General features: G+C 58.6%; 106 protein-coding genes and 2 tRNA genes (2 of these 108 running past the window's edge). 65 read left to right on the top strand and 43 right to left on the bottom strand.

Annotated elements, in window-relative coordinates; translation table 11 throughout:
- On the top strand, positions 1–3718 hold the 3' portion of the coding sequence (gene gltB / locus FQB27_RS01110) for a glutamate synthase large subunit (protein ID WP_169559032.1). Its footprint begins 830 nt before the window's first position; the window shows 3718 of its 4548 coding nt (coding positions 831–4548); its start codon lies off the left edge, out of view; it ends in the stop codon at positions 3716–3718.
- A gap of 93 nt (positions 3719–3811) precedes the next feature.
- On the opposite strand, the gene FQB27_RS01115 is transcribed toward gltB, so the two are convergent.
- Complete coding sequence (locus tag FQB27_RS01115) at positions 3812–4366, bottom strand: TMEM165/GDT1 family protein (RefSeq protein WP_169559033.1); 555 nt, start codon at positions 4364–4366, stop codon at positions 3812–3814.
- Positions 4367–4665: 299 nt separating this feature from the next.
- Here FQB27_RS01115 and FQB27_RS01120 point away from each other — a divergent pair, with 299 nt between their 5' ends.
- From FQB27_RS01120 to FQB27_RS01140, 5 genes are all read left to right on the top strand, one after another.
- Positions 4666–4935 carry a hypothetical protein gene (locus FQB27_RS01120; protein WP_169559034.1) on the top strand — a complete coding sequence of 90 codons (270 nt, stop codon included), beginning with the start codon at positions 4666–4668 and terminating at the stop codon, positions 4933–4935.
- Positions 4936–5012: 77 nt separating this feature from the next.
- A complete protein-coding gene (gene fzlA, locus FQB27_RS01125) occupies positions 5013–5681 on the top strand; it encodes an FtsZ-binding protein FzlA (RefSeq protein WP_169559035.1) in 669 nt (222 codons plus the stop codon).
- On the top strand, positions 5662–6831 hold the full coding sequence (queG, locus tag FQB27_RS01130; RefSeq protein WP_169559036.1) for a tRNA epoxyqueuosine(34) reductase QueG: 1170 nt from the start codon (positions 5662–5664) through the stop codon (positions 6829–6831). The genes fzlA and queG overlap by 20 nt, the downstream gene beginning before the upstream one ends.
- Positions 6818–7306 carry a class I SAM-dependent methyltransferase gene (locus FQB27_RS01135; RefSeq protein ID WP_169559037.1) on the top strand — a complete coding sequence of 163 codons (489 nt, stop codon included), beginning with the start codon at positions 6818–6820 and terminating at the stop codon, positions 7304–7306. The genes queG and FQB27_RS01135 overlap by 14 nt, the downstream gene beginning before the upstream one ends.
- Before the next feature lie 244 nt (positions 7307–7550).
- Positions 7551–8672, top strand: a complete 1122-nt coding sequence (locus tag FQB27_RS01140) for a GGDEF domain-containing protein (protein ID WP_169559038.1) — start codon at positions 7551–7553, stop codon at positions 8670–8672.
- A 9-nt stretch (positions 8673–8681) separates the two neighbouring features.
- On the opposite strand, the gene xth is transcribed toward FQB27_RS01140, so the two are convergent.
- The 8 genes from xth to FQB27_RS01180 all read right to left on the bottom strand — a co-directional run bounded on the left by xth (position 8682) and on the right by FQB27_RS01180 (position 18069).
- Complete coding sequence (xth, locus tag FQB27_RS01145) at positions 8682–9479, bottom strand: exodeoxyribonuclease III (RefSeq protein WP_169559039.1); 798 nt, start codon at positions 9477–9479, stop codon at positions 8682–8684.
- Between the two features lie 27 nt (positions 9480–9506).
- Positions 9507–10103 (bottom strand): hypothetical protein, encoded by a 597-nt coding sequence (locus FQB27_RS01150; protein ID WP_169559040.1) that lies wholly within the window; start codon positions 10101–10103, stop codon positions 9507–9509.
- 79 nt (positions 10104–10182) lie between these two features.
- Positions 10183–10812 carry a LolA family protein gene (locus FQB27_RS01155; RefSeq protein ID WP_169559041.1) on the bottom strand — a complete coding sequence of 210 codons (630 nt, stop codon included), beginning with the start codon at positions 10810–10812 and terminating at the stop codon, positions 10183–10185.
- A 94-nt stretch (positions 10813–10906) separates the two neighbouring features.
- On the bottom strand, positions 10907–13306 hold the full coding sequence (locus tag FQB27_RS01160) for a DNA translocase FtsK (protein ID WP_169559042.1): 2400 nt from the start codon (positions 13304–13306) through the stop codon (positions 10907–10909).
- A 9-nt stretch (positions 13307–13315) separates the two neighbouring features.
- A complete protein-coding gene (locus FQB27_RS01165) occupies positions 13316–14506 on the bottom strand; it encodes an aminotransferase class I/II-fold pyridoxal phosphate-dependent enzyme (protein WP_169559043.1) in 1191 nt (396 codons plus the stop codon).
- Positions 14507–14827: 321 nt separating this feature from the next.
- Positions 14828–16147 carry an ammonium transporter gene (locus tag FQB27_RS01170; RefSeq protein WP_169559044.1) on the bottom strand — a complete coding sequence of 440 codons (1320 nt, stop codon included), beginning with the start codon at positions 16145–16147 and terminating at the stop codon, positions 14828–14830.
- A 10-nt stretch (positions 16148–16157) separates the two neighbouring features.
- A complete protein-coding gene (locus FQB27_RS01175; RefSeq protein ID WP_169559045.1) occupies positions 16158–16496 on the bottom strand; it encodes a P-II family nitrogen regulator in 339 nt (112 codons plus the stop codon).
- A gap of 214 nt (positions 16497–16710) precedes the next feature.
- Complete coding sequence (locus FQB27_RS01180; protein WP_169559046.1) at positions 16711–18069, bottom strand: amidase; 1359 nt, start codon at positions 18067–18069, stop codon at positions 16711–16713.
- A 59-nt stretch (positions 18070–18128) separates the two neighbouring features.
- On the opposite strand from FQB27_RS01180, the gene FQB27_RS01185 reads away from it, so the two are divergent.
- Positions 18129–19358, top strand: coding sequence for an FAD-dependent monooxygenase (locus tag FQB27_RS01185; RefSeq protein ID WP_169559047.1), 1230 nt, complete (start codon positions 18129–18131; stop codon positions 19356–19358).
- 55 nt (positions 19359–19413) lie between these two features.
- On the opposite strand, the gene FQB27_RS01190 is transcribed toward FQB27_RS01185, so the two are convergent.
- The 5 genes from FQB27_RS01190 to FQB27_RS01210 all read right to left on the bottom strand — a co-directional run bounded on the left by FQB27_RS01190 (position 19414) and on the right by FQB27_RS01210 (position 22190).
- Positions 19414–19797 carry a gamma-butyrobetaine hydroxylase family protein gene (locus FQB27_RS01190; RefSeq protein WP_169559048.1) on the bottom strand — a complete coding sequence of 128 codons (384 nt, stop codon included), beginning with the start codon at positions 19795–19797 and terminating at the stop codon, positions 19414–19416.
- The gene (locus tag FQB27_RS01195; RefSeq protein WP_169559049.1) at positions 19794–20000 is read right to left on the bottom strand and encodes a Trm112 family protein; all 207 of its coding nucleotides are present in this window, start codon (positions 19998–20000) and stop codon (positions 19794–19796) included. The genes FQB27_RS01190 and FQB27_RS01195 overlap by 4 nt, the downstream gene beginning before the upstream one ends.
- Before the next feature lie 21 nt (positions 20001–20021).
- Positions 20022–20681, bottom strand: a complete 660-nt coding sequence (locus FQB27_RS01200) for an LON peptidase substrate-binding domain-containing protein (protein ID WP_169559050.1) — start codon at positions 20679–20681, stop codon at positions 20022–20024.
- On the bottom strand, positions 20678–21586 hold the full coding sequence (gene trxA, locus FQB27_RS01205; RefSeq protein ID WP_169559051.1) for a thioredoxin: 909 nt from the start codon (positions 21584–21586) through the stop codon (positions 20678–20680). The genes FQB27_RS01200 and trxA overlap by 4 nt, the downstream gene beginning before the upstream one ends.
- Before the next feature lie 106 nt (positions 21587–21692).
- Complete coding sequence (locus FQB27_RS01210) at positions 21693–22190, bottom strand: prolyl-tRNA synthetase associated domain-containing protein (RefSeq protein WP_169559052.1); 498 nt, start codon at positions 22188–22190, stop codon at positions 21693–21695.
- Between the two features lie 161 nt (positions 22191–22351).
- On the opposite strand from FQB27_RS01210, the gene FQB27_RS01215 reads away from it, so the two are divergent.
- A tRNA-Gly gene (locus FQB27_RS01215) sits at positions 22352–22426 on the top strand.
- 179 nt (positions 22427–22605) lie between these two features.
- Entirely contained in the window at positions 22606–23553 is a 948-nt protein-coding gene (locus tag FQB27_RS01220) for a LysR family transcriptional regulator (RefSeq protein ID WP_169559053.1), read from the top strand.
- Positions 23554–23632: 79 nt separating this feature from the next.
- On the opposite strand, the gene FQB27_RS01225 is transcribed toward FQB27_RS01220, so the two are convergent.
- On the bottom strand, positions 23633–24805 hold the full coding sequence (locus FQB27_RS01225) for a M20 aminoacylase family protein (protein WP_169559054.1): 1173 nt from the start codon (positions 24803–24805) through the stop codon (positions 23633–23635).
- Between the two features lie 289 nt (positions 24806–25094).
- Here FQB27_RS01225 and FQB27_RS01230 point away from each other — a divergent pair, with 289 nt between their 5' ends.
- From FQB27_RS01230 to FQB27_RS01255, 6 genes are read left to right on the top strand one after another with little or no spacing between them, the layout of a single operon-like run.
- Positions 25095–25265 (top strand): nitrate reductase, encoded by a 171-nt coding sequence (locus FQB27_RS01230; RefSeq protein ID WP_169559055.1) that lies wholly within the window; start codon positions 25095–25097, stop codon positions 25263–25265.
- Positions 25266–25275: 10 nt separating this feature from the next.
- A complete protein-coding gene (gene napF, locus FQB27_RS01235) occupies positions 25276–25830 on the top strand; it encodes a ferredoxin-type protein NapF (protein WP_169559056.1) in 555 nt (184 codons plus the stop codon).
- Entirely contained in the window at positions 25827–26102 is a 276-nt protein-coding gene (locus FQB27_RS01240) for a chaperone NapD (RefSeq protein WP_169559057.1), read from the top strand. The genes napF and FQB27_RS01240 overlap by 4 nt, the downstream gene beginning before the upstream one ends.
- Entirely contained in the window at positions 26099–28603 is a 2505-nt protein-coding gene (napA, locus tag FQB27_RS01245; RefSeq protein ID WP_169559058.1) for a nitrate reductase catalytic subunit NapA, read from the top strand. The genes FQB27_RS01240 and napA overlap by 4 nt, the downstream gene beginning before the upstream one ends.
- Positions 28600–29070 carry a nitrate reductase cytochrome c-type subunit gene (locus FQB27_RS01250; RefSeq protein WP_206374156.1) on the top strand — a complete coding sequence of 157 codons (471 nt, stop codon included), beginning with the start codon at positions 28600–28602 and terminating at the stop codon, positions 29068–29070. The genes napA and FQB27_RS01250 overlap by 4 nt, the downstream gene beginning before the upstream one ends.
- Entirely contained in the window at positions 29070–29678 is a 609-nt protein-coding gene (locus tag FQB27_RS01255; protein WP_169560022.1) for a NapC/NirT family cytochrome c, read from the top strand. The genes FQB27_RS01250 and FQB27_RS01255 overlap by 1 nt, the downstream gene beginning before the upstream one ends.
- Before the next feature lies 1 nt (position 29679).
- Here FQB27_RS01255 and FQB27_RS01260 read toward each other — a convergent pair whose 3' ends face one another.
- Entirely contained in the window at positions 29680–29985 is a 306-nt protein-coding gene (locus FQB27_RS01260; protein ID WP_169559060.1) for a hypothetical protein, read from the bottom strand.
- Between the two features lie 427 nt (positions 29986–30412).
- Between FQB27_RS01260 and FQB27_RS01265 the strand changes: the two genes are divergently transcribed.
- Entirely contained in the window at positions 30413–35236 is a 4824-nt protein-coding gene (locus FQB27_RS01265; RefSeq protein ID WP_169559061.1) for an NAD-glutamate dehydrogenase, read from the top strand.
- A gap of 84 nt (positions 35237–35320) precedes the next feature.
- Here FQB27_RS01265 and FQB27_RS01270 read toward each other — a convergent pair whose 3' ends face one another.
- Complete coding sequence (locus FQB27_RS01270; RefSeq protein WP_169559062.1) at positions 35321–35755, bottom strand: EamA family transporter; 435 nt, start codon at positions 35753–35755, stop codon at positions 35321–35323.
- 181 nt (positions 35756–35936) lie between these two features.
- Here FQB27_RS01270 and FQB27_RS01275 point away from each other — a divergent pair, with 181 nt between their 5' ends.
- Positions 35937–37277: an MFS transporter gene (locus FQB27_RS01275; RefSeq protein WP_169559063.1), complete on the top strand. Its 1341-nt coding sequence runs from the start codon at positions 35937–35939 to the stop codon at positions 37275–37277.
- A gap of 74 nt (positions 37278–37351) precedes the next feature.
- Here FQB27_RS01275 and FQB27_RS01280 read toward each other — a convergent pair whose 3' ends face one another.
- Together FQB27_RS01280 and purH are read right to left on the bottom strand one after the other, a co-directional pair.
- Entirely contained in the window at positions 37352–37666 is a 315-nt protein-coding gene (locus FQB27_RS01280) for a heavy metal-binding domain-containing protein (protein ID WP_169559064.1), read from the bottom strand.
- Positions 37667–37685: 19 nt separating this feature from the next.
- On the bottom strand, positions 37686–39284 hold the full coding sequence (gene purH / locus FQB27_RS01285; RefSeq protein WP_169559065.1) for a bifunctional phosphoribosylaminoimidazolecarboxamide formyltransferase/IMP cyclohydrolase: 1599 nt from the start codon (positions 39282–39284) through the stop codon (positions 37686–37688).
- Positions 39285–39522: 238 nt separating this feature from the next.
- Here purH and FQB27_RS01290 point away from each other — a divergent pair, with 238 nt between their 5' ends.
- On the top strand, positions 39523–40833 hold the full coding sequence (locus tag FQB27_RS01290) for a nucleotide sugar dehydrogenase (protein ID WP_169559066.1): 1311 nt from the start codon (positions 39523–39525) through the stop codon (positions 40831–40833).
- A gap of 45 nt (positions 40834–40878) precedes the next feature.
- On the opposite strand, the gene FQB27_RS01295 is transcribed toward FQB27_RS01290, so the two are convergent.
- Genes FQB27_RS01295 through rsmB form a run of 3 tightly spaced genes read right to left on the bottom strand, consistent with a single transcriptional unit; the run spans position 40879 to position 44564 of the window.
- Complete coding sequence (locus FQB27_RS01295; RefSeq protein ID WP_169559067.1) at positions 40879–42552, bottom strand: heparinase II/III family protein; 1674 nt, start codon at positions 42550–42552, stop codon at positions 40879–40881.
- Positions 42549–43214 (bottom strand): ribulose-phosphate 3-epimerase, encoded by a 666-nt coding sequence (rpe, locus tag FQB27_RS01300; protein ID WP_169559068.1) that lies wholly within the window; start codon positions 43212–43214, stop codon positions 42549–42551. Before rpe ends, FQB27_RS01295 begins: the two co-directional genes overlap by 4 nt.
- 48 nt (positions 43215–43262) lie before the next feature.
- Entirely contained in the window at positions 43263–44564 is a 1302-nt protein-coding gene (rsmB, locus tag FQB27_RS01305) for a 16S rRNA (cytosine(967)-C(5))-methyltransferase RsmB (protein WP_169559069.1), read from the bottom strand.
- A 94-nt stretch (positions 44565–44658) separates the two neighbouring features.
- Here rsmB and FQB27_RS01310 point away from each other — a divergent pair, with 94 nt between their 5' ends.
- Positions 44659–44841, top strand: a complete 183-nt coding sequence (locus tag FQB27_RS01310; protein ID WP_169559070.1) for a DUF1674 domain-containing protein — start codon at positions 44659–44661, stop codon at positions 44839–44841.
- 66 nt (positions 44842–44907) lie between these two features.
- Here the strand turns inward: FQB27_RS01310 and FQB27_RS01315 are convergent, their stop codons facing one another.
- The 6 genes from FQB27_RS01315 to tsaD form a co-directional block, all read right to left on the bottom strand.
- Entirely contained in the window at positions 44908–45816 is a 909-nt protein-coding gene (locus FQB27_RS01315; RefSeq protein ID WP_169559071.1) for a DMT family transporter, read from the bottom strand.
- A 71-nt stretch (positions 45817–45887) separates the two neighbouring features.
- Entirely contained in the window at positions 45888–46301 is a 414-nt protein-coding gene (locus FQB27_RS01320) for an EVE domain-containing protein (protein ID WP_169559072.1), read from the bottom strand.
- A 3-nt stretch (positions 46302–46304) separates the two neighbouring features.
- Positions 46305–46592 (bottom strand): YciI family protein, encoded by a 288-nt coding sequence (locus FQB27_RS01325; RefSeq protein WP_169559073.1) that lies wholly within the window; start codon positions 46590–46592, stop codon positions 46305–46307.
- Positions 46593–46652: 60 nt separating this feature from the next.
- A complete protein-coding gene (locus tag FQB27_RS01330) occupies positions 46653–47657 on the bottom strand; it encodes an NAD(P)H-dependent glycerol-3-phosphate dehydrogenase (RefSeq protein ID WP_169559074.1) in 1005 nt (334 codons plus the stop codon).
- A 326-nt stretch (positions 47658–47983) separates the two neighbouring features.
- The gene (rpiA, locus tag FQB27_RS01335; protein WP_169559075.1) at positions 47984–48658 is read right to left on the bottom strand and encodes a ribose-5-phosphate isomerase RpiA; all 675 of its coding nucleotides are present in this window, start codon (positions 48656–48658) and stop codon (positions 47984–47986) included.
- 16 nt (positions 48659–48674) lie between these two features.
- Positions 48675–49730 carry a tRNA (adenosine(37)-N6)-threonylcarbamoyltransferase complex transferase subunit TsaD gene (gene tsaD / locus FQB27_RS01340; RefSeq protein WP_169559076.1) on the bottom strand — a complete coding sequence of 352 codons (1056 nt, stop codon included), beginning with the start codon at positions 49728–49730 and terminating at the stop codon, positions 48675–48677.
- A 66-nt stretch (positions 49731–49796) separates the two neighbouring features.
- On the opposite strand from tsaD, the gene hemC reads away from it, so the two are divergent.
- From hemC to FQB27_RS01365, 5 genes are all read left to right on the top strand, one after another.
- Entirely contained in the window at positions 49797–50738 is a 942-nt protein-coding gene (gene hemC / locus FQB27_RS01345; protein ID WP_169559077.1) for a hydroxymethylbilane synthase, read from the top strand.
- Between the two features lie 23 nt (positions 50739–50761).
- The gene (locus FQB27_RS01350; RefSeq protein WP_169559078.1) at positions 50762–52942 is read left to right on the top strand and encodes a uroporphyrinogen-III synthase; all 2181 of its coding nucleotides are present in this window, start codon (positions 50762–50764) and stop codon (positions 52940–52942) included.
- A gap of 11 nt (positions 52943–52953) precedes the next feature.
- Positions 52954–54303 (top strand): heme biosynthesis protein HemY, encoded by a 1350-nt coding sequence (locus FQB27_RS01355; RefSeq protein ID WP_169559079.1) that lies wholly within the window; start codon positions 52954–52956, stop codon positions 54301–54303.
- Positions 54304–54409: 106 nt separating this feature from the next.
- Positions 54410–54485 (top strand) — tRNA-Thr (locus tag FQB27_RS01360).
- Positions 54486–54707: 222 nt separating this feature from the next.
- Complete coding sequence (locus FQB27_RS01365; protein WP_169559080.1) at positions 54708–55919, top strand: acetyl-CoA C-acetyltransferase; 1212 nt, start codon at positions 54708–54710, stop codon at positions 55917–55919.
- Between the two features lie 119 nt (positions 55920–56038).
- Here the strand turns inward: FQB27_RS01365 and FQB27_RS01370 are convergent, their stop codons facing one another.
- The 3 genes from FQB27_RS01370 to FQB27_RS01380 form a co-directional block, all read right to left on the bottom strand.
- Complete coding sequence (locus FQB27_RS01370; protein WP_169559081.1) at positions 56039–57424, bottom strand: dicarboxylate/amino acid:cation symporter; 1386 nt, start codon at positions 57422–57424, stop codon at positions 56039–56041.
- Between the two features lie 139 nt (positions 57425–57563).
- On the bottom strand, positions 57564–58754 hold the full coding sequence (locus FQB27_RS01375) for a CaiB/BaiF CoA transferase family protein (protein ID WP_169559082.1): 1191 nt from the start codon (positions 58752–58754) through the stop codon (positions 57564–57566).
- A gap of 107 nt (positions 58755–58861) precedes the next feature.
- Complete coding sequence (locus FQB27_RS01380) at positions 58862–59794, bottom strand: LysR substrate-binding domain-containing protein (protein WP_206374158.1); 933 nt, start codon at positions 59792–59794, stop codon at positions 58862–58864.
- A gap of 74 nt (positions 59795–59868) precedes the next feature.
- On the opposite strand from FQB27_RS01380, the gene FQB27_RS01385 reads away from it, so the two are divergent.
- From FQB27_RS01385 to FQB27_RS01495, 23 genes are all read left to right on the top strand, one after another.
- Complete coding sequence (locus FQB27_RS01385) at positions 59869–60696, top strand: putative hydro-lyase (RefSeq protein WP_169559083.1); 828 nt, start codon at positions 59869–59871, stop codon at positions 60694–60696.
- A 36-nt stretch (positions 60697–60732) separates the two neighbouring features.
- On the top strand, positions 60733–61773 hold the full coding sequence (locus FQB27_RS01390; protein ID WP_169559084.1) for a TRAP transporter substrate-binding protein: 1041 nt from the start codon (positions 60733–60735) through the stop codon (positions 61771–61773).
- 25 nt (positions 61774–61798) lie between these two features.
- Positions 61799–62332, top strand: coding sequence for a TRAP transporter small permease subunit (locus FQB27_RS01395; protein WP_169559085.1), 534 nt, complete (start codon positions 61799–61801; stop codon positions 62330–62332).
- A complete protein-coding gene (locus FQB27_RS01400) occupies positions 62329–63609 on the top strand; it encodes a TRAP transporter large permease (protein ID WP_169559086.1) in 1281 nt (426 codons plus the stop codon). The genes FQB27_RS01395 and FQB27_RS01400 overlap by 4 nt, the downstream gene beginning before the upstream one ends.
- A gap of 15 nt (positions 63610–63624) precedes the next feature.
- The gene (locus FQB27_RS01405; RefSeq protein ID WP_169559087.1) at positions 63625–64278 is read left to right on the top strand and encodes a DUF2848 domain-containing protein; all 654 of its coding nucleotides are present in this window, start codon (positions 63625–63627) and stop codon (positions 64276–64278) included.
- 38 nt (positions 64279–64316) lie between these two features.
- A complete protein-coding gene (locus FQB27_RS01410) occupies positions 64317–65612 on the top strand; it encodes an amidase family protein (protein WP_206374160.1) in 1296 nt (431 codons plus the stop codon).
- Between the two features lie 126 nt (positions 65613–65738).
- Positions 65739–66827: an S-methyl-5-thioribose-1-phosphate isomerase gene (gene mtnA, locus FQB27_RS01415; protein WP_206374162.1), complete on the top strand. Its 1089-nt coding sequence runs from the start codon at positions 65739–65741 to the stop codon at positions 66825–66827.
- On the top strand, positions 66820–67470 hold the full coding sequence (locus tag FQB27_RS01420; RefSeq protein ID WP_169559088.1) for a class II aldolase/adducin family protein: 651 nt from the start codon (positions 66820–66822) through the stop codon (positions 67468–67470). The genes mtnA and FQB27_RS01420 overlap by 8 nt, the downstream gene beginning before the upstream one ends.
- Before the next feature lie 727 nt (positions 67471–68197).
- Positions 68198–68401, top strand: coding sequence for a Flp family type IVb pilin (locus FQB27_RS01425; protein ID WP_169559089.1), 204 nt, complete (start codon positions 68198–68200; stop codon positions 68399–68401).
- Between the two features lie 112 nt (positions 68402–68513).
- Positions 68514–68720: a Flp family type IVb pilin gene (locus tag FQB27_RS01430; RefSeq protein WP_169559090.1), complete on the top strand. Its 207-nt coding sequence runs from the start codon at positions 68514–68516 to the stop codon at positions 68718–68720.
- Between the two features lie 54 nt (positions 68721–68774).
- On the top strand, positions 68775–69803 hold the full coding sequence (gene cpaB, locus FQB27_RS01435) for a Flp pilus assembly protein CpaB (RefSeq protein WP_169559091.1): 1029 nt from the start codon (positions 68775–68777) through the stop codon (positions 69801–69803).
- Between the two features lie 89 nt (positions 69804–69892).
- On the top strand, positions 69893–71356 hold the full coding sequence (locus FQB27_RS01440) for a type II and III secretion system protein family protein (RefSeq protein ID WP_169559092.1): 1464 nt from the start codon (positions 69893–69895) through the stop codon (positions 71354–71356).
- 16 nt (positions 71357–71372) lie between these two features.
- Positions 71373–71660 (top strand): hypothetical protein, encoded by a 288-nt coding sequence (locus FQB27_RS01445; protein WP_169559093.1) that lies wholly within the window; start codon positions 71373–71375, stop codon positions 71658–71660.
- A gap of 27 nt (positions 71661–71687) precedes the next feature.
- A complete protein-coding gene (locus tag FQB27_RS01450; protein ID WP_169559094.1) occupies positions 71688–73193 on the top strand; it encodes a pilus assembly protein TadG-related protein in 1506 nt (501 codons plus the stop codon).
- A gap of 8 nt (positions 73194–73201) precedes the next feature.
- On the top strand, positions 73202–73753 hold the full coding sequence (locus tag FQB27_RS01455; protein WP_169559095.1) for a TadE/TadG family type IV pilus assembly protein: 552 nt from the start codon (positions 73202–73204) through the stop codon (positions 73751–73753).
- Positions 73750–74382, top strand: coding sequence for a TadE/TadG family type IV pilus assembly protein (locus FQB27_RS01460; protein ID WP_169559096.1), 633 nt, complete (start codon positions 73750–73752; stop codon positions 74380–74382). The genes FQB27_RS01455 and FQB27_RS01460 overlap by 4 nt, the downstream gene beginning before the upstream one ends.
- 12 nt (positions 74383–74394) lie before the next feature.
- Positions 74395–75585 carry a CpaE/TadZ family protein gene (locus tag FQB27_RS01465; protein ID WP_169559097.1) on the top strand — a complete coding sequence of 397 codons (1191 nt, stop codon included), beginning with the start codon at positions 74395–74397 and terminating at the stop codon, positions 75583–75585.
- A gap of 49 nt (positions 75586–75634) precedes the next feature.
- Complete coding sequence (locus FQB27_RS01470) at positions 75635–77059, top strand: ATPase, T2SS/T4P/T4SS family (protein ID WP_169560026.1); 1425 nt, start codon at positions 75635–75637, stop codon at positions 77057–77059.
- Positions 77060–77068: 9 nt separating this feature from the next.
- Positions 77069–78031 carry a type II secretion system F family protein gene (locus FQB27_RS01475; RefSeq protein ID WP_169559098.1) on the top strand — a complete coding sequence of 321 codons (963 nt, stop codon included), beginning with the start codon at positions 77069–77071 and terminating at the stop codon, positions 78029–78031.
- A 10-nt stretch (positions 78032–78041) separates the two neighbouring features.
- Positions 78042–78977: a type II secretion system F family protein gene (locus tag FQB27_RS01480; RefSeq protein ID WP_169559099.1), complete on the top strand. Its 936-nt coding sequence runs from the start codon at positions 78042–78044 to the stop codon at positions 78975–78977.
- A gap of 13 nt (positions 78978–78990) precedes the next feature.
- Positions 78991–79659, top strand: a complete 669-nt coding sequence (locus FQB27_RS01485; RefSeq protein ID WP_169559100.1) for a tetratricopeptide repeat protein — start codon at positions 78991–78993, stop codon at positions 79657–79659.
- A 43-nt stretch (positions 79660–79702) separates the two neighbouring features.
- Complete coding sequence (locus tag FQB27_RS01490) at positions 79703–80674, top strand: tetratricopeptide repeat protein (protein WP_169559101.1); 972 nt, start codon at positions 79703–79705, stop codon at positions 80672–80674.
- 217 nt (positions 80675–80891) lie between these two features.
- Entirely contained in the window at positions 80892–81353 is a 462-nt protein-coding gene (locus FQB27_RS01495; protein WP_169559102.1) for a MaoC family dehydratase, read from the top strand.
- A gap of 47 nt (positions 81354–81400) precedes the next feature.
- Here FQB27_RS01495 and FQB27_RS01500 read toward each other — a convergent pair whose 3' ends face one another.
- Together FQB27_RS01500 and FQB27_RS01505 are read right to left on the bottom strand one after the other, a co-directional pair.
- Positions 81401–82372 carry an AraC family transcriptional regulator gene (locus FQB27_RS01500; protein ID WP_169559103.1) on the bottom strand — a complete coding sequence of 324 codons (972 nt, stop codon included), beginning with the start codon at positions 82370–82372 and terminating at the stop codon, positions 81401–81403.
- A gap of 228 nt (positions 82373–82600) precedes the next feature.
- Positions 82601–83359, bottom strand: coding sequence for a FadR/GntR family transcriptional regulator (locus FQB27_RS01505; RefSeq protein ID WP_169559104.1), 759 nt, complete (start codon positions 83357–83359; stop codon positions 82601–82603).
- 483 nt (positions 83360–83842) lie between these two features.
- Between FQB27_RS01505 and FQB27_RS01510 the strand changes: the two genes are divergently transcribed.
- The 10 genes from FQB27_RS01510 to FQB27_RS01555 all read left to right on the top strand — a co-directional run bounded on the left by FQB27_RS01510 (position 83843) and on the right by FQB27_RS01555 (position 94939).
- Positions 83843–84709, top strand: a complete 867-nt coding sequence (locus FQB27_RS01510; protein ID WP_169559105.1) for an ABC transporter ATP-binding protein — start codon at positions 83843–83845, stop codon at positions 84707–84709.
- A 1-nt stretch (position 84710) separates the two neighbouring features.
- On the top strand, positions 84711–85592 hold the full coding sequence (locus FQB27_RS01515; protein ID WP_169559106.1) for a branched-chain amino acid ABC transporter permease: 882 nt from the start codon (positions 84711–84713) through the stop codon (positions 85590–85592).
- 3 nt (positions 85593–85595) lie between these two features.
- Positions 85596–86639, top strand: a complete 1044-nt coding sequence (locus FQB27_RS01520) for a branched-chain amino acid ABC transporter permease (RefSeq protein WP_169559107.1) — start codon at positions 85596–85598, stop codon at positions 86637–86639.
- 46 nt (positions 86640–86685) lie between these two features.
- Positions 86686–87843, top strand: a complete 1158-nt coding sequence (locus tag FQB27_RS01525) for an ABC transporter substrate-binding protein (protein WP_206374165.1) — start codon at positions 86686–86688, stop codon at positions 87841–87843.
- A 10-nt stretch (positions 87844–87853) separates the two neighbouring features.
- A complete protein-coding gene (locus tag FQB27_RS01530) occupies positions 87854–88669 on the top strand; it encodes an ABC transporter ATP-binding protein (RefSeq protein ID WP_169559109.1) in 816 nt (271 codons plus the stop codon).
- Between the two features lie 19 nt (positions 88670–88688).
- Positions 88689–90503, top strand: coding sequence for an AMP-dependent synthetase/ligase (locus tag FQB27_RS01535; protein WP_169559110.1), 1815 nt, complete (start codon positions 88689–88691; stop codon positions 90501–90503).
- A 305-nt stretch (positions 90504–90808) separates the two neighbouring features.
- Positions 90809–91693: a formyltetrahydrofolate deformylase gene (gene purU / locus FQB27_RS01540; protein WP_169559111.1), complete on the top strand. Its 885-nt coding sequence runs from the start codon at positions 90809–90811 to the stop codon at positions 91691–91693.
- A 271-nt stretch (positions 91694–91964) separates the two neighbouring features.
- Positions 91965–93035, top strand: coding sequence for a C4-dicarboxylate TRAP transporter substrate-binding protein (locus FQB27_RS01545; RefSeq protein ID WP_169559112.1), 1071 nt, complete (start codon positions 91965–91967; stop codon positions 93033–93035).
- Positions 93023–93580, top strand: a complete 558-nt coding sequence (locus FQB27_RS01550; RefSeq protein ID WP_169559113.1) for a TRAP transporter small permease — start codon at positions 93023–93025, stop codon at positions 93578–93580. The genes FQB27_RS01545 and FQB27_RS01550 overlap by 13 nt, the downstream gene beginning before the upstream one ends.
- Positions 93581–93595: 15 nt before the next feature.
- Positions 93596–94939, top strand: coding sequence for a TRAP transporter large permease (locus FQB27_RS01555; protein ID WP_169559114.1), 1344 nt, complete (start codon positions 93596–93598; stop codon positions 94937–94939).
- Positions 94940–94992: 53 nt separating this feature from the next.
- Here FQB27_RS01555 and FQB27_RS01560 read toward each other — a convergent pair whose 3' ends face one another.
- From FQB27_RS01560 to FQB27_RS01605, 10 genes are all read right to left on the bottom strand, one after another.
- Positions 94993–96195, bottom strand: coding sequence for a CaiB/BaiF CoA transferase family protein (locus FQB27_RS01560; protein ID WP_169559115.1), 1203 nt, complete (start codon positions 96193–96195; stop codon positions 94993–94995).
- Positions 96196–96259: 64 nt separating this feature from the next.
- Positions 96260–97420, bottom strand: coding sequence for an acyl-CoA dehydrogenase family protein (locus FQB27_RS01565; RefSeq protein WP_169559116.1), 1161 nt, complete (start codon positions 97418–97420; stop codon positions 96260–96262).
- A gap of 96 nt (positions 97421–97516) precedes the next feature.
- Positions 97517–98341: an IclR family transcriptional regulator gene (locus FQB27_RS01570; RefSeq protein WP_169559117.1), complete on the bottom strand. Its 825-nt coding sequence runs from the start codon at positions 98339–98341 to the stop codon at positions 97517–97519.
- A 203-nt stretch (positions 98342–98544) separates the two neighbouring features.
- Positions 98545–99318 carry an SDR family NAD(P)-dependent oxidoreductase gene (locus FQB27_RS01575; RefSeq protein ID WP_169559118.1) on the bottom strand — a complete coding sequence of 258 codons (774 nt, stop codon included), beginning with the start codon at positions 99316–99318 and terminating at the stop codon, positions 98545–98547.
- Positions 99319–99485: 167 nt separating this feature from the next.
- On the bottom strand, positions 99486–100178 hold the full coding sequence (locus tag FQB27_RS01580; RefSeq protein WP_169559119.1) for an ABC transporter ATP-binding protein: 693 nt from the start codon (positions 100176–100178) through the stop codon (positions 99486–99488).
- Entirely contained in the window at positions 100175–101437 is a 1263-nt protein-coding gene (locus FQB27_RS01585) for an ABC transporter permease (protein ID WP_169559120.1), read from the bottom strand. The genes FQB27_RS01580 and FQB27_RS01585 overlap by 4 nt, the downstream gene beginning before the upstream one ends.
- Positions 101437–102438: an efflux RND transporter periplasmic adaptor subunit gene (locus FQB27_RS01590; RefSeq protein WP_169559121.1), complete on the bottom strand. Its 1002-nt coding sequence runs from the start codon at positions 102436–102438 to the stop codon at positions 101437–101439. Before FQB27_RS01590 ends, FQB27_RS01585 begins: the two co-directional genes overlap by 1 nt.
- A gap of 119 nt (positions 102439–102557) precedes the next feature.
- A complete protein-coding gene (locus FQB27_RS01595) occupies positions 102558–103460 on the bottom strand; it encodes a ribose-phosphate diphosphokinase (RefSeq protein WP_169559122.1) in 903 nt (300 codons plus the stop codon).
- Complete coding sequence (locus FQB27_RS01600) at positions 103457–104953, bottom strand: thymidine phosphorylase family protein (RefSeq protein ID WP_169559123.1); 1497 nt, start codon at positions 104951–104953, stop codon at positions 103457–103459. Before FQB27_RS01600 ends, FQB27_RS01595 begins: the two co-directional genes overlap by 4 nt.
- Before the next feature lie 96 nt (positions 104954–105049).
- Complete coding sequence (locus tag FQB27_RS01605) at positions 105050–105931, bottom strand: LysR substrate-binding domain-containing protein (RefSeq protein ID WP_169560027.1); 882 nt, start codon at positions 105929–105931, stop codon at positions 105050–105052.
- 180 nt (positions 105932–106111) lie between these two features.
- On the opposite strand from FQB27_RS01605, the gene FQB27_RS01610 reads away from it, so the two are divergent.
- From FQB27_RS01610 to FQB27_RS01645, 8 genes are all read left to right on the top strand, one after another.
- Positions 106112–107230: an S-(hydroxymethyl)glutathione dehydrogenase/class III alcohol dehydrogenase gene (locus FQB27_RS01610; RefSeq protein WP_169559124.1), complete on the top strand. Its 1119-nt coding sequence runs from the start codon at positions 106112–106114 to the stop codon at positions 107228–107230.
- Positions 107231–107306: 76 nt separating this feature from the next.
- A complete protein-coding gene (gene fghA / locus FQB27_RS01615) occupies positions 107307–108143 on the top strand; it encodes an S-formylglutathione hydrolase (RefSeq protein ID WP_169559125.1) in 837 nt (278 codons plus the stop codon).
- Positions 108144–108297: 154 nt separating this feature from the next.
- Positions 108298–108837, top strand: coding sequence for a PAS domain-containing protein (locus tag FQB27_RS01620; RefSeq protein ID WP_206374169.1), 540 nt, complete (start codon positions 108298–108300; stop codon positions 108835–108837).
- Positions 108834–110066: a methyl-accepting chemotaxis protein gene (locus FQB27_RS01625; protein WP_169559126.1), complete on the top strand. Its 1233-nt coding sequence runs from the start codon at positions 108834–108836 to the stop codon at positions 110064–110066. The genes FQB27_RS01620 and FQB27_RS01625 overlap by 4 nt, the downstream gene beginning before the upstream one ends.
- Before the next feature lie 45 nt (positions 110067–110111).
- Entirely contained in the window at positions 110112–110303 is a 192-nt protein-coding gene (locus FQB27_RS01630) for a hypothetical protein (protein ID WP_169559127.1), read from the top strand.
- A gap of 127 nt (positions 110304–110430) precedes the next feature.
- On the top strand, positions 110431–110955 hold the full coding sequence (locus FQB27_RS01635; protein ID WP_169559128.1) for a universal stress protein: 525 nt from the start codon (positions 110431–110433) through the stop codon (positions 110953–110955).
- Positions 110956–111232: 277 nt separating this feature from the next.
- Positions 111233–112984: an autotransporter assembly complex protein TamA gene (locus tag FQB27_RS01640; RefSeq protein ID WP_169559129.1), complete on the top strand. Its 1752-nt coding sequence runs from the start codon at positions 111233–111235 to the stop codon at positions 112982–112984.
- A protein-coding gene (locus FQB27_RS01645; RefSeq protein ID WP_169559130.1) for a translocation/assembly module TamB domain-containing protein crosses the window boundary here: on the top strand, positions 112985–114611 show its 5' portion. 2738 nt of this gene lie beyond the right edge of the window; 1627 of the gene's 4365 nt are visible here — the first part of the coding sequence; it begins with the start codon at positions 112985–112987; the stop codon falls past the right edge of the window.

Consider the following 114611-nt stretch of genomic DNA (forward strand, 5'->3'; position numbering starts at 1 on the left):
TAATACCAACTGGATGAAAAGCCATGAAATCCGCATGGCGCACAAGACATTCGGGGACCTCAGCGACGATGTGAAGCCGATCATTCAGGCGGGCAGTTCCGACAGTGCGGCGCTGGATGCGGTGTTTGAGGTTCTGGTTCGTGCCGGGCGAAGCGCCCCCATGTCCAAGACCCTGCTGATTCCCGAAAGCTGGTCCAACAATGCGTCCATGCCGGAAAGCCACAAGGCGCTGTATGCCTACAGCAACTCGGTCATGGAGCCGTGGGACGGCCCGGCCGCCATTTGTGCCACCGACGGCCGCTGGGTGATCGCCGGACTGGACCGCAATGGCCTGCGTCCGCTGCGTTACACCATCACCAATACGGGCATGCTGATCGTTGGTTCTGAAACCGGCATGGTTCCGGTCAATGAATTGCAGGTGGAACGCAAGGGCCGTGTGGGGCCCGGTGAAATGATCGGTGTCGATCTGGCAGACGGAAAATTCTATTTCTCGGATGAACTGAAGGATCGTCTGGCTGCGGCCCAGCCGTTCGGAAAATGGATCGAGAATATTGTTGAACTTGAAGAAGTTCTGAAGGATGTGGACGAGAACCGCAAGTTCGATCGGACCGAGCTTCGCAAGCGCCAGATCCTGTCTGGCTGGAGCCTTGAGGATCTGGAACTGATCCTGCATCCCATGGCCGAGGACGGCAAGGAAGCGGTTGGTTCCATGGGCGATGATACACCGCTTGCGGTGCTGTCGAACCATTATCGCGGTCTGCACCACTATTTCCGCCAGCGGTTCAGTCAGGTGACAAACCCGCCGATCGACAGTTTGCGCGAACGCCGGGTCATGACCTTGAAAACCCGTCTTGGCAACCTGAACAATATTCTGGACGAGGACCCCAGTCAGGCGGAAATCCTGTCTTTGGAATCACCGGTCCTGACCAATGGTGAGTTTGAGGCCATGCAGAAATACATGGGCGATACAGCTCATGTGATTGACTGTACCTTCGATCCCACAGAAGGGCCGGAAGCCCTGTCGAACGCCCTTCGCCGTATCCGCGACGAGGCCGAGGATGCCGTTCGCGGCGGATGCGCCCACCTGGTCCTGAGTGATATGGAGGCCGGGCCGGATCGGGCGCCGATCCCTAGCATTCTGGCCGCTGGCGGGGTGCACACCCATCTGGTGAAAGAAGGCCTGCGGACCTTTACCTCGGTCAATATCCGGACGGGTGAATGTCTGGATGTGCAGTATTTTGCGGTTCTGGTCGGCGTCGGAGCCACCACCATCAACCCGTATCTGCTGCAGGAAAGCATTGCCGATCGCCACGACCGGGGCCTGTTCCCGGGGCTGGACCTGAAGGAATGCCTGCGCCGCTCCAAGGACGCGGTCGATAATGGCCTGCTGAAGGTCATGTCAAAGATGGGCATTTCCGTTCTCAGTTCCTATCGCGGTGGGTACAATTTCGAGGCGGTTGGCCTGTCCCGGGCGCTGGTGGCGGAATTCTTCCCCGGTATGCCGTCCCGGATTTCCGGTATCGGTTTGCCCGGTATTCAGCACAAGGTCGAGGAACAGCATCGCAAGGCCTACCGCGAGGATGTCATTGCCCTGCCGGTTGGCGGTCTGTATCGCTACCGGGCGCGCGGCGAGGTCCATTCCTTTGACGGTGAGTTGATCCATATCCTGCAGACGGCTGTCGAGAAGGACAGCTATTCCATGTACAAGAAGTACAGTGCTGGCCTGCGCAATATGGCCCCGGTCAATCTGCGCGACCTGCTGGACTTCAAGTCTGACCGGTCCCCCATTTCCATCGATGAAGTGGAAAGCATCACCGAAATCCGTAAACGGTTTGTGACCGGTGCCATGAGCCTGGGGGCCCTGTCCAAGGAAGCCCACGAGACATTGGCCATTGCCATGAACCGGATCGGCGGCAAGTCGGACAGCGGTGAAGGCGGCGAGGATGTCAGCCGTTTCACCCCGCGCCCGAACGGTGATAACGCCAACTCCGCCATCAAGCAGATTGCCTCTGGCCGGTTTGGTGTGACCGCCGAATATCTCAATAACTGCGAGGAAATCGAGATCAAGGTGGCCCAGGGGGCAAAACCTGGTGAAGGTGGTCAGTTGCCCGGCTTCAAGGTGTCGGAAATGATTGCCAAGCTCCGCAATTCAACGCCGGGCGTGACGCTGATCTCTCCGCCGCCGCATCATGATATCTACTCCATCGAGGATCTGGCGCAGCTCATCTATGACCTGAAGCAGATCAATCCGGAAGCCCGCGTTTGCGTGAAACTGGTGGCCGAGGCCGGTATCGGTACGGTTGCTGCCGGTGTGGCCAAGGCGAAGGCTGACGTGATCATGATCTCCGGCAATTCCGGCGGGACGGGCGCCAGCCCGCAAACCTCCGTCAAATATGCCGGTGTGCCGTGGGAAATGGGCCTGCCGGAAGTCAATCAGGTGCTGACCCTGAACAAGCTGCGGCACGGGGTGCTGCTGCGTGTGGACGGCGGGATGAAAACCGGCCGGGATATCGTCATCAGTGCCATGATGGGCGGTGAGGAATTTGGTCTTGGCACCGGGGCGCTAGTGGCGCTGGGCTGTATTCTGGTACGGCAGTGTCACTCCAACACCTGTCCGGTGGGCATCTGTACGCAGGATGAGGACCTGATCAAGAAATATGAAGGCACGGCGGACAAGGTGGTCAACCTGTTCAGCTTCCTTGCCGAGGAAGTGCGTGAAATTCTGGCCTCTCTGGGTTACCGCTCCCTTGACGAGATCATCGGTCGCAGCAACCTGCTGACACAGGTCAGCCGTGGCTCTGCCCGTCTGGATGATCTGGACCTGAACCCGCTTCTGGCGGAAGCCGATGCGGGCGACAACCCCCGGACCTGCACCAATACAGGACCGGTTCCGGTGCCGGAAACGCTGGATGCCCGGATGATCATGGATGCGGCCAGTGTGTTCAGCAAGGGCGGTGAAAAGCGCCAGCTTGCCTACAGCATCCGCAACACACACCGGGCCATCGGGACCAAGCTGTCCTCGCAGATTGTGCGGACCTTTGGCATGAAAGGGCTGGAGCCCGGCCATATCACGGTGCGCCTGCGCGGTTCCGCGGGTCAGTCCCTTGGCGCGTTTGCGGTGCAGGGCCTGAAGCTGGAAGTATTGGGCGATGCCAACGACTATTGCGGCAAGGGCCTGTCCGGCGGCACCATTGTGGTCCGTCCCATGACCTCCAGCCCGATTACGTGGAATGAAAATACCATTATCGGGAACACGGTTCTGTACGGGGCCACATCCGGGTATCTGTTCGCGGCCGGTCAGGCCGGTGAGCGGTTCGCGGTTCGGAACTCCGGCGCGGTTACCGTGATCGAGGGTTGCGGCACCAATGGCTGCGAATACATGACCGGTGGTACGGTTGTGATTCTGGGCGATGTGGGCGGAAACTTTGGCGCCGGTATGACGGGCGGTATGGCGTTCCTGTATGATCCGGACAACAAGCTGCCGCTCAATATCAACGACGAATCCGTTGTCTATCAGCGGATTGCCTCCAGCCACTGGGAAGGGGAATTGCGCTCCCTTGTGGAAGAACATTACATCAATACCAGTTCCCCGCTGGCCGAAAAACTTCTGGCCCACTGGGAAATGGAACTGGGTCAGTTCTGGCAGGTCTGTCCGAAGGAAATGATTAACAAGCTGTCCCATCCCCTGAGTGACGAACAGGAACGGGAAACCGCCTGATCCTTTTCTGGTGTCCTAAAAAAGAGAGCCCCGTTTTTCAGCGGGGCTCTTTTTGTATCAGGGCGGCAGGGTGTGTCCGGCTGGCCGGGCGGATCAGGATAGCAGGGACCAGATGCCGACGGCCACAAACGTGGCGGCGGCCAGTTTTCGGACCGCGTTCATGGGGATACGGTCCATCAGGGCCTGTCCCGCATAAATCACCGGCACATTGGCCAGCATCATGCCAAGGGTGGTGCCGGCGGTGACCAGAACAAGGGCCTGATACTCGACCCCCAGCAGGACCGTGGCAATCTGGGTCTTGTCGCCAATTTCGGCCAGAAAGAACAGCCCCGTTGTCACGCCGAAAACGCCGAACCTGTCAAACAGGGTGGAGGGTTCCTCGTCCTTGTCGGGGACCAACAGCCACAGCCCCACGGCAATGAAACTGCCCCCGACGATCCATTGTCCGGCGTCGCTCTGGAAAAACTGGCTGGCCCATCCGCCCAGCCACGCGGAAGCCGCATGGTTGGCCAGTGTTGCCACCAGAATTCCGGCAATAATGGGCAGGGGTTTGCGAAAGCGGGTGGCCAGCAACAGCGACAACAGTTGGGTCTTGTCGCCGATTTCGGCCAGCGCAACGGTAACCGTTGAGGTGAGGAAGGCTTCCATACAAATACACTCGAACAACAAGGTGGATGCAAAAACAGTTTGCTTTATTAGGAGGAGGGGGCCCCCCTGTCAAGGAAGCGGCAGGATTTTCAGTATCGCCTGTGATCTGCCCGGCAGGAATTACCACAGGCGGGGCGGCAAGGGCGCTGGGCAGCGAGCGGAAAGCCGCGAGTATATGGGTAACAGATTGTTTTGTCGGGATGTTTTCAAATACTGGGCGGGCGGTCCTGAACTGGCCCGAACTTTGCTTCTGTTGGGGGAGAATAGGAATACAGCCGTCCCGTAACAGGAGATCCAGAATGCAGACCACACCGTCAATGGTTTCACCCAGCCCGTCCCGAAAAGCCGGATATGCCGATCCGATCATTGATCAGGGGGATGTAAACTGGGCGGCCCGCAAGTTTATCCTGCTGTTCGGCGAGGATGCGGCGGATTGGGCCCTCAGGGAAGTCACCCGTCTTGAACTGGAAGGCAAGCTGCATGTGGCCGAGATGTTCCACCGGGTTGCCAGCGAATGCGCCCGTCTTCTGCAGAAAAGTGAAAAATTGCGGATTGTCAGCATGCACTGACCGGGAAGGGGGCAGTTTCTGGAAAAATTCCCAATCTGCCTATTCTCCAAACCTTGTGCGTGGGGTATTCTGACCCCATGCGTATACTTTATCATTTCTGGATTTCGCCGGCCTGCCGCAAAGTCCGCCTTGCCCTGAATGAAAAGGGTCTCAAATATGAACTGGTGGTGGAAAAGGACTGGGAACGCCGGGATGGCTTTCTGGCCCTGAACCCTGCGAGTGAGGTGCCGGTTCTGGAAGACGAGAACGGTGCCGTTCTGGCAGACAGCCAGGCCATTGTGGAGTATCTGGAGGAAACCTACGAGGATGTTCCTCTGTTGCCGAAGGATCCGTCCCTGAAGGCGGAGGCCCGGCGCCTGATCGCGTGGTTTGACCGGAAATTCCAGACCGAGGTCACGGACAATCTGGTCGAGGAAAAACTGATGAAGCGGCTGATGCGGGCCGGAACGCCGAACACGGCAGCCATTCGCGCCGGCCACCACAATATTCATTATCATCTGGATTATATCTCTTACCTGACAGAGCGGCGAAGCTGGCTGGCGGGGGATGAGTTCAGCCTTGCCGATATTGCGGCGGCGGCGCAGTTGTCGGCCGTCGATTATCTGGGTGATGTCCCGTGGGAGCAGCATCCGACGGCAAAAATCTGGTATTCCCGGATCAAGTCCCGTCCGACATTCCGCCCGCTGCTGGCGGATAATCTTCCGGGCATGCCTGCCCCGAAACATTATGCCGATCTTGATTTCTGAGCCGGACAAGCAGGCACTTCTTGATAAGGCAATCGTCGAGGGGTTCGATGTGGCCCGGATCACGAGCGCCGCGATTGGACCGGCGCCGGGGGACCGGCTTTCCGCTTTTCTGGAACAGGGTCGACAGGGGGACATGGACTGGCTGCAGACCAAGGCGGACTGGCGGCGGCATCCCCAGAACCTGTGGCCCGAAGCCCGCTCCGTTGTCATGCTGGGCCTCAATTACGGGCCGGAGGAAGACCCGCGGGCGCTGGCCGACCACCCGGACAAGGGGATTGTCTCGGTCTATGCCCGGGGCAAGGATTACCACGATGTGGTGAAAAAGCGGCTGAAGCGGATTGCCCGCTGGATGGTGCAGACCTATGGCGGCGATGTGAAGGTGTTTGTGGATACCGCGCCGGTGATGGAAAAACCACTGGCCGAGGCGGCCGGATTGGGATGGCAGGGCAAGCATACCAATCTTCTCAGCCGGGAATTTGGCTCGTGGCTGTTTCTGGGCTGTATCTTCACCACATTGGAAATCGCGCCGGACAGCCCGGCCACCGGGGGGTGCGGGCAATGCACGGCCTGTCTTGATGCCTGTCCCACAAACGCCTTTCCGGCGCCCTATCAGTTGGATGCGCGGCGCTGCATTTCCTATCTGACCATCGAGACACGGGCGCATATTCCGCGCCCCATGCGGCCCTTGATCGGCAACCGGATTTACGGCTGTGACGATTGTCTGGCGGCCTGTCCGTGGAACAAGTTTGCGCAAACCTCGAAAGAGATGGCGTTTGTCTCGAAAGATCAGTTGAAGGCACCGCTTTTGGCCGATCTGGTGGTGTTGGATGATCCCGCCTTTCGCGCGCTGTTCGCGGGCTCCCCGGTCAAGCGGCTGGGGCGGAACCGGTTTATCCGCAATGTGCTGATTGCCCTTGGCAATGCGGGTGATCCGGGTGTTCTGTCCGCAGTGCGCCCCTTGCTGGACGATCCATCGCCGATTGTGAGGCTTGCCACAGTCTGGTGTTTGGCCCGTCTGGAACGCCGGGAAAGTTTTGAACAACTGTACGCAACCCGGTACACTTTTGAAGACGATGCCGATGTCCGCGAGGAATGGGAGGTTGGCTTGACGGGTTTCGACAGGAAGGAAGGGGCCAATGAGCAGGCTTGACAGTTTTATCCGGCGGGTCACCGCACAGCGGGATTGCCTGAACCGGGCGGCGGAGTTGCTGGCCGGGACCAACGGGGTTGTTCTGGAACTGGGTCTTGGCAATGGTCGGACCTATGACCATCTTCGCAGCCTGTTTGGCGCGGGGGATATCTATGTCTTTGATCGCCACGTCAAGGCGCACCCGGACTGTATCCCCGATGATGAACACATGATTATCGGGGATTTTCTGGAAACCCTGCCACAGGCGGGGAAGGCGCTGCCCGCGCCCGCCAAGCTGGCCCATTGCGATATCGGGTCGGGGGACAAGGCGGCCAGTGTGATGCTGGCGGAAAAACTGGGGCGGATTTTGCCCCCCTTGCTGGGGTCCGGCAGCCTGATTGTCAGTGACCAACCCTTTGTTGTTTCCGGGTGGGAAGCGGTCTCTCTGCCGGACGGGGTTCAGGAAGGGCGATATCATATCTACAGACAGGTATGATTTCGTTTTATGATCTTGTTTTCAAAGGGATAGTCCGGCAGAAAAACGGACTATCCCTTTTCTGATTCAGGGGGTATAGTGCCCCCTCAAATTTCCGATATACGAGGAAAAGCGCGCGTTTTGGATGGTCCTTTGCCAAGGATCGGAACGCTGTGCGGCCCGCTACCCGGATTGCGCAGGCCGCCTTTTTTGCTCTATTTTCCTAAAATAGAAAAGTGCGATTAATAGGGGGCGGTCGCAGAGAATGACACAGTTTGTGAAAACCACGCTCATTGAGCAGATGGGATATTCGGAGCGGGAAATCGCCCGCCGGCAGCATTACCTGAATTTTGGCGATGGGGACAAGGCCTGTCTTGCGGCCTTTCTGGATACCGTGAGCCCGTCGGCAGACGCCCTTGTTGAGCAGTTCTACAGATTTCAACTGACCCTGCCAGAGGCTGAACTGGTTATCGGCGATGCGGATACCCTTGTGCGGTTGAAAATCTATATGCGGGACTATGTGCGCAGCCTGTTCGGCGGGGTGTATGACGAGCCGTATGTGAATACACGGTTGCGGATTGGCATGGTACACAAACGCATTGGTGTGCATCCCCGGATTTACATGCAGGCGCATATCGAGTTGCAGAGATTGCTGGAGGAAGAGATCAAACGCCACCTGACCGGCGAGGTGAGGGAGGCGACCCTGACGGCGCTTCGCAAGGTTCTCCTGTTCGATGCGGAACTGGTTTTCGATGCCTTTCTTGAAACCTATATGACCGAGATACAATCCATCACCCGCGAGGTGGAGACTTATGCCTCACAGGTGGGTATTCGGGTTGATTCCATGCTGAACCGGGTGCATCAGAAGGCGCGGCGGGATGCGCTGACCGGCCTCTATAACCGGCGGGCGCTGTATGATTTCATCAAGCATGAAAGTCTGGTTGCCGAACGACATGGGCTGTCCTTCCTTGTTGCCTATATGGATCTGAACGGGTTCAAGCAGGTCAATGACCAGCATGGACATCATGCCGGGGATGAGGTGCTGGTTCAGGTCGCCAACGCCCTCAATTCCTCAACCCGTGATGTGGATATCACGGCCCGGTATGGAGGTGATGAATTTGTGGTGGTCATGCCACGGACCACGTTAAGGGATGCGGAAGGCCCATTGCGCCGGATGACCGACAAGATAACCCGCGACTGCCCCTATCCGGTGACGGTGAGCATGGGCGTGGTTCAGGCTGGCCCGATCCATATTGATGAAGTGGAAGAGTTGATCCGCAAGGCGGACATGCTGATGTATGAAGCCAAGAAGCGCGCCCGTGTGGACGGGGCGCATCACTGGCAATATGAGACGGCGCTTGAAGATAGTCGCTCCGCCGCCGGGTAAGGGCAGGGATCAGGGCGCCAGATCGAAATCCACAATGACCGGAGCATGGTCGGACGGTTTTTCAAGGCCCCGGGCCTCAAGGTCAACGGACATGGCAGTATAGGTGCCTTGCAAGGCCGGGGTGACCCAGACATGGTCAAGCCGCCGTCCCTTGTTGGTTTTTCGCCAGTCCTTCGCCCGGTAACTCCACCAACTATACAGCCGCTCGGTCTCGGGCACGAAATGGCGCATCACGTCAATCCAGTCGTGGGAGGCCATGATCTCGCTCATATGCTCCACCTCGATGGGGGTGTGGCTGACGATTTTCAAAAGCTGCTTGTGGCTCCAGACATCATTTTCCAGCGGGGCCACGTTCAGGTCTCCCACCAGGATCATTTTGTTATCGTCAGACCGGCGCTCGCGGAACCAGGCGGTCATTTCCTGCATGAAGGCCAGTTTGTGGGCAAACTTGTCATTTTGTTCCGGGTCCGGAATATCGCCGCCTGCAGGAACGTAGAAATTGTGAAGTTCGGTGCCGTTTTCGAAGCGGACGGCCAGATGTCGCTTGTCATCCCGCCCGCACCACAGGGGGGATTCGGTCACCTCGATGGGCAGCCGGGAAAAGGTCGCAACCCCGTTATAGCTTTTCTGTCCGCGGATGCCGTGGAACTCATATCCCAGCTTGTTAAAGACTTTTAAGGGAAATTCGTTGTCGGTTACCTTGGTTTCCTGCAGGCAGATGACATCGGGACTGTGGGTCGCCACCAGATGCTCAACATGGGCAAGACGGGCACGAACAGAATTGATATTCCAGGTGACAAGACGCATAAACTTATTCCGCTACCAGAACGATTTTTAGAACAGGTTGAAACTGTTGCCGGTAATGGCGATGGGCCAGCGCCCCATTTCGAACAGCTTGTATTTCAGGGCAAAGGGATGGTCGTCCTCTTCCCCGGCGGCCAGCACAAGGGCGGCCTGATGGCAGGTCTGGATGGCGGCCCCGGCGGCGGCGCGGATCAGTTCCTCATCCTCAATGCCCTGCTCTTCGGCCATGTTCTCAACCGCATGGCTGACAAGGGGGGAGGCGGTCGCCGAAATATGGGTGAGGGCCATGTTAAGGTCCTCTTCGGTGATCAGTTCAAGGGCGGATGCGGTCAGGGCAACGCGAAGCTGTTCCTCGGCCTCCCACCATTCGGAATTCCAGTCGGGACTGGCGGCGGCATAGGCGGCCTCTTCCCAGTTTTCGATTTCCGCCACATAGGCATTGGGGAAGCCAAGGGCCTGCGCATACCGGTTCGCGGCCTCAATGGTGCCCTTGCCAAGCGGCAGGCCCACGGACTGAAACCACGAAACCTGCGGCAGAAGCTGGGTAAAGCGCGCCACGGAAACAAGCGTGGGATATTCCTCGATATCGGGGAAATCGTCGCTGAAGTCGCTGTCGTCCTGCATCATGACCTGTTGCTCATCCGGATGTTGAAATCACCCGCGTTGGTAACACGATTTGCCGCGCCGGGATAGGGGAGGGGCGGGCTTAATTGTTCGATTTGTCATAGTCGCTGTCAAAAAAGGTGAACAGCTTGGCTTCGAGGGGGAGGTTTCTCTCCACATCGCTCAGGGTGATGCTGGTGGTGTTGCCCTGCACATCGGTGACCAGCCACTGACGCAGCTTGAGCGGGCTTTCGCGAAAGACCAGTGTAATGCCGCCTTCGTCCGGCTCCTTGGTGTTGATCACATTCAGGCGCAGGGTGCCGGCGTCCCGTTCCACGGAAATGACCTGTACGGCCCCCTTGAAACTGACGGTTTCCTCCAGCAGGACACTCAGCGGGGTGGAGCGGAGCGGCAGGCGGGTGGTTTCGTTGAGTTCCTTGTCATGCATGACAAGCCAGGTGCCGTCTGCCACCACCAGAATCTGGGCGGGCGGTTCATATTCAAACCGCATGCGGCCCGGACGGCGCAGGTAGACGTCGCCCTGGGCGATCATGCCTTCCGCATTGATCTGCAGGAACCGGGCCTTCATGGACTGGATATCGTTCAGATAGGCCTCGACACGGGCAATCTGTTCCCTGTCGTCAAGGGACAGGTCCGCCGCCTGCACCGGCAGGATCACCCCCAGAAGGGAGACAAGCGCGGCAGGCAGCAAAAATTTGAACATATTCCGCATGGCATCGGTCCTCTGTCTCGGTCCAGAATGTTCTGGATATAATCGGTCTTGTTTTTAATGCCAGTGCATTTCGTCGAAACCATGGCAGGCCGGATTAACTGGTCCTGTCTTCAATATCGCGGGCCAGCACCTCGCGTTTGCCCACATGGTTGGCAGAACTGATCACGCCTTCCTTTTCCATCTGGTCGATAATGCGGGCGGCGCGGTTATACCCGATTTGCAGGTGACGCTGGACAAAGCTGGTGGATGCCTTGCGTTCGCGGCAGACCAGAGCCACGGCCCGGTCATAAAGTTCATCCCCGCTGGAGCCGCCCTCGCCGGGAATGCCGCCGAAATCGCCATCCTGTTCCTCGGTAACCTCGGCCAGATAGTCCGGCGCCCCCTGATTTTTCAGGAAGCTGACCACCTGTTCGACCTCTTCATCCGACACAAACGGGCCGTGTACGCGCTGGACCCGTCCGGCGCCCGGCATATACAGCATGTCACCCTGTCCAAGAAGCTGTTCCGCGCCCTGTTCGCCCAGCACGGTGCGGCTGTCGATCTTGGACGTTACCTGGAAACTGATCCGGGTCGGGAAGTTGGCCTTGATGGTACCGGTGATCACGTCCACGGAAGGCCGCTGGGTCGCCATGATCACATGCAGGCCGGCGGCACGGGCCATCTGGGCCAACCGCTGTACGGCTCCTTCAATGTCCTTGCCGGCGACCATCATCAGGTCGGCCATTTCGTCCACAATGATGACAATCATCGGCAGCGGGTCCGTATCCAGAACCCGTTCCTCGAACACCGGTTCGCCGGTGGTGGCATCGAAGCCGGTCTGGACGGTGCGTTTCAACTCCTCACCGCGTTTCTTGGCTTCACGGATGCGCTGGTTGTAGCCATCCACGTTCCGCACCCCAAGTTCGGCCATCTTGCGGTAGCGATCCTCCATCTCCTTGACGGCCCATTTCAGGGCCACCACGGCCTTGCCGGGTTCGGTCACCACCGGGGCCAGAAGATGCGGAATGCCGTCATAAACGGACAGTTCCAGCATTTTCGGGTCAATCATGATGAACCGGCATTCCTCGGGCGGCAGGCGATACAGCAGGCTGAGGATCATGGTGTTGACGGCCACCGACTTACCGGAACCGGTGGTACCGGCAATCAGCAGGTGGGGCATACGGGCCAGATCGGCCACGACCGGGTCGCCGCCGATATCCTTGCCAAGGGCCAGCGTCAGCTTGGAACTGGTGCTTTCATAGGTTGCAGTGGACAGCAATTCCCGCAGCAGCACGGTTTCCCGGCGCTGGTTCGGCAGTTCGATACCGATGGCGTTGCGGCCCGGAATAACGGCGATACGGGTTGAAATGGCGCTCATGGACCGGGCGATATCGTCGGCAAGGCCAATCACGCGGGAGCTTTTCAGCCCCGGTGCCGGTTCCAGTTCATACAAGGTGACCACAGGCCCCGGCCGGACCCGGCTGATGTCGCCCTTGATGCCATAATCGTCGAGAACGCCTTCCAGCATCCGGGCATTGTTTTGCAGGGAATCTTCGCTGAGCGGTTTGACGACCAGCTTCTTGTCCGCTTCGGCCAGCAGGGCGAGAGGGGGCAACTGGTACACGTCGGAAGGACCAAGGTCGAGGGCAGCCTGTTTTTCCGCCGCCACCCGCTTGCCCGCCTTTGTTTCGGTGCGGCGGGTGTCGATTTTGGGTTCGGTCGCCTTGGGCTCGTCCGCCTTTTTCTTGGATTTTCGAAGTTTGGCCTTCTTCTTCGCGGGCTTTTGGGGTTCGTCTTCCTCGCTGGACGGGGCGCCAAGGATCATTTCATCCTCGTCTTCATCCTCGTCCTCAGCGGAACGGCGGAACCCTTTCAGGAAGCCGGGCAGGCGGCCCACAGCGCGGGAGCCCTGCAAGACGCCGCGCCCCATGGTTTGCCATTCCGACAGCGGGAGGGCATAGGCCAGCACCAGCAGAACCGTCCCGAGAACGGCAAAAAACAGGGCCAGCAGAACCGATGGAATGGTCACGCCCAGCTGTTGGCCCAGAATGATCAGGTTGTTGAAGATCACGTCACCGACGATCCCGCCATACCCGGCATTGAGTGGCCAGCTTGCGGGAACGGGCAGGGCGGCCAGTGCGGCCGAAGTAAAGGACAGCCCGAACGGCAGCAGCGCAATATGCAGCCATCCCCATGACAGCCCCCGGTGCGAGGCAATGCGCCAAGCCCAGGCCACAAGGGCGAACAGCAGGGCAATGGACCCAAGGCCCACGGTTTGCAGCATCAGGTCAGAGGCATGGGCCCCGACCGTTCCCAGCAGGTTACTGGCGGGATTGTCCGTGGAATGGTTGAAGTTGGGATCCGCCGGGGAATAGGTAATCAGCGATACCGCGCCCAGCAGGGCCACGGCCAACAGGGCAAGGCCCAGCAACTCGGTCAACCGGCGGTACAGGAAATCTGTACTGCCACTCGGCAACAGGGAAATCGACTTGGATCCGGAACCTTTGAAATTCATAACTCTATTCTATAAAATATTGGCAAGCCTCGTCAGGGCTTCTTCCATCATATCGGGATCAAACACGAGGGCAACTCGGATATAGGCTGCACCGGGATTGTGGCCATTTTCGTTCGTTCCGGCCAGATATTCACCGGGCAGGACGCGAACGCCGCCCTCGGTCCACAGTTTCCGCGTTGCCTCGACACTGTCGCCCACATTCAGCCACAGGAAAAACCCGCCGGGCGGACGATAAAACTCGAACCGGTCCTTCAGGATGCGTTCGGCAATATCGATGTTGGTGCGATAGCGGTCCCGGTTGAGCGCCACATGGCTGTCATCATCCCAGAGGGCGGCAGAGGCAGCACAGACCGGCAGCGGGGACGCCGCGCCCGCAAAGTTGCGAAGATTGAGGAACGGCTTGATGATTTTCTCGTCGCCAGCCACGAACCCGCTTCTGAGGCCCGCCGCGCTGGAGCGTTTCGAGAGCGAGTGGAAGGACAGGACATTCTCCAGAGACCCGCCAAGGTCGCGGCATACTTCAAGGATGCCGATCGGCACCTCCCGGTCGTAAATTTCCGTATAGCATTCATCCATGATCAGCACGAAATCATGCTTGCGGGCCAGTTCCAGCACCCGGACCAGATAGTCCCGTCCGGCAATGGTGCCTTGCGGGTTGGACGGGCTGCACAGGTAAAAGGCGCCGGTCCGGTCCAGAAGTTCAGGCGTCAACTGGTCAAGATCGGGAAAGAAGTTGTTTTCTTTTTCCGCATCAAGGAACACAGGTTCCGCCCCCGCCATCACAGCGGATGCGTGATAGACATGATAATAGGGGTTCGGCATCAGGATGACAGGCTTGCCCGCCGCGGTCGGTGTCGGGTCGATGACTGTCTGGGCAATCATGTACAGGGCTTCCTTGGTCCCGTTCACCGGCGCGATGTGGCGGTCCTCAGCGACCATGCCGCCCGGCAGGTCGTATCGCCGGTTCAGCCAGCGGCTGATGGCGTTGCGCTGGTCCGGGGTCCCGTCGGCGGGAGGATATTTCCCATATTGGTGGTCCTGTTCCGCCAGCACCTCTTTCATGAATTCAGGGGGCTGGTTCTGCGGCTCGCCAATGGTCAGGGCCAGCGGTTTGACATTGGCCTTGGGGGTCAGGGGGTCCAGCAGGGCCCGCAATGCGACAAAAGGAGAACCTCTGAGAGAATTGAGATGGGGATTCATGGCCTGCGACGGGGTTGAAGGTGAGTACAAAACAAAAACAAAACTAATGAATTGCCGCACCCGGCACAAGTCCGATCCTGTATCCGGCCCAATTTAGGGGAAAGGTGGGGGAAAAAGGCCTCATTCTTCAGGGGGCGTTTCCCGTTTGTTCCGGGTTTGTGCAAATAATCCGACTTCTTTCGGGATGGCACGCGCCGCGAACAGAGGCAGGCGGGATTAGGGCTTTACAAGGGAGGGAGGCGAGGGGGAGGGGGAAAAAAGAGGGGCAACCTGACTGCAAGAGGACACAGTCGAGGTTGCCCCCAAGGGGGGGGAGACAACTTAGCTGCTGGGGCCAAACTCCGGATAGGCTTCCAGTCCCAGTTCCGCCTTGTCGAGACCGGTTGCCTCGTCCTCGTCACTGGCCCGGATACCAACGGTGTATTTCAGGATCAGCCACAGGGCAGAGCTGGTGACCAGAACGAAGGCCCCGATGGCGACCACACCGGCAAGCTGGGTTGCAAAGGTGGCATCCGTGTCGGAGATGGCCACCGCAAGGGTGCCCCAGATCCCGGCGCAGAGGTGGGCTGAAATGGCGCCGACCACATCGTCGATCTTCAGCTTGTCGAGGAACGGGACAGCGAACACAACAATGGCACCGCCCACGGCCCCGATCACGATGGCCAGACCAATACCCGGATCGGCCGGTTCTGCCGTGATGGAGACCAGCCCGGCAATGGCACCGTTCAGGGCCATGGTCAGATCGACCTTCTTATAGACAATCTGGGTCAGGATCATGGCGGACAGAACCCCGCCCACGGCCGCCATGTTGGTGTTGGCAAAGACATTGGCCATCTCGATCACCGCCTCGGCAGAACCAAGGGCAAGGACAGAGCCGCCGTTGAAGCCAAACCAGCCCAGCCACAGGATGAAAGTGCCAAGGGTCGCCAGCGGCAGGTTGGCCCCCGGGATTGGGGAAATGCGACCGTCCCGGCCATATTTACCCTTCCGTGGCCCAAGGATGACTGCGCCGGTCAGGGCTGCCCAGCCCCCGACAGAGTGCACCAGGGTTGAGCCGGCATAATCGGAAAAGCCCATGGCATCCAACCAGCCGCCGCCCCAGACCCAGGACCCCTGGATCGGGTAAATGATGGCCGTCAGCAGGAATACGAAGGCAAGGAACGGCCACAGCTTGATCCGTTCCGCCAGCGCCCCGGAGACGATAGAGGCGGCGGTTGCCACAAAGACCATCTGGAAGAACCAGTCGGAAGACGCGGCATATCCGCCTTCGGCAAAGGTTCCGGCAAGGGCCTCGGCATCATCGGGTCCCCATAAGGGGCTGAAGCTGCCGAAATAGCTGCCGACATCCATATACATCAGGTTATAGCCGATCAGATAGAAGGTCAGGGCAGAGATCGCATAGAGCGCGATGTTTTTCAGGCAGATGGTGGCAGTGTTCTTTTTCCGCACCAGTCCAGCTTCCAGCATGGCGAAACCGGCGGCCATCCACATGACCAACGCCCCGTTCATAAGGAAGGAGAAGGAGTTGAGGATATAGGCCGTCTCGCCGTCAACAGCGGCGCTGGCCGTTCCCGGCAGGATTGCCAGCAACGGAACCGCCGCAAGGACGGCCAACCGTGGTTTTTTGAATAACGTTATCATGGGAACTCTCCTAGAGGGCGTCTGCGTCTTTTTCGCCGGTTCTGATCCGGACGACGCTGTTCAGGTCGAAAACAAAAATCTTGCCGTCACCAATCTGGCCGGTTTTGGCCGTTTCCTGAATGGTTTCAACGACTTGATCGACTTGGTCATCTTGCAGGGCGATCTCGATCTTGATTTTGGGTAGAAAGGAAATGGCGTATTCGGCGCCGCGATAAATCTCCGTATGCCCCTTCTGGCGTCCGAACCCTTTTACCTCGGTGGCGGTCAGACCGGCGATGCCAAGGGTTGTCAGGGCGTCCCGGACATCGTCCAGCTTGAACGGCTTGATAATGGCCATCACAAGTTTCATTGTTTTCACCTCTTGAACGTTGCAGTGTCGTGTCAGGGATTGTGACCCTGCTCGCCTCTTGCATTTCAAGACCCGTGCCAATTCATAAGGTGATTCTAAAAGTCATTGTAAAACAGATAGATAACAAAAAAGCGCCCGAAAACCGGGCGCTTGATTGAAGAGTTTGTTTATTATAATTGCCTAAATTTTAGGCGCAGATTAAATTTTAGGCATACTATGAGGCCAGCGCCTGTTCCGCCGCTTTTGACAGCCGCAGCAGCTTGCCTTCCTGAAAGGGCGGGGCCATCAGCATCATGCCGATGGGAAAGCCGCCGACAAACCCGGCGGGCAGGCTGGTGGCGCACAGTCCCAGAAGATTGGCAAGCCGGGTCAGGCTGATGGACATCAGGGCGGCCTTCAAGTAAAGCTCCTCGTCCTCATAGAGCGGGGCAAGGGCGGGTGGGGCCTCGGGCACGGTGGCGCCGACCACAAGATCAAACCCGGCCGTTTCCTGAAGATACCGACGGGTGAAGTCTTTCAGGGACATATAAAGCCCAACAATGCCAGGGGCGCTAAACTCATCGGCGGCAAAGAACCGCCGGGCAATGGGGCCGAACATGCCGTCCGGGTTCTGGCGGGCCATGGCCGCCCACAGGACATTCCCCTCGATATTGGCGGGGGTGCCTTGCTCGGCGCAGCGATCCAGAACCTCCTGAAAGACGGGAACCGGTCCCTCGACAATCGTTGCCCCGGCGCGGGACAGTTTTTCAAGCCCCCGATCGATCCCGGCCTGAATGTCCGGGTCGACCAGATCGTTGAACACGGTGGTGGCCCGCAGGATACGGGTGCCGTTCAGGGTTGCGCCGCGAAGATCGGCAGGGGCGGTCCCGGCCAGTATGGCGGTGATCATGTTGGCATCGGCCACATCCCGGGTCAGGGGGCCGACCGTATCCTGTGACGGAGACAGGGGAACGGTTCCCTCCAGCGAAATCAGGCCATGGGTTGTCTTCAGGCCTGTCAGGCCGCACCATGCGGACGGGATGCGGACCGATCCTGCCGTATCCGACCCGATGCCTGCCGCCGCAAGGCCATGGACCACGGACAGCGCCGCCCCGGAAGAAGACCCACCCGGAACCCGCTTCACGGTCTTGTCAAACGGGTTGGCGCCGGTGCCGGTCCAGGCATTGTTACCAAGGCCGGAAAAGGCCACATCGGGCATGTTCGTTTTGCCAAGGCAGACCAGTCCGGCGCGGGTCGCCCGTTTCAGGCATTCGGCGTCATCCTCGGGGATGCGGCCTTCCAGTATTTTGGCGCCCGCCTCGGTGGCGATGCCTTTTGTATCAAACAGGTCCTTCCACGAGATGGGAACCCCGTCCAGCGGGCTGCGGCGGGTGCCGTTTCTGGCACGTAGGGCCGCGGCCTGTGCCTCTCCCAAGGCGCGTTCACCGGTGGTACGGACATAGATTTCACCGTCCGGGTCATGGTCGGCGATGCGCTCCAGAAAGGCGGTTGTCAGCTCGACAGGGTCGATCTCCCCCCGCTCGATTTGGCTGCCAAGGTCAAGGGCGGTCATTTCATGCCAGATATTTGTCATTGGATAATGCTCGCTTTATTCTTATAAGGTGACAACAGGATCAGAATAATGGAACCGGCATGGTTGACCAGAACAAAAGCAAACTCATGAATGCGGATATTCTCGTTGTCGGCGGTGGCCTGAACGGATTGCCCCTTGCCATTGCCGTCGCATCGGCGGGCCTGAAGGTGGTGGTGTTGGAGCGGGATACGCCCGAGGCCGTCACCGCGAACACCTTTGACGGCCGGGTCTCGGCGATTGCCCATGCGTCCCGGAACCTGCTGAAAAGCATCGGTGTGTGGGACCATGTGGCGGAAAAACAGCCCATGCTGGATATCCGTATCACCGACGGGCCGTCGAAATTCTTCCTGCATTATGATCATCGCCAACTGGGGGACGAGCCGTTCGGCCATATGGTTGAGAACCGCCATATGCGCGTGGCCCTTCTCAAGCGGGCGGCGGAAATCGATACCCTGACCCTGCTGGCCCCGGCGACCTATACCCGCATTGACCGGGATCAGGATGGCGTGACCGCCCTGTTGGAAGATGGCACGGAAATCCTCGCCCGTCTGGTGGTGGCCGCGGATGGCCGGGGGTCGCGCTTGCGGGAGATGGCCGGGATTGGCAAGGTTGGCTGGTCGTATGATCAGGCCGGGATTGTCTGTACCGTTGAACATGAGCGCCCCCATAACGGCGTGGCGCAGGAACGCTTCCTCAATCCGGGGCCGTTTGCCATTCTGCCCATGACGGGCAACCGGTCTTCGCTTGTCTGGACGGAACAGACGGATATGGCCCGTCACCTGATGGGGCTGGATGATGACAGCTTCCTTGAGGAAATGGCACTGCGTTTCGGGGATTATCTGGGGGCGTTGAAAATCGTCGGTCCGCGCTGGAGCTATCCGTTGGCGCTGCATCAGGCGGACAGCTATATCGGGGAGCGGCTGGCCCTGATCGGGGATTCCGCCCATGGCATGCACCCGATCGCGGGGCAGGGCCTTAATCTGGGGCTGCGCGATGTGGCGGCACTGGCCGAGGTGATTATGGATGCGGCCCGTCTGGGACAGGATCCGGGATCACAGACAGCCCTGCTGCGCTATCAGCAGTGGCGGCGCTTTGACAGCGTGGTTCTGCTGACCATTACCGACTTGCTCAACCGGCTGTTCACAACCGATATTTCCGTTGTCCGTCTGGCTCGGGATCTGGGGATGGCGGCGGTCAACCGGATGCCAAGCCTGAAGGGGTTCTTCATGGAACATGCCCGCGGCACCACGGGGGAACTGCCCCGCCTTCTGGCCGGCAAGCGGCTGTAGCCGCACCGGCCGCAGCGGCGGCCCGCTTCTGGGGTCTCGTTTCCGAGATCGCGGCTCAGGGGTCGCGGCTCAGGCCTGCCTTTGCAAGATTGTCCAGATACTGTTCCCAGACCGCGTCCTGGGTCAGCCCCAGTTCATAAAGATAACTCCACGAGAACAGGCCCGTGTCGTGCAGGTCGTCAAAGGACAGCCGCACCGCATAATGGCCGACCGGTTCCATGGACATGATGCCCACATGGCGCCGTCCGGCAATGATCTGTTTCTGGGCGGGGTTGTGGCCCTGCACCTCGGCAGAGGGGCTTTCCACCCGTAACAGTTCAGCAGGAAAGCGGAAGCTGTGACCATCGGCAAAACGGATGGCCAGCGTTTTTTCCGCCTTGATCAGCCGGACTTCCGTGGGTTTGGGGCGTCCGGCCTTGTCGTAAAGATCCCGCGTCATGATCCGGCCGGGGTATCGTCCAACTGGCGGGCTTCATCCACCAGCATGATGGGAATGCCGTTGCGGATCGGAAAGGCCAGTCCGGCCTTGCGGCTGATCAGCTCCCCGTTCTCCCGATCATAGTCGAGCGGTTCCTTGGTCAGCGGACAAACAAGGATTTCCAGAAGTTTCGGGTCAACGGATGTTGCATGGGTGTCTGACAACGGAGGTCTCCTGACACTGGGTTATTGAAGGGTTCTGTGGGGCTGGCCTTGCTGCATCATCATTCTGAGCAGGCAGATCAGCAATTCGGAGCGGGCGGGGACATCTTCTGCTTCCAGAAGGGCCTGTTTCTCCGCCGGGGCAAAGGGGCAGATCATGGACAGGGAATTGACCAGATTGTCATCGGCCAGATTGTTGAGGGCTTCCCAGTCGGCTTCCTCGCTTTCCAGTTCAAGGAAATGACGCAATACGCCCTGCAGGGCCTCCCGGTCAACGCTGCCGTCCTGCGGCGGGGTCAGATCGTGATGGAAGGGGGCATAATCGGCGACCACCTGCCGGTACCGGGTTGTGCACTCGACTTCCTTCTGTATCCGGAACCGGCACAGCCCTTCCAAGGTGATATGGAATGTCTCGTTGGGCTGTTCATGGAGTTCGCAGATTTTCCCGGCGCACCCGATGGTATAAAGAGGGGGCGTCGCGGAGGGGTGTTCCGGATCGCGGGGCTGAACAATGCCAATGACCCGATGGCTGGTCATGCAATCCCGGACCATGTCCAGATAGCGCGGCTCGAACACATTGAGCGGCAGATGTCCTGTGGTGAGGAGCAGGGCACCGGTCAGCGGAAAGACCGGCAGAATGGCCGGCAGTTCTTCCAGTCCTGACGTGGTGCCCAGATCGGTCATGAAAACAGGATGGCAGACAGCTTGCTGCGATATTCCTGCGAAATCTCGTGCATGGGGCCCAGGGCCTCGAACATTTTCAGCAGTTCCGTCCGGCCGGCTGCCTCGTTCCAGTCCCGGTCCTGCCGGATGATCTCGATCAGGTGGTCCCCGCCTTCCGCATGGGCACCGCTGCCGATCAGGGCGCGGGCCAGTTCAAGACGGCTTTGCAGGTTATCGGGTTCCGCGGCCACCTTCTGTTTCAGCGGTTCCAGTTCGCTGTCATCGACGGCGTTTTCTGCAAGGTCCAGTGCGGCCAGCGCGGCCGAGATGGCAGGGTGGGCGCGGTCCGCATCGGGCAGGGAGCCCAACAGGTCGCGGGCGGCTTCTGTCTCGCCCAGTTTGATATAGAGCCGGGACAGGTGGCCCTTGGCCTCCACATTGTCGGGTTCCAGATCCAGAATCTGGGCAAAAGAGGCAATAGCCACTTCCATATTGTCTTCTTCCAGCCCCGCCAGCCCCTGTTCCATCAGTTGCTCAACCGGGGAGGGGCCGATGCTGATACCGGCGTTTTTCTCGACAAATTCCTTAAGCTGGCTTTCCGGCAGGGCGCCCATGAAGCCGTCAACCGGCTGGCCGTTCTTGAAGGCAAAAACAGCAGGGATGGACTGGACCCGCAGGGCCTGCGCAATTTCCGGGTTCTGGTCGATATCGATTTTTACCAGTTCCACGGCGCCTTTTGCGTCATTGACGACTTTTTCAATGACCGGTCCCAGTTGTTTGCAGGGGCCGCACCACGGGGCCCACAGGTCCACCAGAATTGTTTTCTCGGCGCTTTTGTCGATGACATCCGCCTGAAAACTCATGGTTGTGCCGTCCTTGACCCAGTTCATCTCTCCGCCTGGAGTGCCTTCAATTACCGTTTCCATAATCTCACTATACCGTCAAATTGCCAGATCACCCGATGGTCCCCGCCGGGAATTCAATGTCCGGAATACCAGTTTCCTTGCCCTTTGTTAAGTCTTCGCCCGGGGGTCAGGGCGCATCAAGGGGCACAATCGTGAAATTGTGACCGCAACTTTCGATAAACCGGACAAGGTCTTCACTAGATACTTGCGTTGTTTTGTCATTAATCAAGGGGTGAAAGTTCAAAAATTTCTCTTCCATCATGCGGGAATCCAGCAGCACCTTGACCACGGCCTCGCCATCGTTGATCAGCGAGAAGGGCGTAACCGAGCCCGGCTCCACCCCCAGCGTGTCGATCAACAGCTCCGGTTTTCCAAAACTGAGATTTTTGGCGCCGATCTTTTTCTTCAGCTCCTTCAGGTTCACCGGGGTGTCTTCCAGACAGACCAGCAGGTACAGATCGCCGGTCTTGTCTTTGAGGAACAGGTTCTTGCTGTGACCGCCCTCCAGATCGCGGGAAACGGCCTGCGCTTCCTCGACAGTGAATACCGGATCATGATGGTGGGTTTGATGGGTGATTCCCAGTTGATCCAGTCGGGCGAACAGGTCTTCAGGGCTTGCAGGCATGAAATCAATTCTCCGGGAAAGCAAAAAACAGCGGAAAAGATAGCGGTCTGACAGGGTTTTCGCCAACCGGAAAATAAAAAATCAAATTTTTTCAAAAAGGCTATTGCATTCAGTTCGAAGATGGATATTATCCCGCCTCGCAGCACACAGTTGCACGCCGAGCGGGCGTAGCTCAGGGGTAGAGCATAACCTTGCCAAGGTTAGGGTCGTGAGTTCGAATCTCATCGCCCGCTCCAAATTTTCAAAAGGCCCTGCCATTCAGTTGGCGGGGCTTTTTTGCGTTCAGGCCCCTTCCTTTCGTCTTTCTTGTCGATTTGCCGTCAGAAATCTGGCTCTTTCCCTGTTTTTTTGCAAATATCGGAACAGAAGAACCAAATTTGTTTCACTGATTGCGTGCGGCGCAAGGGAGGACGGCATGGATAATCTGGGTGCCATGCGATTGCTGATCGATATCGTCAAAACCGGCAGCTTTTCCGAAACGGCCCGTCATTTCGGGTTGGCCCCGTCGTCGGTGACCCGCCAGATGAACGCGCTGGAGGAAATGCTGGGGGTGCGGTTGCTGACCCGGACGACCCGGCATGTCAGCCTGACCGAGGCGGGGCGGATCTATCATGAGCGGGCGAAGGTGGCGGTTGCCGATATCGACGACATGAACCGGGCGGTTGCGGAACTGGATGCCACCCCGCGGGGCGTGCTCAGGGTCAGTGCGCCTGTCGTGCTGGGCCGGGTCCAACTGGCGCCCTATCTGTCCCGTTTTCTGTCCCAGTATCCGGATGTCTCGGTGGAACTGTCCCTGTCCGACCAGTTGGTCGATCTGGTGCAGGAGGGGATGGACCTTGCCATTCGGGTGGCCTCGCGCCTGCCGGATTCGACCCTGATTTCCCGGCGCATTCATACGGTGCAACGGGTGATTTGTGCTTCGCCCTGTTATCTTGAAAAAAGGGGCGTCCCCGCAAAGCCCACGGATTTGATCGATCATGAATGCCTGACATTCCGCGTTCAGGGGAACAGCGAGTTATGGGGCATTGGGGCGCGGAACTGGCGGTTCTGCCAGAACGGCGCGGTGCAGGATGTGGCCGTGTCCGGGCGACTGGAATCCAACAATGGGGATGTGCTGGTCGAGGCGGCGCTGAGCGGCCTTGGGCTGGTGCATCTTCCGCGCTGGATCGTGGGGGAGTATATCGAGCAGGGTAAGCTGGTTGAGGTGCTGGGGGACTATGAGATCGGCCCCTATATCACGGACAGCAATATCTTTCTGGTCTATCCGTCCAACCGCTATCTGTCGCCCAAGGTGCGGGCCTTTGCGGATTTTGCCGCCGAACTGTTCAAGTCGAACCAGAATTATCAGGAGCGCCGGGGATAATCCGCCGAGGGGCAGACGCTCCCCGGCGCTCCGGGTTGGTTTTGTCAGAAACGGGTGTTTCCGATACCGGTCCTCTCTATCAGGACCGGGGCATTTCCTGTTCTACCAGCTTGGCCCACAGGCTGGCCCCCAGCCCCAGAACCTCGTCATTGAAGTCGAACTTCGGATGGTGGACAGAATAGTTGTGATCCTCGTCGTTGGTGCCAAGGAAGATATAGGCGCCCGGACAGGCTTCCAGCATGAAGGAGAAATCCTCGCTGCCCATGCGGACCGGTGTGTTGGTATCGACCCGGTCTTCTCCGACGACGGCAATGGCGGCGCGGGACAGGATTTCCGTTTCCTTCTCGTGGTTGACGGTGCAGGGATAGAAGCGCTGGTAATTGACGGTGATCTCGGCCCCAAAGGTGGCCCCGACGCCTGCCGCAATTTCCTTGATGCGTTTTTCAACAAAGTCGCGCACTTCCGGTGTGGTGGTGCGGACAGAGGCGGTCAGTTTGGCGTCATGGGGGATGATGTTCTGGGCGGTTCCGGCCTCGAACATGGTGACACTGATGACGGCGCTGTCAACGGGGCTGACATTGCGCGAGACAATGGTTTGCAGGGCAATGTGAAGCTGCACGCCCACCTTGATCGGGTCCACGGTGAACTGGGGATGGGCCGCGTGGCCGCCCTTGCCGCAGATCATGAATTCGACCGCATCGGCCGACGCCATCAGCGGGCCTGACTTGATGTTGAAGGTACCCTTCGGCATCATGGGCTGGTTATGCAGGCCATAGACCCCGTCGCAGGGGAACCGTTCGAACAGGCCGTCCTTGACCATGGCATCACCGCCGCCGCCACCTTCTTCGGCGGGCTGGAAGATGAAGTTGACGGTGCCATCAAAATTCCGGGTTTCAGACAGGTATTTTGCGGCGCCTAGCAGAATGGCCGTATGACCGTCGTGACCACAGGCGTGCATCTTCCCTTCATGAACGGACTGATAGGGAACACCGGTCATTTCCTGCATGGGAAGGGCGTCCATATCGGCCCGAATGCCGATTGCGCGGTTGCTGTTGCCCTGACCCTTCAGGACGCCGACAACACCGGTCACACCAATGCCTTCATGAACCTCAAGCCCCCATTCGCGCAGCTTGTCCGCGACGATCTTTGCGGTGCGGACTTCCTCATAGCAAAGTTCCGGGTGCTTGTGGATATCCTGACGCCATTGCTTCATGTCGTCCTGTAATTCGGCAATCCTGTTATATGGGGGCATACGCTTACTCTCCTCCTCAGGGGGTTTTTTCGGGTTTTACGCCGGGTGGGCCTCGTATTAGTGCTGCGATGCCAGGGGAAGGTCAAGGAAAACAATATTTGATGTCTGGATTATATATGAATAACCGGGTACTATTCATTTAGATAAAAATTAATTAGCAGATAGTTGTTTTCTTCTTGTGCCTTCAGGGTAATACTGGCGTGATCTGTCTTTCGGGGGGAAAGAATCCCGCAAAGTACCGCCGCCAATATCGAAGGTGAAATTCACAAGATTTCGGAGGGAGCTGGCCATGCTGGAGAGGGGACTGGATCGGGAGACGCAATCCAGAAAATCGGAAATCCTGCTGTTTCTGTTTCTGACATTCATTCTGATACCCGGGGCAACCGTTGGGTTTATTGGTGCGTATGGCTTTGTGATCTGGATTTACCAGATGCTGGTCGGCGGACCGCCGGCGGGTTAGGGGCATGGGTATGAGGGGCCTTGAAAAAGGGGTTTCCCGCCGCGATCTGCTCCGCGGGCGGGGATTGCGCCAAGCACCGGAAGACGTGGGGCCGTCTGGCCCCGTCCTGCCTTGGGCTTCGTCCACATCCGTATTGAGCCACTGTACACAATGTGGTCGCTGCGAGACAGCATGCGGCGAGACCATCATTCGAAAAGACGCTGACGGCTTTCCCACAGTGGACTTCACGATCGGCCCCTGTGTGTTTTGCGGGGCCTGCCGGGATGCCTGTCCCGAACCGGTGTTTGATACGGCTGAGAGCGAGGATCAAAGGCCTTGGGCGCTGACGGCGCAGATCGGAGAGGATTGCCTGCCTTTCAGGGGGGTGCAGTGCCAGACCTGTCAGGATCATTGCGATCCGCGGGCGATCCGGTTTCGCTATACCATCGGGTCTTTTCCCCGCCCTGAAATCGTGACGGAGGATTGTACGGGATGCGGCGCCTGTATCGCCGTTTGTCCCGTGCGCTGCATTTCCATGACCGACGGGCGCGTTTCAGTAACGTCAGAGAGCGGAGGGCCGGGATGAGCAAGTATCTGTCCATTTCCAGTTTGGTGGCGCAGGTCGCACCGGAGAAGCGGGAGCAGGTCCGGGCCGCGATGGAGGCTGTTCCGTATGTGGAGGTTCCCATTGTGGGCGAGAACGGGAAGCTGGTTGTTCTGATCGATGCGCCCCATACCCGGATAATTGTTGAGACATTGGACATTCTGAAAAACCTACCGGGGGTGATTTCCCTGCTGCCTGTGTACCAGCACGAGGAGCAGGAAACCGCGTCCCTTTTGGCGGAGGAGAGGCAATGAAACTGACCAGACGTGATTATATCAAGGCCAATGCGGTCGCAGTTGCGGCAGGAGCGGCGGGTCTTGGCAAGGAGGCCGAAGCCGCCAATCTTGTAACGGACCGATCCCGGACCAACCTGACCTGGTCCAAGGCGGCCTGCCGGTTTTGCGGGACCGGGTGCAGTGTCATGGTCGGTACCAAGGACGGCAAGGTGGTTGCCTCCCACGGGGATGTGAAGGCAGAGGTCAACCGGGGCCTGAACTGTGTCAAAGGCTACTTTTTGTCAAAAATCCTGTATGGCGAGGACCGTCTGAAAACGCCGTTGCTACGGATGAAGGACGGCCAGTATGACAAGAACGGGGACTTCGCGCCGGTGTCGTGGGAGACGGCCTTTGACGTCATGGCGGAAAAATTCAAGGAAGCGATCCGCAAGAACGGCCCCACCGCCATTGGCATGTTCGGATCGGGGCAATGGACCGTATGGGAGGGATATGCCGCTTCCAAGCTGATGAAAGCCGGGTTCGGGTCCAACAATATCGAACCCAATGCCCGCCACTGCATGGCCTCGGCGGTGGCCGGTTTCATGCGGACCTTTGGCATTGATGAGCCCATGGGCTGTTATGATGATATCGAGGCCACCGATGCGTTTGTCCTGTGGGGCTCCAACATGGCGGAAATGCATCCGATCCTGTGGACGCGGCTGACGGACCGGCGCCTCAGTGCCCCGGATACCCGCGTGGCGGTGCTGTCCACCTATGAGCATCGCTGTTTCGATCTGGCGGACATTCCCATGGTGTTCACCCCGCAGACCGATCTGGCCATTCTCAATTTTATTGCCAATTATATTATCCAGAATGACAGGGTGAATTGGGATTTTGTTGACCAGCATGTGAATTTCCGGCGCGGCAATACGGATATCGGCTATGGCCTGCGCCCGGAACACCCGCTGGAACAGAAGGCCGCCAATGCGGACAAGGCCGGCGGGTCCCAGGAAATGACCTTTGAGGAATTCCGGGAGTTCGTCGCGGAGTACAGCCTTGAAAAAGTGTCCGAATTGTCCGGCGTCCCTGAACAGCAGCTTGTGGAACTGGCCGAGCTTTATGCGGACCCGGATCGCAAGGTCGTGTCTTTCTGGACCATGGGGTTCAACCAGCATACCCGCGGTGTGTGGTGCAACAACCTGATCTATAACATTCATCTTCTGGTGGGCAAGATTGCAACCCCCGGAAATTCGCCCTTTTCGCTGACCGGGCAGCCGTCTGCCTGCGGAACCGCGCGCGAGGTCGGAACCTTTTCGCACCGGCTGCCGGCCGATATGGTGGTGACGAACCCCAAACACCGGGCCTTTGCCGAGAAGGTCTGGAACATTCCGGCGGGGGTCATTCCGCCCAAGCCCGGCTTTCATGCGGCCCAGCATAACCGCATGCTGAAGGACGGCAAGATCAACGCCTATTGGGTCCAGTGCAATAACAACATGCAGGCCGCCGCCAACCTGAATGAGGAAACATGGCCCGGATATCGCAACCCCGAGGCCTTCATTGTGGTGTCCGATCCGTATCCCACGGTAACCGCCGGGGCCGCAGACCTGATCCTTCCAACGGCCATGTGGGTCGAGAAGGAAGGGGCGTATGGGAATGCGGAACGGCGTACCCAGTTCTGGCACCAACTGGTCAAGGCACCGGGGGAAAGCCGGTCTGACCTTTGGCAATTGGTGGAATTTTCCAAGCGTTTCACAACGGACGAGGTCTGGCCGAAAGAGGTGCTTTCCGCCAATCCAGCCTTCAAGGGCAAGACCTTGTATGAGGTCCTGTTCCGCAACGGTTCCGTGGACCGGTTTCCGCTGTCTGAAACCAGCCCGGATTATGACAATGATGAATCCGCTGACTTCGGCTTTTACCTTCAGAAGGGCCTGTTCGAGGAATATGCCATCTTTGGTCGGGATCATGGGCATGATCTGGCGCCGTTTGAACGCTACCACGAGGAACGGGGCCTGCGCTGGCCGGTTGTGGATGGAAAGGAAACCCGCTGGCGGTTCCGCGAAGGATCGGACCCGTATGTGGGGAAAGGCAAGGGGTATGAATTTTACGGCAAGCCTGACGGGCGAGCGGTGATCTTTGCCTTGCCCTATGAACCCCCTGCGGAAAGCCCGGATGAGGAATATGATCTGTGGCTGTGTACGGGGCGGGTGCTGGAGCACTGGCATTCCGGTTCCATGACCCAGCGGGTCCCGGAACTCTATAAATCCTTCCCGGATGCGGTTGTCTACATGCATCCCAAGGATGCGGAAAGCCGCGGATTGCGGCGGGGGCAGGAAATCCGGGTGGTGTCCCGGCGGGGCGAGATTGTCAGCCGGGTCGAGACACGGGGCCGCAACAAGCCACCGGAGGGGCTGGTCTATGTGCCGTGGTTTGACGCCAGCCAGTTGATCAACAAGGTCACGCTGGATGCCACCGACCCCATTTCCAAACAGACCGATTACAAGAAATGCGCGGTCAAGATTGTCGCAACGGGGAGGGCATGATCATGAGAATCTCCAGCTTTTGTGCCGTGATTGCCGCCGTGGGGGTGTTGCTGGCAGGCGGGGCCAGCCTGTCCGAGGAACTGATCACCCTCAGGAACGGGCTTTCGATTGATCAGGAGGCCGCGGCGCCCCCTTTGCCGAAGGTGGAAAATCACGACAAGAGGCGGGTTCGGAATTTTGCCGAACAGCCCCCGACCATCCCTCATACCATCCGGGGATACGAAGTGACCCGCAATGCCAACAAGTGTCTGTCCTGTCATTCCCGTATCCAGACCGGGGAATCCCAGGCCCCCATGGTCAGCGTGACCCATTTCATGGACCGGGATAATCAGGTTCTGGCAACGGTCTCGCCGCGGCGGTATTTCTGTAACCAGTGCCATGTGGTGCAGGAAGATGTGAAGCCACTGGTCAACAATGACTTTGTCGATGTGGAATTGATGTTGCGCAATAGTGAGGCGCCGCAATGATGGGCCTGATCAGGAAAGCGTGGGGGCTGGTGGTCTGGATCTGGTCCACCGCCAGTCGCCCGGCCCGGCATCTGTCTATCGGGTTTCTTGCATTGGGCGGGTTTTTTGCGGGGGTGATGTTCTGGGGGGGCTTCAATACGGCGCTGGAAGCCACCAACACGGAGGCGTTCTGCATCAGTTGTCACGAGATGGAGAACAACGTTTTTCAGGAGTTGAAGACCACGGTTCATTACAGCAACCGGTCCGGGGTGCGGGCAAGCTGTCCGGATTGCCATGTTCCCCATGACTGGACCGACAAGATCGCCCGCAAGATGCAGGCCTCGAAAGAGGTCTGGGGGACCCTGTTCGGGACCATTGATACCCGGGAAAAGTTTCTGGCCAACCGGCGCAAGCTGGCGGGGCATGAATGGGAACGCCTGAAAGCCAATAATTCACTGGAATGCCGCAATTGCCACAGCCCGGAGGGGATGGATATTACGGTGCAGAGCGTTCGGGCCTCCACGGCCCACCAGACCTATCTGTTTACCGGCGAGAAAACCTGTATCGATTGTCACAAGGGTATTGCCCATGAACTGCCGGACATGACCGGGGTTCCCGGTTGGCAATAGGTCAGGGTTGAAGGGGCGGCGGCACCTGTCCCGGGTCGTCGGCGGGGAATGGGTCGATCCCGTCTCCGATCCGGTTCCGCTTGTCCATGGCGGCGACAAGTTTGAGAAGAAAAGCCTTCACCGATGCGTCGTCGGGGCCAAGCTCAAGGTTTTCCATGGCGTTCAGCAGGGTGCCCATCAGCCGCAGGGTCTCCTCCGGGGGCAGCAGGATCGACAGCATCCTGTTGGGGTCGGCCGTGTCCTGAAGGGCCAGACCGACTTTCTGAAGGACGTGGTCGGTGGCGACGATAACTCGGGTTTCAGGCATGAAGGTTTCCTTTGATCGCGTCGAGAGAGTACCCCAGTTTGCGGGAATGTTGGCATATTTCAATAACCTTTTTAACGGGGGTCGTGACGACCAATACATAACCTAACGTTTGTTCGGTAACTTCATGGTTTTATTTTGGAATTTGCCGTTTTTTGGGGTTGCGGGCGGTGCGTACAGGGAATAAGAATGAAAGACACAATGCGTTGTCTCCGTGAAAGTTGAAAGAAATGGAGCGCTGATTACTGATACATTGTGGGACACTGGTTCCGGTTTATTTCTTCCATCAGAATAGTTTGAAAATTTGGTCAGTAATACTGACTGAAAATATCTGATTTTATTTGGCTTTGAGAAATATTCAGGTTTCCGGTTCTTTTTTAATTTACCAATTGTTTAAATACGTTGCTTTAAAGGAAATGGGGATCCGATCATGGCGAACAAGCAACAGGAACTGAAGGCGGAGAAGATCTCCGAGATCCTGGCTATGGTCGACAGTCGTCTTGAAAAAGAGGCGGCCGCCGATATCAAAATTCTTGTTGAAAAATTCTATGAACGACTGGCGCCGGAAGATGTTCTGAACATCCAGTCTGAAAATCTGTATGGGGCGGTGCTGTCGCACTACAAGTTCGCCAGGAACCGGCCCCCGCAAACCGCCAAGGTTCGGGTTTTCAGTCCGACTCTGGACGAACATGGCTGGAAAACTCCCCATACGGTCATCGAGGTTGTCAATGATGACATGCCGTTCCTTGTGGACAGTGTTACGGCGGCCCTCAACCAGCGGAACCTGAACGTTCATCTGGTCATTCACCCGATCCTGCGGGTGGAGCGCGACGACAAGGGCGCCCACAAGGCGTTCCATGCCGGCGGCAAGAAGGGCTTGGAAGAATCCTTCATGCATCTTGAAGTGGACGAGGTGAGCGACCCGGAAATTCTGGCCGAGATTGAGCGGGAACTGGAATTTGTCCTGAAGGATGTGCGGGCCGCGGTGTCCGACTGGAAGCCGATCCTGAAACAGGTGACTGACCTTGTGGCGTCCCTGAAGAAAAACCCGCCCCCCCTTGAGGCCGGAGAAATCGACGAAGCCCGGGCCCTGCTGGAATGGATGGCGGACAACCATTTCACCTTCCTTGGATATCGGGAATATAATTTCACGGTTTCCGACCAGAAAAGTTCTGAAAACTGGGAACAGGTGGCAGAATCCGGTCTTGGCATTCTGCGGGACCCCATGCGCCGGATCATGACCGGCAAGGCAGAGGTCTCACCGGAGGTTCGGGACTTCCTGCATCGTCCGGAACTGGTGATTATCACCAAGGCCAACGCCAAGTCCACGGTGCATCGGGCGGTCTATCTGGATTATGTGGGGGTCAAGAAATTCAACGATAAGGGCGAGGTTGTCGGTGAATGCCGCTTTACCGGCCTGTTCACCTCGGCGGCCTATAACCGCATTCCGCGGGATATCCCCTACCTGCGGCGGAAAGTTGAAAACACGCTGAAAATGTCCGGTCTGGCAAAAAGCAGCCATGACCAGAAAGCCCTCGCCCATATCCTTGAAACCTATCCCCGTGATGAGCTGTTTCAGATTTCGGTCGAGGAACTGTTTGAAATCTCCTCCAAGATCCTGACCCTGCAGGAACGCCCGAAAATCAGTGCCTTCCTGCGGCGCGACCGGTTTGAACGTTTTGTCTCGGCGCTGGTTTATGTCCCGCGTGAGAAATTCAATACCGACCTTCGGCGGCGGTTCGGCGAGATTCTGGCCGAAATGCATCATGGTGAAATCTCTGCCCACTATTCACAGGTGGGCGACGACGCCATGGCCCGGATTCACTTCATCGTGACCCTGAGCAGCAAGGACAAGCCGGTTGTTGATGAGCGCGAACTGGACAGCCGTCTGGTCAATGCGGCCCGGGAATGGGGCGATGATCTCAGCGATGCGTTGCTGGAACGCTGGGGCGAGGAAAAGGCCCTGCGTCTCAAGGCGCGCTATGGGGAGGCCTTCCCGGTGGGCTACAAGGACCGCTTCAATGCGGAACTGGCCCTGCATGATATCGAGAAACTGGAAGAAGTCTGTGCCGCCGGTGAAATGGGCCTGAACCTGTACCGGTGGGTGGAAGACCCGGATCACAAGGTCCGCTTCAAGGTTTACAGCCCGTCCACACCGCTGACCCTGTCCGATTGTCTGCCCATGATCGAGAATATGGGCCTGAAGGTGCTGGCAGAAAATCCCTACCTGATCGGCCATGGCAACATGGACCAGCCGGTCTGGATTCATGATTTTGAACTGATCGAACCGACCGAGATGGAACTGGACCTGAAAGCCTTGAAGGTCAAGTTCGAGGATACCTTCCGGCGGGTCTGGCAGGGCACCAGTGAAAGCGACGGGTTCAACCGTCTGGTCATGCGGGCCGGCCTTAGCTGGTTTGATGTGGCGATCCTGCGGGCCTATGCCAAATATCTGCGCCAGACGGGCATTGCCTTCTCGCAAAGCTATATGGCCAACACCCTGTCCGAAAACCCGGCAATCTCCGTGATGCTGGTGGCCCTGTTCAAGACCCGGTTCGACCCGGACCTGACCGAAGACCGGGACGCGGCTTTCCGGGGCTGGCTGGATGAAATCCATACGGCGCTGGACGGTGTGGACAGTCTGGACGATGACCGTATCCTGCGCCGTTTCATGAACCTGATCGAGAATACCCTTCGGACCAACGTCTATCAGGAAGGGGCCGGTGATGCGGCCAAGCCGTACTTCTCGTTCAAGCTGGACAGCCAGAATATTGATGATCTGCCGCTGCCCCGTCCCCATGTGGAGATTTTCGTCTACAGCCCGCGGGTTGAAGGGGTTCACCTGCGGGGCGGCAAGGTGGCCCGTGGCGGTCTGCGCTGGTCCGACCGCCGGGAAGACTTCCGAACCGAGGTTCTGGGCCTTCTGAAAGCGCAGATCGTCAAGAATACGGTCATTGTGCCCGTCGGCTCCAAGGGCGGGTTTGTTCCGAAGCGTATTCCGCTTGGTGCCAGCCGCGAGGATATCCAGAAGGAAGGCATTGCCTGTTACAAGCTGTTTATCTCAGGCCTGCTGGACCTGACCGACAACATGGTCGGGACGGACGTGGTGCCGCCGGCGCGGGTGGTCCGTCACGATGATGATGACCCGTATCTGGTGGTGGCCGCCGACAAGGGGACGGCAACCTTCTCGGATATCGCCAACGAGGTGGCCATTTCCTACGGTTTCTGGCTGGGGGATGCGTTTGCCTCTGGCGGGGCGGCCGGGTATGACCACAAGAAAATGGGGATTACCGCCCGCGGTGCCTGGGAATCCGTCAAGCGTCACTTCCGCGAAACGGGCAAGGATATCCAGTCCGAGGACTTCACGGTGGCCGGGATCGGCGACATGTCCGGGGACGTGTTCGGGAACGGCATGTTGCTGTCCCGTCATATCCGTCTGGTAGCGGCGTTTGATCACCGCAATATCTTTATCGACCCCGACCCGGATGCCGCGGCCAGTTTTGCAGAACGGGAACGCCTGTTCAAACTGCCTCGCTCATCATGGGAGGATTATGATCCCAAACTGATTTCCGACGGCGGCGGCGTTTTCGACCGCAAGGCGAAATCGGTCAAGCTGACGCCACAAATCCAGAAACTTCTGGGCTTGAAAGTGCCCAGCCTGACCCCGAACGAGCTGATCTCGGCGGTTCTGAAATCCGAGGTTGACCTTCTGTGGTTCGGCGGGATCGGAACCTATATCAAGGGATCGCAGGAAGGCCACGGGGACGTGGGCGACCGCGCCAATGATGCCATTCGTGTCAACGGGGCGGATGTCCGGGCCAAGGTCATTGGTGAGGGCGGCAACCTTGGCGTGACACAGCGCGGCCGGATTGAATATTCCCTGAAGGGCGGTCGCCTGAACACGGACGCCATCGACAACTCTGCCGGTGTGGACTGTTCCGACCATGAGGTGAATATCAAGATCTTGCTGCGGGCAATCCTCGATGACGGGGAAATGACCGGCAAGCAGCGGGACCGCCTGCTGGAGGAAATGACCGACGAAGTGGCGCGCCTTGTGCTGCGGGACAACTACCTTCAGACACAGGCCCTGACCACGGCGGAACGCCAGCGCATCGCCAATTTCGAGGAGCAAACCCGCTTCATCCATGAACTGGAACGTCAGGGGCGTCTCAACCGCGCCGTTGAATTCCTGCCGGATGAAGAGGAACTGGTCCGCCGTCAGACCTCAGGACAGGGTCTGGCCCGTCCCGAAATGTGTGTGTTGCTGGCCTATGCCAAGATGACGCTTTATACGGATATTCTGGAAACATCGTTGCCGGATGATCCGTTCTTCGAAGCATGGCTGATGAACTACTTCCCGCAGCAGATCAAGGATCAGTATCCGGATTATGTGCGGACCCATCGCCTGCGCCGGGAAATCATCACCACCATCATTGTGAACAGTCTGGTCAACCGGGTTGGCACGACCTTTGTCATGCAGATGGTCGAGGAACTGGGTGTGGGCGTGGATGATGTGGCACGAGCCTATGCGGTGGCGCTGGAAGTGTTCGACCTGCGCGCCCTGTGGGGCCAGATCGAGGCGCTGGACAACAAGGTGAAAACCGATGTTCAGGGTCGCATGATCGATATCACGCAGAAACTGGTTCGCCGGGCCACATTGTGGTGTCTGCGTCACTTGCGCTCGCCGCTGGATATTGCGGGCGAGGTGGCAGCACTGGCACCGGATATGCGGCTTCTGGAAACCAACCTTGAGGACCTGCTGAGTGAGGCCGGTCGTCAGTCCTTCCAGGATCGGGTGGCCTATTTCAAGGATCGGCATGTGCCGGAAACCCTGGCCCGCCGTATTTCCGCGCTGGCGCCGTTGCGCTCCTCGCTGGATGTGGTTCAGGTGGGCAAGGTGTCGTCCCGGCCCATCGACGAGGTGGCCGAGGTCTATTTCGCAGTGGGGGCGGATCTCGATCTGGACTGGCTGCGTTATGCCGCCGAGGCGATCGAGCCGGAAAACCACTGGGAACGGCTTGCCGTCACGGCCATCATTGATGACCTGTATGGTCAGCAGCGGGCGTTGACAAGTTCTGTCTTCTCCCATGCCGATGGCCATCAAGGCCGGGCAGCCCTGGAATTCTGGGGCAAGCTGAACGACAATTCGATCCAGCGGTCCCGTGACCTGATGGAGGAATTCCGGGCAACCGGCGGTGTGGATATTGCAAAGCTGGCCTTTGCCAATCGCCACTTCCGTTCCATGATCGGTTAGGCGGCATCTGCCTTGTCATCGAAACAGAACCCCCGCCGGTATCGCTGGCGGGGGTTTTTTAGTGCAGGCGGGGCAGAGCCGTCTTCAGCCAAGGGCAACCAGAAGGGATCCGGCTGCGATCAACCCGACCCCGGTCCATGCCGGACCGGACAGGTGCTCCCCCAGAAGAAATACCCCGATCAGCGCGACAAGGACAACGCTCAGCTTGTCGACCGGTGCCACCTGTGAGGCATTCCCAAGCTTCAGGGCGCGGAAATAACACAGCCACGAGGCCCCCGTGGCAAGGCCGGACAGGATCAGGAACAGCAGGCTTTTCCCGGACAGTTGGTCAAGCGGCTGAAACTGGCCGGTAAAATACAGGATGATCCCCAGCGACAGAATGACCACAAGGGTCCGCAGAAAAGTGGCATAGTCGGCATTGATATTTTCCACGCCGACCTTGGCGAAGATGGCGGTAAGGGCGGCAAATAACGCGGCGAGAAAGGCCCAGAACGCCCATGAATTGATCAATTGAGTCATGTAAATCTCCCGATTGCCTCATGGATACAGGCGGGACGTTTGTATCCGGTGAAGTCTGATACAGTCTTCCGCCCTGTTAATATTCTCGCGCTTTTGTTTTTTCCCATAGGGATCACGTCTTTTTTCTGTTCACCGTCATGATTTAGACTAGACTTCGAAAATCGATTGGGGGGATAGACATTTGACCGGCACTCACGAGGCATCCCGGCTCGGGAAATTTTCCTGGGCCCTGTTTGACTGGGCGAACCAGCCTTATTTCACGGTTGTAACCACGTTTATTTTCGCGCCTTACTTTACGTCTTTTGTGGTCGGCGACCCGGTGACGGGGCAGGCCTATTGGGGATATACGCAGGCGGCGGCGGGCATTCTGGTGGCTTTGCTCAGTCCTGTATTCGGGTCCATCGCGGATGCGGGCGGCCCCAGAAAGCCGTGGATTGTGCTGTTTGCGGGTCTGTGTGTCATCGGTACCTTTTCCCTGTGGTGGGCCATGCCGGATCACGGGCCAGGCCTGATCTGGATATTGGTGGCGATTGTCATTGGCACCATCGGGGTGGAATTCAGTGTGGTGTTCAACAATGCCATGCTGCCGTCCCTGACCTCCCGGTCCTCCATGGGACGGTTGAGTGGCTTCGGGTGGGGGCTTGGCTATCTGGGGGGGCTGATTGCGCTGTTTATCGTGCTGCTGGGCTTCTCCCTGCCGGAGGAACCCCTGTTCGGCATCGACAAGACCCTGCACGAACAGGATCGCCTGACCGGTCCCCTGTCGGCGGTCTGGTTTCTGGTTTTTATCATTCCCATGATGCTGTTTACCCCGGATGGAAAACCGACAGGCAAAAGCCGGGCGGAAGCGGTGAGGGGTGGCCTCAAACAACTGGGGGGCACGCTTCGCTCCCTCGGGCAGCACCGGAACATGGTCTATTTCCTGATTGCCCGCATGTTCTATAACGACGGCATTCTGGCGGTTATCGGCTTTTCGGGCATCTATGCGGCGGGGTTGTTCGGGTGGAGTACCACGTCCCTTGGGGTGTTTGGTATCCTGATCAATGTGTTCGCCATTGCCGGATCGTTCGCTGGCGGCTGGCTGGATGACAAGCTGGGATCAAAACCGACCATTGTCATTTCCGTTCTGGGCCTGTCATTTGCGGCGGTTGGTATTCTGTCCATCAGTGATGGCGAGGTGCTGTTCGGCCTGCCAGCGGCCATGCCGACCCCGGAAAGCGGACTGTTCGGAAGCCCGGCGGAACAGGTTTTCATGGTGTTCGGGTTTGTGATGGGGTTCTTTTTCGGCCCGGCGCAGGCCGCCAGCCGCACATTGGTGGCGCGGTTGTCCCCGCCTGACAAGGTGGGCGAGTTCTTTGGCCTGTTCGCCCTGTCCGGCAAGGCAACGGCCTTTGTGGCGCCGCTGGCCATCGGGGTTGCCACAGACCTGACAGGTCAGCAACGTCCGGCCATGATCGTTATTCTGGTGCTGTTGATGACGGGCGCGGCCCTGATGAGTTTTGTCCGCGAACCGGAACGATAGGGCCGGAACCCCATAAAAAAAGGGGCACATCCAGTGCCCCTTTTTCGTATCGGTTTTTTTGCGGGTGCAGGGTGTTACTCGACCGTAACGGCGGTGCCGGACGCCACAACCATCAACATGCTTTCGCCCATGATTTCGGTGTCAAGATTGACGCCGACAACGGCATTGGCACCGATTTCCGCCGCTTCTTCCATCAGCTCTTCAAGGGCGATGGCGCGGGCCTTGCGCAGTTCCTTCTGGTAAGCGCCGGAGCGCCCGCCAACGATATCGGTCACGCGGGCGAAAAAGTCCCGCACAAAGTTGGCACCCATGACGGCCTCGCCGCCGACAATGCCGTGATAGGCGACGATCCGCTTGCCCTCAACCGAGCCGGTCGTTGTTGTAATCATGCTGCTATTCCCTGTTCTATCAATGACGGAAATGTCGCATGCCTGTCATGACCATGGCAAGACCTGCTTCATCGGCAGCGGCGATTACTTCGTCATCGCGCATGGACCCGCCCGGCTGGATAACCGCGGTTGCCCCGGCTTCTGCCGCGGCAAGCAGGCCATCGGCGAACGGGAAGAACGCGTCAGAGGCAACAACGGAGCCCTTGGCCCAGGCTTCTGTTTCGCCGGCGTTCTGGGCGGCTTCAAGGGATTTCGCGGCGGCAATCTTGGAGCTGTCCACGCGGCTCATCTGTCCGGCGCCGACACCAACGGTGGCCCCGTTCCGGGCATAGACGATGGCGTTTGATTTCACATGCTTGGCGACGGTGAAGGCAAATTTCAGATCGGCCAGTTCCTGTTCGGTCGGGGCCCGCTTGGTGACAACCTTTAGTTCCGGTTCTGCGGTCAGGGCATTGTCGCGGCCCTGAATGAGGTATCCACCGGCCAGTGACTTGACCAGACGTCCGCCGGCGCTTGGGTCGGGAAGACCGCCGGTCAGCAGCAGGCGCAGGTTCTTCTTCGCCGCAATGATGGCTTTCGCCGCGTCATCCGCATCGGGGGCAATGATGACCTCGGTGAAGATCTTGACGATTTCCTCGGCGGTGGCGGCGTCCAGTGTCTGGTTCAGGGCGATGATCCCCCCAAAGGCAGACGTGGTGTCGCAGGCAAATGCGGTCCGGTAGGCATCGGCCAGCGTGGCGCCGGTGGCCACACCGCACGGGTTGGCGTGCTTGATGATCGCACAGGCGGGGCCGGCTGTTTTCGGGTCAAACTCGGCGACCAGCTCGAACGCGGCATCGGTGTCGTTATAGTTGTTGTAGGACAGTTCCTTGCCCTGGATCTGGGTTGCCGTGGCGATCCCGATCCGGGATTCAGAATTGGCATAGAAGGCGGCGGACTGGTGCGGGTTCTCGCCATAGCGCAGGCCCTGCTGCTTGGTGCCGGCAAATACCAGACGTTCCGGGAATTCCTGACCCAGTTGTTCGGCATACCAGTTGGAAATGGCGGCATCATAGGCGCCGGTGCGGGCATAGGCCTTGGCGGCCAGCCGCTTGCGGGTCTCGATGCTTGTCTTGCCGCCGTGGGTGTTCAGTTCATCAATGACGGTCTGGTAATCGGCGCTGTCGACGACCACGTTGACGAAGCCGTAATTCTTGGCCGCAGACCGGATCATGGCCGGGCCGCCGATGTCGATATTCTCAATGCAGGTGTGGAAGTCGGCGCCCTTGGCGACGGTTTCCTCGAACGGGTACAGGTTGACAACAACCAGATCGATCGGGCCAATGCTGTGATCGGACATTGCCTTCACATGGTCCGGGTTGTCGCGCAGGGCCAGAATGCCCCCGTGGATCATCGGGTGCAGCGTCTTGACGCGTCCGTCCATCATTTCCGGGAACTGGGTATGTTCGGCGACCTCTTTCACAGGAATACCGGCATCGGCCAGCATTTTGGCGCTGCCGCCGGTGGAGAGGATTTCGATATTGTGGAGAGCGAGCGCCTGACCAAGCGTGATCAGGTCGGTCTTGTCGGAAACGGAGATAAGGGCGCGGGTAACGGGTTGCAGGTCGGAAGCAGACATCGACATTTCATCCTATTTGCCAAAAATGGGCCGGGGGTCACGCGGGCGCTATAGCACGAGATCCTGATTTTCGGAACCGCTTTTCAGGAAAAAACGGGGCAATTGCTCAGCTTTCTACCATTCGTTGTTGATGGCGGGCGGGATTGGCACATATTCCTTGTGGTAGCCCACGGGTCCGGTTGACAAAATCCCGACTTCAAGGCTACCTAGGCCCATACAGAAATGACGCGGAGTCCTCATGACCAGATCAGTCCCGGAAGCCCTCAAGGGCGGTGACAAGGTGAGCAGCAAAACAACAATCTCCATTGTGGGTCTTGGATATGTGGGCTTGCCGCTGGCAGTGGCGCTGGCCCGGCATTTCGATGTGATCGGTTTTGATATCAGCGAGGACCGGGTTCAGGAATTGCGGGACGGATATGACCGCACCTTCGAGATCGAGACGCCTGTCCTTCGCGCCAGCAGCATGCGGTTCACCACCGAAATCGAACAGACAGCCAATGCGGATATTCATATCATCACCGTTCCAACGCCGGTGGATGACGACAACAAGCCGGACCTGGGCCCCTTGCGGGCGGCCTGTAATTCTGTTGGCCCGATCCTGAAAAAAGGCGCGATCGTGGTGGTGGAAAGCACCGTTTATCCCGGCGTGACCGAGGATGTCTGCGGCCCCCTTCTGGAAGAGAAATCGGGCCTGCTGGCCGGTGAGGATTTCTATCTTGGCTATTCACCGGAGCGGATCAATCCCGGCGACAAGGTGCATACGGTTGACCGGATCGTGAAAGTGGTGGCCGGCCAGAACGAACAGGTCACCGATATTCTGGCCGATGTGTATGGATCGGCCACAACGGGAGGAACGTTCCGGGCCCGAAACATCAAGACCGCCGAGGCCGCCAAGGTGATCGAAAACGCCCAGCGGGATATCAATATCGCCTTCATCAACGAGGCGACCATGATCTTCCAGAAACTGGGCTTGTCGGCCTATGACGTGCTGGAAACAGCGGGAACCAAGTGGAATTTCCTGAACTTCACCCCCGGACTTGTGGGCGGGCACTGCATTGGCATTGACCCCTTCTATCTGGCCCACCGGGCGACCCAGCTTGGACATGCGCCGGACCTGATCCTGACCGGGCGCCGGATTAACGAGTCCATGGGCAAGTTCATTGCCGATACGGTGGACGGCCTTGTGTCGGGGGGTAGCCGGATTCTGGTGTTGGGCCTGACCTTCAAGGAAAATGTGCCCGACCTGCGCAACACCAAGGTCAAGGATATCGTCTCTGGCCTGCAGGAACTGGGGCATCAGGTGGATGTTCATGACCCCATGGCGGACAAGGACGAGGCCCATCAGTTCTTTGATATCGACCTGAAGGAAAACCTCAATAACCTGCATGGCTATGACGCGGTTGTCGGGGCGGTGGCGCACACGGTTTACAAGGACCTGTCGCCGCTGGCGCTGGAATCCATGCTGAAGGAAGGTGGATTGGTGGCGGATATCAAGGCGATCTGGCGCGACCGGGAATTTCCGGCCCACATCAAGCGCTGGCAGCTTTAGGCACAGCGGCGCGGTGCAGAGCATGGCAGAGTAGAGCAGAGCAGGTTATTCCTGCTCGTCCCCCAATTGGCTGAAGGCCCATTTCAGGGACAGGGGTTCTGTTCCGTTCAGGCGTCCTTTCAGGACGATCTGGTAATTCTTCCGGGGCCGTCCGGGCTGCTCACAATAGACGCTTTCTTCCAGCGACAGTTCAGACAGGCTGCTGACAAACCGCCAGCCAGCGCCTGACGGGGTGCGTATCAACAGGCTGTTGCCGCCGTGATTTCGGGACAGGCTAAGATCGGGATGCAGGTGAAAGCGCAGGCAGAAATCGGTGGTTTCATCCCCGCTTTCAGGACGGCGCACCGTATCTTCCCCGCGCAGGTTCTGGCCGCTGGCATCCAGATAAAGGCGGCGTTGGTGGGTAACGCCAAGACGGCTTTCATACCCCGTATTCTCAAAGTCCAGCCACAGGCTGCCCCCTTCCTCGATGACGGTCACCTGTGTGGGATCGTCTTCGCGGCTTTGGGTGGGGGCGGGGAAGGCGGCATTGATCTCGCCGATGGACAGGGTTGAATGGGCGGCGGTCGCAGCAAGGGCTTTTCCCCACGCAGAGGTCCGCACCGGGTGAGAGCCGCAATTGACAACCAGACGTTCCCGGCCCACGCTGAATTCAAATCCGCCAATTCCGGCATGGAAGGCCCGGTTGGCCGGCCGCCCCCCTTTTCCCGTTTCCAGCAGCAGCAGGGCCCGTCCGGCCTTCAGCCGTTCAAAACCGCCGTAAGGCAGGTGATGGGGCGGGCGTCCGGGGGCGTTGGAGACGGCCAGAAGCTGGTCCGCCATCCCCGGATCACCGACAACGCTGCCATTGAACAGGGCGGAAGCCCCATCGCCATGCTGGAAAAAGCGGACAACCGGGGCCGACCGGTCGATGGCATTGTTCAGGGCGACCGGAATGCTCATGTCCCGTTCCAGCAGGGTCTGCCGCAGACTGACCAGATCGGCCAGCATGGTGATCTGTTTGCCGGGATTGCGGGAAATATGGCACCCATCCGGCAGGATGTCTGAATTGACCAGCGTCATCATGCGGGCAAGGTGACGCTTTCCCTGCGACAGGCTGTCGGGGAAGGAAATGGCCACCTGAAACAGGGCCATATGCAGGGTGAACAGGGACTGCCGTGCCCCCGGCAGACGCCGCACCCGCATCAGGTGCTTGTATTGTCTGCGGATGCTTTTCAGGAACAGGTAGTTGAAGTCACTGCCCCCGTTATCCATCAGGAAGGTGGTATGGCAGGTCCAGTTGATCAGGCGTCGGGCCAGCGTCTCCGCATCCCAGATATAGGGGCTGTATTCGCTGAAATGCTGCAGCCATGACCGAACCAGTGCCCGGCTATGGCGTTTTGCCGCGTCGGAGCCATTGGCGGAAAAATCCCGGAGCCAGCCGAAGGAATGCAGTTCCTGATGCCAGTAGACGGGCATGTCCGGCGCGAACCAGGGTTCCTGATTTGTTGAAACCAGTTCATGGCCGGCAAACTCGAAATGCCCCTGAAACAGGGCATCGGCCCGCAGGCTGCGGCCGGGCAGCATGTCGGCGGGCGGTGGTAATGGTTTTTTGGGCGTCCGACTTTTCAGTGTCGAGGCATAGAGCCGCGAGCAAAAGATAAAGTCGGACAGCAGGCGGCGTGGCGGCAGAAAGCCGGGGGTCCGGTTTTTACGTCCCGCCACAACCATGTCATTCATGAGCGGCCCAGAATCCGGTTGATGTTGGCCGCATACTGTTCCGGCCCGCCCTTGAAGGCGGCACTGCCCGCGACCAGCAGGTCGGCACCAGCCTCAATGACCAGCGGGGCGGTTGTCTCGTTGATGCCGCCATCGACTTCAAGGTCGATATCCCGACCGGTTTCATCAATCATGGCACGCAGGGTGCGGATCTTGTCAAGCTGGCTGGAAATGAAGGTCTGACCGCCAAAGCCGGGGTTCACGCTCATCACTAGAACGAGGTCGATTTCGTCCATCACATGTTCAAGGGTCGAAGCCGGGGTCGCCGGGTTGAGGGACACGCCGACTTTCTTGCCGTGGGATTTCACCAGTTGGATGCTGCGGTGCAGATGGGCACCCGCTTCCTGATGAAGGGTGATGATGTCAGCGCCTGCATCGACAAATTCCGGGATGAAGGGATCTACCGGGGAAATCATCAGATGGCAGTCGAACGGCTTGTCCGTGTAGGAGCGAAGGGATTTCGTTACGGCCGGACCGAAACTGATATTGGGGACAAAATGTCCGTCCATGATATCCACGTGGATATAGTCGGCACCTGCCTTGTCAATGGCGGCCACTTCTGCACCGAGAGTGGCGAAATCCGCTGCCAGGATCGAGGGGGCTATTCTTACCGGTTTACGCATAACATTCCTTACTGTCTCTTGGGCGGAAGGGGCATTCCGGTGCCTTCCTTACCCGGGGCTTTTAACAAGGCGGCAGGCATAAAAGCCGTCCATGCCGCCAAGGGATTCATTTTCCTGGTTCGCCAGATGATAAGGCAGGCAACGGATGTCTCCATCCTTCGTTACAATCTCGGACAGGCCTCCCACCTCATCTGGGGTAACAGGCAGTCTTTTCAAGTCGCCATGACGCTCAAGAAGACGGCGGATCTGGTGTTCGCCTTCCTCGGGTTGCAACGAACAGGTGCTATAAACAAGAATTCCGTCTTTTTTAAGGCTGCCAACCGCCGCATCCAGCAACCGCTCCTGCAGTTTTGCCAGCTTTTCAATATCGTCCGGTGTCTTCAGCCATGCCACATCGGGGTGGCGGCGCAGGGTGCCGGTGCTGGAGCAGGGCGCATCCAGCAAAATACCGTCGGCCGGGGTTTCAGGAACAAAATTGACAGCATCGGATACGGCTGTTTCCACCTCAAGGGCGAGGCGGGTCATGTTCTCATCCAGACGCTTCAACCGGGCGGAGGATTTATCGACCGCCGTCACACGGGCACCGGCAAAGGCAAGCTGGGCGGCCTTACCGCCGGGGGCGGCGCACAAATCGACAATATGCTTGCCCTGGACATCGCCAAACAGGCGGGCGGGCAGACTGGCAGAGGTGTCCTGTACCCACCATTGGCCGTCGTCAAAACCGGGCAGGGCACTGACCGCGCCGCCAGCGGTGCGGCGCACCGACCCGGTCGGCAGGCAAATGGCGTCCAGCTTTTCCGCCCAGCCTTCCGCATCGGATTTGACGGTAATATCCAGCGGGGCCTCGTGGCGGTGGGCCTCGGCGATGCGGCGGGCGGCTTCTTCACCATAGAAAGCGATCCAGCTTTCCCAAAGCCATGCCGGGGTGTTGGTGCGGGGCAGGTCCATGCGGGACAGCAGCTTCTGCCCCTGCCGTCCGGTCCGCCGCAGCAGGGCGTTGACCAGTCCCTTGAACTTGCTTTTCGAGGGGATCAGTTCCACGGTGTCATGAACGGCGGCGTGGGACGCCACATTCATGAACAGGACCTGGGCAATCCCGATCCGGATGACGTTGCGGATATTGGCCGCCGCCTGGGGAAGCGGGCGATCCATCATCTTGTCGATCAGGGCGTCAATGATGCCAAGATGGCGCAGGGTGGTGGAGGCGATGGCACGGGCCAGACTTCTGTCCAGATCGGAAAGTCCGTGTAGGTTGGCCGGCAGGGCGTCCTCCAGCAACTGGTTCTTGGCAAGAACACGGGTCAGGATTTGTACGGCGCGCGCACGGGGATTGCGGTTTTCCTCTTTCATACTGGCTATGTACGGTAAATTGGCGGGCGGGTCTATAGTCAGCTTGTACAGGATATGATAGGGTCGCCCCTTCTTGCGGTTACAGGTAGTGAAGATGTCTGACAAGGAAACAGAAAACAGCGCGAAAACCGAGGTTTCTTCAGAACAGAAATCCGGTGCAGAGAAAAAGCCGGCCCACAAGCTGGCTCAGGCAGAAGGTGAGATTGGCGGTCCGTCCGGTCTGGAACCCACCCGGTACGGGGATTGGGAACGCAAGGGCATCATCAGCGACTTCTAACGGCGCGGGGACTTATGTCTCGTTCCCATTCCTTTTTGGGATGACCTTGAGGGACAGAAGGCCGGATCAGGCCTTCTTCCGACGCTCTGCCAGCCAGATTCCCCCCAGCACAAAGGCCAGCGATACAGCGTGGAACATTTCGAACGGTTCGTTCAGGAACAGGACCGCCAGAATGGATGCGAACACGGGAACCAGATTGACGAAAATCCCGGCCCGGCCCGGCCCGATCAGGCCCACCCCGTTGATGAAGGCGATCTGCGCCAGAAATGACGGCAGAATGACGATGGCGGCCATCACCACCCAGCCTTTCGGGGTTGGCATCTGCAAATCCCCGGACAGCCATTCAATGGTGACCAGTGGCAGGGACGTGACAAAGGCGGCAAGGGCCATGATGGTAAAGAAGCCGAGCGCGGACGCCTGCGGTTTGCGGCGCAGCGCAATGGTATAGAGGGCATAGAACAGGCAGGCGATCATCATCAGCAGGTCGCCGTGATTGAACGCGAGGGAGGCAAGCCGTTCAAGACTGCCGCCAGAGGCCACAATGATCACGCCAACAAGGGTGACCAGAACCCCCAGAATTTGCGCGCCCGTGACCGGTGTCTTGAACACCGCGAAGGTTCCCAGCAGGACAAAGACGGGAATGGAGCCCTGCAAAATACCGAGATTGACCGCGGTGGTGCTGTGGGCGGCCACATAGAACAGGGCGTTGAACCCGGTAAAGCCGATGGTTCCCATGGCCAGAATAAGCCAGATTTTTGTTTTCAGGACGGGCCAGTCCTTGCGGAATTGCTTGCGCGCGATCAGCAACAACAGGATCAGCACACCGGTCCAGCGTAATGTTACCAGAAGCAGCGGGGACAACTCACCAACAGCAAGGCGGCTGAAGACCGCGTTGCATCCCCAACAGAGTGTGGTGAAGATCAACAGGATGTAGGCGCGGGGCGTATCCCCAAACTGAAACTTGCTGGCTGTCATGTCGGTATCATTTTCAGGCTGAGAGGGTGGTCACGGTCGGTCGGGTGGGGTGATCGGCTGTTTCGGGAGGGTTAAACCCCTCCCATCCGGCAGATCAGGGCCCAGCTTTCTTCGTCAATCGGGACAACCGAAAGGCGACTCTGACGGAGAAGGGCAAGCTCTGCCAGGCGGGGTTCCGCCTTGATATCCGCCAGCGTGACCGGCGATGGCAGGGCCTTGACGGCCTTCACATCGACCATGCCGAACCGCCCCTTGGCATCCGACGGGTCGGGATAATATTCGCGGATGACCTCGGCGATGCCGACAATGCTCTTTTCCTTGACCGAATGATAGAAAAAGCACTGGTCACCCGTTTCCATGGCCTTCAGGTTGTTGGACGCCTGATAGTTGCGCACACCATCCCAGCAGGTCCCCGCCTCGCCAGCGTCCAGCTGATCCTGCCAGGACCAGGAACCCGGTTCGGTCTTGATCAGCCAGTAGCGCATGGTTTAGAGGCCTTCGCCAACCACATGTTTCCAGGGCGTGACGGTCACGGACTGGAACAGTCCGGCTTTGGCATAGGGGTCTTCTGCGATCCAGGCGCGGGCGGCGGCAAGGTCGGTATCTTCAAAGATGATCATGCTGCCAATCGGGGTTTCCCCGTCGTCAGCCAGTGCCGGCCCCCCCAGCTTGACCGCATCGCCCTTGATTTTCATGAATTCAAGATGGTCGGGGCGGGTCTCCATCCGGACTTCAAGATGGTTTTCCTTGTCCACGCAATAGGCAACAAACAACATGACGTGATCCTTTTGTTCTTTAAAATACAGACAGGAGGCGGCGAGGCGATCCTCCGGATACTAGTGAAATCCAGCCAGCTTTTCATCCCGGAAGGGACGGGACAGCAGGTGTTCGGCGGCTTGCCGAACGGATTCCCTGCCGGTAAGGACCGCATGAACGGCCTGACAGATCGGCATTTCAATGTCCAGTGTTTTGGCAAGGCCGTCAAGGGCGGCGGCAGTGTACACCCCTTCGGTTACACTGTGGCGGCTGGACAGGATTTCCTCAAGCGTTTTTCCCTCGCCAAGGGCGAAGCCCAGCGAATAGTTGCGGGACGCGACCGATGAACAGGTCAGAACCAGATCGCCAAACCCGGACAGGCCCATCAGGGTTTCGGCGCGGGCACCGAGCCGATCCCCAAGCCGGAGAATTTCCGCCATGCCGCGGGTAATCAGCGCGGCGCGGGCATTTTCCCCCAGTTTGGCCCCGGCGACAATGCCGCAGGCGATGGCAAGGACATTCTTGGTGGCGCCGCCAAGCTGGGCCCCGATCACATCATCGGTCAGGTAGGGCCGGAAGGTGGCATGCCCGATGGCCTTGACGATGCGGGTGCCCCATTTCTGATCCTGAATGGCGAGGGTGGTGGCAGCGGGTAGTCCTTTTGCCACTTCATGGGCGAAATTGGGGCCGGACAGGATGCCATAAGGCTGGCCCGGCAGGACTTCCTCGACCATTTCGCTGAGAAGTTTTCCCGTGCTTTGCTCGATCCCCTTGGCGCAAAGGACAAGGGCGGTGTCCTTTGAAAGAAAACCGGCCATGCTTTCAAGCACGGTGCGTAAATGCTGGGCCGGAATGACCGCCAGAATGATGTCGGCACGGCAGACCGCTTCAAGATCGGAAGTGGGGTCCAGAGTGTCGGGTAACGGGATATCGGGAAGGTATTTGCTGTTCTGACGCAGGCGCCGAATGTCGGCGGCCAGGGCCGGGTCCCGACACCAGAGCTGGACCGAGGGGGCGGTCTGGGCCACGGATGCGGCAAGAGCGGTTCCCCACGCACCGGCCCCTATTACACTCACTTTATCCATAAAGACCCTGTTTCCAGTGTGTTGAGATCATCGGCAGGTTCAGTATCAGGTCCTTCCCTATCATGAACCATATGCTGCAAGAAAGGGCCTAAAGAAAGAAAAAAGGCCCCCTGTGGGATGCAGGGGGCCAGAAGTCTGAGCTAGAGAGGATAAGCATGGCTTATTCTCATCGCCGATTATAGGCAGGTATTTCTTAATTGCAAATGATTATTAATTGCGAAGTGAATTTTTTCAGGCAGGCACAAAAAAAGCCCCGGCGAACCGGGGCTTCCTTGATGTACAGACGGGGGTTGGGCTGTCCGTCTGGTGTTCCGGGATTTCGGGGATCAACCTCCGAAGGTCTTGACCCCGTCATCGGTACCAATCAGGACCAGATCGGCATAATCGATGAACAGGCCATGCTCGACCACACCGGGGGTGGTGCTGAGGGTCAGGGCCAGTTCTTCCGGGTCGTCAATTTCGCCAAAGGCACAGTCAATGATCTGGTTGCCTTCATCGGTCAGGAACGGCTGCCCGTCTTTCATGCGGATTTCCGGGGTGGAGCCAAGGGCTTCCATCTTGGGCAGCAGGGCCCCGGCGGCGAAGGGAATAACCTCGACCGGCAGTTTGAAGGCGCCAAGCTTGCCGACCATCTTCTTGTTTTCCGCGATGACGATCATGCGATCCGAGAGGGAGGCAACGATCTTTTCCCGAAGGTGGGCACCGCCGCCGCCCTTGATCAGGCGCTTTTCCGGGTCCACTTCGTCGGTGCCGTCAATGGTCAGGTCGATGACGGAAACCTCATCCAGTCCGACAACGCGGATACCAAGGGCCTCTGCCTGCCGGGCTGTCGCCTCAGAGGTTGGAACAGCAATAATATCCAGTCCGTTCTTGACCCGCTCGCCAACAAGGTCGACCATCTTGGCGGCAGTAGAGCCGGTTCCAAGGCCGACGACCATGCCGTCCTTGATATGCTCAACGGCGGCTTTGGCGGCTGCCAGTTTCTGTTCATCTTCTGTCATGTCGTTTCCGTTCGGTTCAGGCTTTATATCCGGCAAAAGGGGCCGGTTCTGCATCGGGATCAAGGGGCCAGCGGGCCTTTGCCGCCAGGTCCAGTTCATCCGTTAATCCAAGGCGCAGGCGTTCAATCCCGGCCCAGGCAATCATGGCACCGTTATCTGTGCACAGTTTTGGCGGCGGGACCACAAGGGTGTAGCCCTTTTTATGGCTAAGTTCGTCCAGCTTTTCCCGCAGGTATCGGTTGGCGGCCACACCACCGGCAATGACCAGTGACGTGCCGTCAGGATACTCATCCCTGTAGGTCTTGAGGGCCTGCTTCAACCGGTTGAGCAGACTGTCAACGGCGGCTTTCTGGAAACTGGCGGCCAGATCGCATTTGTCCTGCTCGGTGACGGTATCCCCGAGATTTTCCAGGGCTTGCCGCACGGCTGTTTTCAGGCCGGAAAATGAAAAATCGCAGCCCGGCCGGCCGGACATGGGGCGGGGCAGGGAAAACCGGTCCGCATCGCCTTTGGCGGCGGCCTTTTCCACGGCGGGCCCACCGGGAAAGCCGAGGCCCAGCATCTTGGCGGTTTTGTCAAAGGCCTCGCCGACCGCATCGTCAATGGTGGTGCCAAGGCGGCGAAACTTGCCGACGCCTTCCACGACCAGTATCTGGGAATGCCCGCCGGACACCAGCAGCAGCAGATAGGGGAATGTGATGCCGTCCGTCATACGTACGGTCAGGGCATGACCTTCCAGATGGTTGACGCCGATCAGCGGAATATCGGCTACGGTGGCAATGGCCTTGGCGGTCATCAGGCCCACAAGGACGCCGCCGATCAGGCCGGGGCCTGCGGTTGCGGCCACACCGTCCAGATCGGAAAAGGTGATGTTGGCCTCGCGCATGGCCTGATCCACAAGCCGGTCCATCTGGGTGATATGGGCGCGGGCCGCAATCTCGGGCACCACGCCGCCAAAGGGGGCATGTTCTTCCACTTGCGACAACACGACATTTGACAATATCGTACCATCTGCCGTAACGACGGCAGCAGCAGTTTCGTCGCAACTACTTTCCAGACCGAGGACAATCATTTGTTTTCTGTTACAAAGCGGTGCAAATTGGTAATGGCTCTATCACTGAACAGGTAATCTCGCAACATGACGACGCAGAAAAAGTTGGTAATCGGAACAAGAGGCAGCCCGTTGGCCCTCGCCCAGGCCTATGAAACCCGGGACCGGTTGCTGGCCGCGCACCCTGACCGCCTTAACAAAGATGATCTTGAAATCCGGACGATCAAGACCACCGGGGACCAGATTCAGGATCGTGCGTTGAGCGAGGCGGGCGGCAAGGGGCTGTTCGTCAAGGAGATCGAGGAAGCCATGATGCAGGGCGAGATCGATATTGCCGTCCATTCCATGAAGGATATGGAAACCACCCTGCCGGACGGTCTTGTGATCAACTGCATTCTGCCGCGGGAAGATACGCGGGATGCCTTTATCTCTCGCGATGGCAAGGGGCTTGCCGATTTGCCGCCGGGGGCGATGGTTGGAACGTCAAGCCTGCGCCGGCAATCCCAGATTTTGAACCGCCGCCCGGATTTGCAGGTCTGTATTTTCCGCGGCAATGTGCAGACCCGGCTTCGCAAGCTGGATGAAGGGGTGGCCGATGCCACCCTGCTGGCCATGGCCGGGTTGAAACGGCTGGATCGGGAGGATGTGATTACCCATCCACTGTCCCATGAGGATATGCTGCCCGCCGTGGCGCAGGGCGCCATTGGCATTCAGCACCGGGAGGATGACACCCGGATCGGCGAGCTTCTGGCCGCGATCGATCATGAGGACAGCCGCATCCGGATCACCTGCGAGCGGGCCATGCTGGCCGAACTGGACGGCTCCTGCCGCACGCCGATTGCAGGTCATGCGGTTCTTGTCGGAGAGGATGAGATTGAATTGTGGGCCAGCCTGCTGAGCCCGGACGGGACGCAGCGGTTTGATACCCGCGGCACCGCCTTGCGAAAAGATGCTGTCGCCCTTGGAACCCGTCTTGGGCGGGAATTGCGGGACATGGCAGGGGATGATTTTCCGTCCTTTCAGATTTGAATGAAACAGGGATACCAAGTCCGATGAAATTGCTTGTCACCCGACCGGAAGAGGCGTCTGACAGTCTGGGAAAAGTTCTGGGAATGATGCGGCACGAGGTTATCCGGTCGCCCCTGATCAGGATTGTTTTCCGGGATCACGAGCCGCTGAAACTGGACGGGGTGCAGGGGTTGATCGTAACCAGTGCCAACGGAGCGGATGCCCTGTCCCGGTTAACCGAGGTGCGAGACCTGCCGGTTTATGCGGTCGGTGACAAGTCGGCCGAAACCCTGCGGGGTCACGGTTTTGATCCTGTCTATTCCGCCAATGGGGATGTGCATTCACTGGCGGCGCTGATCCGGGACAAGGTCGATCCGTCCAAGGGCGACCTGTTACATGCGGGCGGCGCCCGTCTTGCCGGGGACCTGAAAGGGATGCTGGACCCGCAGGGTATCGGCTATCGCCGGGAAATCCTGTATGATGCGCTGGATGTGCAGGATCTGTCCCCGGACGCCCGAACGGCGATTGAGGATGGCAGTCTGGACGGGGTCCTGCTATTTTCGCCCTATACGGCGAAAGTCTTCATGCAAGTGGTTGAAAAACAGGGTTTAATGCCACACTTGAAGACTGTAACCGCCTGGTGTCTGAGCGACAATGTCAGGCAGGAATTGAGAGGGGCGCCTTTCCGACAGGTGTTTGTGTCGGAACAGCCGACACAGGCCAGTCTGCTGGAGACGCTCTCCTCAGGGGACAAGAGTACCGGATCAAAACCATCCCGCAAACAACCGGCGCATGGAGAGAAGAACGTGGCAGGGAACGATAAAGGCACTGACGGGAAGGGCGTAAAGCCTGATCAGGAAACAGGAACCGGCAAACCGGCCCCGAAGGCAGGGCGCGAGGGTGCGGCCGTACCGGAAACCGGACCTGCGAAAACTGCGAAAAAAGACATGCCGGGGCAAAAGCCACTGCCAGAGTCCCTGATGGCGGACCGAAGCCCGGACGAACAGGCCGATGCGCCCCGATCCTCGTCATGGGGCTTGCGTCTGGCGCTGGTGGTGATTGTCTTCCTGCTGGGCCTTGCCGCCTGGCCGCTGGCCTTGCCGAAACTGGCCCCTTATCTTCCGGAACAGACCCGCGCCCTGATCAGTGGATACTGGAATACCGCGCCGGATGGGCCGGGGGATGATCTGGCGGGCCGCATTGCCGCCCTTGAGCAACAGGTCACTTCCGCACCTGCCGCCGTGGATACGGCGGCGCTGACTGATCGGCTCGGCGCGATGGACGAGGCCATGGTCGCCCTGCGTCAGTCCATCGGGGACATGCACGGGGATCTGGATCAGCGATTGACCGCCCTGTCTGGCCGGTTCGAGGAAAAAGAGACTGAATTATCCGCACTGGCGGCCTCCGTCACTGAGCTGAAAGAGGCCACGGGCGAGGCTGCCCGGATGGCGCAGGCCCCGGCGCAGGAAGGCGAGGCCGGTCAGACCGTGGCGGCAGAGGAACTGGCCCGGCTGGAAGCGGCATACGCGACCTTGCAGGAAAAGCTGGTCGCCCTTGAAACACTGGTCAGCGAAACGGGAACCGCCGTCGCGACGGCCCGGAGCGATCTGGATGTCCAGAAGCAGCAGGTGGATAGCCTGACCGGGACGGTCGCCAGCGAGGTTGCCCGCAACCGGGATTTGGATGCCAATGCGGAAGAGGCGCTGGTGCTGCTGGCCCTGTCCCAGATGCAGCGTCAAAGCCGCGAGGACCAACCGTTCGAAACGGCCTTTACCCAGTTGATAGCGGTCGCGCCGGAAGCATTGCAGCAGGATTTGGCGCCGCTGGCCGGGATTGCCAAAACCGGTGCCCGGACCCAGCGGGACCTGACCAAGGAATTTGCGGATATCGCCACGGATATCACACAGGCCGCCCGCCTGCCGTCCAGCGATACATGGTACGGGAAAACCCTGCATCGGGTGGCCTCGGCGGTCAAGTTCCGCCGGGTCGATGATCTGGAGGGAACGGCGGTGGATGCCATTGTTGCCCGCGCCGAGGAAAAACTGAAAGCCAATGATCTGGCCGGTGCGACGGCGGAAATCCGCGCTCTTGACGGGGAAGCCGCCAAGGTGGCCGCAAGCTGGCTGGAACAGGCCTCACAGCGGGTGACGCTGGATCAGGCCATTGACCAAATGCTGGTGAAAACGGCCAATGCTGCCGTGACTGACAAGACCGGCGCGAACTGAAGGGGGCGGGGATGACACGATCAATCTATCTGTTCCTGCTGATTGCCCTTTTGGCCATCGGCGCCGTCTGGCTGGCCACCAACCCCGGAACCGTTGAGGTCGCCTGGGGGGGCTATGTGGTGGAAACCAGTCTGGTGACGCTGGCGTTTTTTACCCTGATCCTTGGGGCGATCATTGCCATTTTGTACCGGGTGTTCGTGTGGCTTAAAACCGGGCCGGGCCGGCTGGGCGGGGCGTTGTCATCGCGCCGCCGCAACCGCGGGCTGGAGGCCCTCAGCAATGGCATGGTGGCCATTGCCGCAGGGGATGCCGATGAGGCCCGGCGGGCCGCCATTGAGGCGGAAAAATACCTCAAGGGTGAGCCCATGACCCTGTTGTTGGCAGCACAGGCTGCAGAATTGAACGAGGATGAGCGGGCAACGCGGATTTACTATGACCGTATGGCCGAACGGCCGGATACGGAATTCATGGGGCTGCGGGGCCTGATCGCCCGGGCCCGGACCGAAGGGAACCTTGAGGCGGCCATCGACCTTGCCAATCGCGCCGATGAACTGAAGCCGGGAACACCGTGGGTGGTCAAGGAACTGTTTGATCTGCATCTCAAGCTGCGTCACTGGGACGAGGCCGAGACTGTGTTGGCCCGGATGGCCCGGGGCAAGGCGGCCAAATCGGCCAGTGTGAAGCGGACCCGGTCCGTGATTGCGCTGGAGCGGGCAAGGCAGGCCCTGAAACGGGACGAGAAGGCCGCCGCCTTTGATCTGGCCTTGAGCGCCCATCAACTGGACCCGGCCTTTGTTCCGGCATCGGTGCTGGCCATTCGTCTGTCCGTGCCCAGCCGGAAACGGGACAAGTTGATTGCGGAAGCCTGGAAAACCAACCCGCATCCCGACCTGATTGCCGCCATTCGCGAGGCAAAGGCCTTTGAGGATGAGGCCGCGTGGCTGGACTATGTGCGGACCATGCTGGCCCCGAATACCCCGGATAACCGCGAAACCCTGATGGAGGAGGCGCGAGCCGCCCTTGCGGCCCAGAAATGGGGCGAGGCGAGGAAATACCTGAACCGGGTGGCCGAGATTGATCCGTCTTCCAGCGTCTACCGGTTGCTGGCGGAACTGGATGAAAAGGCCAATGCCGATGTGGTGGCCGCCCGCGAATGGATCCTGAAAAGCGTGGATGCCCCGCCAGACCCGATCTGGATTTGCAAGGCCTGCGGCCGTCAGGAAGAAAGCTGGTCGGCCCATTGTCCGTCCTGCGACGGGTTTGACACCCTTGACTGGAAAAAACCGGAACGGGGTCATGCGTCCAAAGCGGATGAAATCGAGGCGGAAATCGTCCAGGAACTTCCCGCCCCGGCCCCATAGACGGGGGCTGGCGGCGGGGCCGGGGGGCGCCTAAAGAAATGCACGGGCAGGGCGACAAACACTTGCCCCGCCGGAAAAATGAAATTATTGTGCAGCCATCTTCTGCGCCGCTTTAGCTCAGTTGGTAGAGCACATCATTCGTAATGATGGGGTCACGTGTTCGAGTCACGTAAGCGGCACCACCTTTTCCCGAAAACCTGATCCTTCCCGAAAGCCGATGGCGAAATCCGTTCCCTGCGTCGGGTCCGTCCGTCTGGATGCCGCTTTTTTTGCGGAAAACGGCGGCGTTGATGAGCAAGCCGGTTGAATGGCAGCCCTGTTCAGTGTTATTTCCTTTTCCAGAGTAGCCGTGCGTCTTCAGGAATGGCTTGTCTCTGGCTCAACGGATAATAAAGGAAAAAAGAATGCTTCAGGACGTTGTGATTTGCGAACCGGTTCGGACCCCCGTCGGACGGTTTGGCGGACAATTCAAGGATTTGCAGGCTCATGAACTGGGCCGGACCGTTATCTCCGGGTTGATGGACCGCTGCGAAGGTCTGGCCGGACGGGTCGATGACGTTATTTTCGCCCAGTGTTACCCCAGCATGGATGCCCCGGCCGTTGGCCGCGTTGTGGCGCTGGATGCGGGGTTGCCGGTTGAAACCGGTGGATATCAGCTGGACCGCCGTTGTGGCTCTGGTCTTCAGGCTGTGATCAATGCCGTGATGCAGGTCGCCACGGGTGGCTCATCCGTTGTGATTGCGGGCGGTGCCGAATCCATGTCCAACGCACCGTTCTATTCCACGGCGGGCCGTTGGGGTGTCAAGGGAACGGCCATGACCTTCCATGATGCACTGGCCCGCGGACGGGTAACCGCCGGTGGCCTGAACTTCCCGGTTCCGGGAGGCATGCTGGAAACCGCTGAAAACCTGCGCAGAAGTCATTCTGTGCCCCGTCAGGAACAGGACGAATTTGCGGTTGAATCTCACCGCCGCGCCGTCGCCGCACAGGAAAATGGCCTGTTTGACGATGAAATCATTCCCGTTACCGTATCCAGCCGCAAGGGCGATACCGTGTTCACCAAGGACGAGCATCCCCGCCCGGAAGCCAATGTGGAAGGTCTTGCGAAACTGCGCCCGATCCTGCTGGGGTCTGACCCGGAATCTACTGTGACCGCCGGCAACGCCAGCGGCCAGAATGATGGTGCCTCTGCCTGCGTGGTGACAACACGGGCCATGGCCGAAGAACTGGGCCTGAAAGCCTATGGCCGGATGGTTAGCTGGGCCGTTGCCGGTGTGGGCCCGGAAATCATGGGGATCGGTCCGGTTCCGGCCACCAACAAGGCGCTGGAACGGGCGGGCCTGTCCCTGAAGGATCTGGACCTGATCGAACTGAACGAGGCCTTTGCGGCGCAGGTTCTGGCCTGTACGCGGGACCTTGGCTTTGACGCGGCCGATTTCGAACGCCTGAACGTGAACGGTTCCGGTATTTCCCTCGGCCATCCGGTCGGGGCAACTGGCGGCCGTATTCTGGCTGGCCTGCTTCGGGAAATGGGTCGCCGCGAGGCCCGCTACGGGCTGGAAACCATGTGCATTGGCGGTGGTCAGGGTCTGGCCGCCATTTTCGAGCGCGTCTGATCCTCAAGTCCAACCCTGTCGGCCCGGCGTTTGCGTTGGGCCGGGGCAGGGTCGGACCCGAACAGAGATCGGATCAGGGCAGGGGGTTTCTCCTGCCCTTTTCTTTTGGGAAAACCCGCTTACGAAGCAGAGGAGCGGACACTGTCCGGGTTTTCTGCTTCCGGGTGTGTTTTCGCCGGGGTTTCGTGCGCCTCATCCTGCATGATCCGGTTGAGGACGATGCTGGCCGACATGTCGCCGATCACGTTGACCGAGGTGCGGCACATGTCGAGAATGCGGTCCACCCCAAGGATCAGCGCAATGCCGGAGGCGGGGATCCCGGCGCTTTCCAGAATGGTGGCCAGAATGACGATGCCAACGCCGGGCGTGCCGGGGGAGCCGATGGAGGCCCCCGTCGCCATGATGACAATCAGGATCATGCCGGACAGGCCGATTTCAATCTGGAAAACCTGGGCCAGAAAGATGGTCGCCACCCCCTGATAGAGGGCGGTGCCCCCCATGTTGATGGTGGTGCCAAGGGGAATGACAAAGCGGGCGATCCCGGAACGGACCCTGAGTTTCCGTTCCGTGGTGCTGAGGGTCAGGGGCATGACCGCCGCAGAACTGGAAGTGGACAGGGCCAGCAGGATCACTTCGCGGGATTGTTTCAGGAAGGTGATCGGGTTGGTCCGACCGAGAATGGCAATAATCAGCAGGTTTATCGCCAGCAGCGCCAGCAATCCGATCAGGACCGTGGCCACATAGGTGGCCGTGGCCAGCAGGGTGGAGATGCCGACCCGGGCACTGATGCTGGCCAGCAGGCCGAAAACGGCAAAGGGCACAAATTTCAGGACCCAACCGACGATCACCATGCAAACGGTCTGGATGGCCCCCAGCAGGTCGAGGATGGGTTTGCGCTGATCCTGCGACATGGCGACAAGGGCGACCCCGATGATGATGGCGCTGAGCACAATCTGCAGCATGTTACCGCTGACAAAGGTGGCAAGGGGGTCCTTGGGGAACAGCCCGGTCAACAGGTTGGGGAATTCTTTTAAGGTTGGCATTTCGGCCGGGGTGACCCCGTTCAGTGCGGCGGCATTTTCCGGTTCGGCAAGGGACAGCAGGGAACTGTCGATATAGCTGCCGGGGTTGATCAGGACAGCGGCCACAATGCCGATCACCACGGCCAGCAGGGTGATGGCCACAAAGAACAGCATGGAATAAAGCCCGAGACGGCCCAGATTCTCACTGGATTCGCCCGCTGCAATGCCGCGAATGACCGACGCCACCACAAGCGGGATGATGACGAACTGGATGCCCATCAGGAACAGGTTGCCGGGCAGGGCAACCCAGCCGGCGATCAGTTCCGATGTGTCCCGGTCCACAAGATTGGTGGTCGGGCCGATCAGGATGCCGAAGGACACCCCCAGAAACATGGCAATAATCACCTGCAGCCACAAGCGGCCCTGCACAAGGTCGGTCAGGCTGAAGCGCAGGTTGATCAGGGATCGGGGAATATTCATCATTGCGGCACAATCCTGTTCCTGTCCTGTAACAAAGGATATGTGCCAGCTTTGGAGAGGTGGGGGCCGATTGTCAAGGCGTTGGATGCCCGGACGGAACGGCCCCGCCCTTGCTGTAAGCCGGATTTACCGGCCATACGGCCTATTCCTTGACTTCAAGGGTAACGTTGCGGCCCAGAAGGTCATCGATATCATCCGGTGTGAAGCCCAACTCACCCAGAATATCGCGGGTATCCTCGCCCAGTTTCGGGGCCGGGGTGAAGGGCGCGGTCGGGGTGCCGGAAAATTCTGCGGCAGGCTTTGCCTGACGGACTTCGCCGAAGCCTTCAAGGGTAATGCGCTGGATGCTGTCATTGGCAAGAATCTGTTCGTGATCCAGCAATTCGTCCCGTGTCAGGGCCGGGGCACAGGGAACGCCTTCCGCGTCCATGCGGGCCATCAGTTCCTCCGACGACCATTTGGCGATTTCCTCGGCCATCAGGTCACGCCGTTCCTCGGCATTCTCGTAGCGGGCCAAGGTGGTGCGGAAGCGGTCATCCTCGGCCAGTTCCGGACGACCCAGTGCCCGGCACAGGCCCTGCCATTCCACATCGGCAACGGCGCAGGCGGTGATCCAGCGGTCGCGGGTCTTGAAGATGGGGTCCATGGCCGCAAGGCTGCGATTGGGATCCACATCCATTTGCTCATAGGTCAGGCCGGACATGGCTTCCGGCCAGAACAGCGACAACAGGCAATCCAGCATGGAAATCTTGATATGCTGGCCCTTGCCGTTTTTCTCGCGGGCATAAAGGGCGGTTGAAATGGCCTGTGCCGTGGTGACGGAGGTGATCTTGTCGGCAATGATCAGGCGGAACATGCGCGGCTCGCCGGTCTCCCGGATGGACTGGATATCTGCCGCACCGGACAGGGCCTGAATGACCGGGTCATAAACCCGCTTCTGGGCGTAGGGGCCCTTGTCGCCGAAGCCACTGATGGAGACATAGATCAGCTTTTCGTTCAGCTTCATCATGGCCTCTTCCGAGAAGCCCATGCGATCCATGGCGCCGGGCCGGAAATTCTGGATCAGCACATCGGCCTGCTCGATCAGTTTCCACAGAATATCCCGGCCTTCCTGTGCCTTCAGGTCCAGCGGCAGGGATCGCTTGCCCCGGTTGCAGGAGAAGAACATGGGGTTGACCCCGTTGAGCGGGGGGCGGACATGGCGCATGGTCTCGCCCTTCAGGGGCTCGATCTTGATCACTTCGGCGCCTTGATCGGCCAGCATCATTCCGGCAACCGGGCCGGATACCATGGTTGTCAGGTCAATGACTTTCAGTCCTTCAAGGGGGGGCATTCTGTACTCCTTGGTTTTTATTGTTTTGTAAATCTTACCCCCTGCCGGGATTTGGTCAAAGAAAAATCCCGGCGGTGGGTCTCCGCCTTGGAATGGGTGTGAGGCGGTCAGTCGGGGGATATTTCAGACAGGCGCCGGGCATGTTCGGTGCCGATTTCCCGCGCAATCAGGGCGGCCTGCGCAATCTGTTCGTCGCGGGGGTCGCCGATATAGGACGCGGTGAAGTGAAGCGGCCTTGGAAGCCATCCGGGATTAAAGGTGGCAATCCGTTTTTCCTGCACCATTTTCTGGCCAAGGGCAGCGGGCAGAATGCCGACACCGATTCCGGCGGCCACCATTTCCACGCCGGTTGACAGGGAATTGGTCGGGAAAATCTGTGCGGTGCTGCCATAGCGCGCCTGAAGTTCCCGTGTCAGTTCCCGGTGGGGCCGGGAATTGCGGTTATAGGTAATAACCGGGGTTTTGGTCAGATCAGGTTGTTCCATGTCCAGCGGCCGGTACCAGTCCAGCTTGAACGGAGGCATATCGATATTGTCCACAGTGAATTCCGAGACCGGCCCCATCAGGATGGCCAGATCAAGGGAGCGGTCGAGAAGCTGTTCGCGCAGATGCAGCGAGATATCGACCGAGACCTCGATCTTCAGCTTGGGGTATATCTGGTGAAGCCGGGTCAGGAAATCCGGCAGCCAGGTCTGGGCCACGGTTTCCGCGACGCCCAGCCGCAACAGGCGGCTGACACTGTCGGCGGCCATGACATCGGCCTTGATCCGTTCAACCAGCCCGGCGATCTGGTCGGCATGGTTGCGCAGCAGCACGCCTTTCTTGGTCAGGGTCACCCCGGTTGCCCCGCGGGCAAACAGCTTGGTGCCAAGATACTCTTCAAGGCTGGCGATCCGGCTGGAGACAGCCGGTTGCGAGATGTTCATCTGTTCTGCGGCCCGGCGCACACCGCCAAGGCGGGCGACCCATAGAAAGGTGCGGAGTTGTTCCAGTGTCATGACAGTGGTTACCTGAATGGAGTGATCACCAAAGTTGATCACAATGTACAGAAAATCGAAATTTGACTTTATACGTGATGATCATAAAAATTACAAAAATTTGTAACGAGTGTGAAATGGACACAGATATTAGGTTCTCCGATCTGACTGAACAGAGCGTCGAAAGCGTTCGTGAGCATATCCGCGCCGGGCGGTATGGTGGCCATACAGCGGGCCTTTCAAAGGGACAACTCCAGTGTAATCTGGCGATTCTCCCCGCTGATCTTGCAGAAGATTTCCTTGAATTCTGCCGTTTGAATCCGAAACCCTGTCCGCTTGCCGGCTATTCCAAGCCGGGCCAGCCCTTTATCGAGCGTATTGGCGCATCGGTTGATATCCGGACAGACACTCCGCTTTATTTCATCTATCGGAACGGTGAGCTTGCTGGCGAAACCCGCGATTTGACGGATTTGTGGCAGGACGATTTTGTGGCCTTTGCCATCGGTTGCTCGTTCACCTTCGAGAATGCGTTGGTCAAGGCCGGGTTCTCCCTGCCGCATATCGAACAGAACCTGACCGTTCCCATGTTCAAGTCTTCCATCCAGACAGTGCCGAGCAAACATTTCGGCGGGTCGATGGTGGTGTCCATGCGGCCGATCCCGAAAGATCGGATTGACGAGGTTCGGACGATCAGTCAGGGCTATCCGCTGGCGCATGGACGGCCGGTCCATGTGGGTGATCCGGCCGAAATTGGTATCAAGGATGTGCATTCCCCGGATTGGGGGGATGCTGTAAACATTCGTGATGGAGAGGTTCCTGTATTCTGGGCTTGTGGTGTGACGCCGCAGGTGGCCATCATGCAGGCGAAACCGGAAATTTCCATTACGCATGCACCGGGAGCGATGCTCATTGCCGATGTTGATGAGCAGACTTTACCGCTTTTCCCGTATGACGATTCAGAATAAATGGTTTTAAACCCTTCTAATGCTTGGGAGCAATAAATGAAGAAATTACTGACAGTAACGACCCTGACCCTTGCGGCAATGACTGCCGGAACAGCGGCACAGGCCGAAGAATTTTCCGTTGTGGGCAGCTGGAGCAGCCTGCCGTTGCACAAGCAGTTCGAAACCCCGTTCTGGACCAAGACCCTGTCCGAGGTTTCCGGCGGCGACATGACCGCAAACCTGACCACCCATGACCAGATGGGCGTTGCCAGCGGTGACGTTTTCCGTCTTCTGGGTCAGGGCGTCTATGACGTTGCCATGACCGTTGGCGACTACGCTGTTGCCGACAGTGCGCCGCTGGAAGGTCTGGACGTGCCGCTGATCGCGACCGACGCCGACACCGCCCGCAAGATGGTTGAGGCTGCCCGCCCGATGGTTGACGACATCTTCCGCGATGTTTTCAACTCCAAGGTTCTGGCCATTGCTCCTTACCCGCCGCAGGTGGTTTTCTGTAACGCCGAAGTGGCGTCACTGGATGACCTGAAAGGCAAGAAAATCCGTGCTTCCGGCCGGATGACTGCAAAATTCCTCGAAGCTCTGGGTGCCGAAGGCGTCAATATCAGCTTCGGTGAGGTTCCGGGCTCCCTGCAGCGCGGTGTGATCGATTGTGCGGTTACCGGTGCCGGTTCCGGGTACAACGCTGGTTGGTGGGAAGTCAGCACCCACCTGATGACCCTGCCGCTCGGTGGCTGGGATCCGGTTGTAACCGCCATCAACATGGACAAGTGGAACTCCCTCTCCGACGCCCAGAAAACCACTCTGGAAACCGCTGTTAAGGAAAAGTTCGAAGAGCCGGCTTGGGCCACCGCACAGGACGCGCTTGAAAACGACATCGCCTGCCTGACAGGTGAAGGCGAATGTACTTACGGCGAAGCCCGCAATCTGGTTCTGGTCCGCGCAAGCGAAGCCGATTCTCAGAAAGCGCGTGAAGTTCTGATCTCCAAGGTTCTGCCGGACTGGGCAGAGCGTGCCGGTGCCGAGTGGACCAAGCGCTGGAGCGAAACTGTCGGTCAGGTGACCGGCGTCGAAATTAAATAATCGACACGACTAAGGGCCGGATATCATGACTTCGCTTATTGCACTGCTCAGAAAGATCAATCACTGGGTGGCTCTCACTGTGGGATTTATCCTGTTGGCGTGCGTCGCTTTCACACTTGTTGAAATCGTTGTGCGTCGGGTCGGATTGTCCCTGGGCGGGGTCGACGAGATATCCGGTTACGTCATGGCCATTGTCACCAGTTGGGGCGTCAGTTACGCCCTGACTGAAATGGCGCATGTTCGAATTGACCTGCTTCGCAATCGTCTTATTCCGCTGTTTCGGTCTGTATTTGACATGATTGCGATCCTCAGCCTTGCCGCAACCGGTCTTGTGGTTGCGTGGCGGGGCTGGGGGGTCGTTTCCAAGACGCTGTCCACCGGGGCCCGTGCGAACACCCCGCTTGAGACACCGCTCTGGATTCCCCAGATTTTCTGGTGGGCGGGCTGGACATGGTTCGCCGTGACCGCCTGCATTCTTGTATTAAGTACCCTTTATTTCATTGTCAGAGGTGATCATGACCGTCTCGACAACACCGTTGGCGCGAGGGCTGAAGTATGATTCCTTTTACAACATTCGGATTGCTGGGCCTGTTGGCCCTTTCCATTCCGGTTGGCGTGGTTCTGTTTCTCCTTGCCTTCGGTATTGATTTCTTTTTCAGCCCCTTCCCCCTGATGCGCGGACTGGGCCAGGTTGTCTGGTCCTCTTCCAACAGCGGTACCCTGATCGCCATTCCGCTGTTTGTGCTGCTGGGTGAGGTGCTGGTGCGAAGCGGCGTTGCGGGCCGGACCTATTCGGCGCTGGACAAGTGGGTGTCCTGGCTGCCGGGCGGACTGGTGCACGCCAATATCGCCACCTCAACCATGTTTTCGGCCACGTCCGGCTCGTCCGTTGCGACGGCGGCGACGGTGGCCACGGTGGCCATGCCGCAAGCGCGGGCGCTTGGCTATAACGAGAAGCTGTTCTCCGGTGCGATTGCCGCCGGGGGGACGCTGGGCATCATGATCCCGCCGTCCATCAACCTGATTGTCTATGGCTTCCTGACGGAAAGCTCCATCCCGCAGCTGTTTCTGGCCGGTCTTCTGCCGGGTCTTTTGCTGGCGGTGATGTTCATGGCCATGACGGCCTTCCTGTGCAGCGCCAAGCCGGAACTGGGCGGCCCGCGGCGATCCAGCACATGGGGCGAGAAATTCCGCAGCCTGTCCGATCTGTTGCCGGTTTTCGGCCTGTTCGGTGTGATTGTCGGCTCCATCTATGCCGGTTGGGCAACCCCGACCGAGGCGGCGGCCATCGGTGTGGCCATTTCCCTGCTGATTGCGTTCCAGCAGAAGGCGGTGAATTGGAACATGATTTCCAGCGCCCTGCTTGGCGCCATCAAGACAACGGCCATGATCATGCTGGTTGTGATCGGTGCCTATGTCCTGAACTTTGTCCTGACCGCGTCGGGCGTCAGCCGCACCCTGCAGGCCCTGCTGGAAGGGCTGGGCATGGGGCCGCTGGCCACCCTGCTGGTCATCGTGCTGATCTATATTGTGCTTGGGTTCTTCATCGAGACCCTGTCCCTGATGGTGGCGACCATTCCGATTGTCGTGCCGATCATTCTCCAGCTTGGCTATGACAAGATCTGGTTCGGGATTCTGCTGATCATCATGGTGGAAATGGCCCTGATCACCCCGCCGGTGGGATTGAACCTCTATGTGGTGCAATCGGCCCGGAAAGGGAAACCGTTCTCGGACGTGATGATCGGCTGTATCCCTTATGTATTGACCATGCTGATGATGGTGGGGCTGCTTATTCTGGCTCCGCAGATCGCACTGTTCTTGCCTTCAACCCTTTAATCAGGATTTCGTATCATGCAGTTCAAGACCCCTGAAGGCGCACTGGAATGCGCCCCGGTGAAACTTGTTGTCGCGGGCTGGACCGGTCGGGACCGGGCGGCTGTTGACCACCATATCGAGGAACTGGCCGCCATTGGCGTGCCTGCGCCGTCCTCCGTACCGCTGTACTACCAGTGTTCCGCAGCCCTGCTGACACAGGAGCCGCAGATTCAGGCACTGGCAGAAGGTAGCTCCGGCGAGGCCGAACCGTTCATCCTGAAAAGTGATGGCAAGGTCTGGCTGGGTCTGGCATCCGATCACACGGACCGGTCACTGGAAACCTATTCCGTTGCCCATTCCAAGCAGATCTGCGCCAAGCCGGTGGCTGACACCCTGTGGCTGTTTGACGATGTAAAGGACCGTCTGGACCAGTTGGAACTGCGGTCATGGATCCGTGAAAACGGCGACTGGGTCGCCTATCAGGACGGGATGCTGGCCTCCATCCTGCCGCTGGCCGACCTGATGGCCGGTGCGGACCTGCCTGACAATGCAGCCATGCTGTGCGGAACCCTGCCTGCCATTGGCGGTGTGCGTCCGGCAACCGATTTCCGGATGCAGTTGCACGATCCGGCCACCGGCAACACCATCGAGTGGAGCTATACCACCGAGTGTCTGGCAGTGGTCGCCTGATCCTGCCCGTCTCGCGTCGTTTTTTTTTGAGGTTTGTCATGATGGATGATGCTGTCACTTTTCCCTGGGATTCGGCCACGGTTTCTGACCGGCTGGATCAGGTTCTGGACCGGCTGGTAAACCGGGGGGAGGCCCCCTCGGCCTTTACCGCGGTTCTGGAAAAACGAAGCCGGGACATGGCCGCCGCGATCAAGGCGGGCGATGCCCGCCCGCTTGCCGGGGCGCTGGTCAGCATCAAGGCCCTGCTGGATGTGCGGGACGAGGTGACCCATGCGGGAACCGATGTCCTTGCCGGGAACGCGCCTGCAACGGCCGATGCCCCGTGCCTGCAACGCCTTGAGGACGCGGGTGCGGTGTTCGTCGGAATCACCAACATGTCGGAATTTGCCTATTCCGGCGTCGGCCTGAACCCCCATTACGGTACCCCGGATAACCCGGTCTTTCCGGGCTGTATTCCGGGCGGCTCTTCCAGCGGCGCGGCGGTTTCCGTGGCGCTGGGCCTCTGTGATATTGCCATCGGCAGTGACACCGGCGGGTCCCTGCGCATTCCGGCGGCCTTTTGCGGTATTGTCGGTTTCAAGCCCACACAGGCGACCGTCTCGCTTGCGGGGGGCAAGGCGCTGTCGGACAGTCTGGACAGCTTTGGTCCCATGGCCACCAGTGTGGCCGCGTGTGAGCGGGCCTGGCAGGTATTGGCTGGCCGGGAAACAACCCCGGTGGCAGCAGGCCGCCGCCGTCTGGTGGTGCCGCTCAACTTCGGGTTTGATGACATGGACCCGGTCGTGGCGGAAGGTTTCAAGGCGCAGGTCGAACGGGCCCGCGCTGCCGGACTGGAGGTGGTGGAACGGTCCCTGTCCTGCATGGAGCCCTATGGCCAAATCCCCACATGGCACCTGACATCCGTGGAATCCCGTGCCCATTACGAGCACTGGTTCCAGAACGACCGGGACCGGTTTGACCCACGGGTCAGCGCCCGGATGGGTCGCGCCGATGAAATTTCTGCGGTGGAATACCGTCAGACCCTGAACCGGCGGACCGATTTTATTGATCTGTTCCGGGACGAACTGGGCGACGACCTTCTGTTCCTGCCGACCACCCCCATGCTGCCGCCCAAGGTATCCGAGCTGGAGGATGATGCGGAATTTGGCCGCCTGAACCTTCTGGCCCTCCGCAATCCGTCTCTTGCCAATGTGGCCGACGGGTGCGGTCTGGCCCTGCCATATCGCCATGAAGGCACCACCTTGAGCGCCATGCTGATCGGTGCCAATGGTCAGGATGACGCGCTGCTGGCCACGGGCAAGACACTGGAAGCCCTGTTCGGCCCCAACGACTGATACTGTTGATTGCAGCGGATCGGTCTTGCCGGTCGATCCGCCGCAGACAGGCTTGACCTTGGGGCGGTTCCGGTATCAAAAGAAAGGCACGGCCTGCAACGGCCTGCCTCATTTCAGGAGACCCCCGTGACCCAGACCCCCTTGATCGCAGACAGCCTTCCCCGCGCCGTGACGTGGCAGGATGGTAATCTGTACCTGCTGGACCAGACCCGGTTGCCACAGGAAACCCTTATCGAGAAACAGGAAACGGTGGAGCAGGTCTTTGAGGCCATCCGCATGTTGAAGGTGCGCGGTGCCCCTGCCATCGGCGTTGCCGGGGCTTATGGGCTGTGTGTGGCCCTGCGGGACAAGACCGCCCTGCCCACCGATGCCTTCATGGCGGAACTTGAAAAACACGCGGCCTATCTGGATAGTGCGCGGCCGACGGCGGTTAATCTGTCCTGGGCCTTGCAGCGCATGAGGCAGCGGGCCGAGGCGGCCTTGACGTCAGGAGAGGCGGAGACGGCGGTCCGCCTCTATGACATTCTGGTGCGGGAGGCGGTTTCCATCCATGAAGAGGATAAGGGCCTTTGCCGGGGGATGGGCGAGAACGGCGCCCCCCTGATTACCGAGGGGATGGGCATCCTGACCCACTGCAATGCCGGCTCGCTCGCCACGTCTGAGCTTGGGACGGCGACGGCCCCGCTTTATGTGGCGCACAGCCGCGGGGTGTCCTTCCGGGTCTATGCCGATGAAACCCGGCCCTTGTTGCAAGGGGCGCGTCTGACCGCATGGGAACTTCAGCAGGCCGGGATCGATGTCACCCTGATCACCGACAACATGGCCGCCCACATGATGGCGGAGGGGCTGGTGGATATGGTCATTGTGGGTACCGACCGGGTGGCGGCCAACGGTGATGTGGCCAACAAGATCGGGACGCTGGGGGTGGCTATTCTGGCCCGCCATTTCGGCATTCCCTTTTACGTGGCCTGTCCGTCGTCCACCATTGATATGGCCATGGAAAGCGGCAAAGGCATTCCGATCGAGGAGCGGGACGCGGCAGAAGTCACCCGGTTTGGCGCCCGCCCCACCGCGCCGGATGGAATTCAGGTCCGCAACCCGGCCTTTGATGTAACGCCGCATGACCTTGTTACCGGGCTGATCACGGAAAAGGGGATCATTACCGCGCCCTATGATCGGACCCTGAAAACCCTGTTCGGAGGCAAGGATGACTGATCACGCGATGCGGGACAGCCTGCTGGAAACCGCCCGGCGCATGAATGACATCGGCCTCAATCAGGGCACATCGGGCAATGTCAGCGTGCGGACCGAAACGGGCTATCTGATCACCCCGACCGGCATGCCCTATGACGATTGCCAGCCCGCCGATATGGTCCCCATGACGCTGGAGGGGGGGACCACCGGACCGCGCAAGCCGTCCAGTGAATGGCGTTTTCATCAGGACCTGTATCGGGATCGTTCTGACATCGGGGCCATCGTGCATGTGCATTCCACCTTTGCCACCACGCTGGCCTGTCTGGGGGTTGAGGTTCCGGCCTTTCATTACATGGTGGCGGTGGCCGGCGGCGATAATATCCGCTGCGCCCCCTATGAGACCTTTGGCACCGCGGCCTTGTCAGACGGGGTTGTTACCGCCATGCAGGATCGTCAGGCCTGCCTGATGGCCAACCACGGGATGCTGGCCGCCGGGCCGACCCTTGAAAAGGCCCTTGCCATGGCAGTCGAGGTCGAAAAATTGTGTGAAATATACTGGCGCGTTCTTCAGGCCGGGGGCGGCCCCCTTCTGAACAATGCGGAAATGACGGTTATCCTGGAAAAATTCAAGGGATACGGACAGTTTGCAGAACCGGCGTCCTGATCCGTGTCCCGGTGGTGGCCGGATCGCCGCCTGATGGGGGCGGCATTGCCTCCCTCAAAAAAGGGAGGGATTCGAAACCTGAATTTTTCCTGTTTTCCTTATACGGGAATAACGCGGCGCCCTATTTTGTCTTCCTGCCCGAAAATAGAATATTCGAAATCGTGAATGATTCGTGAATGACCCGGTGCGGCGACGGAAAAGCCTGAACCCGGTCGGTTTTCGGTGCGAATCATATATTTGGGTGAGCGCCCAAAAATTTTCCTTATATTATAACACCTTGTTAACCATATCCGTACCTTTTCGGCACCAAATAATTGATATGCTAATATAACAAAACCATTGTATACCTCATATGAGGGATGTAAAATACGACTTTAAATACAATTTTATCCAATTTCGCGCAAAAAATGTTGGCAGTGTAAGCTAAATTAGGGATGAATTGTGTAGCGTGTGGGAGTACGGTGAGAAAAGCTCCAATTCTCACTATCCGGGGGTTTTCAAGGCCCCGCCGATAGAAACAGTTTTGGTTTGAAGGCTGCCAGACACCGGGCATGGTGTCGAATAAGGTTTAATTTAAGGTTGTATGAAATAGTTTTCTACATACTTAAAGTTGTGTTCTGTATTGAAGGTCCAGTTTTATGTGCGTACCAAGAAGGGGATCGGGCCGCTAGCGAACTGCTTTGCCGACTTCCCCGATTTCTGAACTCTAGGGGAAAAGGAACCTGAAATGATTAAGATGCTCAACAAATTCCGCAAGAACGAATCCGGTGCCACCATGGTCGAATACGGCCTGATTGTTGCTGTGATTGCCATGGTTGTTGTCACCGCTGCCCTGTATCTGGGTGGGAACGTACAGGGTACGTTTGGTGACGCAGGTGAGTGCGCTTTGAATAAAAATACTGCGGATTGCGGTACCTTTACTCCAGGTTAATTCGTTGATTTAACCTTTGAAGGCCGGAGCCTTTTCGGTTTCCGGCCTTCCATCGCTTCAAAATCCGGTGACACACCGCCCCCTGACCCGGGGCCGTCCAAGGATGAAACCCATGTATGCTCCAATCTCTTTCCTGATTTCAAAATGCATCGATTTCAAGGCCTGTGACCGCGGGGCCACGATGGTCGAGTATGGGTTGCTTATTGCCGTAATTGCCATGGTCGTCGTCGGGGCCGCTTTGGTGCTTGGCGATTCCATCGGTACCAGCTTCTGCGACATGGCGACCGATCTGGATGCAGCAGCAAACTGTGGCGGCTAGACCGCCGACCCGCCGTTCAGGGGCGGGGTCACATCACGTTAGTGGAGATGAACAATGAAGGGCCGCGCAATATTCATGCTGGTTGTTGCCCTGTTGATCGCCGGGGGGGCCGTCTGGCTTGCCCGTGGTTGGCTGGACAGCCAGGTCAGAACCGTCGTCGTGACCGAAAAACCGGAAGCACCGCAGGCAACCATTGTTGTTGCGGCGGAACCGCTTCGGTTTGGCATGCGGCTGAACGCCAACTACCTGAAGGAAATTCCGTGGCCGGCGGGGGACCTGCCTGACGGGGCTTTTTCGACCGTTGATGACCTGGTCTCCGGCGAGGATGAGCGGGTGGTCCTTCAGGCGATCCAGCAGAACGAGCCGGTCCTGGTCTCGAAGGTGTCCGATCCGGGCGGCCGGGCCACCCTGTCGGCGCTGATCGATGAAACCATGCGGGCCGTCACCATCCGCGTCAATGACGTGTTTGGGGTGGCCGGTTTTGTCCTGCCGAGCGACCGGGTCGATATCCTGTTGACCCGCACTGTCAATGAACAGCCCATGACCAATATCCTGATCCAGAATGTCCGGGTTCTGGCCATTGATCAGACGGCGTCCGATGACAAGGAAAAGCCGACCGTGGTCAAGGCCGTCACACTGGAAGTGTCACCGCCGCAGGCCCAGAAACTGGCCTTGAGTGCCAGTGTGGGAACCTTGAGCCTGGCCCTTCGCAACCGGACCAACACAAATCTTGCCAGCAGCCGGACCATGGGCCTTGGCGATCTTACAGCGGGAGAGGGGAATGATGTGATGACGGCGACGACCCAACCGGAACAGGGGAAAACCCCGGTTGAGAAAGTGTCGCCGGCCCCGCGCAAGGTTGTCACCGTTCGGCCAAAACGGGACAGCCTTGCAGATGTCCGGGTTGTCCGGGCACTGGACCCGGAAACCGTCAAGGTGATCGAGGAAAACGAGCCGCAGGCCGGACGGGCCCCGGCCGGGGCGCCCAGAAGCCTGACGCCGGGGGCGACCCTGCCGACGGCCAAACCCATACCCGGAAGCTCACTGGCCCCTGCGGGCAGGGGACCGGAAAAACAGATCTAGTCGTACAATCGTAACGGACAGGCGTTTCAGAACAAGTCGAGGGGATTGCGATGATTAACACAGCGTATCAGCACAGGCAGCCGGGGGGCATGTCATTGAAAAGAGCCGGCAAGGCCGTGGGAAAGGCGTTCCGACCCATCATGGGGGGATTGGCGACGATCGGCATGGGGCTGGCCCTGTTGGTTCAATTGTCTGGCCCGGCTGAGGCCGCGCAGGCCTCCCGCGTTAATCTGAGCCTGTCTGATCTGGGGCAGGGGGACAACAGCACCGCCATCAGTGTCCCGGCCAACAAGTCCCGCATCCTGAAAGTGGATGTGCCGTTTGCGGACCTGCTGGTGGGCAATCCTGAAATTGCCGATGTGCTGCCCCTGACGGACCGGACGGTTTATATCCTCGGCAAATCCCTCGGGACCACAAGTCTGGCCGTCTATGACAAGAAGAAACAGCTTCTCGGGATCGTCAATATCGACGTGACCTATGATATCGACGGGCTGAAGGCCAAGCTGAACCGGCTGGTCCCCGGCGAGGTGATCGAGGTGCACAGCGCCAACGCCGCCGTTGTGTTGAAGGGGGTTGTGTCCAGCCTGTCCCAGCAGGACAAGGTTCTGGCCGTGGCCGAACAATATGCGCCCGGCAAGGTGACCAACCTGATGGCCGTCGCCGATGCCCAGCAGGTTCTGCTCAAGGTGAAATTCGCCGAAGTGTCCCGCAGTACCTTCAAGGGGATCAGTACCAACACGGCGGTGTCGTTCAATGGGCAGGATTCCGATGGCAGCCTGATTACGGGCCTGACCTCCATCGGGGCCGGGTTCCTGACCGGGACCATCGGCTTTACCATCGGCAACACGCTTCTGGACCTGTTTCTGGATGCGGGCGAGGAAAAGGGCATTGTGAAAACACTGGCCGAACCGAACCTGATTGCCCTGTCCGGGGATACGGCGGAATTTCTGGCCGGGGGGGAATTCCCGGTACCGGTGGCCCAGGACAGCAGTGCAAGCGGCACGGCGATCACGGTCGAGTTCAAGGAATTTGGCGTGCGGCTGGCCTTTACCCCGACCGTTCTGGACAAGGAACTGATCAATCTGGTGGTGGCACCGGAAGTCAGCTCCCTTGCAAACTCCATCACCCAGATCAGCGGGTTCAATATCCCGTCCCTGACCACCCGCCGCGCCAGAACCACGGTTGAATTGCGGGCCGGGCAATCCTTTGCCATTGCCGGGCTTCTGCAATCCAATTTCAAGGATACGGTGGATCAGGTGCCGGGCCTTGGCGATGTTCCCATTCTGGGGGCACTGGCCCGCAGCAGTGAATTTACCCAGGAAGAAACCGAACTGGTGATCATTATCACCCCCTATCTGGTGCAACCGGCCCTTGCCGGGACACTGGCTGCGCCAACCGACTATTTCGTGCCGCCGTCCGATTTCGACATTTTCCTGTTCGGCCAAACCGAGGGTGACAAGGCCCCCGGCGGTCCGGCAACCGATGGGCGGCAGATCCTGTCCCAACGGGGGGATGGCGGTATCGACGGCAAATATGGCTACGTGATCAAGTGAGCGGGAGGGACAGACCATGAGAATAGTATCAATTTCAGCAGTGATCCTGACCGGCCTGACGCTGACGGCCTGCGAAAAATACAGCAACAAGGGCCTGAGTGAGGATCACGGAAACGCCGTCTACCAGAACGAGGCCGTTCATATCCTGCCGCCGAAATATGCGGACATGAAGGAACCCACCATGGATGGCAATCGCGGCAGTCTGGCGTTTGAACGCTACAAGACCGGCACCACGATCAAGCCTTCCTCCTCCAGTATCAGTGGCCTTGGTGGGGGAAGCGGCGCCGGAGGGGGGGGCGACTAGGCTCTACCTTTTATGGGAGTGTTGCACATGTGGACAGACCGAAACGGGAAAGGAACGATCCGAAATCATCTCTGGCGGCGGTTTTGCCGGGATGAATCCGGTGCGATTGTGGTGTATGTGGGTCTGATTGCCATTGTATTGGTCGGGATCGGGGCCTTGACCCTTGATCTGGGCCGGTTGTTTGTGACGGGAACGGAAACCCAATCCTATGTGGATGCGGCGGCTCTGGCCGGTGCGTATCAACTGGACGGGCAGGACGGCGCCCGCGCCCGCGCCACGGCGGTGATCAATGACAAGCTGTTCACCAATCGCCAGACCGTGGGCGCCCTTGACAGCAACGATGCCATGCACCCCATTACCGTTGATACCATCACGTTCTACAGTTCGCTGGATGGGAATGTTGTGGCCACCGGGGACCGGGATGCCCGCTTTGTCGAGGTCAACGCCTTTTCCACGTCCGTGGAAAACAGCCTGATCGGGTTTGTTGGCGGCCCTGCCAACAGCCGGGCCGTGCGTGCGGCCACGGCGGGCAACAAGCAGGTGCTATGTGATATTCCCCCGTTGATGATGTGCAATCCGCAGGAAACAGCCAGTTTCAAGGGGTTTACCATTGGTAAGGGGCAGCAGTATATTGCCAAATATTCCGGTCCCGGCGCGGGCATGGCCCCCGGCACGTTCGGTTTGCTGGACAGTCCCAATTGCGGGCAGGGATCGAAATGTATTGCGGAACTGTTGGCCCATGCCAGCCCGGCCAGTGGTTGTTACGCCAATACGGTCGATCTTCGCCCCGGACAGGCCAACGGCATTCGGCAGGCCCTGAACACCCGCTTTGATATTTACGAGCAACCCTATTTTGGTTCCAAGAAGAACGATTCCAATTATCACGCGGCGCTGAACGTGACCAAGGGATATGTCAAGGACGGGCCGGGAAATTCCAAATGCGGCAATATCCGCCCCTATGATCCGGCGGTGGACCCCACACCGGCCATGAAGATGCCACGCGACAATTGCCTGATGGACGGCACTTGTGAGCGGGTGGGCGATGGCACCTGGAACCGGGATTTGTACTGGTCCGTGAACCATCCGGGGCAATCCAAGCCCGCCGATTACGCCAGCATGTCCCGCTATGACATTTACCGCTATGAGCTGGATAACAGCATGGTGCCGGACAATGGCCCTTCCGGCGAGAAAGGCGCGCCCACCTGCAATGTGCCTGCCGCTGATCCGTCAGATCGCCGGACCTTCATCATGGCCGTGGTCAATTGCCTTGAACAGGAAGTCAACGGGAATGAGGAGGATGTGGAAGTTCTCACCTATATGGAGGTGTTCCTGACCGAACCGGTCTCCCTGCCGAGCGATTCAGGAACCTGCACCAATTCCAATCCCAACGCCGATCCGGACGACGATCCGATTTACACGGAATGCGCCACGGAACTGAACAAGAAGATGGAGTTTGTGGTCGAGATGATCCGTGAGGTGTCACCGGGCGATCAGGACGGGGTTCTGCACGATATGGTGCAGCTCTATCGATGAGGTGGATCATGAAACACAGGCTGCATAGGGGGATCAACCGGCTTATCCGGTCCACCCGCGGGGTGGCGGCGGTGGAACTGGCCTTGCTGGCCCCGCTTCTACTGATCCTCACTTTCGGGTCCATTGATGTGGTCCGGGCGCTCCGGGATTATAATATTGTCTCCAAGTCCTTGCGGGACAGCGGGCGTTTTCTGGCCCGTGTTCCCATTGACTGCAGTCAGGCCGCTGGGTCCCGTATTCCGGCGGGCCTGCAAACCATGGCCCGGCAGATGGCCCTGACCGGAAAGGTGGGGGCCTCGCCTGCGCAGGCGGCAAATCGGCTGGTGGAATACTGGACCGATGAAAACAGCGTCGCCATTCAGGTGAGTTGTGTGACCAACAGCGATGCCAACAACCTGTGCGGCGGGGTGGGCGAAACCACCGCCTGCCGGGGGGATGACCAGATTCCCGTGGTGCAGGTTTCCGCCGATTTTGCCTATGTGGGGACGGGGATATCCCTGCTGCAACTGACCAACATGCGGATCCGGGCCAGCCATTCCCAGATGGGGATCAAGGAATGAGGGGGCCGCATCGTCATATCACCGGGTTGCTGCGGGATACGGGCGGGGCTGTGGCCCTTGAATTTGCCGTGGTGTTCCTGATCTGTCTGGCCCTGACCCTCGGGATGCTGGACGGGGCGTTGGCCTATTTCCAGTGGATGCGTACGGACAAGGCCCTGCAGGAAGGCATTCGGACCGCCGTTGTGTCCGATTATGTGCTGACGGACCTTGGGACCTTTGACTGTCATGACAGCAGCACGGCGGATTGGGGGGCGTCCTGTTCTGGCTCTACCGTCAAGGTGCCGACATCCGTCTGTGTTTCCGATGCGGGGGCCGTCACCTGTACCTGCACCGCCAATTGCGGCGGTGGTGTGGACTTTAGCAATGTCAACAACGCCGCCTTTGGCGCCATCGTCACCCGGATGCAGGTCTATAACCCGAACCTGACCGCCGATAACCTGACGGTGACCTATACGGATGTGGGATTGGGGTTTGCCGGGCGGCCGGGAGGGGCGGTTCCGGCGGTCACGCTCAGTATTCGCAATTTTCCCTACGATTTTTACGTGTTGAACGGACTGTTCAACCTGCCTCAACTGAATATGCCTGCCATGTCGACCACATTGACGGGTGAAGATCAATCCAGCGGTTAGGAGTCTTTTGGAATGGGTAACAGATATACAGTCAACTCATTGGTGAAATCCCATGATCTCAGCACCGAAATCCTGGGGCATCTTCAACATACCAAGAAATACCGTTGTATCAGCACGGTGGGGGTTCTCGGCAATCACGTGGCCGACCTTCTGCAGGGGACGGAACGTCAGATCCTGTTGGTGGAAATTGACTTTGACAACGCCCAGGAAATTGATTCGCTGGCCCAGATCATCAGTCAGCGGGGCGACAGCCTGTCTGTTGTGGTCACATCGGCAGAGGCCACACTGGAGCGGATCAGGATGCTGATGCGGATCGGCGTTGCCGATTTCCTGCCGCAGCCGATCACGCAGGAAGAATTGCTGAATGTGGTGGATAATGCGGCCACCCGCCTTGGCCCCAACACCACCTCTCACAGCGGGGATGGCTCTGTCTTTACCTTCATGAAGGCGGGCGGCGGGTCCGGGGCGACCACGGTCGCCCTGCAAACGGCCTATAGCCTGATGGGGCCGCATCGCAAGAACGGACAAAAACGGGTCTGTTATCTGGATTTTGACCTGCAATTCGGGAATGCGACACTGTTTCTGGACCTGCAACAGAAGCATTCCGTGCGGGATGCCATCGAGAATGCGGACCGGATGGATGGCGAGTTTCTGAAAGGCATCATGGCCAAGCATTCGTCCGGGCTGTATGTGCTGCCGTCCCCCAACGATATTATCCCGCTGGAGGCCATGACACCGCAAATCGCCGAGTTGATCATCAATATTGCCACCGAGGAATTTGATCATGTGGTGGTGGACCTGCCCATGTCGTGGACCATGTGGACGAACACGGTTCTGGTCAATTCGGACAAGGTTTACCTGATCATGCAATTGTCGGTGAAGGCCATTCGCCAGACCCGGCGCATTCTGGACATGATGGCCGGTCAGGGGCTGGATGAACAGGCCGTTAGCATCATCGCCAACCGGTTCCAGAAAACGTTCGGCAGCGGCAAGCTGGTCCGGCGCACCGAGGATGCGCTCAATCACCGGATCGACCATTTCATTGCCAATGATTATGCCATCGTCAGCAAGTCGCAGGACCTTGGCGAACTTATTCCCATGGTCAAGCGCCGCACCGCCATTGAAAAGCAGGTGGAAAAACTGACCAGATCGGGACTGGACGAGTTGCAAATCCGGATGTCCGCCGCCGTTGGCCCGGCATGAGACGGAACGGGATGGCAAGGATCTGGATGGTAAGGAACGGGGTGAAACCATGAATATCTTCAATACGCAAAATCCCGCAGCGGGAGCCGGGACCTTCAGTTTCGAACCGGTGCACAGCGCCCGGCCACTGGCCCCGAAGCAGAAAAGCGACAAGAAAACCGTCTCGAAAGTGGAGGCCATTGCCCGGAAAAGCACATTTGGCAGCCGGTTTCTGGAAACCAAGGTTCATCTGCATCAGCGGCTTCTGGAAATCATGAACCTGAGCGTGATCGACAAGATCCCGGAGGAACAGTTCAAGACCGAGGTGGGGACACTGGTCCGGGAGCTTCTCAATGAGGAGGAAATCGCCATCAGTTCGCTGGAACGGGAGCAACTGATCGAGGAAATCCTTCATGAGGTGTTGGGGTTGGGACCGCTGGAGCCCTTGCTTCAGGATGACACCATCGCCGATATTCTGGTGAATACCCACGAGAATGTGTTCGTGGAACGCTATGGCCGGCTGGAACGCACCCCGGTTCGTTTCAAGGATGAACGGCATCTGATGCGGATCATTGAAAAAATCGTCATGGGGGTGGGCCGCCGTGTGGATGAATCCCAGCCCATGGTGGATGCGCGCCTTCCCGACGGGTCCCGCGTCAACGCCATTATTCCCCCCCTGGCCGTGGATGGGCCGTTGCTGTCCATTCGTAAATTCGCCCGCGAGCCGCTGGGGATCGACAAGCTGATCGATATCGGGGCCATGACCCGCGAAATGGCCGACCTGGTCTCGGCGGTGGTGAAATGCAAGCTGAACATCATCATTTCCGGCGGTACGGGCAGTGGTAAGACCACCATGCTGAATGCCATGTCGTCCTTTATCAGCGACAAGGAACGGATTTTGACCATCGAGGATGCGGCGGAACTGCAACTGCAGCAAACCCATGTGGGCCGCCTTGAAACCCGCCCCGCCAACGTGGAGGGGAAGGGCGAAATTCGCCAGCGTGAGTTGGTGAAAAACGCTCTGCGTATGCGCCCGGACCGGATTATTGTCGGCGAGGTGCGCGGCGGGGAGGCCTTTGACATGCTGCAGGCCATGAATACGGGCCATGAAGGCTCCATGACCACCATTCACGCCAACTCGCCCCGGGATGCGCTGTCCCGGTTGGAAAATATGGTCAGCATGGCGGAAATGAACCTGCCCCTGCATGTGGTGCGGGCGCAGGTGGCTTCGGCCATTGATGTGGTGGTGCAGTTGTCCCGCCTTAGCGATGGTAGTCGGCGGATCACAAGCCTGCAGGAAATCACCGGTATGGAAGGGGATGTGATCAGCATGCACGAGATTTTCCGTTTCCACCGGGTTTCCACGGACGAGGACGGGAATATTCACGGATATTATGTGGCGACCGGTATTCGCCCCAAATTCTGCGAAAATCTGGATGCCATGGGCATCAACCTGTCCACCGACATCTTCAAACCGAACAAGCGACTGGAATAGGAGGCTGGCATGGATACCCGATTTCTTATCTTGCTGGGCCTGTTTGTCAGCACGCTCCTGCTGGTGCAGGGGGGCTATTACTTCTATCTGTCAGTCAAGGGCATACCAGACCAGAAGGTCAACCGCCGCCTGAGCATGAACCGCAGTACCTATTCCAATGAACAGGTCATGAGCATTCTCAAGCGCGAGCAGGACAGCGGCCTTGCCAGTTTCATCAAGTCCCTGCTGCCCCGGCTTGATGCCCTGATCACTCATACGGGCATGACCATTTCCACCTATCAGATGGTTATGGTCATGATCCTGATCGGGTTTGTCGCGCTGGTCTTGTTTTATGGGTTGCTGGGGGTCAATCTGTACGGGACGCTTCTTCTGGCGTTGATAGCGGGGATCGGCGGGCCGATCCTTTACTTGAAATACAGAATGGGCAAGCGGATGCGGAAATTCTCTGACCAGTTGCCCGATGCGCTGGACCTGATTGTCCGAAGCCTGAAAGCCGGGCATCCCATCAATTCCGCCATGGGGCTGGTGGCCGAGGAAATGGCGGACCCCATTGGCAGCGAGTTCGGCCTGACCGTGGACGAGATGACCTATGGTAACGACCTTCGGGAGGCCTTGGCCAACCTTGCGGAACGGGTGCCCCATCCGGACCTGAAATATATGGTTGTGACCATTGAAATCCAGCATGCCACCGGGGGTAACCTGGCCGAGGTTCTGACCGGTTTGTCAAAGGTGATGCGGGGCCGGGTGCATATGTTCAAGCGGATCCGCTCCCTGTCGGCTGAGGGGCGGTTTTCGGCCTATATCGTGACGGTGCTGCCGTTTCTGGTGTTTGGCGGATTGTCCATTCTCAGCCCCGGGTATTTCTCTGAGGTTCAGGATGATGTGTTGTACTGGCCCATGCTGCTGGGGTCGCTTGGCTTCCTGATGCTGGGGAATTTCATCATGTTCAGGATGGTCAACTTCAAGGTTTAGGGGAAGGCCCATGCAATTGCTTACGGACGTGCAGGAACTGATCGGTGCCCATCTGGACATTGTTTTGCTGGTGCTTGTATTTGTGGTTGTGGCGCTGATCGTGTTCTCGTTAGGGTCCCTGTTCACGGGGGTCGATACGATCGACAAACGGATCCACGGCAAGACGGTGCATGGCGGCCGGTCCTCGGATTTGGGGTTTTCCAGTCAGGATCATGACAAGATCACCCAGAAGCTGAAAATCGAGGAAAAGGGTGGTTTGCGTCATTCACTGGCCGATGCGGGCTTCACGGCGGGATATGCGCCGGCGGTGTATAATGTCTCCCAGATTGCCTGTGCCTTTTTGTTCGGCGGGGGGACTTATATTCTTCTCACCATCGCGGCGCCTGAATTGAAACTGGAACTGATTTTGGCCCTCTGTGCAGGGAATGCGCTGATCGGTTTCATGCTGCCCAATGTGTTTTTGTCCCGGCGCAAGGCCGCCCGCCTTGTTGAGGTGGAACACAGCTTCCCGGATGCGCTGGACATGCTGCTTGTTAGCATGGAGGCCGGCGCCAGTCTGGACAGTGCGCTGGACCGGGTCGGGCGTGAAATTGCCCGTGCCCATCCCCTGTTGTCGGAGCATCTTCGGGCCATTGGTCAGGAATTGCGGGCCGGAACCAGCCGCGAGGCCGCGTTCCGCCGGTTTGCCCAGCGTATCCCGACCGATGATGTACGGTCCTTTGTGGCCCTGTTTGTCCAGACCGACCGTCTGGGAACCAGTGTGGCGCAGGCCCTTCGGGTCCATGCCGAGGAAATGCGGGTGAAGCGGGTTCTGCGGGCCGAGGAGAAGGCCCATCAGCTTCCTGTCAAGCTGGCGATCCCGCTGGTGCTGTGTATTTTGCCGGCCTTGATCGCGGTGATCATGACCCCGGCGATTATTCGTATTGTGCGCAACTTTCTTTTCTGAGCAGGAGATGAACATGCTGGAACTGAAACTGATGCTGAGAACCATAGGCTGCCTTGGGCTGCTCGGGCTTGCGGCCTGTGCGGGCCTTCCCACCGAGAGAGAGGCCAGTTTGGATCAGGGGGAGGAGCCGTCGGGCTATTACGAGCGGGGGAAATATTATCTTGGCAAAGGCTATAACGGACTGGCCCTGAACCAGTTCACGCTGGCCTTGCGGGAAAATCCCGGCCATATCCCGATCCTGAATGCGGCGGCCATTACCTATCAGCGCCTGCAACGACCGGACATGGCAGAGGAGATTTTCCGAAAAGCCCTGTTGCTGGATCCAACCTCGGCCCAGACCCTGAATAATGTGGGCTATTTCCACCTGACGGAGGGGGACCCCCGCGAGGCCCTGAAGTTCTTCGAGGCCGCCAGCGAGCATGAGGGCTATGGCGATATTGCCCGGTCAAACATGGCGCGGGCCACGCTTGCCCTTGAAAATGAGGCAAGGGTCATGCAAGCTTCCTTAAGCAGTGTCGAAGCGGTGCCCGTTGAGGCCCGGTTTCTGGAGAATGTCAGTCTGGAGCGGATGTCGCATTCCGTTTACATGCTGAATACCAAACGGAACCCGGTTTTCGAGAATGCAGTGGTCCATCTGAAGCTGGACCCCCGCCTGATCGTACGGAGCGCCTATATGGAGTAACGGCGTGATCATGTCTGATGGCCGTCATTAAAAGGGATTGCGTATGTTGTTGAATATCCTGAACAAAACATCTTTTGTCCCCGTTGTTGTCCTGACCGGTTCCCTGTTGAGCGGTTGCGCTTCATTGGGGGGAGGCAATAGCGCGAGTGATCCGGAAGGAACACTGGCCGCCCGCCTGATCCAGCCCGAACGGGCGCAAAAGGAAACCCAGCAGGCGTTGCAAACCGGTGATCTTGCGCTTCAGGCGGAACGGTATCTGGAAGCGGAAACCCTGTATCGGCGCGCATTGGAATTGCAACCGGATAATGTCCATGCCCGCTTTGGCATGGGCGAGGTGTTTTTGGCAACGGATCGGGCCAGCAAGGCCTTGGGAGTGTTCAACGGCCTGATCCCGGACGAGGAATTGGGGGCCCGCGCCCTGCAGGGAAGTGGTTTGGCCTCCCTTGCCATCCGGGATCTGGAACAGGCAAGGGTGCAACTGGAAAAGGCCACGGCCATGGATGCAAATCTGTGGCGGGCGTGGAACGGGCTTGGGATTGTGTATGACGCGGCGCAGGAATTTGCGATGGCTGGCAAGGCCTATGAAATGGCCATCGCCGTCAATCCGGGCAACGGCGTACTGCATAACAATTTCGGCATGTCCCTGATGTCGCAGGGGGAGTATGTGCAGGCGGAGCAGCAGTTTATTATGGCCTTGCGGCAGAATTCCGGTCTTCAGATTGCCGAGACCAATTTACGATTTGCGTTGGCATGGCAGGGCCGGTATCTGGATGCGCTGTCCGGCCTGAAAGAGGAGCAATGGCCGGAGGCCCTCAACAATGTGGGCTTTATCGCCTTGCAGCGGGAAGATCTGGTACAGGCGGAAGCCTATCTGATCAGGGCCATTGAACTCAGCCCGAGTTTTCATACGGCAGCCCACCGAAATTTGCGCACCCTGCATGAAACCTATCCCGATTTCCGGGGCGGAAGTGACCGGGCCATGGTGTACCCCGCGACCCAGCCCCGCCCGCAATAGAAACACGGCCGGGTTGCTTGCCGGTTGTGGTGGGATGAAAAGCCGTCCTATACTGTTCGGGAGGGCATGAGCAGGCCTGCCAAAGCGCTGGTTTCAACCGGAACCGGGTTTATCCAGACGGACATTTTCCCTGGGTCTATGGACCCACGCTGTCCCGCGGCGGGAAGGCTCCCCCTGTTTGCTGTGACCGATAAAAAACAACAAGAAAGGCCAGAAAATGGAAACAGTCGGACTCGGATTTTATTTTGAGGAACTGCCGCTTGGGCGTCAGTTCAAGACCATTGGCAGAACCGTGACCGAGGCGGATATTGTCACCTTCATCAATGCGACCGGGATGCAGGAAGTCCTGTTCATGAATATGGAATTTCTCAAGAACCATTCCGATATCAAGGGGCGGGTGGCGCCGGGGGCGCTGGTCTATTCCTTTGCCGAAGGGCTGCTGGTGCAATCCACCATGCAGCATACGGGATATGCTTTCCTGAATATGGAACTGAATGTTGAAGGCCCGGTTTTCGCCGGGGATACCATTCATGTGGAATGCGAGGTGATCGAAGCGCGCCTCACATCAAAGGGAAACCGGGGGCTGGTTCGGACCCGGAACCGGATTGTCAAACAGGACGGCACGGTGGCGATCACCTATACCCCGCTTCGCATGATCAAATGCAAATCAGCCGGGTAAGACGGCCAAAACCGGATCCGTCAGGGGCGGGTCCGGTCCGACCCTGATCAGGCGTCCGGGCCGTTCGTTGTCCGCCGCAGGGTCCGGGCCGGGGGTTCGCCAAACCGGTCGCGATAGGCGCGGGAGAAATTGCTGACATGGGAATAGCCAACCGCAGAGGCAACCTCCTTGACGGACAGGCCGCCTTTTTCCAGAAGATGGTGGGCGGTTGTCAGGCGTTCCGTGCGGATGAAATTTGCACAGGTTGTCTCGAAATTGAGGCGGAAAAGCTGGTTCAGGCGGCTTTCTGTCAGGTTGACCTGTCCGGCCAGAAGCGGCACGGGCGGCAGGGTGCCGATATCGGACTGAATCTGGTTGACGACGGTCAGAAAGGCCTCGCGTTCCCATTCCAGAATATCGTCGGGGACGGTGGTGTCCTCGCAATAGGCATCCACCATTTTTGAGAACATCAGGGCGCTGATGCTTTCCAGATGCAGGGCGTGGGCGGGGCCGCGTCTTTGCGGTGAAAACAGACTGGTGGCAAGGGATCGGAGCTGGTTGCCAATCGGGAAGGTGTCGGTCCACAACACACCGTCTTCCGGTTCCAGATGGGGGCGCAAGCGGTCCGGCAGGGTACCGTCCAGACGGTATCGCAGGTTGCTGGCGGTGGTTGAGACCCCCACATGGCGCAGCACCTGTCCGCCGGTCAGATGAAATTTGGTGCCGCCGGAATCGAACCGGCTGAAAGCGGCGGTTTGGGGGGAGACCTCAAAGGTCTGCCCGTTGGTCATCTCGATGATGGATCGGCCCTGAACATGCAGGGTGCCGCCAATCCAGGGTTCCTCGATGGCGCGGGCGAATTCCAGGGTGCAATCGTGATAGATTTCCAGTTCCGCCTGAAACAGGGTGAAACCGTTTCGCAAATCCAGCCGCTTCAGATGCCCCAAAGCACCGGGGACCGCAAATTTCTGGCCCTTTCCCAAATCCACATGATGAATGGGGGCAGTATCTGAAATGTCAGGGCCTGCGTCTGTTTCCATGGTCCGTAACCGTACGTTACTGTCCCTTGCCGTGTCCAGTAGGTCGAGAGAGGTTCACGATCAGTAGTTGAATTTACGTCTTTATTATTTCCAATAATTCTACGGATTATGGCCGGGTTGTAAAATTTTTTAGAACCCGGCCTACGGCCAGCCTTTTCTGTTCACTCCAGCCGTCAGGGCTGCGGGTGCCGGCGCCGCCTGATATTGTCGGGTTTCAAAAAGGCGGGATTACATTTCCATGACCCGGGCAAGATGCGGATGGGTGATGGGGCCATCCAGATCCTCGCCGGTGCGTTTCAGGCCCTTGATGAAGTCGCGGACATGTTTCGCCATCCACAGGGAGGCTTGCTCTGCATCGCGGTTGCGCAGGCTGTCCACCAGTCGCTGATGGGCTTCCAGCAACCGGGCGGGGCCTTCCGGCACGGCCTCGAAAATATGCTGGGTGGCCGGATAGATCAGGATGCCGGCCGGTTCGCGGGCCAGCATCAGAACCTTGTTGTTGGTGGCTTCGGCAATGATGGCATGAAATTCCGCATCCAGTTCGGAAATCCGTTTGGTGTGATTGAGGTGCCGTTCTGTCTGTTTCACATTTTCATCCAGACGGCGGATATGATCATCCGTGGCCCGTTCCACCGCCATCTCGATGGCGGCCGGTTCCAGAAAGGCAAGGGCGTCCACCAGTTCCCGAAACGAGACCTTGTTCAGAACCAGAGACCGGCTGATGCGGTTGGCCTCGTTTTCATGGCGGGGCAGAGAGGCGAACAGGCAGCGTTTTTCGCCCCGTTGTAACATGCCACTTTGTTCCAGAAGTCGGATGCCTTCCCGGACAGTGGATCGGTTTACGCCGAATTGTCGGACAAGATCACTTTCCGTTCCGATCGGTTCCCCCGGCTGTATTTTCCCGGTCATGATCTGATTTTGAATGGCATCGGCCACCTGTCGGTAAGCCGGTAAAACCTCAATCTTTTCAAATCTTTGCTGCTTCATCCACGACTGCTCTGTTGGGGGCGCGGGAGGACGGGCCGGTTCATTAATATAAGCGTATATTGCCCTCACTATAGGAGGCCGTCCGGGTCTTGTCATCTGGAAGTTCAACCTCTGCGAGGAGGCCGATACGGCTTTTTTGATCTGCATTGGTTGGGCATGAAACAAAAACGACAGGGCCGTTTTGCAGGGCAACATGGAAAGGGACGTAGCGTCCCCTTCAAGGACGCAGTTTTCCTTGTGCGGCGCACAAATAAATGTTGAATAAAATGCTTGATAAGTCTCCTTATTCGCTACAATGATAGTCCAATTGTCGGACAATATGATTTTCATGACATGTGAAAATTTACGGTCCAGACAGGCAAAACAGGGAGCCATACGGGTCTGTTGCAGCCAGTGCCGGGGAGGAGGAACCCGGAGCTGGAAGGTTCTGCGTCTCAGGGTCTGTGTGGTCGTTAAAACAAAAAATATAGCGACGCGACGAGTATGCACACTCAGGAAGTTACTCAAGATTCTCTCGCCGTGGGGCAAGGGACAACGGAGGGCAATGTTCTGTCGGTGGAGGGGGTCAGCCTTTCCTTTGGCGGTGTTCATGCCCTGAGGGATGTGTCTTTCTCGGTGAAGGAAGGATCGATTACCTCTGTGATCGGGCCGAACGGTGCCGGCAAGACCTCGCTGTTCAACTCCATATCCGGCTTTTACAAACCGAGCGCGGGCGAGGTTCGCTTTCTGGGCGAGTCGGTCAACGGCGTTCCGGCGCCGGAGCGGGCCCGGCGGGGCATGGCGCGGACCTTCCAGAATATTGCCCTGTTCAAGGGCATGACCGTTCTCGACAATATCAAGCTGGGGCGGCATGCCCATCTGAAGACCAACGCGCTGGACGCGCTGTTCTATATGGGCCGTGCCCGGCGCGAGGAAATGGAACTGCGCGCCGAGATCGAGGAACGCATCATCGATTTTCTGGAAATCGACCATATCCGCAAACAGTCTGTGGCGGCGCTGTCCTATGGCCTGCAAAAGCGGGTGGAACTGGCGCGGGCGCTGGCCATGCAGCCGAAAATCCTGCTTCTGGACGAGCCGGTGGCCGGCATGAACCGCGAGGAAACCGAGGATATGGCCCGGTTCATTCTGGATGTCCGGGAAGAATGGGGCGTGACGGTTCTGATGGTTGAGCATGACATGGGACTGGTCATGGACCTGTCCGACCATGTGGTCTGCCTGAATTTTGGCCAGATGATCACGCAGGGGCTGCCCAAGGAGGTTCAGGCGCACCCGGATGTGATCTCCGCCTATCTGGGGTCCGGTGACGTGGCGGCCTTGCGCCGTCAGTTCAAGGAAGGGAAGGGCGCATAAGATGATTGATTGGCTGTTTTTCTCGGAAATCGGACTGGCGGGACTGGGGACCGGCGGACTGTACGCCCTGACCGCGCTGGGATTTGTCCTGATTTACAAGGCCACGCGGGTGATCAACATGGCCATGGGCGAGATTCTCATGCTCGGGGCTTATGTTTTCATGGGCTTTACGGCCTCCACACTGTTGCCGATCTGGCTCAGCATTCTGCTGGCCATTGCCTGTACCGGCCTGATCGGGGGCGTGATCGAGCGGGTCATCATCCGGCCCATGCTGGGGGAAAGTGAAATCTCCGTCTTCATGGTGACCATTGGCCTTGGCAGTGTTCTGGTCGGTCTGGTCGAACTGATCTGGGGGGCCAATCCCCAGCGTCTGATCGAATTTATCCCGAAAGAACCGATTTTCATCGGGGAAGCTTATCTGTCGTCCAAGATCGGCTATGCCTTCGTGACAGCGGCTATTGTTCTGGCCGTATTCCTTGCCATTTTCCGCACCTGGCGGGGCGGGGTTGCCCTGCGGGCGACGGCAGGGGATCAGGCGGCGGCCTATTCCATGGGGATCAACGTGCCCATGGTGTTCTCTTCTGTCTGGGTGATCAGCGCCATGATCGCCGCCGGTGCTGGCATTCTGGTCGGCTCCATCGGCGGTATTTCTCCGGAAATGGGGGTGTATGGCCTGTCGGTTCTGGTGGTGGTGATCGTCGGGGGACTGGACAGCCTGCTGGGCGCCCTGATCGCCGGCTTGATGGTAGGACTGATCGAAACCTATGCGGGGGCCTATCTTGGCGGGGAATACAAACTTCTTGCCACCTTCAGCCTGCTGGTTCTGGTCCTGATCCTGCGCCCCTATGGTCTTTTTGGCACTCACGAAATTGAACGGTTGTAAGTCATGCGTATTGGCACGGTTAAAGAAAACTATGGCGCGGATGCGGCCCTGTTCGACACCCGGGTTCAACGGGGCTGGCTGGTTGTCCTTGCGGTCGCGCTGGTCCTGCTTCCTTTCGTTTCAGGGCAGTATGTCAGTTATCTGGCCTGTCTGGTGCTCATCAATGTGGCCAGTACCACGGGGCTGAATATCCTGACCGGGTTTACCGGGCTTGTCAGTCTGGGGCAGGCGGCCTTCATGGGGGTGGGTGCCTATATCGTGGCCCTGCTGGAAATGAAGGTCGGAACCCCGTTTATCCTGAACCTGTTGCTGGCCGGATTGGGGGCCGCACTGGTGGGCATGGTTGTCGGCCTGCCCAGCCTGCGGGTCAAGGGGCTGTATCTGGCCATTGCCACCATTGCGGCGTCGGTAATCCTGCATTTTGTTTTTGCCAACTGGACCGAGGTGACCGGTGGGGTGTCCGGCCTGACCATGCCGCCGGCGACCTTGTTCGGGATGGAACTGAACCAGCCCGGCGAGGTGTACTGGATTATCATGCCGGTGACGGTCCTGCTGCTGTTTGGCGCGGCCAACCTGTTTCGGACCCGCATTGGTCGGGCCTTCATCGCCATTCGGGACCGGGATATCTCGGCCGAGGTGCTGGGCATCGACCTGCTGCGCTACAAGCTGCTCAGCTTTGCCATTTCGTCTTTTTACGCCGGGGTGGCCGGGGGTCTGTGGGCCTATTTCTTCCGGGTTATTACGCCCGAGAGCTTCCCGCTGATGATGTCCATCTTCTTTTTGGCGGCGGTCATTGTGGGCGGTATGGGCTCTATCCTGGGCGGAATCCTTGGGGCGATCTTCATGACCATGGTGCCGGAGGTTCTCAAGATGCTGGTGGGGGTTGTGACGCCCTTCTGGCCGGAAGCGGTGGCCGTGCTGTCGCCTGTCCGGATCATGGTCTTCGGTGGCCTGATTATTTTCTTCCTGATTTTTGAACCGGAAGGATTGGCCGAAATCTGGCGCAAAATCCGTCGGTTCTTCCATCTGTGGCCTTTTAAAACCTGATAACGACAATCGAAAAATGGGAGTTGACGCGATGTCTATACTGAAAATGACCAGGCGCACCGCCGCCGCCCTGTTGGCCGTTGGGCTGATGGGGGGTGCCGTACAGGCGCAGGAAAAGAAGGATATTGTTCTCGGGGGATCCATTCCGCTGACAGGGGTGTTTGCCTTTGCGGGTGTCGGGGTTCATGCCGGTATTACGGATGCCACTGAAATCATCAACAGCAATGGCGGGATCGAAGGCCACAAGCTGGTCTATGTGCCGGAAGACACCGGCTACAAGGTGGACCAGTCCGTGGCGGTTTATAACAAGATCACCAGCCAGCATGACGTGAACCTGTATTATGGTGATTCCACTGCCTTCGCCAAGACCATTTCCCCGGAAGTGGAGCGGTCCGGCAAGATGATCATGGCCGGTGCGTCTTTTGCGTCCGAACTGGATGATCCAGAAAAATACTCGAAAATCTTTATTCCGGGGCCGACCTACACGGAAATGATCGGCATTCTGCTGAAATATATTGCCGAGGAAAAACCGGGCGCCAAGGTCGGACTGGTTCATTCCGATACGGAATTTGGCCGGGATCCGGTTGAAACAGCGCAGGTACAGGCCAAGGAACTGGGCCTGAACATGGATCTGGTGATTTCCACGGCGCCGGGCGGTGTGGATGTGTCCACCGAGGTTCTGAAAATCCGCCGCGCCCGTCCTGACTATGTGATCTTCCACGGCTATGTTCTGGCGCCGATCCCGGAATTCATCACACAGGCCCGCAGCATGGGGCTGGACACCAAGTTCATGGGAACCTTCTGGTCCATGGATAACTCCATGGTCATGAAGATGGGCGAGGTTGCCGAAGGCTTCATGGGTGTGAACCCCTATAACTACTATTACAGCGACGTGGAAAACGCTCCGATGCTGGAGAAAATCCGCTCCATGCGGGATACCTACCAGTCCAACGCCTATATGCAGGGCTTCTTCAGCACCATGATGATGGCTGAAGCAACCCGGAACGCCATCAAGGCGGGCAAGGAAATCAACGGTGCCAATATCAAGGAAGGCCTGCAGGCCATTCAGGATTTCGACACTGGCGGCATCGTCGGTATTCCGGTCTCCGTCAAGGGGAACTCTGTTCCGGTTGGCCGGGTGTACCGGGCTGACGTGAAGCAGCAGAAGATGGTTCCGGCTTCCGACTGGATTCGTTTGGACTAAGGAGTCGTTGATGACAAACGCAGATCCAATTCTGGATATTCAGAATATTGAAGTCGTCTACAACAATACGATTCAAGTTCTTCGCGGTTTGTCGCTATCCGTTCCGAGAGGGGCCATCGTCGCCCTTCTCGGTTCAAATGGCGCGGGAAAGTCGACCACGTTGAAGGCCATTTCGCGCCTTCTGGAAATGGAAAAGGGCGAATTGAAATCGGGCGATATCCTGTTCGATGGCCAGTCCGTGCGGGCGGATACCCCCCATGGTCTGGTCCGCCGCGGCCTGTTCCATGTGATGGAGGGGCGCCGGATTTTCGAGGACCTGACGGTCGAGGAAAACATGATTGCCGCCACCTATGCGGGGTCGAACGCGGAAGCGAGAAAACGGTTCGATCTGGTTTATGAGTATTTTCCCCGTCTTTTTGAACGCAGGAAGGGGCTGGCCGGATATCTGTCCGGTGGGGAACAGCAGATGCTGGCCATTGGCCGGGCGCTGATCGCCAACCCCAAGATCATTTTGCTGGATGAGCCGTCACTGGGCCTGTCGCCCCTGCTGACCGAGGAAATCTTCAGCATCATTGCCCGTATCAATAACGAGCAGAAAACATCCATGCTGATCGTCGAGCAAAACGCCGCCATGGCATTTGCCGTCGCCGATTATGGATACATCATGGAAACGGGCCGGATCATGCTGGATGGTCCGACCAGTGTTCTGACCGATGACCCGGATGTTCAGGAATTTTATCTGGGCATGAGCGGCGGAGACGATGCAGGACACAAGAGTTTCCGGGATATCAAACATTACAAGCGCCGCAAGCGCTGGCTTTCCTGATACAGAGTAGTTCAATTCCATGACCCAGAACACAGCATTGCCCGAACTGACCATTCCGCAGATGTTGCGCCGTCATGCGCAGAACAACGGACAGGGGATCGCCATCCGCCAGAAACGGTTTGGTATCTGGACCCCGATGACCTGGGAAGAATATTACCGGACCAGCTGCTATCTTGCCCTTGGTCTGGCGGATCTTGGCCTGTCAAAAGGGGGGCATCTTGGCATTCTGTCCGAGAACCGCACGGAATGGGTCCTTTCCCAGGTGGGGGCGAATATTCTGGGGGCGGTGTCGGTCGGGGTGTATCCGACCAGCCCGGCGGACGAGATCGCCTATGTTCTGGAACATGCGGATGTGGAATTTATCGTCTGTGAGGATCAGGAGCAGACAGACAAGGTGATTGAAAGCTGGGACCGGTTGCCAAAAATGCGCAAGGTTCTGGTTCTGGAAAAGAAGGGCTTTCGCAGTTATCCCGCTGACAAGGTGGTTCTGTTTGAGGATGTGATTGCCCGCGGCAAGGAATTGAGCGATAGCCGCCTTGCCGATCTGGAAGCGGCGCTGGACCAGCAGTCCCTCGAAGATGTGGGGCTGATGATCTATACCTCCGGCTCCACGGGGCGGCCCAAGGGGGCAATGATTTCCTATCGCAATATGCGGGCACAGGGCGAGGTGGTGATCCGCAGCCTGTCCGTCCGGCCCGACTATAAGTATCTGTCCTATCTGCCGCTGTGCCACGTGGCGGAACAATTGCTGACCATGTATGGCGCGATTTATACCGGATATCAGGTGAATTTCGGCGAATCCATCCGCACCGTTCAGGAAGATGTGCGCGAGGTGGCCCCTGATTTCTTCCTGGGTGTTCCGCGCATCTGGGAAAAACTGCAGTCCGCCGTACATATCAAGATGGTTGAGGCCGGATCGCTGCGCCTGAAACTCTATCAGGCGGCGCTGGCCCAGTGCGAGCCCTTTGCGACCAAGGCCCCAAGCGAGCGGACCCTGATTGAGAAGCTGAAATTCCAGATATGCTATTGGGCCTTTTTCCGGGCGTTGCAGAATTTCGTTGGCTTGCGGAAGGCCAAAATTGCCCTCAGTGGGGCTGCGGCCATTTCCCCGTCCGTCCTGACCTTCTTCCGCACCATTGGCCTGCCGGTGGTGGAGGCCTATGGCCAGACGGAATCGACCGGGATCGTCACCGTCCAGTCCCTTGACGACTTGCGCCCCGGCACCGTGGGGGCCGCCGTGTATGGGGTGGACCTGAAGGCCGACCCGGAGACGGGTGAATTGCTGGTCCGGTCCGATCTGGTGTTTCCCGGATATTACAAGAATGAGGAAGCCACGCGGAACACGGTTGTGGACGGCTGGCTGCATACGGGGGATGTGGTTCGGATCGAGGATGGACAGGTGCGGATCGTGGATCGCCTGAAGGATATCATGATCACGGCGGGCGGCAAGAACCTGAGCCCGACCGAGATCGAGAACACCATGAAGGACAGCCCCTATATCAAGGAATGCATCGTGATCGGTGAAAAGCGGAAGTTTGTGTCCGCCCTGATCCAGATTGACCTTGAGACGGTGGGGCAATGGGCGGAAGGCCAAAATATCACCTATACCAATTTCCGAAACCTGACCGAGAACCCCGATGTGCTTTCCCTGATCCAGAAGGAAGTCTCGGTTGGAAACAGCAAGATGGCGACGGTTGCCAATATCCGGAAATTCCATCTGCTGACCAAGGAGCTGGATCATGATGATGGTGAGGTTACCGCGACCATGAAGGTCAAGCGGCAAAGCATCACAGACAAATACATGGCGGAAATTGAAGCCATGTATGGCGCCTGAGGAGCGCCCGGGAGCGGCGGTGTCGGGGAGGGCACCGCCCTCCTGACCTTTTTGCCGGGCCAGTCGGGGGGATTGGTCCGGCCTTTTTTTGGGTCGATGCCAAGGACGGACAGGCGTTCCCACCCCCTTTTTTCATCCCTTTCCCGAACCGTGCCCTTCAGAAAGTGGCGGGCCGTATTGATTCACACCGCGTGGTGGAGTATGGGTTGTTCCGCCTTGACTGCCGGGGGCCGGAATTGATGACGCCGGACCAGCCCCGTTTCAGGCCGGGCCCATCATGATTCTGGACAACAGGAAATGTTTCGATGACCAAATTCGCCCTGACAGTGACCTGCCAATCCCGGCGGGGTATTGTTGCCGCAATCTCTACTTTTCTGGCAGAGCATGGATGTAATATTACCGACAGTGCGCAGTTCGATGATCAGGAAACCGGCCGTTTCCTGACCCGTATCAGCTTCCAGAGCGAAACGGGTGGAACGCTGGACAGCCTGTCGGCTGAATTTGAGGAAATCGGCCGGACCTTTGACATGACCTGGTCCTTCCATGACGAAAGCCAGAAAATGAAGGTCCTGATCATGGTGTCCCGCTTCGGGCATTGCCTGAACGATTTGCTGTATCGGTGGCGGATCGGGGCCCTGCCCATTGATATTGTCGGCGTGGTGTCAAACCATCTTGATTACCAGAAACTGGTCGTGAACCACGATATTCCGTTTCACTATGTCCCCGTGACAAAGGACACCAAGCCGGAAGCCGAAGCCCGGCAGTTGGCCATTATCGAGGAAACCGGGGCCGAACTGGTGGTACTGGCCCGCTATATGCAGGTTCTTTCCGATGAAATGTGCCGCCGCATGTCCGGTCGGATCATCAATATCCATCATTCCTTCCTGCCCAGCTTCAAGGGCGCCAACCCCTATAAACAGGCGTTCCAGCGGGGCGTGAAACTGATCGGGGCCACCTCGCATTATGTGACGGCGGATCTGGACGAGGGACCGATTATTGAACAGGACATTGTCCGCGTCACCCATGCCCAAAGCGCCGAAGATTATGTATCGCTTGGCCGCGATGTTGAAAGTCAGGTTCTGGCGCGGGCCATTCACGCCCATATTCACCGTCGGGTTTTCCTGAACGGCAACAAGACCGTGGTGTTCCCGGCAAGTCCGGGAAGTTATGCGTCTGAACGCATGGGATAAGGATCACCCATTTCAGGAAAAACGCTGAAGGCTCCGGTCTTCGGCGTTTTTTTATGCCTTTTTTCAGAGGGGAGCCCGATCGCACAATCTGGAATTTCATGATTATTCTATTTTCTAAATTGACAAAAGCGGAATGTATGACAGTATTGTTCGAAAAACGGTACTTGATACGTAAAGAAGAACAATAAGAAGCCGTGTTGTGCATATCGTTGTCCAAGAGTTCCCACCAGAAGGAACGGGACAGGGGCAGCGGATCAGAGGGAGGAAAAATATGAAATTTTCAGTAAAGACAGGACTGGTGGCTTTGGCGACGGTCATGACCATGACCGCCGCAGGTGTCAGTCACGCCGGCAAGACGTTGACCTGGACGGACGGCAGTCCCAACCGGGGCACGCGGGCGGAAGCCAGCATGTGGTTTGCGGATCAGCTTGAACAGCGAACCAATGGCGACTTGAAAATCGAATTTCACTGGGGCGGTGCCCTCCTCAAGGCGAAAGCGGCACCGAAGGGTATCGGCGCCGGTGCAGCCGATATGGGCCTTGTCCTTGGGGTGTATAACCCGAAATTCCACCATGGCCTGACGCTGGGCGACCTGCCGACCCAATATTCCGATCCGTGGGTCAGCACCCGCGCCATGTATGAACTGATCCAGACCAACAAGGATTTGCAGGACGAGTTCGACAAGCTGAACCTGCAGTTCATTGCCAATGTGACTGCCACAGAAATCCAGTTGATCTGTAAGGGCGATCCCGTTCGGACCCTGGAGGATATCAAGGGGAAGAAAGTGCGCGGTATCGGGGTTTATGGCAAGATCTTCAAGGATCTGGGCGCGACCCCTGTCAGCATGACCGTGTACAAGTCCTATCAGGGGCTGGATACGGGGCTGCTGGATTGCTCGCAGATCTATACCTATGCCATCCCGGCGTTCAAGCTTCAGGAAGTGGCCAGCGAGGTCACATTGCTGGACTGGGGTGCCTTGCTGGGCCTTGCCTATGTGATGAACAAGGACACTTATGAGGCCCTGCCGCAGGAACAGAAAGACATCATCAACCAGCTTGGGTCCGATTATGTGGATCACTTTGCGGAAAAGGCCCGGCAGGGCAACATGGATGCGCTGGCGGAACTGGAAAAGGCAGCCGATGGCAACAAGGTCAACATTCACACCCTGTCGCCTGCCGACAAGGAAAAGCTGCTGGAAGCCTCGGGCCCCTATCTGGCCGAGTGGCAGGCAGAGGCCGAGAAACTGGGCATGGACGGTGCTGCCATGCACAAGCAGTTCCTCGCCCTTCTCAAGAAGTATGAGGACGAACGGCTGAGTGCAGGCTATCCATGGACGCGTTAAGGTCTGCGGACGGCCCGGACAGCCCGGACAGTCAGGACATGACCGGCAGGCCCTTGTGGCTTGCCGGTCTGGAACGCGGATTGCTGACGATCTCGGTGATCTGCATTCTTGCCATGGGGGCGTTGATTACCCTGAACATCCTGACCCGGACGTTTTTCGGCTGGTCCTTTCCGGATTCGGTCATCATCGTTCGGGAATTGATGATGGGGGCGGTTGTCCTGCCACTGGCCTATGTGACGGCAGGCCGGGCCCACATCATGGTCGAGGTGTTTACATCGCGCATGTCTCCCGGCGCCCAGCTCTGGCTGAACATTCTCAGTTCGGCGGTTGGCAGCCTGACCCTGTTGCCCATTGTTTATGGGGGTTACCTTGACCTGACAGGTGTCTGGGAGGATGAGGCCTATTTCTTCGGCGATCTGGGATTACCGGAATGGCCCGGACGACTGGCCTTTTTCCTGGGCTATACCTTCTTTGTGGTCCGGCTGGTTGTGCTGACCCTGCAGGATGTCCGGGAACTCATGATTTTCAAAAACAAGAACAAGTAAAAGGAAAATCTGATCATGGATCCTGGTGTTATCGGTTTATCCGGTTTTGCTGTGGCGATGGTCCTGATTGCGCTGCGCGTGCCCATCGGGTTTGCGCTGGCGGGGCTTGCCATCATCTGTACCTATCTTTTTTTCGGGTTCCGCGGCGGAGAGGAATTCCAGGCCGTTCGGGCGGTCTATCCGACCATGGCCCTGATTTCCTCGAACGTGTTCGAGTTCCTGCATTCCTATCCGTTAAGCATGGTACCGCTGTTCATCGCGCTCGGGCATGTGGCGTTTCACGCCGGCATCACCACCGAGATTTACTTTGCGGTGCGGGTCTGGTTGTCCCGTATTCCGGGTGGGTTGGCCATGGCCTCTGTTGTGGGGTGCGGCGGCTTTTCCGCCATTACCGGGTCCAGCGTTGCCTGTGCCTCGGCCATGGGGCGGATCTGCATTCCTGAGATGACACGCTTTAAATACAGTCCGTCCCTTGCGACCTCCACGGTGGCTGTGGGCGGCACTTTGGGGGCACTGATCCCGCCAAGCGTGTTGTTCATCATGTATGGCCTGTTTACCGAACAGTCTGTGAACAAGCTGTTTCTGGCCGGGGTTATTCCGGGTCTTCTGTCGCTTCTCGGGTTTATGACGGTCATCTATATCTGGGCGCGTCTGCGGCCAGAGGCGGGGCCTGTTCCCGATGAGACCTATACGGTGAAGGAACGCTGGATCGCGACGGCGCGGGCGTGGCCTGCCCTGTTGCTGTTTGTGGTGATCATTGGCGGTATTTATGGCGGTATCTTCACAGCGACCGAGGCGGCCGCCGTGTGTCTGTCCGTTGCCATTGGCTATGGGGTTCTCGCCAGAAAGCTGGACTGGGACAAATTCCTTCAGGCCATGAAGGACACCGCCGTTCAAAGCGCGTCCATCTTCTTTATTGCTGTCTGTGCCAAGATGTTTGTGGCCTTCGTGTCCCTGACAGGCCTGACGCAGGATGTATTGGGCCTGACGGAATATTACCAGATGCCCAATTGGGCCATTCTGGTGGTGATTGTCCTGCTCTATTTGCTGATGGGGATGTTTCTGGACCCGCTCGGGATCATGCTGCTGACATTGCCGTTTGTCATTCCGCTGGTGGAAGGCATGGGGCTGGACCTGATCTGGTTTGGTGTTGTGGTCGTAAAACTGCTGGAAATCGGCCTGATCACCCCGCCTGTGGGCCTGAACGTCTTTATCATCAGCAGTGTCGTGGAAAAAACCGTCCCGGTTCACACCATTTTCCGGGGGGTTATCAATTTTCTGGCAATGGACCTGTTTGTCTTTGCCCTGATTGTCATTTTCCCGGTGCTGTCGCTTTTCCTGCCCAACTCGCAGTTCTAGTTGGGGAGGAGGGGTCCCAGCCGCGATTTGAGGGGGGCGGCTGGGACCTTTTTTTATTCGGCTTTCAGGGTTACGCCCGTATCGGCAAGGGCCTTGATCCGGGCATCGTCATAGCCGATTTCCCGCAAAATTTCCGCACTATGCTCTGAAAGACGGGGGGCCGGCCGTGACGGCGATGGCTGGGTTTCCGACCATGTGGCCGGATAGGCCATATCCCGCAGCCGCCCTTCTGACGGGTGATCAATCACAGAGAAAAAGCCCGTGGCTTGCAGATGCGGATCTTCCAGCAGGTCATCCGGGCTTTGCAGGCGCATGGCAGGGATATCCGCTTCGTCAAACAGGGCGATCCATTCATCCGTGGTGCGGGTTTTCATGATGTTCGACAGATCGGCATAGATGGACGCGATGTTTTCTGTCCGCGTGGTCATGTTGAGGAACCGCGGATCAGAGGTCATGGTCTCTTCCTGCCCCAGTGCCTTGAAAAAGGCCTGCCAGTGCTTGTCCGTATAGACCATGGCGCAGACATACCCGTCCTTGGAGCGGAAAGGACGTCTGTGGGGGTTCAGCATGCGCGCATATCCAAGCGGCCCTTCGCTGGGTTCGAAGGTAGCCCCTGCCATATGATCGGCCAAAACGAAGCTGGCCATCATCTCGAACATGGGCATGTCCAGTTTCTGGCCCTTGCCGGTTCGGGACTGATGGAACAGCGCCCCCAGAATTTGCCCCACGGCCCACAGGCCAACGCCGCGGTCGACAATGGCGGTGGGCGTATAGGCCGGGTCACTGCCGTCGGCCATATGGGACAGCCATGGAATGGAGACCGCCCCCTGTATCAGGTCGTCGAAGGCGGGCTTTTTCTCGTAAGGGCCGCCCTGACCATAGCCATACAGCCCCGCATAGATAATGCGGGGGTTCAGTTCGGAGATCATTTCGTAGGACAGGCCAAGGCGCTCCATAACCTGCGGGCGGCGGTTATAGACGAAGATATCCGCGTCCTTCAGCAGATCGAGAAGGGTGGCCAGTCCCTCGGGCTTTTTAAGGTCAAGCTGAATGCTGCGCTTGCTGCGGTTGCAGTTCAGGAAAATGGCCCCCATACCGGGGTTGCGAAAGGGACCGATCCCGCGAACCGGGTCTCCGCCGGGGGCTTCGACCTTGATAACGTCGGCGCCCATATCCCCCAAAATCTGGGTGGTATAGGGCCCCATCAGCATGTTGGAAAGGTCGATGACCTTCACATTTTCCAGTGGTCTGTTCATTCAGGTTGTTCCTTTTTTTCTTGTTCTTGGAATGACAGGGGCGACCCGGAGGCCGCCCACCGGGTCAATAGGATTTGGGCAAATCCAGCGCATGTTCCGCCAGATAGCTGAGGATAAGTTGCGGGCTGATGGGGGCCAGACGGTGGATCAGGCTTTCTCGCAGGTATCGTTCCACATGGAATTCCTTGGCATATCCCATGCCGCCATGGGTCATGACCGCATTGGTACAGGCCTTGAAGGTGGCTTCGGCGGCCAGATACTTGGCTGCGTTTGCCTGAAGACCGCACTCCTGCCCGGAATCATACAGGCGCGCCGCCTGAAAGGCCATCAGGTTGGCCGCTTCCAGTTCGGCCCAGGATTCGGCCAGTGGATGCTGGATCGCCTGATTCATGCCGATCTGGCGGCCAAACACGACCCGGTCGCGGGCATAATCCGCGCCTTTTTTCAGGGCACAGCGCCCCAACCCGACCATGGACGCCGCAATCAGGATCCGTTCCGCGTTCAGGCCGTGCAGAAGATAGCGAAAGCCCTTGCCTTCTTCGCCGATCAGGTGCTCTTTGGGGATCGGCAGGTCCTCAATGAACAGCTGGTTTGAATCCACGCATTTCCGGCCCATCTTCTCGATCGGCCGAATATCCACATAATCCCGGTTCAGGTCTGTATAGAACAGGGAAAGCCCGTCGATGGGTCGTTCGGTATCATTTTGGGTGCGGGCGATCAGCAGCATCTTGTTGGATCTGAGCGCGGTTGAGGTCCAGACCTTTTCGCCGTTGGCAATATAGTGGCTGCCATCCCAGACGGCGCGGGTTTTCAGGCGGGTCGTATCAAGGCCGGTATTGGGTTCGGTAACCGCGAAACAGGCCACATCCTCGCGCCGGATGACCCGCGGAAGCCATTCTTTCTTCTGTTCGTCCGTGCCGAAAACCACCACCGGGTTCAGCCCGAAAATGCCGATGATCAGGGCGGCGAAGCCTGCGTTTCCTGCGCCGGATTCGGTAATGGCCTGCGCCATCACGGCGGCGTCGGCAATGCCAAGGCCGCTGCCCCCATATTCCTCGGGCATGGCGATGCCCATGAAGCCCTCGCTGACAATTGCCTGACAGAATTCTTCGGGGAACTGCCCGTCGGTGTCCCGATCAAGCCAGTATTGGTCGTCAAACCGGGAACAAAGCCTCAGGACGCTGTCCCGGATCTGCTGTTGTTCTTCCGTAAGATGCATGTTCATTCTGGTGTCCTCCCACCTTTTTGTCTGTTTTTTTTATGGTTCGACTGAAGGACACCCGGAGCCGGTCAGCGACCGGACAGAAACATGATACTCAGGTTAGGGCCGGTTCCCCGGCTTTTGGGGGGCAGGCAACCCGCCTGCCAGAAGGGTGCATTCAGTCGCGGCTTTTACCAGGTACTTTTCATGTATTTTCACATTGGCAATGAACCGTTCCGTTGGCCCGGCCACCGCAAGGGCGCCGATAACCGTTCCGTCTGACGACAGGATCGGGGCCGCGATGCCACTGGCGCCGATGAACAGTTCATCCTGTGTATGCGCGATCCCTTCATCGCGAATGCGCTTCAATTCCTGCTCAAGCGCGGCCCTGTCCGTCAGGGTATTGTCCGTGTGTTGCCGAAGCAGGGTCTTTTCAAGATAGGCTTGCCTCTGGTCTGCCGGGAAATGGGCCAGCAGAACCTTGCCAAGGGCCGTGCAGTAAAGTTCGCGGCGTTCGCCAACCGTCACGGCATAGCGGATCGGGTTGCTGCTTTCCACCTTGGCCACATAGTTGACCAGATCCCCTTCCTGATCGAGCACGGCAAACACGGCGGTTTCCCCCGTTTGCTCCACCAGTTCCTCCATCACCGGCTTTAACAGGGTGACAAGTTCCCGCCCGGAAACGGTTTTCATGGCAAGGGCGATGAAGCGCGGACCAACAAAATACCGCCCCGCTTCGTTGCGGATCAGGCAGCGTTCGGCGACAAGCCCGGCCAGCAGGCCCACAAGACTGGTCTTGGGGGCACCGGTGGTCGATGCCAGTTCGGACAGGGTCGCCCCGGCCCGGGAGCTGGACAGCACCTCAAGGATCGAAAAGATTCGGCCAACGGATTGTGGTCCGCTTCTTGCCGTCTGACCCTTGTCGGTTTCTTTGTCGCTACGCATTGTGTTGTTCATTCCCATTTTCCCGCCTGCCATTAATCGTCAATTCCGCTTTGCTGACAGCGTCGGCATCCCTTTTCTGCCGGTTCTGTCCTCCCCTTGAAGCGGAGCGCCTGTACTTTGATTCCAGTGGGGGCGCCTGTCAATGAGGCGTCCCCATCAAATCCGGAAAAGCGGGCGTGACGGCAGGGTCTGCCCGTATCCGCCTATACGCCGATGGTGTATCCACCGTTCACGGACAGATGCTGACCGGTGATGTAGCTGGCCGCGTTGGACAGCAGGAAGCAAACCGGCTGAGAGACCTCTTCCGGGGTGGCAAAGCGTTTCATGGGCACCTGCGCCATGACGCCATCGCGGAACTTGTCAGAGCGGATGGTTTCCGTCATTTCCGTTTCCACCACGCCGAAGCAGACGGTGTTCACGCGGATCTGTTTGGCGGACCATTCACGGGCGGCGCTCATGGTCAGGCCCATGACGCCGGACTTGGCCGCGCCATAGTTGATCTGGCCAATGGTGCCGCGACGACCGGCATCGGATGAAATATTGACGATGGAGGCGGGGGATGTGTCGCCATCCTCGGCCCGCTCGTTCATGTGCCGGCCAACAGCCTGCAGGCAATAGAACACACCGGACAGGTTGACGTCGATCACCTGCTGCCATGTTTCGATCGGCATCTTGACGGCCATGGCGGCGCGCACGATACCGGCATTATTGACCAGACCGTGTACGGCGCCATTGTTGCGAACCGTCTCGTCAACCATACGCTGGACAAATCCCGGATCAGCAACGGACCCCACATGGACTTCCGTCTTGTCGGCGCCCAGACTTTCTGAAAGACGGGCCAGCTTGTCTTCCTGCAGGTCGACAAGAATGGCCTTGCCGCCCAGATCCACGACCAGACGGGAAACGGCTTCGCCAATCCCCTGACCGGCACCGGTTACAATAATATTCTGACCCTCAAGGCTCATTGGGTTAATCATGGCTTCTCCTTTTGTTGCTTGCCTGCCTGACTTGGAGGGACAGACAGGGCGTCCACTTTTTAATGTTCGAAAAACCGAATGGTGTACGTAAATAAATACAATCCTTGGGGAGGGCGGTCAACAGGTTTCTCAGGGGTCTGTGAGGTGATTTTCCCGCCGGGTGCCCCTTAAGGGGTGGGGACAATCCGGCCATCGACCAGATGGATATTGCGGTCGGCATGGGCGGCAAGGGCCGGGTCGTGGGTGACCATGATAACACTGGTATTACCGGCATCCACCAGACTTCGCAGAATATCCTGAACAACCTCGCTGTTCTTGGTGTCCAGATTGCCGGTGGGCTCGTCTGCCAGAATGACTTCCGGCTCGTTGGCAAGGGCGCGGGCGACGGCGACGCGCTGGCGCTGTCCGCCAGACAGTTGCGACGGATATTTGTCCAGATGATCGGCAAGCCCGATGCTGCCAAGCAGGCTTTCCGCCCTCTCTGTTCGTTGACGGAGGGAGAGGACCCCCAGCTTGTGCATGGGAACCATGACATTTTCCCGGACCGTGAATTCGGCCAGCAGAAAATGGAACTGGAAGACAAATCCCAGTTTTCGAAGTCTGAGGTCGCACAGGGCCACATCGGACAAGGGGCCGGTGGGCTGTCCGTTGACCAGAACCTCCCCCTTGGTGGGGCGGTCCAGCAGGCCGAGAAGATACAGCAGGGAGGATTTCCCGGAACCGGACGGACCGGTGACCGAGACGAACTCTCCCGCCTGGACGGTCAGGGAGATGTCTTTGACAAGGGTGACCGGCACCTCAAGGGGAAGAATGCGGGTGACCTCCCGTGTTTCAATTAGCGGCGGGCGAGAGGCGGTCATCCGGCCCCTCCGCGAATGATATCGACAGGTTTGAGGGCGGCTGCGCGGCGGGCGGGCATCCATGCGGCGAAGGCCGCGGCCAGCAGGCAGGCCGCGCCGCCGGTCAGGTAATGGATCGGGTCATACACGATGAACAGATACTGGGTGGCGATGATGGCTTCCATGTCGATGCGGATGGCGCCCAGCCCGCGGGACATGGCATAGCCAAGCCCCCAGCCAAGTATCATGCCCACAAGGCCGATGATCATGCCCTGTATCAGGAAAACCCGCTGGATATCAGCCGGGGTGAAGCCCATGGATTTCAGAATGGCGATATCGCGGACCTTTTCATTGATCAGGGTCGAGATAATATTGAAGATGCCGAAACAGGCGACCAGAAGAATGGCACTGCTGGTGGCGTAGCGGACAATATCCTGCACGATAAAGACCGAGATGATCCCCTCGTTCGCCTCCTGCCAGGAAACGGTCTTGTAGCCAAAGCGGTTTTCCAGTTGCCGGGCGATCTCGACGGCATTGTCGGGGATGTCCAGCGAGAAGCGGATGGCGTTGATCACATTCGGCCGGTTTTGCAGGATCTGGGCGTCTTTCAGCAGGGCATAGGAAACGGTCTTGTCCAGATCGACGATGCCGGTGTGGAAAATGCCCACGACCTTCAGGACCTTGACGGTGCCAGAGACAGAAATGGCCGTCACCCGGTCGCCAAGATCGGCGTTCAGTTCGTCCGCCAGTTCGCTGCCCAGAATGACACTTCCCGAATAGGCCTGCAGGTCGTCCAGCGTGCCCTTCACCATATCCCGCGCCAGTTTTGTGACCTGCTTTTCCCGTTCGGGATCAATGCCGACAAGGGTTGCCGCCAGATCCTTGAGGCCATACCGGAAGACAACCTGCCCCTCCAGTGTGGGGGCTGTCTTCAGTCCCGGCATCCGCGAGGTGGTCCGCACGATCCTGTCGGCGTTCTTGATGCCGCGGATTTCCTCTTTCGGTTTGATGCTGGACAGGGAAATGGCCCCCTCTGCCCGGTTATACAGATGGTCCAGTGGCTGGACCGGGCGGGCGCGATATTCGTCCTTCATCTCGATATGGGGGGAAACATCAATGATTTTCTGGATGAAGTAGCCTTGAAACCCTTCCATCATGGCGGTCATGGCAATGTAAAACGCGACCCCGAGCGCCACCCCCAGCGTGGCAGTGATCGTGGGTTTCAGGCGGCCTGTCAGATGGGTGAGCGCGATATTCAGGGACAGGTTGCCGGTTCGCATTATCGCTGCCTCCGGATTTCCTGACCGTCTTCAAGGGCACCAAACGGCGGCAGCAGAACCGGGTCGCCCTCTGACAGGCCGCTGCTGATTTCCACAAATTGTTCACCCCGGATACCGGTGGTGACCGGGGCTTTTCGGGCCCGCGTCTTTTCATCCTGCTGTCCGACCGTCCAGACGGCCCCGCCTTCCAGCAACGCGTCGACCGGGATCAACAGGGCCTGTCCGTTTTCGCGGACGATGGTGTTGGTTTCCACTGTCATGCCGATCATGAGCGGGATGGTGTCTGGCAAGGACACATACATGCGGTAGCTTTTGGTTAGCGGGTCGCCCTTGGGACTGATCCAGCGAACGGACCCTTTCATGACCTTGCCGGGGAAGGCATCGGCAGTGATCAGGACCGTCTGGCCGGGAGTGATCTTCGGGATATCCTCTTCGTCCACCTCGGCCTCAAGGCGGAGGGAGCCGGGCAGGCCCACCCAGAACAGGGCGGTGCCGGCCTGTTTTACTTCGCCCAGTTCCACATCCCGCCACAGGACGGTGCCATCCATGGGCGCGGTCAGGGCAAGCTGGCGGATTTTTTCCCGGTACAGGCTGACGCGGGCCTTGGCGCGGGCCAGATCGGTTTCGCGGATGTCGTGCTGCTCCTCTGATTCAAAGCCTTTCTTCAGCAGGGTTTCCAGCCGCTGCAGGGTTTTTTCGTAAAACTCCACCAAGGCCTCAGCCTCGGCCAGTTGGGCCCGCAGGTCCGCATCATCAATACGGGCAAGAACCTGCCCCTTGCGGACGGTCTCGCCTTCCTGAACGTTGATTTCCACAATACGTCCGGTGGTGATGGGGGCAATCTTGGCCCATTCCACCGGCTCGACAACAGCGGTGGCATAAACAGCCTCGACGGCGGGGCCAAGATGGGCCGGGGCCGTTCGATAGGCCGGGGGCAGGGCATTCCACCACAGCAGACCGCCGCCCGTTGCCAGCGCCGCCACGATCAGAAGGGATGTCAAAAAGGTTTTCTTGCCTGCCACGTTCCCCTTGCCCTTTCAAACCTCGCCAGAAACAACCCTAAACCATAAAAGATTGATATAGAAAATTTTAATGCAAGGGGCGCGGCGGGCGGAAAGGATCAGCGGGGTCCTGTTTTCTCGTTGATCAGGGCGTCTGCCAGCAGCGGGGCAAGGGGCAGGGCGTTGCTGGGGGCGGGAACACTGTCGGTGGAGCGAAGGCGGGCGATGCCGTCCTTTTGCAATTTGTCCCGAACCGCACTGTCTCCCAGATCGTGAACGACGATCACCTCCACCTTTCTGGCACCCGCCTTCAGGACGGCATTGGCGCACCGGGAAAGGGTTCCGCCACTGGACAGGATATCATCGATCAGGATGGCGTGGACGTTGTGCAGTGGCGGTGTTTCGGGCAGGGAAACGGCCACATCCCGATCATTGAACCGTTGCTTGGTGGCAACCGTAAAGGGAAGGCCCGCCCGGTCGGCGATGGCCCGGACCCATTGTTCGGATTCGCTGTCCGGTCCGACCAGTATTCGCGGCCCGGATGCCGGTTCCGCTGCCAGCAGGTCGGCGATCAGCGGCGCGGCGCCAAGGGCGTCGGTCTCGCAGTCAGGAAAGATTTCCCGCAGCGAATGGATGCGGTGCAGGTGGGGGTCGACCGTGACAATGCGGTCAAAAAAGCCGGACAGAATGCCCGCCATCAGGCGCTGGCTAACGGCGTCACCAGCCTCGAAGGCGGTATCCTGCCGCATATAGCAGAGATAGGGCGCGACCAGCACAATCCGGTCCGCGCCATTTTCCTTCAGGGCCCCGGCGGCGAACAGGGTCTGGATCAGCTTTTCGTTGGGACGATCCAGTGACACGAACAACAGCGCCGTGCCTGTGACCGGGTGGATCCGCACCCGGCTTTCCCCGTCCGGGAAGGTATGGATATGGATGGGATGGCAGGGCACGTCCAGATGCGCAGCCAGTTGCCGGGCGGGGGCCTCGCTTGCAGGGTGGAAATGCAGGCTGACCGGGGTCACGGGTGACCCCCGATGGTATAGCCGGACGCCTCGGTGGCAAAGTCGGCGGCAAAATGATGGTCGGACTGGAAGCAGGCATGAATCCGGTACAGCGGATCGCCCTTGCGGACTGTGTCGCCCACTTTTTTGAATAACCGGATACCGGCACCCGTATCCATGGGGGCCCCGGCATAGCGGGCAATCCGGGCAAGGCGGAAACAGTCAATGGCGGAAATCACCCCGTTGGCGGGCGCTGTAATTTCCGAGGTCAGGGGCCCAAGCTCCTGTTGGCTGGTATTCCGGCCCTGCGCATCAATGATTTTGTTCATGGTTTCAAGGGCGGCGCCACTGTCCAGAAGGTGCCGGGCGCGGGCATATCCGGTGCCGCCGTGAAGGGCCGGGTCATTTTCCAGAATGGTGCCGGCCATGCGCAGGGATTTTTCCCGAAGGTCCGCCGGGGCACCGGACGCACCTTCCAGAACGGCCATGACGTCCAGTGCCTCCAGAACCGGGCCGATGCCGTTGCCGATCGGCTGGGTGCCATCGGTGACGGTGACACTGACATCCAGTCCGATTTTTCCGCCCACATATTCAAACAGTTTGCGAAGCCGCATGGCATCGGTGGGGGTGCGAATTTTGGCCGATGATCCGATGGGAATATCGATCAGCAGATGGGTGGACCCTGCCGCCGCTTTCTTTGACATGATCGAGGCAACCATCTGTTCGCGGGTGTCGATCATCAGCGGGCGTTCCACGGATATCAGGATGTCATCCGCCGGGGACAGGTTCACATGCCCGCCCCAGACAATGCAGCCGTTGCAATCCTCGACCACCTTCTGCATCTGCCGGGTGGACAGGTCCACCTTGGCCAGAACCTCCATGGTGTCGGCGGTTCCGGCGGGGGATGTGATGGCCCGGGACGAGGTCTTGGGGATGGTCAGGCCGTGAGCGGCCACAATCGGCACCACAATCATGGAGGTCCGGTTTCCCGGAATGCCGCCAATACAGTGCTTGTCAACGACGATCGGGGCCTTCCAGGACAGACGGTTCCCGACCTTGGCCATGGCCTGTGTCAGGGACAGCATTTCGTCCGTGGTCATGAAGCCGGCGCAGGACACCAGAAAGGCGGCGATTTCCATTTCCGAATATCGGAAGGCGGCAATATCGCTGATCACCTGCTCGATCTGGCCGGGATCAAGGGTATGGCCGTGGATCTTGCTGCGGACATGGTCAAGGCTTTGCGGCGGGACGGCCGGACGGATGGAGACAGATGCCCCCGCTGCCAGCCCCAGACGGTGAAAGGCCTGTTCCGACAGGCCCAGTTCATTGGGGCCGACGATGGCCGGATCATCAACGATCAGCAATTTGGCCTGCAGGCAGTTACAGCCGTTGTTCAGTACCTCCACCTTCTTGAAGGCCTGATATTCCTCGGGTCTGTAGAGATCGCAGTTTCGGGCCAGAAAGGCCACATTGTCCCGATAGGTATCGATCTCGATTTTCTTGAGCGTCAGCATGAGCTTTCTCCTCACCAGCGGGGAGGCGAGACGGAAACCTCATGGTAAACGACAGTCATGCCGTTTGGCAAATGGCCTTTTTGGGAAGGGCGGGGGTCAGGAGGGCGCAGGCTTCAGCGCCTTGCCAAGATAATCCAGAAGATGGCGAATTTTCGGGGACAGGTGGCGGTTATGGGGGTAAAGCGCCCAGATCCCCTCGTTGACCGGCTGGTAGTGATCCAGAAGGGCGATCAGGCGCCCGGCATCCAGCGCGGACTGGACGTAATAATCGGGGAGCTGGATAATGCCGATTCCTTTCAGCGCAGCATCCACAAGCGCCCGGCCGCTGCTGCTGCGAAGGGTGCCGGTGATGCGCACCGTGCGGGCCTTGCCGTTTTCCTGAAACCGCCAATAATCCTGATTGCCCCGCAGGCAGTTATGGTGATCCAGCTCGGTCAGGGAATGGGGGGTGCCGCAGCGCGACAGATAGGCGGGAGAGGCGCAGACATACTGTATCCGGGTTGACAGGCGCTTGGCCATCAGGCGCGATTGCTCCAGCGTACCAAGACGAATGGCAAGATCGAACCCTTCGGCCACGATATCGACAACCCGGTTGGACAGATGCAGGTCCAGTGTCACGTCGGGATAGTGTAGCAGAAAATTGTTCAGAAGCGGGGCAAGGGTGCGTTCGCCATAGGTAATTGGCGCGGTCAGCTTGATGGTGCCCTTGGGGGTTTGCTGCAGGTCCGTGATCAGGCGCTCCGCCTCTTCCAGACTGTCCAGAACCTGCCTGCAATGCTGATAATAGAGCTGCCCGGCCTCGGTGGCGGTGACGCGCCGGGTGGTGCGGTGAAACAATCGGGTGGAAAGCCGGGCCTCAAGCGCGCTGACCTGTCGGCTGACCTGCGCGGTGGAAATGCCAAGCCGCTTGGCCGCTGCGGTAAAGCTTTGCAATTCCGCCACGGCCACAAATTCAACAACGCCTTCCCACTGCATGATTGTGTTCTACCTCTATGATTATCCGGGGTTTGGTCAGGATATTGTTACTGTCCTGCAAAAGTAAATTTCAAAAATGGGTGATTATCCTAATTTTCGATATCAATAAACTGGGGAAGCTCTCATTCGGTCCCGAACAGAGAAACAGATATTCTAGCAATTGGAACGCAGAGGAAGACACAGATGATCAAGTCGAAAGCCGCCATCGCGTGGGGCCCGAACCAGCCCCTGTCTATTGAAGAGGTTGATGTCATGCCGCCGCAAAAGGGCGAGGTTCTGGTCAGGATCGTTGCGACAGGGGTCTGTCACACGGACGCCTTCACCCTGTCCGGTGCGGATCCCGAGGGGATTTTCCCGGCCATTCTGGGGCATGAAGGCGGCGGCATCGTCGAGGCCGTCGGCGAAGGGGTCACCAGTGTCGAGGTCGGGGATCACGTGATCCCGCTGTACACCCCGGAATGCGGAGAGTGCAAGTTCTGCCTGTCAGGCAAGACAAACCTGTGTCAGAAAATTCGCGAAACCCAGGGTAAGGGCCTGATGCCGGATGGAACCACCCGTTTTTACAAGGATGGCAAGCCGATCTATCATTATATGGGTTGCTCGACCTTCTCTGAATATACGGTGCTGCCGGAAATCTCGCTGGCCAAGGTGAACAAGGAAGCCCCGCTGGAAGAGGTTTGCCTGCTGGGTTGCGGTGTAACTACCGGCATGGGCGCGGTCCTGAACACAGCCAAGGTGGAAGAAGGGGCCAGCGTGGCCATTTTCGGTCTTGGCGGGATCGGCCTGTCGGCGGTGATCGGCGCGACCATGGCCAAGGCGGGTCGGATTATCGCCATCGATATCAATGACAGCAAGTTTGATCTGGCGAAGAAACTGGGCGCCACCGACTGCATCAATCCAAAAGAATATGACAAGCCCATACAGGACGTGATTGTGGAACTGACAGACGGCGGTGTCGATTATTCCTTCGAATGTATCGGCAATGTGAATGTCATGCGGTCGGCGCTGGAATGCTGTCACAAGGGATGGGGCGAATCCGTGATCATCGGCGTTGCCGGTGCCGGTGAGGAAATTTCCACCCGTCCGTTCCAGTTGGTAACCGGCCGGGTCTGGAGAGGGACCGCCTTTGGCGGCGTCAAGGGGCGCAGTGAACTTCCGGGCATCGTCGAACAGTATCTGAACGGCGATTTCAAGCTGGACGATTTCATTACCCACACCATGGGTCTGGAGCAGATCAACGAAGCCTTTGACCTGATGCATGAAGGAAAAAGCATCCGGTCTGTCATTCATTACGACAAGTAAGACAGTTCTTCCTGTCTCCGCCCCCCTCGGTATTGTGGGGGCGGGTCTGATGAGCAGGGCCGTAAAGAGGAATGAGATGACCATCGAGCATTTGAGTTCAAATAAAAGTTTCGGGGGCTGGCACAAGCGTTACAGCCACCCGTCGGAAGTGCTGAATTGCAATATGCAGTTCGCCATTTATCTGCCGCCGCAGGCATCCGAGGGACAGGCCGTCCCGGTTGTCTACTGGCTGTCCGGGCTGACCTGTACGGATGAAAATTTCATGCAAAAGGCAGGCGCCCACCGGATTGCTGCGGAACTCGGGATTGCCATCGTGGCGCCGGATACCAGCCCTCGCGGCGATCAGGTTGCCAATGATGACGGCTATGATCTGGGGCAGGGGGCGGGCTTCTATGTCAATGCCACCGAAGCACCGTGGAATCGCCATTACAGAATGTATGATTATGTTCTGACGGAATTGCCCGCCCTGATAGAAAATCTGTTCCCGGTTTCAAACAAGCGATCCCTTGCCGGTCATTCCATGGGTGGGCACGGGGCGCTGGTTCTGGCGCTTCGGAACCCGGACCGATATCAGTCCGTTTCCGCCTTCAGCCCGATCAGTCGCCCGACCGATTGCCCGTGGGGGGAAAAGGCCTTTTCCGCCTATCTGGGAGACGATCGAAGCCATTGGGAGGCCTATGATGCCAGCCTGTTGATGAGCGGCGCGACTGCGTTCGTGCCGGCATTGGTGGATCAGGGCAGTGCAGATGATTTTCTGGCAGAACAATTGAAGCCGGAAGCCCTTGTCAGCGCCGCGAAGGAAAGCGGTTATCCACTGCATCTCAATATGCGGGACGGATACGACCATAGCTATTATTTCATCGCTTCTTTTATCGAGGATCACTTGCGGTTCCATGCCGCTCATCTGGTATGACTTTATTGATATAGCCCGTCGCTACCGGTTTACACTTGTTTAAGAGGCTAGTGGTATAAGGGGAATGCACCAACCGGCGGAGAGGCGTGGTTTTTCCCTCTGTCCACCGGGATTCCAACGTCCTGAATGACCCCTTGCAGGAGTATCAATATATATGGCAACGATGGTCAAAGCCCCTTTGACAGGGGTGGAAAGAACCTTTGATCCGAATGAGCTGATTGTGTCCAAGACGGACCTCACAGGTAAAATCGTCTACGGAAACAGGCTGTTCTTCCAGTTGGCAGGATATACGGAACAGGAATGTTTGGGGAAACAGCATAATGTGGTTCGGCACCCGGATATGCCGCGGGCGGTTTTTGACCTTCTTTGGGAAACCATCAAGGCGGGGCGGGAAATCTTCGCCTATGTTGTCAATCGCAGCTCAAACGGTGATCATTACTGGGTCTTTGCCCATATTACCCCCAGCCTGTCATCCGATGGGGCGATCAACGGTTATCATTCCAACCGGCGGACCGTGAACCGGTCTGTTCTGGAACAGCATATTATCCCGCTGTATCGAAAGTTGCGGGAAATCGAGGCCTCAGCCGACAGCCCGAAGGCGGGTCTGGCCAATTCAAGAAAGTTCCTCACCGATCTGCTGGCGGAAAAAGGCCAGTCGTTCAATCAGTTCATGTTTTCACTGGAGCAGGCATGATGGCTTTTTTATCTTTTGGAAATCGCCGTCAGGCGGATGCAGAGGAACGATCGACCGCCGAGCAGGCTGCAGAACTGGAAGCTGCCCGTCTGAATGACGCGGAAATTGCCAAGGCCCTGACTGTCGTCGGCAAGCTCATCAATGGTGATTTTAGCGAGCGGATCACGAATATTACCGTGCCCGGCGCGCTTGGGGACCTGTTGCACGGGATCAACGATCTGGCAGACCGCTGCGATGCCTATATCCGGGAATCGTCAGCCTGTCTGGAACATGTCAGCGAGAATAAATACTATCGCAAGATTGTCGAAACCAGCATGGTGGGTGATTACCTGATGGCCGCGCGGAAGGTTAACGCGGCGCTGGAAACCATGCAGGCAAAGGTCAGCGATTTCTCGGCCGTGACTGCCGCCTTCGAACAGGAAATCGGAAGCGTTGTCGAGACGGTGAGCAATTCGGCAAATCATCTGGAGGAATCCTCCGGCAACATGCAGAAGATTGCCGATAACACCACATCGGAAGCCACCGCCGTGACCGCCGCTGCCGAGGAAGCCTCGCTCAGCGTACAGACGGTGGCCGCCGCCGGTGAGGAACTGACCGCGTCTATCAATGAAATCAGCCAGCAGGTCATTCATGCGTCCGAACTGGCCAACGAGACAACCCATGTTTCCGAGGCTCTGGGAGGCCGGATCGGGGATCTTGAAAAGGCCTCCGAGGAGATTTTCTCGGCGGTGGAACTGATCAACAGTATTTCCGAACAGACCCGCCTGTTGGCCCTGAACGCCACCATCGAGGCTGCCCGGGCCGGTGAAGCCGGCAAGGGGTTTGCAGTTGTGGCAAGCGAGGTCAAAAGCCTTGCCGGGCAGGTGGCGAAAGCAACCGATCAGGTGACACTGGTTGTACAGTCAATCCAGACGTCCGTATCGCACACGGCGGATGATATTCGGGATATTTCCGATAAATCCACCAAAACCATGCACGCCTTCAATTCCATTTCTGCCGCAGTCGAGGAACAGACCGCTGCCACCAATGAAATTTCGCAAAGCATCCTTCGCGCCAGCGACGGCGCCAACGAGGTGACACAGAGAATTTCGCTGGTCTCGCAGGCGTCGCAGGAAACCGGGGCCACGGCGTCCGAACTGAATATGGCGGCCAGCGATTTGTTTGGGCAATCCATCAGCCTGAAGCAGGCGGTTCAGCAGTTCCTTGAAAAGGCAAGAAACGTCATCTAGGATTTCAGTCCAGAGGATATCGGTTTCTTGACCCGGGAGACAGGGATGGACACGCAACTTCCGATCTGGCAACGGCTTGGGCTGACGATTGTTGCCATACTGGTTTTCAGCTATGTGGCGGGGCTGATCTGGGCGCAAGTGACCGGCTTTGCCCTGCCTGCCTATGCGGCGGGTGTGGTGGGCGGCCTGACGGCCCTGCCGGTCTGGGAACTTCTGAAACGTTTCAAGGCGAAATAGGGCCCCGTGTTGTGCCGGATCATGGCGTCCGGCCAAACCACAGTTGACGCAGGTCAATCCGGCATTTTGCAAATCCCATAAGCTCATCATCTTATTTCTTCTTCCCTCTAAAATGGCGGAGGACCGGATGATTGAAAAAATTCTTATTCCCCTTGATGGCTCCAGCCATGCGGACCGGGCGGCGGCCCTTGGGCTTGATCTGGCCGCCAAATATCAGGCCCGTGTAATCCTGTTGAACGTGTTTTCCCGAACCGACGAGGACGCCATTCGCCATCTGGCAGAGGGGGAGCATATGATCGAGGCTCACCGGGGGGCGTATGGGGATGCCCTCAGCACCCTGCCGGTGGAGGGGGTGTTCCGGTCTTCCTATCTGGAACAGGAATGGTTGCCGGTGTCTGTCTATGAGCAGATCGGGAACGCGATCATGGAACATGCCAGACAGGAAGCCCTGAAAAAAGGCGTGGCGGACCTTGAAACCCGGGTTGAGGGCGGCAATCCGGCGGACAGGATTGTTGAACTTGCCAAAAGTGAAGGGGCAGACCTGATTGTCATGGGATGCCGGGGGCTTGGCCGGTTGAAATCCCTGATCATGGGCAGTGTTTCCCACAAGGTCAGTCAGGTATCGCCCTGTTCCTATCTGGTTGTTAAATAGGGAAAATAAAATATAAGCGGGTGCGCTTGCAGCCTTGCCCCGGCCTTGCGGTGCCCTGTCCGGTCCGATTGCCAGTTTGAAGGGATCCAGCGTCCGGATTTTGCCCGTGCTTCTGGACAGCGGGGCTGGAAGACACTACGTTTGAGGAATGGCGTTTGTTTATCCGCTCCCTTGCTGGGGAGGGGGATAAAGGCCCTTTCCTGTTTTCATCGGTTCCGAGATCTTGCTTGTGTCACCAATCAGAAAAATTTCCGGCACTTTTTTCGTTCTTCTGATTTTGGCGCTTTTTCCCGCTTCCCTCCCGCTTGCCGAGGAAGCCCCCCGGAAGGGTATCGATTACACGGTAGCGATCGAGGGGGACGCGCCCGATGACCTTCAGGACCTTCTGGAACAATCCTCGCGCCTGATCCAGCTTCAATCCAAGCCACCTTTCAGCATTCGCGCCCTCAGACGACGGACCGAGGAGGATGTGGACGGCCTTGTGAAGGTGCTGCGGGCGGAAGGGTATTATGATGGCCGGGTGACGTCCCGGATTGATCCGGCGGCGGAACCGAACACGGTTCGTTTGCAGGTAGAGGTGGGGCCGCGATACACGATTTCAGGGTTCAGGATTGCCTATGCCCCCCGCACCACCAGCCCTGACCCGATCCGGCCAGAGGAACTGGGCATTACGCTGGGCATGGCGGCCCGTTCCGAAGCGGTGGCAACGGCACAGAAGCTGGCCATCTTGAAGCTGGGATATCGGGGCTTTCCGCAAAGTAGGCTGGTGGATCAAGACATTGTTGTGGATTACGCCACCAAGAAAATGGATGTGGCCCTGACCATTGACGCGGGTCCCCGGCTGACTGTTGGTTCCCTGAATCTTGAAGGCCTGACGGCGGTCGAGGAAGCCTATGTGCGGACGGTGGCCAACTGGCCGGAAGGGGCGCTCTATGACACAAGGGCGATGGATCAGGTGCGCCGCGATCTGGTTCGGACCGGCCTGTTCGAGGCGGTGCGGATGAAGCCTTTGCCGTCCCATACAGGGGATGGTGCCGCCCCGGTGACGCTGGTCCTTGTGGAACGTGAACACCGCTCCATCGGGGCAGGCACGTCATGGTCCACAAGCGAAGGGTTGGGCGCCGAGCTTTTCTGGGAGCATCGGAATTTCTTTGGCGCGGGCGAAAAACTGCGGGCGGATATTGCGGTTGGGGAAATCCGGCAGGAAATGAAGGCAGGCTTTGCCAAACCCAATTTTGGCCGTCTGGATCAGAACCTGAAGGCCGAGATATCCTATGCCCATGAAAATAACGATGCCTATACGGAGGATACGATCCATTCTGTCGTTGGTGTGGATCGCCGGGTGGGGGATCACTGGATTATCGGCGGCGGATTGTCCCTTGAGTTTTCGCAGATTGACGAGATGGGCAAGGTGGATGAATTTGCCTTGCTGGGCCTGCCTTTGGCGGCGCGCTACGATTCTACCGATGACCTGCTGGACCCGACACGGGGGATCCGGTTTGGGGCGGAAGTCACCCCCTATCTGGGACTGAACGGGGAAGCGCCGGACTTTATCCGCTCGGAACTGTTCGGATCGGCCTATTATGATGCTCTGGATAATGGCCGGGTGGTGCTGGCCGCACGTGGCAAGATTGGCGCCATGGCCGGAGACAGCACGGATGACATTCCGGCATCGAAACGGTTTTATTCGGGTGGCGGTGGATCGATCCGGGGCTATCAGTATCAGGCCGTCGGGCCGCTGGATGCCAACAACGATCCGGCAGGCGGCCGATCCCTGGTCGAGATCGGGGCCGAGGCCCGCATTCGGATCACGGACGCCATCGGGGTGGTTCCCTTCATCGAGGGGGGGAATGTTTATGAGAGCATGGCCCCCGACTTTTCGGAAGCCTTCCAGTGGGGGGCCGGTCTTGGGGTTCGCTATCACACAGCGGTCGGGCCGATCCGGTTTGACGTGGCCGTTCCCCTGAACAAGCGGGACGGCGTGGACGACGCCTTTCAATTCTATATCAGTATCGGGCAGGCCTTCTAGATGAAGACACGGCTTTTCCGGGCAATCGCATGGGGCGCGGGGGCGCTTTTCATGCTGCTTGTGGTTCTGCTGGGGGGCGCGGGCCTGTTCCTGCAGACCGACAGTGGGCGCGGTTTTCTGACACGGCAGGTTTCCGATCTGGTCAGCGAGGAAGATGGCCTGACGCTGGAACTTTCCGGCCTGCGGGGCAATATTTTCGGACAATTTTCCGTCGAACGGATCGCCCTGTCGGACCCGGCGGGGCTGTGGGCCGAGGCGGGGAACCTGTCCGCCCGCTGGTCCCCGGTATCCCTGCTGGCGGGCCGCCTGAACGTGGAGTATCTGGGCGCTGAAACGCTGAATGTGTGGCGTCAGCCGGACCTGCCCGCTGCAGAGGTGGAGACAGACGCGCCGTCCGGCGGTCCGGTCTTTCCGCTGCCGATTAAAATCAGGCTGTCCGGTCTGGATGTGAAGACCCTGACCCTGGGCGAAACTTTGCTGGGGCGCGCCGCCATATTGTCCGTATTCGCGACCCTGAATTCACGGCAGGATGGCAGCCTGCAATCGACGGTTCGGGTGGTTCATCTGGACGGGCAGGAAGGCGAGATCGCCGGCATCGCTGAATTCTGGCCGGGATCACAGGAACTGGCGATTGATTTTCAACTGATGGAACCGCCGGGGGGGCTGCTGGGCCGGGCCTTGGCCCTGCCGGGAAATCCGGCCCTGTCGGCCAGTCTTGTCGGGGCGGGAACCCTGAACGACTGGCAGGGGCAGGTGTTGGCCCGAGCCGAGGGCCTGATCGAGGCGGACCTGTTGCTGTTATCGGGGCCAAAGCCGTCGCTGGACCTTGTCATTTCCGGTGGGGTGCGCATTGCGGAAGCCCTGAGCGGCCCCATCCCGTTTCTGGATGACCGCCGGGTTACGCTGGATGCTGTTCTTGCGTTGGAGGATGACAACGACCTTCTGGTTGTGGACAGCCTGTCTGTCGAGAACCCCGTTCTTCATCTGACCGGGGGCGGTCGGTTGGGGCTTGGCTCCGGGACGACGGACAGCCGGTTGAACCTTGCCTTCAAGGATTTGACGGAATTGCAGCACCTGATGGGGCCGGCAAGCCTGCAGGCCCTTTCAGGGACAGTGCAGGCGGCGGGCGCGTTGGAGGACCTGACGGTGCAGGCCACAGTTCTGGCCGATGGGGTGGTGGTTGATGGCGGCCCCGCGATCCCCGCCCTGAAACTGACGGCGACAGCCGATTACCCCGGCACGGCGGCATCTTCAATTCCGGTAAGTCTCAGCCTGTCGGCCGCAGGGGTGACAGGGTTGCCCGCGCCCCTTCAGGACCTTCTGGGGGCAGATATTGACCTGTCCGGGGCCGGGGTTTTTGATCCGGAAACGAGCCTGCTTGATGTGGGCGGCCTGACAGTCAATACGGCCCATGCCGCCCTTTCAGCAGAGGGGCAGTTTTCAGCCCGTGACTTTACGCTGGCCTCAAACCTGACGCTGACAATTGACGATCTGGGGGTGGTGGCCCCCATTGCCGGGACAACGAGGCTGCTCGCCCGGATCGACAGCCCGGATGTCCGAAACAGGATTGCCGCAGACCTGACCCTTCAGGCAGAAGGTCTTGATACGGGAGTGCCCGGTCTGGGTC

This window comes from Sneathiella chinensis (genome assembly GCF_012720115.1).
In the GTDB taxonomy this organism is placed as follows: domain Bacteria; phylum Pseudomonadota; class Alphaproteobacteria; order Sneathiellales; family Sneathiellaceae; genus Sneathiella; species Sneathiella chinensis.

What these genes read in the sequence shown, in the direction of transcription:
- fzlA (WP_169559035.1), top strand. Translation starts at nt 5,013, where the DNA reads ATGCGTATACTTTATCATTTCTGGATTTCGCCGGCCTGCCGCAAAGTC.
- FQB27_RS01355 (WP_169559079.1), top strand. Translation starts at nt 52,954, where the DNA reads ATGACACGATCAATCTATCTGTTCCTGCTGATTGCCCTTTTGGCCATC.
- FQB27_RS01280 (WP_169559064.1), bottom strand. Translation starts at nt 37,666, where the DNA reads ATGATTACAACAACGACCGGCTCGGTTGAGGGCAAGCGGATCGTCGCC.
- FQB27_RS01510 (WP_169559105.1), top strand. Translation starts at nt 83,843, where the DNA reads ATGCACACTCAGGAAGTTACTCAAGATTCTCTCGCCGTGGGGCAAGGG.
- FQB27_RS01365 (WP_169559080.1), top strand. Translation starts at nt 54,708, where the DNA reads ATGCTTCAGGACGTTGTGATTTGCGAACCGGTTCGGACCCCCGTCGGA.
- FQB27_RS01565 (WP_169559116.1), bottom strand. Translation starts at nt 97,420, where the DNA reads ATGAACATGCATCTTACGGAAGAACAACAGCAGATCCGGGACAGCGTC.
- FQB27_RS01295 (WP_169559067.1), bottom strand. Translation starts at nt 42,552, where the DNA reads ATGAATGACATGGTTGTGGCGGGACGTAAAAACCGGACCCCCGGCTTT.
- FQB27_RS01115 (WP_169559033.1), bottom strand. Translation starts at nt 4,366, where the DNA reads ATGGAAGCCTTCCTCACCTCAACGGTTACCGTTGCGCTGGCCGAAATC.
- FQB27_RS01425 (WP_169559089.1), top strand. Translation starts at nt 68,198, where the DNA reads ATGATTAAGATGCTCAACAAATTCCGCAAGAACGAATCCGGTGCCACC.
- FQB27_RS01470 (WP_169560026.1), top strand. Translation starts at nt 75,635, where the DNA reads ATGAATATCTTCAATACGCAAAATCCCGCAGCGGGAGCCGGGACCTTC.
- FQB27_RS01420 (WP_169559088.1), top strand. Translation starts at nt 66,820, where the DNA reads ATGACTGATCACGCGATGCGGGACAGCCTGCTGGAAACCGCCCGGCGC.
- FQB27_RS01140 (WP_169559038.1), top strand. Translation starts at nt 7,551, where the DNA reads ATGACACAGTTTGTGAAAACCACGCTCATTGAGCAGATGGGATATTCG.
- FQB27_RS01290 (WP_169559066.1), top strand. Translation starts at nt 39,523, where the DNA reads ATGACCAGATCAGTCCCGGAAGCCCTCAAGGGCGGTGACAAGGTGAGC.
- napF (WP_169559056.1), top strand. Translation starts at nt 25,276, where the DNA reads ATGAGGGGCCTTGAAAAAGGGGTTTCCCGCCGCGATCTGCTCCGCGGG.
- FQB27_RS01260 (WP_169559060.1), bottom strand. Translation starts at nt 29,985, where the DNA reads ATGCCTGAAACCCGAGTTATCGTCGCCACCGACCACGTCCTTCAGAAA.
- FQB27_RS01255 (WP_169560022.1), top strand. Translation starts at nt 29,070, where the DNA reads ATGGGCCTGATCAGGAAAGCGTGGGGGCTGGTGGTCTGGATCTGGTCC.
- FQB27_RS01410 (WP_206374160.1), top strand. Translation starts at nt 64,317, where the DNA reads ATGATGGATGATGCTGTCACTTTTCCCTGGGATTCGGCCACGGTTTCT.
- FQB27_RS01430 (WP_169559090.1), top strand. Translation starts at nt 68,514, where the DNA reads ATGTATGCTCCAATCTCTTTCCTGATTTCAAAATGCATCGATTTCAAG.
- FQB27_RS01180 (WP_169559046.1), bottom strand. Translation starts at nt 18,069, where the DNA reads ATGACAAATATCTGGCATGAAATGACCGCCCTTGACCTTGGCAGCCAA.
- FQB27_RS01270 (WP_169559062.1), bottom strand. Translation starts at nt 35,755, where the DNA reads ATGACTCAATTGATCAATTCATGGGCGTTCTGGGCCTTTCTCGCCGCG.
- FQB27_RS01395 (WP_169559085.1), top strand. Translation starts at nt 61,799, where the DNA reads ATGACTTCGCTTATTGCACTGCTCAGAAAGATCAATCACTGGGTGGCT.
- fghA (WP_169559125.1), top strand. Translation starts at nt 107,307, where the DNA reads ATGACCATCGAGCATTTGAGTTCAAATAAAAGTTTCGGGGGCTGGCAC.
- trxA (WP_169559051.1), bottom strand. Translation starts at nt 21,586, where the DNA reads ATGGAAACGGTAATTGAAGGCACTCCAGGCGGAGAGATGAACTGGGTC.
- FQB27_RS01320 (WP_169559072.1), bottom strand. Translation starts at nt 46,301, where the DNA reads ATGCGCTACTGGCTGATCAAGACCGAACCGGGTTCCTGGTCCTGGCAG.
- FQB27_RS01475 (WP_169559098.1), top strand. Translation starts at nt 77,069, where the DNA reads ATGGATACCCGATTTCTTATCTTGCTGGGCCTGTTTGTCAGCACGCTC.
- FQB27_RS01570 (WP_169559117.1), bottom strand. Translation starts at nt 98,341, where the DNA reads ATGCGTAGCGACAAAGAAACCGACAAGGGTCAGACGGCAAGAAGCGGA.
- FQB27_RS01200 (WP_169559050.1), bottom strand. Translation starts at nt 20,681, where the DNA reads ATGACCGATCTGGGCACCACGTCAGGACTGGAAGAACTGCCGGCCATT.
- FQB27_RS01160 (WP_169559042.1), bottom strand. Translation starts at nt 13,306, where the DNA reads ATGAATTTCAAAGGTTCCGGATCCAAGTCGATTTCCCTGTTGCCGAGT.
- FQB27_RS01530 (WP_169559109.1), top strand. Translation starts at nt 87,854, where the DNA reads ATGACAAACGCAGATCCAATTCTGGATATTCAGAATATTGAAGTCGTC.
- xth (WP_169559039.1), bottom strand. Translation starts at nt 9,479, where the DNA reads ATGCGTCTTGTCACCTGGAATATCAATTCTGTTCGTGCCCGTCTTGCC.
- FQB27_RS01225 (WP_169559054.1), bottom strand. Translation starts at nt 24,805, where the DNA reads ATGCCCCCATATAACAGGATTGCCGAATTACAGGACGACATGAAGCAA.
- FQB27_RS01460 (WP_169559096.1), top strand. Translation starts at nt 73,750, where the DNA reads ATGAGGGGGCCGCATCGTCATATCACCGGGTTGCTGCGGGATACGGGC.
- napA (WP_169559058.1), top strand. Translation starts at nt 26,099, where the DNA reads ATGAAACTGACCAGACGTGATTATATCAAGGCCAATGCGGTCGCAGTT.
- FQB27_RS01625 (WP_169559126.1), top strand. Translation starts at nt 108,834, where the DNA reads ATGATGGCTTTTTTATCTTTTGGAAATCGCCGTCAGGCGGATGCAGAG.
- FQB27_RS01175 (WP_169559045.1), bottom strand. Translation starts at nt 16,496, where the DNA reads ATGAAACTTGTGATGGCCATTATCAAGCCGTTCAAGCTGGACGATGTC.
- cpaB (WP_169559091.1), top strand. Translation starts at nt 68,775, where the DNA reads ATGAAGGGCCGCGCAATATTCATGCTGGTTGTTGCCCTGTTGATCGCC.
- FQB27_RS01120 (WP_169559034.1), top strand. Translation starts at nt 4,666, where the DNA reads ATGCAGACCACACCGTCAATGGTTTCACCCAGCCCGTCCCGAAAAGCC.
- FQB27_RS01375 (WP_169559082.1), bottom strand. Translation starts at nt 58,754, where the DNA reads ATGCCCCCCCTTGAAGGACTGAAAGTCATTGACCTGACAACCATGGTA.
- FQB27_RS01315 (WP_169559071.1), bottom strand. Translation starts at nt 45,816, where the DNA reads ATGACAGCCAGCAAGTTTCAGTTTGGGGATACGCCCCGCGCCTACATC.
- FQB27_RS01165 (WP_169559043.1), bottom strand. Translation starts at nt 14,506, where the DNA reads ATGAATCCCCATCTCAATTCTCTCAGAGGTTCTCCTTTTGTCGCATTG.
- FQB27_RS01495 (WP_169559102.1), top strand. Translation starts at nt 80,892, where the DNA reads ATGGAAACAGTCGGACTCGGATTTTATTTTGAGGAACTGCCGCTTGGG.
- purH (WP_169559065.1), bottom strand. Translation starts at nt 39,284, where the DNA reads ATGTCTGCTTCCGACCTGCAACCCGTTACCCGCGCCCTTATCTCCGTT.
- FQB27_RS01585 (WP_169559120.1), bottom strand. Translation starts at nt 101,437, where the DNA reads ATGCGAACCGGCAACCTGTCCCTGAATATCGCGCTCACCCATCTGACA.
- FQB27_RS01265 (WP_169559061.1), top strand. Translation starts at nt 30,413, where the DNA reads ATGGCGAACAAGCAACAGGAACTGAAGGCGGAGAAGATCTCCGAGATC.
- hemC (WP_169559077.1), top strand. Translation starts at nt 49,797, where the DNA reads ATGACGACGCAGAAAAAGTTGGTAATCGGAACAAGAGGCAGCCCGTTG.
- FQB27_RS01600 (WP_169559123.1), bottom strand. Translation starts at nt 104,953, where the DNA reads ATGCTGACGCTCAAGAAAATCGAGATCGATACCTATCGGGACAATGTG.
- FQB27_RS01480 (WP_169559099.1), top strand. Translation starts at nt 78,042, where the DNA reads ATGCAATTGCTTACGGACGTGCAGGAACTGATCGGTGCCCATCTGGAC.
- FQB27_RS01515 (WP_169559106.1), top strand. Translation starts at nt 84,711, where the DNA reads ATGATTGATTGGCTGTTTTTCTCGGAAATCGGACTGGCGGGACTGGGG.
- FQB27_RS01560 (WP_169559115.1), bottom strand. Translation starts at nt 96,195, where the DNA reads ATGAACAGACCACTGGAAAATGTGAAGGTCATCGACCTTTCCAACATG.
- FQB27_RS01385 (WP_169559083.1), top strand. Translation starts at nt 59,869, where the DNA reads ATGGACACAGATATTAGGTTCTCCGATCTGACTGAACAGAGCGTCGAA.
- tsaD (WP_169559076.1), bottom strand. Translation starts at nt 49,730, where the DNA reads ATGATTGTCCTCGGTCTGGAAAGTAGTTGCGACGAAACTGCTGCTGCC.
- FQB27_RS01445 (WP_169559093.1), top strand. Translation starts at nt 71,373, where the DNA reads ATGAGAATAGTATCAATTTCAGCAGTGATCCTGACCGGCCTGACGCTG.
- queG (WP_169559036.1), top strand. Translation starts at nt 5,662, where the DNA reads ATGCCGATCTTGATTTCTGAGCCGGACAAGCAGGCACTTCTTGATAAG.
- FQB27_RS01230 (WP_169559055.1), top strand. Translation starts at nt 25,095, where the DNA reads ATGCTGGAGAGGGGACTGGATCGGGAGACGCAATCCAGAAAATCGGAA.
- FQB27_RS01500 (WP_169559103.1), bottom strand. Translation starts at nt 82,372, where the DNA reads ATGGAAACAGACGCAGGCCCTGACATTTCAGATACTGCCCCCATTCAT.
- FQB27_RS01185 (WP_169559047.1), top strand. Translation starts at nt 18,129, where the DNA reads ATGGTTGACCAGAACAAAAGCAAACTCATGAATGCGGATATTCTCGTT.
- FQB27_RS01190 (WP_169559048.1), bottom strand. Translation starts at nt 19,797, where the DNA reads ATGACGCGGGATCTTTACGACAAGGCCGGACGCCCCAAACCCACGGAA.
- FQB27_RS01400 (WP_169559086.1), top strand. Translation starts at nt 62,329, where the DNA reads ATGATTCCTTTTACAACATTCGGATTGCTGGGCCTGTTGGCCCTTTCC.
- FQB27_RS01610 (WP_169559124.1), top strand. Translation starts at nt 106,112, where the DNA reads ATGATCAAGTCGAAAGCCGCCATCGCGTGGGGCCCGAACCAGCCCCTG.
- FQB27_RS01170 (WP_169559044.1), bottom strand. Translation starts at nt 16,147, where the DNA reads ATGATAACGTTATTCAAAAAACCACGGTTGGCCGTCCTTGCGGCGGTT.
- FQB27_RS01520 (WP_169559107.1), top strand. Translation starts at nt 85,596, where the DNA reads ATGCGTATTGGCACGGTTAAAGAAAACTATGGCGCGGATGCGGCCCTG.
- FQB27_RS01370 (WP_169559081.1), bottom strand. Translation starts at nt 57,424, where the DNA reads ATGATGAATATTCCCCGATCCCTGATCAACCTGCGCTTCAGCCTGACC.
- FQB27_RS01580 (WP_169559119.1), bottom strand. Translation starts at nt 100,178, where the DNA reads ATGACCGCCTCTCGCCCGCCGCTAATTGAAACACGGGAGGTCACCCGC.
- FQB27_RS01390 (WP_169559084.1), top strand. Translation starts at nt 60,733, where the DNA reads ATGAAGAAATTACTGACAGTAACGACCCTGACCCTTGCGGCAATGACT.
- FQB27_RS01455 (WP_169559095.1), top strand. Translation starts at nt 73,202, where the DNA reads ATGAAACACAGGCTGCATAGGGGGATCAACCGGCTTATCCGGTCCACC.
- rsmB (WP_169559069.1), bottom strand. Translation starts at nt 44,564, where the DNA reads ATGAAAGAGGAAAACCGCAATCCCCGTGCGCGCGCCGTACAAATCCTG.
- FQB27_RS01505 (WP_169559104.1), bottom strand. Translation starts at nt 83,359, where the DNA reads ATGAAGCAGCAAAGATTTGAAAAGATTGAGGTTTTACCGGCTTACCGA.
- FQB27_RS01250 (WP_206374156.1), top strand. Translation starts at nt 28,600, where the DNA reads ATGATCATGAGAATCTCCAGCTTTTGTGCCGTGATTGCCGCCGTGGGG.
- FQB27_RS01240 (WP_169559057.1), top strand. Translation starts at nt 25,827, where the DNA reads ATGAGCAAGTATCTGTCCATTTCCAGTTTGGTGGCGCAGGTCGCACCG.
- rpiA (WP_169559075.1), bottom strand. Translation starts at nt 48,658, where the DNA reads ATGACAGAAGATGAACAGAAACTGGCAGCCGCCAAAGCCGCCGTTGAG.
- FQB27_RS01620 (WP_206374169.1), top strand. Translation starts at nt 108,298, where the DNA reads ATGGCAACGATGGTCAAAGCCCCTTTGACAGGGGTGGAAAGAACCTTT.
- FQB27_RS01440 (WP_169559092.1), top strand. Translation starts at nt 69,893, where the DNA reads ATGTCATTGAAAAGAGCCGGCAAGGCCGTGGGAAAGGCGTTCCGACCC.
- FQB27_RS01490 (WP_169559101.1), top strand. Translation starts at nt 79,703, where the DNA reads ATGTTGTTGAATATCCTGAACAAAACATCTTTTGTCCCCGTTGTTGTC.
- FQB27_RS01575 (WP_169559118.1), bottom strand. Translation starts at nt 99,318, where the DNA reads ATGATTAACCCAATGAGCCTTGAGGGTCAGAATATTATTGTAACCGGT.
- FQB27_RS01630 (WP_169559127.1), top strand. Translation starts at nt 110,112, where the DNA reads ATGGACACGCAACTTCCGATCTGGCAACGGCTTGGGCTGACGATTGTT.
- FQB27_RS01450 (WP_169559094.1), top strand. Translation starts at nt 71,688, where the DNA reads ATGTGGACAGACCGAAACGGGAAAGGAACGATCCGAAATCATCTCTGG.
- FQB27_RS01135 (WP_169559037.1), top strand. Translation starts at nt 6,818, where the DNA reads ATGAGCAGGCTTGACAGTTTTATCCGGCGGGTCACCGCACAGCGGGAT.
- purU (WP_169559111.1), top strand. Translation starts at nt 90,809, where the DNA reads ATGACCAAATTCGCCCTGACAGTGACCTGCCAATCCCGGCGGGGTATT.
- FQB27_RS01310 (WP_169559070.1), top strand. Translation starts at nt 44,659, where the DNA reads ATGTCTGACAAGGAAACAGAAAACAGCGCGAAAACCGAGGTTTCTTCA.
- FQB27_RS01465 (WP_169559097.1), top strand. Translation starts at nt 74,395, where the DNA reads ATGGGTAACAGATATACAGTCAACTCATTGGTGAAATCCCATGATCTC.
- FQB27_RS01330 (WP_169559074.1), bottom strand. Translation starts at nt 47,657, where the DNA reads ATGGATAAAGTGAGTGTAATAGGGGCCGGTGCGTGGGGAACCGCTCTT.
- FQB27_RS01220 (WP_169559053.1), top strand. Translation starts at nt 22,606, where the DNA reads ATGGATAATCTGGGTGCCATGCGATTGCTGATCGATATCGTCAAAACC.
- FQB27_RS01635 (WP_169559128.1), top strand. Translation starts at nt 110,431, where the DNA reads ATGATTGAAAAAATTCTTATTCCCCTTGATGGCTCCAGCCATGCGGAC.
- FQB27_RS01325 (WP_169559073.1), bottom strand. Translation starts at nt 46,592, where the DNA reads ATGTTGTTTGTTGCCTATTGCGTGGACAAGGAAAACCATCTTGAAGTC.
- FQB27_RS01155 (WP_169559041.1), bottom strand. Translation starts at nt 10,812, where the DNA reads ATGCGGAATATGTTCAAATTTTTGCTGCCTGCCGCGCTTGTCTCCCTT.
- rpe (WP_169559068.1), bottom strand. Translation starts at nt 43,214, where the DNA reads ATGCGTAAACCGGTAAGAATAGCCCCCTCGATCCTGGCAGCGGATTTC.
- FQB27_RS01550 (WP_169559113.1), top strand. Translation starts at nt 93,023, where the DNA reads ATGGACGCGTTAAGGTCTGCGGACGGCCCGGACAGCCCGGACAGTCAG.
- FQB27_RS01485 (WP_169559100.1), top strand. Translation starts at nt 78,991, where the DNA reads ATGCTGGAACTGAAACTGATGCTGAGAACCATAGGCTGCCTTGGGCTG.
- FQB27_RS01535 (WP_169559110.1), top strand. Translation starts at nt 88,689, where the DNA reads ATGACCCAGAACACAGCATTGCCCGAACTGACCATTCCGCAGATGTTG.
- FQB27_RS01555 (WP_169559114.1), top strand. Translation starts at nt 93,596, where the DNA reads ATGGATCCTGGTGTTATCGGTTTATCCGGTTTTGCTGTGGCGATGGTC.
- FQB27_RS01545 (WP_169559112.1), top strand. Translation starts at nt 91,965, where the DNA reads ATGAAATTTTCAGTAAAGACAGGACTGGTGGCTTTGGCGACGGTCATG.
- FQB27_RS01525 (WP_206374165.1), top strand. Translation starts at nt 86,686, where the DNA reads ATGACCAGGCGCACCGCCGCCGCCCTGTTGGCCGTTGGGCTGATGGGG.
- FQB27_RS01350 (WP_169559078.1), top strand. Translation starts at nt 50,762, where the DNA reads ATGAAATTGCTTGTCACCCGACCGGAAGAGGCGTCTGACAGTCTGGGA.
- FQB27_RS01150 (WP_169559040.1), bottom strand. Translation starts at nt 10,103, where the DNA reads ATGATGCAGGACGACAGCGACTTCAGCGACGATTTCCCCGATATCGAG.
- FQB27_RS01210 (WP_169559052.1), bottom strand. Translation starts at nt 22,190, where the DNA reads ATGCCTGCAAGCCCTGAAGACCTGTTCGCCCGACTGGATCAACTGGGA.
- FQB27_RS01405 (WP_169559087.1), top strand. Translation starts at nt 63,625, where the DNA reads ATGCAGTTCAAGACCCCTGAAGGCGCACTGGAATGCGCCCCGGTGAAA.